Origin of the sequence: Bifidobacterium canis (assembly GCF_009727065.1) — a bacterium.
Taxonomy (GTDB): Bacteria; Actinomycetota; Actinomycetes; order Actinomycetales; family Bifidobacteriaceae; genus Bifidobacterium; species Bifidobacterium canis.
This window is the reverse complement of record NZ_WNLP01000002.1, coordinates 288356-373500: the sequence shown is the minus strand read 5'-3', so window position 1 is coordinate 373500 and position 85145 is coordinate 288356. Positions and strand designations below refer to the sequence as shown.

Sequence of the window (85145 nt, the reverse complement as noted above, 5' to 3'; positions counted from 1 at the left end):
TACCCGCAGATATACAGATTACAAAAATGGCTATTTTTCAACGAAAAAAGATTCCGCATATTCGAGACCAAAATGGTTTCATATCCCCACCAGCAAAATAGAGGGATGGAGAGCGAGAGGTATGAGACGGCAAGACGGCAGAGGCTGGCGGAAAAATAAAACCTCCGCCGAAGCGGAGGTTTTATTGGCTGGGATACCTGGACTCGAACCAAGAATGGCTGAACCAGAATCAGCTGTGTTGCCAATTACACCATATCCCAATTGGCAGGTTCAACCAGCATGCTGATTGAACTCGTACCCCCAACCGGATTTGAACCGGTGTTGGCGCCGTGAGAGGGCGTAGTCCTAGACCGCTAGACGATGGGGGCATCGTCACTTGCTTGAAGCAACAGATAAGAAATATAGCCAACAATTTCCTTTAGCGCAACTTCGGCGTGTCGCTTACAAACCGGCAGGCATAGCGGTTAGACAGTCTGCGCGACGAAAAAGCGGCGGGCAAACCAAGGTTTGCCCGCCGCTTTTCGCTCAATATATATGAGGGCTGCGCCAAGACCTTGAAAAGGTCTTGGCGACTATACACCTCTCCGCGCAATCGCGAAAGAGGCAACGCACAGGTTCAGCCCTGAATTTCCGGCAGATGCTCGCGCAGGTTGCGCAGGCGTGCGATCGACACTGGCTTGCCGACGATCTCCATGGACTCGAACAGTGGTGGGGACACGCGACGGCCAGACATCGCAACGCGCACAGGGCCGAACGCGAGACGTGGCTTGTAGCCGCCGTCTTCCACGAGCGCCTTGTTCAGCGTCTCGTGCAGGTTGTCGGTCTTCCATTCGCTTTCCGGAACGGCGTCCAGAGCGGCGATGGCGGCGTCGAGCACTTCGCCTGCCGAAGCCTTGAGCTGCTTCTTGGCGTCGGCTTCTGGGGCGATGTAGTCGGCATCGGAAAGCAGAGAACCGACCATGCCAGCCACTTCACCGAGCAGGCGCACGCGCGGCTGCACGAGCGGTGCGGCGGCCGTGAGGATCTCGCGTTCGCGATCGGTCAGGGCATCCCAGCTCTCGGCGCTCACCACGCCGTCACGGAACAGGTATGGCACCGAGCGCTCGAGGAAGTCTAGCGGTTCGAGCATGCGAATGTGTTCGGCGTTGATCGAAATGGCCTTGTCGATGTCGAAGCGGGCAGGGTTGGCCTTGACGTCGCGCACATCGAACTTCTCGACCATCTCGTCCATTGAGAAGATGTCGCGATCCGGTGCGATCGACCATCCGAGCAGCGCCAGGTAGTTAAGCAGGCCTTCCTTGATGAAGCCGTGTTCGCGGTGCAGGAAGAGGTTCGACTCCGGGTCGCGCTTGGAAAGCTTCTTGTTGCCCTGCCCCATCACATACGGCAAGTGGCCGAACAGCGGCATCTCCTTGGCGATGCCCAGCTCCATCAGGTAACGGTAAAGCACGATCTGGCGTGGCGTGGAGCTCAGCAGATCCTCGCCGCGCAGCACCACGTTGATGCGCATGAGTGCGTCGTCAACCGGGTTCGTGAGCGTGTAGAGCGGGTCACCGTTCGGGCGCACGATCACGTAATCCGGCACGGAGCCAGCCTTGAACGTGATGTCGCCGCGAATCAAGTCGTTGAACGTGATGTCTTCGTCAGGCATGCGAATACGCAGAGCCGGCTTGCGCCCCTCAGCGCGGAACGCGGCCTTCTGCTCTTCGGTCAGATTGCGGTCGTAGCCGTCGTAGCCGAACGCCTTCGGGCGTCCTGCAGCCTCGTTGCGAGCCTCGATCTCTTCAGACGTGGAGAACGACTCATATGCATAGCCTGCTTCGAGCAGCTTCTGTGCGACATTCTCATAGATCTCGCCACGCTCGGACTGACGGTATGGTCCGTCAGGTCCGCCGACGCCGACACCCTCGTCCCAGTCGATGCCGAGCCACTGCAGCGCCTCGATAATCTGATTGAAACTCTCTTCGGAGTCACGCTGCGCATCGGTGTCTTCGATGCGGAACACGAACGTGCCGCCAGTGTGACGCGCCTCAGACCAGTTGAACAGCGCGGTGCGCACCATGCCGACGTGCGGAATGCCGGTCGGAGACGGGCAGAAACGCACACGCACGTCCTTCGGCAGCTCAGGCTTGACGTGCTCGTGGTTTTCGGTTACAGATTCTTCGGTTTTTGCAGCTTCAGTCATGTTGTCTATTGTGGCGCGCGCGGCAGACGTGCCAGCACGCGCCACAGCGAAAACAATCGTGCGGAATATTACGCGGAAATCTCAGTGAGCACCGGCGTCTCCGTGCTCGTCTTGATCTGCTTGAAACCGAGCAGAGCGATCGCGAGCGACACGAGCGCGAGCACAGTGACCACGGCGAAACCGCCGTGCGAGCCAGCGCGGTCGATGAAGACGCCTGCGATCGCGGATCCAGCGGAGCCACCGATCGAGTTCATCGCGCCCATCCACGCCATGCCTTCCGTGAAACGCGTCTGTGGAACAAGGTGCAGCATCAGCTGGTTGCCGTTGATCCACGTCGGCGACTGGCATACGCCGATGATCAAATAGATCACCATGATCACCCACAGATGCTTGGCGAACAAGAACGATCCGATGCCAATGTTGAGCACCGCCAAGCACACGTAGAAGCGCTTCCACAACGGAATCGTCCAGTTTTTCGCACCATACAGCAGCGCGCCGGTCAGCGACGAAATCGAGAAGCACGCGAACACAAAGCCCGTGTATTGCTTCATATTCGCTTCGGTGGCGAACGCAATAATCGAAATGCCGGCAGCCGACTGGAACGCGCCCAAGCCGAACCATGTGGCGCACACGGCGATCAGGCCAGGGCCCCAGATCGAATCCTTGACGCCGCTCATCGAGCGATCGTATGCGTCGCGCGCGGCGGCGTCGATCTGCTCGGCGGTCAGTCCCTGCGATGCAGCGTGCACGCGAGCGTCTTCGGCGGCACTCTGCGCGCGTGCGAGACGCGCCTTCTCAGCCTCGCGCTCACGGAACTCCTTGCGCGTGAGCCCAGCTTCGCGCGCCAAATCGGTCTGGCTCGGCGGGCACGTGGTCATTTCAGTGAGGAACATGAGCGCGCCAATGATCACGCACACGCCGGTGAACGACATCGCAAGGAAGCCGGAGATCACGGCGAGCGTGGACGCGAGCGGATTGCCCACCACCCACATCGCCTCGTCGAACACGCCGGACAGCGAAAGCGCGCGGTTGACGCCCTGCCTGTCGTTGCCCATCAGGTACGTCCAGCGAGCGCGGCTCATCGCGCCCCACGGTGGGACGGCGGCGAAGAACGGCACGATGCAGAACAGAATCCATGGTGCCACGCGTGCGCTCACGCAGCTGACGAACGAGACGGCGGCGATCATCCACACGACGATCGTGGGAATCGACACCTGCCGTTGGCCGAAGCGGTCGACGAGCGTGCCGAGCAATGGCCCGAACACCGCGCCGGAAATCGCCTGCACTGCGGTGAGTGCGCCGGCAAGCGAATAGTTGCCGTAGTATTGCTGGGTCATGATCGTCATCGTCATGCCCACCATCGGGAACGGCATGCAGGCGATCACTGACCCCACGGCGAACCGTGCAGTGTGCGGTATGCGCAATAGCTGCGCGTACCCACCGAATACTCGACGACCAATATCCCGCGCTCCGGCGATCACATTGAAACTCATTTGCTGCCGCTCCTTTCTGCGTCAAACCCCGGCCACCGGCATGCACGTCACCTCGTTGTATTGCGGCGACGCCCGGATTGGTGGGGTGGATTGTTGTTGCGCGCATTTTTGCGCGCAGTGTTGCTTGTGTTTGCGCGCATTGCCGAGGTGTTGTGAGAGCCTCGAAAATGCATTGTTTTGGCAAACATGGCAACATTACAGACACCACCCCTCGCAACACGCGGTACATTGGGGTGAGAAGAAAAAATTTTGGAAAATTTTTTGCGGCCTATCGACCACCATATATATTGGTCGCGAGAGAGCAAAAGCAGCCGCAACACACAAGGAGTTCGAATGACCGCGACGACCATCAACTTCGTCAGGCACGGCAAAGTCTACAATCCCGATCATCTGTTGTATGAGCGACTCCCCGACTTCCACCTCTCCGCGCGCGGGCAGCGCATGGCGCAGGCGACCGGCGCATACATCGCGAACAGTCCGCAGATGAACACCGCGGTCGCCGTCTACTCGTCGCCGCTCGACCGCACGCGCGAAACCGCGAACGAGATTCTGCTCAAACTCAACGCCGTGCGCAGCGAGCGCGGGCAGGAATCATTGGAACTGCTGACCGACGACCGCTTGATCGAAGCCGGCAACGAGTTCCGCGGCACGCGCATCGGCCACGGTGAGGGCGCGCTGTGGAGGCCGCGCAATCTCAAACTGGTGAGTAATCTGTGGAAACCGAGCTGGGGCGAGAGCTACAAGTCGATTGCGGCGCGCGTGCAGAACTTCGCGCAAGAGAAAGTGCGCGAATACCCCGGCCAGCAGATCATTGTGGTGACGCACGAGTCGCCAATCTGGTCGTACCGTCACCTGCTCGAAACCGGCCACCCCGAGCACAATATGCTGCTGCGCAAGACGGCGCTCGCGTCGGTGACGTCGATCACCTACGACTCGCAAACCGGCGAAGTGCTGTCGATCACCTACGTCGACCCGCCAAAGACGTGCAGTAAATAAGTCTGCGCGAATAACTCCGCAAAATAAACGCTGGCTGTGTGCGAAGCACAGCCAGCGCAACTAGTATGTAGCGAAGAATTACTAGAAATTCCCGCCGTTCCAACCCCAGTCCGGCGTCGCAGTGTAGCGAATATATGTGCGGTCGGCGGGAATCTGCAGCGTGTCTCCGAGCGCGCCCATAATCGCCGGCGTGAGCTTCTCCCACGCGCTCTTCGGCACCGAAGATCCGAACACGTTGACTTCCACATACGCGACCGGCGCGGAGTCGTCGCCGCCGAAATACATCGGCAGATTATCTTCGAAAATGCACATGAGCCAGCCCTCGGACTTGCCTGGCACAGCTGGAATCGCCTGCCCGTACAGTGACTTGAGCGTGTCGCGCTGCTCTTTGGTGGTCGGGACGGAAACATGGGTGTGAATAACTGGCATTGCAACTCCTCCGTTGAATACTGTGAATTTGTGAATATTGAATTATTTCTTGCCTGAGCACGCCGCCGCACGCGCGGTGTGCCGCTGCCTCTTAGTGTTCTCTTAAATGCACGTCAACGCAAGTTGTGCACAGCAGCGCGCCGCGAATATGCGCTGCGAAGATTTCGCGGATTCACGCACGCCCGCGCGTTTTCGCCTATCATTGGTATGGCTGAAGACCGCGCGGGAACGCGAGAAGCGAGGTATATTATGGCTTTTGACAGCGAGCAGATAGTCGAGCAGATTGCAGCGTTGCCCGAAATGGCAATCGCCTCACACAGTGGTGAGGAACTGACCGGATTGTGGCCGCTCACATCGGCGGAACGCATGGATAACGACGTGAAATATGCCGAGAATCTGCAGGTTCGCATCACGCTCGCAATGGCGCAAATACTGACCGGCGAGCAGGTGACGATGCCCGACGCCGAGTTCGTGTATGAGGGCGCGGACGAGATTCCGGGCCGCCCACAGTCGATCGTCGACGCTCTGCTCTCCGCTAACGACGCGTACGAGCAGACTGAGGATTATTCGCAGACTCAAGACCCCGCACTGCTGTTCGACGCTGCGAAGACGCTTTCCGTTGACTGGGACGACCACACCCAAGCACAGATTCGCGAGATTCTGGGCGATTTCAGCGAATATGTGAAGCAGCACACTGCAGATAACACTGATATTGCGCATCGTTTCGCCGCGATTCTGCTCGTGTTCTCGCGCATGCTGCGTGAGATTCGCGCGCAGATCAAGCAGCAAATCGGCTGGGATACTCCGCGTGCCGGCGGCGCTCCGGAAGATCGCGTGCAAGTGTTCGAAAAAGACAGTTTGCCGGTTATTCTGCTGGTCAATGAACTCGCAGAGATTGCATCGGTGCCACGCTTGTGCCTGACCGCAGACCAGTTCCACGGTCTGCTCACCGCGTATGCCACACCGAACGGCGACACCAGCATTGCAGATTCGACCATCGTGCTCGCCCAGGCGTTGCTGCCGCTGGCGAGCGCGGAGTGGAAGAAGCATCGCGAAGATATTCTGTGGGATCCCGAGGAAGCCAAGCGCGCTGCGAAGGAAGAGGACGAGCGTAAGAACAAGGAAGCTCTGGCAGCCAAGTTCGCGCATGTCAAAGATGATTCGTCGAAGCCGGAAGTCGAGCTGTAGTTCGCACGCTCGCCGGTTTATGTGCGAGGATTTCGCGCGCTGATCAATCTGCCATGATTTGCCATAGTCTCTGCCGCAGTGTGCTGCGCTTGCCAAGCACTGCGGCAGAGTGCCTTGTATGATCGAAGCGTGCGAAAACTGATTGAACAGATTCTGAAGTTCGGCGTTGTTGGCATTATCGCCTTCCTGATCGATTGGGGTATTCTCAATCTGTTGGTCGGCTTGTTCCATATGAACAATGTGATCGCCGGCACTATCTCCTTCCTCATTTCACTGGTGTTCAATTACTTGGCCAGCATGAAATATGTGTTCAAGCATCGCCCGGATATGGCGAGGTGGATGGAGATTCTGATCTTCTTTGTCTCCGCAGTGATCGGCCTGCTCATCAATATGCTGATTCTGTGGCTGTCGACGTATGGCATGAGCCCTAATGCCGCAGTCACGCAGCACGGTGAATATTTGCTGCGCACAAACGGCGGCAAACTGATCGCCACCGTGATCGTTTCGATCTGGAACTTCATTATTCGTAAGTGGCTGCTCGACGACACGCACACGAACGCGATGAACAAGCTGCACCGCAAAGGCAACGAGCTCAGCGAGGAAGAGCTGGAAGCCAAGTGGGAGAAGAGCTTTGCGCACCGCTTGGGCATGTGGTCCATCGAGCACACGCCCAAGGGCTGGGACTGATTCCGCCGCATGTGCAACATGTTGTCTACTCATATTCGACAACATGACCACAACGGCGCCCCAAACTATGCAGGTTGTCTACCCAAGCTAGGCAACCTGCGCACGTAAAGCTCACCCAGTGTGCATGTTGTCTATTCATCTTCGACAACATGCACACACAGGCATTCCAAACTGGTCAGGTTGTCTATTCATGTTCGACAACATGCACATAGCAGCGTGACGAATCGTACATGTTGTCTATCAAGGCTAGGTACTATGACCAAATAAGAGTCTGCTGCACACGTTGTCTACTCATATTCGACAACATGACCATTTCGGCATCCCACATATGCATGTTGTCCATCAGAGATCGACAACATGGCCATTTTGGGCGCCAAAACTGTGCAAGTTGACTACTCGGCTTATACAACATGCACACCTTGCTGCCGAATTATGTGCATGTTGTCTATGCATCTTCGACAACATGCACATACAGGCATTCCAAACTGGTCAGGTTGTCTAATGTTGGTAGACAACCTGCGTATGTTGGATGCGTATGTTGGCACGTACGGCTGTGCAGGTTGTCTATTCACGTTAGACGGTTTGCGCATCTCGGCGCAGCATGACCATGAATACGGTCAGGGCAATGACTATAAGCGATTGCCTGTGACTGGAATCAGCACATTGAGCCCAGGGCCACCGGCGTCGGGTAGCCTGACCTGCGCGTCATCAGTGTCATCGGTTGGTGTGGTCGGCGTTGTCGGAGTAGTTGGCTGATCTGGCTCGTCGGGAGTTTTCGGCTGATCCGGCGTTTCCGGTGTGGTCGGCGTAGTTGGGGTGGTTGGCGTCTCAGGAGTCTCAGGCTCGGTTGGCGGCACGACGAAATCGCCGCTGTAAGGCCACAAACGAATCTCCGAGCCGGAATCCAACGACTGTGCGACCACGCTGCCGTTGTGTGAGCCGCCTTGCAGCTTCACCTGTGCCGAAGGTGCCACAATATGCCCGTATGAAGAGCCGGCAGTAGCAACGTTCGTGGCATTCGGCAGTGAAAACACCAGTGAGATGCCGGTGGAGCTCTGTGCGTCGGTCGGGGTCACGTATTCGGTCGATCCGTTACGCCGAACCTTCGTGGCGCGGAATCCCGGAACGGTCACCGAGCCGGAGTCATCCGTGGCGATAATCGTGCCTGCCATGCCGGAGAGATTAACTGCGTCATTCGTCTCGCCGGCGTCAATCACGATCGGGTACTTCCCCAGATCCTCACCGCTCATAAGCACCGTCGTGCCAGCAGGCACGACGAGTGACGTCATGCCGCCCACCGTCTCAAGCGTCAATCCTTCCGGCAGATGCGCGAAATCGTCAACGCGCAGCGCGCGCGAGTTCGCATTGAGCGTGCGCGCCTGCTCAGCGAGCGCCTCCATCTTCGTGAAATCGAAGAATTGGTTGGTATACAGCGTGTGCGGGCGGTTGTGCTGATTCGCACCACCGCCGAACAGATAATCCACACTCCTCCAACTCTCCAGCGTGAGTTTCGAAAGCGTTTCGCATCCCAAATACACGTTGTGAGAATCATCCACGTTGAAGTCGTTGAGCGTGCGCGTCACCGTGCCGTTTTCTTCAGCGTAGATCTTGCCGATGAACGACGGCACCGTGTGCGAAACGTTGCCGATCACGCCGTTTTTCGCCGCATACAGGCCGCCGATAATCACTGGGCCGACGATGTGGGAAGACCAGTCTCCGGTCAGATCTCCCGCAACCAGCACGCTGTAGTGTTTGAGTACGTAGTCGAGCGTGTAAGTTCCACCTTCTCGCTCGAATGCGTATGCGGACTCCCCCGTCTTCCCCGTCAAACACTGCGTTCCGCCGCTCGCGAGCAACGAAGAGGCTGCGTTGTTCTGCGTGAGAGTCGAGTCCGCTGAATTGTTTGCGTTCGCATTCTCAGTGGTCTCCGTGTGCGCGGACTCTGCCGAGGGTGCCGAAAGCGCTGCGCTTTCTTGCGCCACCGCTTCGCTGGGCAGCAATGTGCACGCGCAGATCAGCATGACCACGGCGGCCACTGCGAATATTCCGTTGAGCAAAACCGTGTTCACGGAAACAGTGGCTGTGCGGCGACGCGAGCGACCATTGCGAGCGTGCGCAGACATGATATGCTTACCCTTCTTGAGCATGTGCTGACAAAGCCACTACACTAGCCCGCAGCAATAGGTAAATTTACGGAGCAATTTTCACTATTATTAGACGTTATTACACACTCTGTCTAATCAAATAAATAGTTATTTAGCTAATTATGCAGATTACCGCGAAGCTGCCTAACGCGTTTATGCAGAAAGTTTTCCAGCCGGTTACGCTACAACCGAACATTTAAAAACTGTTTGTCTAATTTGTGCGTGTGCTGGACTGGCAACATGTGCATGTTGCCTAACGCCAGCAGACAATACGCGCACTTTCTGCTGCATGCGTGCATGTTGACTATCTGCGTTAGACAACATGTATATATCGAGGCACCGAAACGTGCATGTTGTATACCTGCATTAGACAACACGTTCAGATCACTGGGGCAAACTGTACATATTGACTATCTACGGTAGACAACATGCACATATTGACTCGCCAAAATGCACATGTTGCCTACTCAGCTTAGACAACATGCACGCGTGGAACGTATAGGGCACCGGCCTGCGCATATCGTCTACCCATCTTCGACAACATGCATATTTTGCCGCCGAATTTATACATGTTGCATATCCGTGGTATACAACATGCACATATTGACTCGCCAAACTGTGCGTATTGACTACCACCGTTAGACAACATGTACATATCAGCACACCAAAGTACGCGTGTTGTCTACTCGGATTAGACAACACGCACTTAGGCAACGTAGTTGGCAACGCAGTGTGGGTAGTTAGCCGTGGGTCAGTTAACCTGCATGCTTGTTAACTGAGCCGCAAGTAGTGGAGAATATGGGTCAGTTAACCGGAGTGGCAGTTAACTCGCCCGCAGTTAGGCAGATGTGTGAGTCAGTTAACTGGCATAGATGTTAACTGACCCATAATTATGCGAAGATGCGGGTCAGTTAACGTTGCGAAGAGTTAACTGACCCGCATCTGACTGCGGCGAAAGCGCTACTACTGCAGTGGGGTGAAGCCGCTTCTGCGCGCGTAGATCACTGCGATCAGCAGTCCGGCGAAGACGATGCCCAAGCCGAACATTGCGGTCATCAGCGGGTTCGCGCGACCGCCCGCCGACGGCAGCAACAGCTCGACTTTGCTCTGCCTGTTGGTTGCCGTAACAGACACACCATTCTCCGCATCGGCAGTCAATGTGCCCGTACAAGGATCAGCGGTTCCACTTGCGTCGCAAGCCCCACTGAAATGATCAATCTCATATCCTTCGGTTTCTTGTTCACGGATCTCATACCTCGCGCCATCCGGCAAATCAATCAGCTTGAGGGTATCGCCTACTTTGAGTGAAACAGTGCTTGTTTGCACCGTACAGCCGTTCAAATCTGACGGGCACCCAGAATCCGAACTTGCGAAATCCACGCGAGTTACTTCGGTGGCGTCGTTCTTTTGCATGGCGTAATGGTCAGAAGTGCCCGTCCCATCCGGCACATACAGCGTGACATCAAAATCGAATTCCTGGTTGGCGTCCGCGTCCTGGCCGCTCGCCATTTCCTTCGTCAGGTTCAACTGAGCTTTCGGTGTTTCGCGCTCCCGCATACGATTTTCAAAAATGATCATAGTTGTGCCGTCAGTTTGCACGGTATCACGTTGCCCATTTTGATTTTCGGTATCGGCTTCTTCAATGGTCTCACGGTGACACCTGCATTGAAGTGTTCCTCACCGTTGATCATCTCAGACGTCACTTCCACAGTGATATGCTCTACATGCGTATCGTAGACAAGTTCAACATTCGGATGTTTTGCCCTCATTTTCTGCGTTTCCGCTTGGGTGGGCATCCTCTCGACAATCAGATAATGGTACGTGTCAGTTTTCGTATATGTCGGTTTCGTCTTGAACTCAATATCGCCATTTTTCTTTGCAGTAGCCGTGTCAAGCAGAATGTGTTTTTCTCCGGATCCGGTTCAGTTGCGTTGGCACCATCTCTATCGTTCTTGAGATCCCAAAGTTCGAACTGAAACTCATACCCTTCCAATGAAGGCAGCCGCTTGCCTTCCGCATCGTAAAGGTACTTTTTCGCCTTAAACTCGGTAGTTGTTGGGTAAAGCGTCTTGCCGTTATATGGCCACATATGGCCTTGGGCAGAAGCTTCCATCGAAGCAACGAGCCAGCAACCGTTGTAGTCGCCGCTGGCGTTACCTTGAGCCTTCGGGGCGATAACATGGCCGAAGAACGGTGAATTCTGAGTTGTAGCTTTTCCAGCATCTGGAGCATTAAAGACAAGCGGAAGGCCTTTGGCCGCCTGTTTATCGCCACTGCCACTTGCATTTGGGAGCTCTACGACCTGCGGTTCCCCTGTCGCATCTTTGTAGCGTACCTGTTTTATTTGCGGGAGAGTTATTGAGCCCTCCCCGGTGACGGTAATCGTTGTCTCAGGAAGTTTTGAGGCATCACCGCCTTGGTAGATGGATCCGTCAACGCCGACTACACCTGATGCATCGATAATAATCTCATCAAAAGCACTTCCGCCAAGACTATTCATGACGGCAGCAGTGATTTTATACGATCTTCCAGCTTTAAGGATCAGCTTTTTACCATTTTGCCACGCATATACATCCTCAACACCTTCAGCAAAATCAAAGGACTCACCTCTGATGGTCATGCCCAAGTCAATAGCGTCATTCGCGATGTCTGCAGATTTTTGAATAGCCTTACTTTGCACATTGGTAAAGTCGAGATAGTCATCGGTGAACAGCACAGAACCATTCTTGTCACCATCGGGGAAGAGCTGGCCGACATTTACGCGACCGATGTTTTGTGTGCCCAGATACAAGTTAATAGCACTATTGTGTGGCTTCAAACCGGTCAAGCTTGACCCATCACCCTGAATGTATGTGTGACCTTTGTGCACATAGCCGCCCTCTTTCTCACGACCATCTTCTTCATACGTCGTGTCCACACCACCACCGATGTCGATGCTGCTCTTCAGATCACCACCAATCAGCACGGGTCCAACAGTATGCCCCAGCGCTGCGTCACCAACGGAAATGACGTTGTAGTGAGAGAAGAGGTAGCCGAGATTCAGCTGACCACCATCTTTTTCAAACGTGTTATCCGTTGTCGCTTCAGCTTTTGATGCCTTTTCCTTGTCTTTATCCGACTTGTCGACATCGGCATCGTCAGACTTCTCATCGCCGTCTTTACCCGATTCTTTGTCTGTATCGTTTTCGGCAGTATCGCTGGTGTCGGCGGCTTCGGCGTCATCGGCGTCATCGGCGTCATCGTCATCAACGTCGCTTTCGTCACCCGTGCCAGCGGAATCCACAGCGCTCCCATTAGCGCCGCCTGTGCCAGCGCCGCCTGTATTGGCAGAATCCCCAGAGTCAGAGCCACTGCCCGCACCATTGCCACCATCCGAGCCAGGAGCGGTGGTGGTCTCGCATTCGAGATCACCACCGTCTTCGGATTCGACGCACTCGTCGTTGTCGATTCCCGTGGCTTCATCTTGCCCAATCACACCCACTGCGGCCTCAGGGCTTGGTTCAACGCCCGAAGCCATCAGTGGGGACGCAATCCCCAGAGACGCGATCAGCGCGAGCGTGATGACGATACTCTCCACAGTCGTCAGAAAACGCTTCGCCGGCGCGCTCAGCTTGTCGATCTTGCCGCATCTCCATTTGCGCAGATCGAAGGTACCCTTGTTCGGTGCCACCGTTTCTCCTTATATCCGCTCTCCGACGAACGCGGCACTCCCCAAAGCCTGTCTTTGCGCACACAGTTGCCTGTCCGCGCACGCAAAGTCATCGGAGATATGTATTCACATTCTCCATATGAACGGAATTACTGGCAATAATACGAGATATTTACAGAAGATTTTCGCGCTTTCACATAATCCACACAAACTATTCCAGCTCGTGAATAATACGTCTCAGTAAGCAAAATGCGCTTTCTCGCACGCACATATATATAAATTTTTATTTATTTAACTATAAATTATTTATATTTACCCGCGCCTGCACACCAAAAATAAAAAGGCGTCTTGTTCACTTCGACAACCGAAGTGAACAAGACGCCTTGCGCGATATTGCGGCTCGAACTACAGCCGCACGCTCACCCTCACGCTCGCGACTCCTTCGCGAACCGCACGCTGAGGAAGAGTCCTGCGCACACGACCGCCACGCCCAGCGCGAGCAGATTGATGTTCGCGCCCGCACCGCCCGACATCGGCAGGCGGTAGACCGCGTATTCATTGGTCGCAGTGACTGTGACCACCGTGCCATACGCCACCTTCGCCCACTGATCTCGCGTGATCGCGGGAACTGTCACCTGCGTGGTTTTGCCGTTCACCGTCTGCTCGGCAGTTTTGTTCTTGCCGGTGTAGCCGTTGCTGCTCACCATCGATACGCCGGTGAATCCGATCGGCAGATTATCAACGAGCTCTTCTATCTCGAACACCGTCTCATACGGAATCTGTGTGAAGCGAGCGGTCTGCGCGGCGGTGATAGCGAACGTCACCGAACCGTCTTCCGCAACAATCGCAGATTTTGTTTCAACAACAGGCTCTTCGCCACCTTGCGCAGCGGTTGTCACCGTGTATGCGAGCTCGGTGCCCTGCTCATAGAGCGGCACGGAATTCGAGTTCCTCGCGAAGAATGTCACTTTGAACGTGAACTCAGCATCTGCCGGAGCGGTTCCGTTCAGCTCCTTCACTGCTTTGCGAATCTCGAATGGCACCGGCTTGTGATTATTGTTGAATATCTTCGCTTCCGCAGGGCACGACTCAGGCACAGTGCCGTCCTCACCCGCCGAGCACGCCGTCGACATCGCATACGTGACCGTGCTGACCTTGTATTTCTCGTTTTCTTTGGTCACTGCAACGTGCACATAGTGCTCGATCTTGGCGTTTGTGCCGTCTTCGAGCTGGTCGTACCACAAATATGGGTCGCCGCCCGTGCGCTCTGTGGCGATGTAGTAGTAGTCGCCCTCGTTCTCGTAGGTCAGCGCGTCACCGCACTTGCCCGCACTGAAGTCGACCGCGCTGCCCAGATTGCGCACTGTGCACACCGCCTCTTTGTCTTTGCCGTCATCGTCTTTCGCTTTAACGAGCTTGCCGTCGGCAGTTTTCTGCGCCGCGAACAAGTCGAACACGTAGCTCGTGTCATCGGCGTCGCCGAGCAGAGCGTGATCCACATATTTGGTGAAATGCAGATCTGTGTGCGCCTTGTTGTAGTTGCGGAAATTGATATGCGACTGATCGAAGATCGTCGACGTGGCAGACAAGTCGCCGTTCGAGTTCTCCGTGACGGTGACTGAGATGCTGTGTTCGAGCGAATCGTAAGTCATATCGGCGTCATCGCCGGGAATCTCCGTCACTATGTAGTCATAGCGGCCGGTGCGGGTGTATTCGATCGACGGGAACCAGATGTTGTGCTGCACGCCACCCTGTTCTTGAGATTTCAGCGCGCCGTTCTTCACCACGCAAGCGTCGACCTGCACGGTGACTTGCTTCGCGGCGTCACCTTCGCCCTCAGTCACCGGCTTGCCGTCGCTGCCGTAGAGCGGAACGGCGAGTTTTGTAGTACGCGCACAGTCGGCGGCCTTCGGCATTGGCGTGTCAACGGTGAAATCGTCTTTCGTGCCGACAGCTTTGGCTGGGCGAAGCGCGAACTCGAACGTCGTGTTATCCGCGGCGGAACTGAGTTTCTCGCTGTCCACATATTTGTCGAAACCGAACTGCGTGCTCGTCTTGAGTTCGCGGTTACGCACGTTGGTGAACAGTGGCGTCGAGGTAGTCGGCTTCTGTGCGTCCGCGTCGACGGCGTTGCCAGCGGAATCCTTGACTCTCGCATACGTGGTGCTGAGCACTTTGTATTCGGCCGTCGTGGTGTTGCCGGCATTAGTCTCCGTTTTCTGCACGCGCACCGTCACTTTGAACTCGCTATTGTCGCAGGTGACTTTGCCGACGTCGGTGCCGCAGCTCGCGCTGTCAATCTTCTCTTTGAGTGTGAACGAGAAGTCTTTTGTATTATCTTCGCCGGCGACGTCGGTGCCCTTGCTCCAGTTGCCGTCGTTGAACTCGAAGCTGAAGTCTACGTTGCCGTCTTTGTCGTTCTGCTTCTCCTCCGGCTTGCTCAGCGAGTCGCCGGTGAGCTGCAGCGTGAACGTGAAGTCGCCGCCGTTCAGTGTGCCATAGAGCAGTTGCTTATTGGCGTGGATGCCGGTGGAGTCTGGCACAGACGCCAGCAGACGGCCACTGTATGGCCACATGTGACCTTCGCCGTTGACTGCGATATTCTTCGCGATATACCTGCCGTTGAAGTTGCCGGACGTGCAGAACATGTTGATGTCTGCGTTCGGAGCGACCACGTGACCGTACTGCGTGCCCGAGCGCACGCCGTCCGGGTCGAAATCGATGGTGCCGGTGACATTCGGGAAGTTGAAGATGATCGGAATGCCGGGCGCTTGCTCGTCGGTGCCGATGCCTTGCACCATCTGCGCGTCCACATCGAATCTGTCGACGAAGATCACGCCTGGCAATCGAGCATCGGAGCTACCGCCCTCTCCAACGAAGTTGATGATCGTGTCGGGCATGTTCACGAGTTCGCTGTTCGGATCTTTCACAATGCGCACATTGAACGGGCGATTGTTCTTGCTGAGCAGCTCTCGGTATGCCTCGAAATTCGCATCGTCCTTGATCGTCACATGCGCGCCTGGCGCGATGACGATCTTCATATTCCCAATATTCGAGTCCACTTTCACTTTGGTCTCATCGGAAGAGCGCAGGCACAGCGTATTGCCGTTCTCATTGCATTGCTCAACCCTCACCTGCACTTGGCCGGCTTCATCGGCCATGGCCTGAGATTCTTCTTTGATCTCGTTCATCACCGAGTCGAAGTCGAGCCAATTGTCGTCGAACACGATTTTGCCATTGCCGAAGATCTCGTAGGAATCGGCGTCTTCCAAATATTTGAGCGCGAGGAACGGGTCGGTCTGGTTCGTCTCGCCGGCATAGAACGGCACCGTGTCTTTGTTGGAATAGGTGACGCCCGAGATGCCGCCGAGCTGGTCGGGCCAGCGTTCTTCGGTGGTTTCGACGAGTGGACCGTTGACGAACGACGGCACATTCCACACTCCGCCGTTGCCGAGAGGCAGATTCGTCTCGGAATAGTTCTTATATGTGGTGTTGGACGGCGCGCCTTCTGCGTTCGGGTCGACGAGGCAGTCTTGCACATCGGTCACGCCGTTCTTGCCTTCGCTCTCCAAGTGCTGCATGCAGCGTTGGAATGCGTCGAAGTCCTGGGCTTTGGCGCTGCTGGCGAACTGGCCGAAGCCGGTTGCGAAGCCACCGACCGCGACCGGGCCCACGATGTGGGTGCTGCGGAGGTCGCCCGGCGTGAACACGTTGTAGTTCGAGAGGATCATGCCGAGCGTCGAATATGTGTAGGCGTTGCCGTTTTCGTCGGTGTATTGGCTCTTCGGCGAATCGAGCAACCACTGGCGGAATGGCTTGTAAACGATGTTCGGGTGCTTGTCGCCGGAATCGGCGGCAGGCTGGGCATCGGCGTTGGCCTTTGCCTTGTTGCTCGAGCCGCTCGAGTTTGCGTCTGCCGAATTTGCGGCTTCCGCTGCATCAGCAGAATCGGCAACGTCTGCGGAATCTTGGGAATCGGCGGCGTCAGTGGCGTCGGACGCATTGGGTGCCGAACCAGGGGCATCCGATGCGGACGTCTCTCCATTGCCCGCATCGGTTCCCACGTCATTGCCTTCGAAGTCAGCCGCACTGTTGTTCTGGTCTGCGGAATCGCCGTCGCCAGCCGTAGGTGCGTCAGCAGTATTGCCTGTGTTTGCATCGCCTTGCGCGCTTTGCGTCGGTGAAGCGGTCGAGCCGATTTCTTCGGCTGAAGCACTCAGCGGGAACACGCCTAATGTCAGTGGCAGCGCAAGCGCCACGAGTGCACTCACTATGCCTTGCCGAATCTTCATGACTACTCCGTCCGTCGATCTTCCAGCTCTTCTCTCTTCACCGCAACTTGCAGTTCTCCACCCGAAGTCGACATCACGAGTAACACAACCACGTGTCACATTCAGCTGTAAGTTAAGCGGTTAAGCTCGATTCTACTCTTGTAGAGAAATTGTGAAAGCCAAAAGTAACATTTCTTGTGTTAGTTTTTCGTTCAACGAATCTGTGACTGCACGTAAATATCTTGTTAATTATCTGATATTTCACGGTTTCTGCACATCTTTGTGACCGTTTGCCATGAGTTCCTTGAGCGGAATCGACACTGCAATCTATCTCGCCATATGGACTCAATCAGCCCATTACTTGACCGTACAGATTTATTTTATGACCAATATATGAGTTATATATGAATCGCAATGCAGATATTTGCGACCTCTATATAGATCGGTCGCGAAATAACCTCTTTGTAACTCATATATTGGTCGGAAGTATGCAAAAGCCCCGCAAACCAGCTATTCAGCGGTTTGCGGGGCTCAGCCGGCCTCAGAACTCGCGCGAGTCTGCGGCTAGAAGATAGTTTGTTTGCCGGATCAGACGATCTTCGGCATTGGCGTGGTCAGTGAGGTCGTGAGATTCACATGCACCAAGCCAGCGCCAGCGTGCACTTCAACTTTCTTAAGCGTTACAGTGCGCTCGTCGGCGGGAGCGGAATCGTTGTCGGTCATCGTCGCCGGAGACTTCACAGCCACCAGTGCGAGATCATCGAACGCGATGCCGGCGTCGCTCGCCAAGCGCTGTGCGGAAGCCAGCGATTCGTCGAAGCCGTCTTTCTTCACCACGCGATCAGCAGGAACGCCGTATGCGTTCTCGCACACCCACTCAATCTTCTCGCGCAGCGACTTGCCCTTCAAGCTCACCGCCTGCTCAGGCACGCCCTCAGCATTCACGGCATCGGCGAACGCGTCGAGTTGCGGCACCAGTGCGTCACCGCCGTCGCGGAACAGGTTGCCGACGATCGGCTCGCGGAAGCCGAGCTCGGCGGCAGTCTCGCGCAGTGCGGGAACGAGTTCGTCTTCGCCGTCCCACAGATTGATCAGCGGGAACGTTGGAATGCCAAGCCCTTCCAAGCGTTCCACGTGAACGGGTAGCGCCACTGCAGAGCCGGATCGTCACGCCAGGTGGTCGCGCGCGTCACCACGACGGCGGCGCTCGGCCACTGTGCGCCATACTCGCGGCAAGCGATGTCGAGCCACTTCTGCGCGCCTGCGTCAGCGCCATAGCCAGCCTCGACGATCACCACGTCGTGCAGCGCGCATGCCATCTCAACGGAGACGAGCGTCGGAATGCCGATCGACACGTTGGCGAACGGACCTCCGTGCACATACACCGGCGAGCCGTTCACCGTCTCGGTCTTCGCAGGTTTCACCGCATCAGCCAGAATGTTCGTGATGCGCCACAAGTCAATGAACTCGCCGAACGTGACCGGCTTGCCGTCTTTCGTGCCGGCGATCATCTTCGCCACGCGATCGGCGATCTCGTCCATCGAGCGGGAGAGCACGACGATCTGCATGAGTTCGCAGGTCGGCGTCAGCACCACGCGCTCAGGCACGTTGCCCTTGCCGCGGTCAACGGTCACTGCGCGCAGCGAGCGCGACGGCACTTCGGAAACGCGTGGAACGAGCACGGTGTCGAGCAAGCCATCGTCGATCGCCTTCTCTGCAAACGAGACGAGCAGGTTCTGGGCGGCCTCGATCGAGCCCATTTCGCCGCACAGACCCCAGTCGATGAGCTCGGGATGCGTGAGTGAAGCCTTGCCACCACCGGACGCGCCACCCTTCGAGCCAGCCGCGGTGATGCCCATGCTCGGCTGACGAAGCACGGCGGCAGCGTCGATGCCACGTGCGTTAAGCGCGTCGATGAGCGCGATCGTCGTCGTCGTTTTGCCCTCGCCACGTGATGCCTTGAGCGGCGTATCTGCAGTGACCAGCACGACCTTGCCGTGTTTGCGAGGTGCGTCGGGGTTGTTCTTGAGATAATCCAGATATCCGAATGCGTCGATCTTGTCTACCAATCCGTATGGTTTGGTGAAATTCTCGATTGCGCTCACTCCACGTCCTTTCCGCGACTATGTTGCTCTCTCAACATATCAGCATCTCAACATGCGAATGTAAATCGTGTCATTGTGCGAACAGTTCAGCGCCCCTATGCACACTGTAAGCTGCTCTCCAGAAACCTTGTATTTTCAAGTGTTTGAGACTCATAATGTACGATTTACATAAACTCTACTGTATGATTTACATAACTTGTATTGTACGAATTACATAGATCGTACTTACTGATTTACATAAGTTCTACTGTACGATTTGCATAACCTGTACTTACTGATTTGCATAGGTCGTATTGCATGATTTGCATAGAATCGCATAGTTTCACCTGCTACGGGGCATAGCAAAAGGGCTTGCCAAGTCTGGCAAGCCCTTCGCATACTGACCGTGCTAAATAGTTCTGCGTGCCGCCGAGCGCACGCTCACGGCGGCACGCAGCACAACTAATCAGTCAATCAAATAATCAGTTGATCGCTCAGTTATCGGAACGATTGAAACCGTTCTTCATGTGCATGCTCGCGGTGTAGAGCACCGAGTCGAGCAGGCGGTCGGTAGCGGACTTCAGCGTCGTAGCCATGCGCTCGTTCGCGTTGCCGAGAATCTCGCGCGCAGCTTCATTACGAACGGTGGCGATGATTTCCTCCGGTTCCATCGGCTGCACATCGGTGGAGGTCTCGCCTAGCATGTCGTCATCCGACTCGGGAACTTCCATCGTACCGACGAGTTCGTCGATCTGCGCGTCGGTCTGTGCGACGAGCTGGTTCGCAAACGATCCCATGCGCTGCTGGTAGCGCTCCACATCGTTGGCGGTGAGCGCGAACTGCGCGTCGCACATCACGGCGATGATGCGGTTCTCCCAATACAGATTCTCGGTGGTCACGCGCGTGGTCGTGTCACGCAGATATGCCGGGGTGTCGTTGACGTTCGGGAAGAACGGCACGAGCGCGTTGAATGGATTCGAACCGAACGAGAGCCACTGCACCGCGCGGTCTACCTGCGGGCGGTACGGGCGGATCTGCATGACCGCCAGATGGTTCTGACGGTTGATGCCGATCGGGCGGAACAGGTGACGCGTCTCGTCGGTGCCGAGCGTGCCGTACGGATCATACGGCGTGCCTTGATAATGAGAGCTCAGCACATACTTGACGTCTTCGATCGTGATCTTGCGATCTGCCTGGCGAGCCCACGGAATATCGTCACTCGTCGGCTTGTGGTCGGCGTCAGGGCCATCCCACACTTCGTCGAGCGGGTTGAAGAAGCGCTGCATGAACCAAGCGCGCGGGGTGTTATACACATGGTCGGCGTCGCTGTGCGAGCCGAACGCGTCGCGCGGGTCGAATGCGCTGATGTCTTCGACCGCCAAGTCCAGGTGATTGTTCTCGATGAACTCCATCAAATCGGCGGAGCACATGCAGTCATTCTGCTCGCCGAGCGCGTCTTCGAGATCGAACTCGTCGATGCCGAGCTGGTTCGGCATCGTCACATAGGAGTCGTCTGGCACGCGGCGGGCGATCCAGTGGTGGCCGCCAACGGTTTCCAGCCACCAGATCTCGTCGACGTCGGAGAACGCGACGCCGTTCATCTCATAAGTGCCGTATTCCTCGAGCAGTGCACCCAAACGCTCCACGCCTTCGCGTGCAGTGCGAATGTATGGCAGCACGAGTGTGACGAAATCCTCTTCGCCAATGCCGCCTGCGCGGGCGGGCACATAGTCGGCGTCGCCCTCCTTGCCAACCGCCGGAACGTATTCGACAAACGGATCCGCGCCGAGCACACGCTCGTTCGTCGTGAGCGTTTCGGTGGCGCTCATCGCCACGTTCGCTTCGTTGACGCCGGCTTCCGCCCACTGGCCCTGCTTCAGGTCCGCGTTCGGCACGGCGGAATATTGCAGTGGATTGTCCGGCAGCTCAACAGTCACATGAGAGATGACGCTCGTGTATGTGCGCGGCTGGTCTTCAGGGTGAACGATGACGAAACGCTTGGGATCGAACTCGCCGTTCGCGCTGTCTTCGTTACGCGCGATGATCGTCGACCCGTCATAGCTGGCGTCTTTACCCACCAGAATCGTAGTGCAGCTCATAGTACTCCTCAATATCAAATGTCAGCATTACGTGCGCTCTGCGCCGCAACCGTCTCCTGCAGGTGCGGCCAAATATGTGGCGCGCGATTATGCATACCGTTGCATACTGTAGAACATCGGCTGCGCACGCGTTCGCTTTGAGCCATGATGTGGTTATCGGCGGCGCCCGGTTTCGCCCCGCTGAGAACCCGCTGAGAATGGAGATGACTCTTTGCTTGCGCTTCGGGTACCGGTGCGGTGGTACTTCGCTTACAAGGAGACATTATGCGGTCATCCGGCAAGTACAATCGGCAAAAAACGTTGAAAACCGCCACTCATATGCGTGTATATGCTCAGTAATGTCTCCTCGTAAGAGAAATACGTCCGCGCCGACATTCGGGCCACGCAATCAGCTTTTCCTGAGATGCCGCTGCAAACAGCGGCGAGCGCCAGTGAACGTTCACTGGCGCTCGCATCAATCCGGGAGCTGGTATGCGACGAACCGTCAGGCTTTGCCGATGACTGTCATGCCGCCGCCGTCACACACACTATGCGAGCGTTCGAGCGAGTGCAGCATCTCGTTGAGCCAGAAGCCTTGCTCCAAACCGTCGAGCGGCTCGGCAGTACCCCACACTTGCAGCACGTACTGGTGATCTTTGTCTGGCGGCTGAGGCCCGTTGTAGCGGGAGATCAGCGCGGGATTCGTGCTGCGCCCCACGAACTTCGACGCCGACGAGTTGCGCCCTTGCAGAGCCTCGGGAATCATCGCAGGCAGCGAGCGCGAGAAATCCGCGGGAATCGAGAGCGCGTGCGAGTCGCTCGGGTCGAACATGATCGCGTCGACCGGCAGATTGGCGACCGTCCAGTGAATCCACTCGAATCCGCACACCGGAATCGAGTCGGGATCGCTGAACTCCCAGTGCAGGTATTTCGCCTGCGGATTGAGACGGTCGATGTAGAACGGGAATGAAATGCAGGGAATGCCTTCGACGCGCGCGTCTTCCGGCGCGTTCTTTGCATACTGCTCGGGAACTGTGGTGAAATCTGCGGAAACTAACATGCTTCCAGTATCTCTCAGTTCGCCGCGCAAGTGCGCCATGTTCTCACGTAACTTACGCGGAGGCGGGCAGCAGCGCGCAGAACAACGCTTCTACGTCGAGCAGAGCGTTGCCGTTGCCTGCGATGCGGCGGCGCGCTTCAGCCACGGCGTCGAGACGCGCCACGGTTTGCTCGCGCGTGAGCGCAGTAGAGAGTTCGGCTATTTCGTTGCGGTTCTCGAGATTGATGAGACCCACCGATTCCTCCGCGTCGTTCTGGAACACGGCGACGTCGCGGTAAATACTCGAAATCGTAGTGAACGCGCGCTCGAGCACGTCGCGGGTCAGTCGCGTGGCCTGCCGCTTGATATCGTCTTTCTTACCCAGCGCCACATATGCGCGGCGCAGTTCGGAGGGCATCGGCTCGTCTGCCGACAGTCCGTTGAGCGTGCGGAACTCCTGCTGCCGCTCGTCCGCGGCGCGTTCCGCGCGATCCTGTGCTTGGGATTGCGCGCTGCCGTAGAGTTGCCCGGCGAAAATGACCGCTTGCGAAGCGCGTCGCATCGTCACGATATTCGCGACGAGCCGGTCCCTGTCTTTGAGCACCGACGGATATTGCGCATAGAGTCGAGCGACGTTGAGATCTCCCTCGCACAGGCGGGCGATGCGCGCGGCAACCTCATGAGTCACCGGACGCGGCGCTGTGGCAGGCGCAGCAGAAGCAGACTGCGCAGTCTTCTCAGCGGTGTTGTTGCCGTTCTTACTCTGCCGCGCGGAGCTTTTGCGCGCGCCGGTTTTGCGCGCTGCGGCACTGCTGCGAGTATCCGCAGTCTCCTCCACCGTCACGTGTTCTTCGAGATATTGCGCGATCTGCTCGGGTTGCGGCACACCGAGCGTGACGAGTCGCGTGCGCGAGCGAATGGTCGGCAGAACATCTTGCGCGCTCGGAGCACACAGCAGCCAGATCGTGTGCGGCGACGGCTCTTCGATCTCTTTGAGCAGCACGTTCGTCGTGCGCTCAAGCATACGCTCGGTGTTCTCGATGATGATGATTCGCCATGGCGCGGTGCTCGGCATCTGCTCAGATAATGTGACGAGTTCGCGCACTTCGTCGATGCCGATCGTCACCTTGTCGGTGCGCAAAGTGACTACGTCGGGAAAACGGCCGGCAAGAATCTGCGCGCTCGTTTTCGTAGGGGTGTCAGAGAGTCCATGATCCGGGCTTTCGAGCGCGGCGGCGAACGCGCGCGCGACCTGCGTGGTGCCCGACCCGGCAGGCCCGCAGATAAGCCACGACTGCGCGATTCCTCGCGCGTCGCCTGTGCTCACGGCTGTGAGCTGGTCAACGACTTGCTGCTGACCTACGATCGAATCCCACACACTCATAGCGCTTCACTCAACCAGATTCGCGCTGTCTGCGCAAATCAACTCGCCGATGGCGTCGGCTGTTTGCGTTGCATCGATCACGAGAAAACGCTCTGGATCCGCTTCTGCCAGCTGAAGAAACGCGCGACGCGTGCGCTGCTGGAAATTTTCTCCGGCAGATTCCATGCGATCTTCTTCGTGTGTGAGTCGCGCGTGCGAGACGCGCGGATCGATGTCAAGCAGATATGTGCGGCGCGGTAGCAGCGAGTTCGTGGCCCACATGCTCAAATGTTTCACGTCGTCGGCGGTCAGTTCGCGACCGCCGGATTGATACGCGAGCGACGAGTCGAGATAGCGGTCGGTTATGACGATTGCGCCGCGTTCCAATGCCGGGCGAATGATCTGCTCGACGTGCTGCGCGCGATCCGCCGCGAACAGCAGCGCTTCGGCGCGCGGAGTGATCGTCTCGTTCGGGTCTGCGAGCAGAAGTTCGCGGATTCGCTTGCCCAGCGAAGTGCCGCCCGGCTCGCGCGTCACGACAACTTCGCGCCCGCGCTCTTGCCAAAACTGAGCGAGGCGCTCCACTTGCGTGGTTTTGCCGGCGCCGTCGACTCCTTCGAATGAGATGAACACTCCGTCGCTCATAGTTCCTCGTTCAGTTGCATGTATTCGCAGATATATGCTGCGTTATCTGGCTACCTGCGCGCTGGCTATTTTCTTTCGACCAATATATATCGGTCGAAAGTGGTTAGCGCGCTGGCGTGACCGGCGGGCGCGTGTAGCCGTCGTGCGCGGTCATATATTCAATATCTGCCTTCACAGTGGCCGCGGAAGAGCCGATCTCCTTCGCGATGCGCGAGTTTGCCCAGCCTTTGTCGGCGAGTTCGCGCACCTGCTTACGGCGCTTATCGCGCGCCGCATCAGTGCTTGACTTCTTCGCGCTCGTCTTGCGCGCAGTGCTCTTCGCACTCTTCGCCGAAGACTTACGACCGCGACGCTTGGACGGCCCTGCCGCGCGCTTCTCAGCGAGCAGACGGAACGCATCTTCGGCAGAGATGGTCTTCGGATCATACTGCTTCGGCAGCGAACGATTCGTTTCGCCGTCGGTTATGTATGCGCCGTAGAAGCCCTCTTTGATCGTCACTTCGCGCTTCGAAGTCGGGTCTGCACCGAGTGTGCGCAGCGGCGGCTTCGCAGAACGCCCGCGACCATACTTCGGCTGTGCGAACAATGCCTGTGCGCCAGCCTCGTCGATCGTGAAAATAGCGTCTTCGTTGGGCAGCGAGCGGGTTTCACTGCCGCCGCCGACACGGGTCTTCGTCAAATACGGGCCATAGCGCCCATTGCTGGCGCTCACGGTCACGTCGGCGGTTTCGCCGGTCTTCGGATCCACTTCGCTGTATGTGCACACGGTGCGCGGCAAGCTCAGCAAACGCAGCGCGTCATCGAGCGTCAACGTGTCTGGACTCATCGACTTGAACAGCGACGCCATCTTCGGGCGCGGTTCAGCGCCCTTCTTCGCCTTGCTCTTCGCGTCGGCAGTCTCGTGATCAGCGGATTCGGGAGTCACCAGCGCCACGTACGGGCCGAAGCGACCGTTGCGCAGCTCCACAGTGCCGCCGGTCGCGGGGTCGGTGCCGAGCACTCGCGGGCCATCGGCGTTGGCTTCGATGAGCTCGCGTGCTTTGGCAACGGTCAGCTCGTCGGGTGCCACCGTGTCGGGAATCGACGCATGCTTCGGGTTGCCTTCGGCGTCGAGGTTCTTCGTGTCTTCCAAATACGGGCCATAGCGTCCGACGCGCACGTGAATGCCGTCGCCAATCGGAATCGTGTTGATCTCGCGGGCATCGATTTCACCGAGCTGCGCGACTTGGCGTTGCAATCCTTCGTGAGCTTCGTCAGCGGAATGCGCAGCACCTTCGCCGGAGCCGAAGTAGAAGCGGGTGAGCCAGTCGCGGCCGGTTTCCTGGCCGTGAGCGATCTGGTCGAGTCCGTTCTCCATGTCGGCGGTGAACTGGTAATCCACATATTTCGGGAACTTCGTCTCGAGCAGTTTCGTCACTGCGAACGCCAGCCAGCTGGGGATCAGCGCACGACCGCGCTCATACACATAGCCGCGGTCAATAATCGTCGAAATAATGCTCGCGTAGGTCGACGGGCGGCCGATCTCCTTGGCCTCCAGCGTCTTCACGAGCGAAGCCTCGGTGTAGCGAGCCGGCGGCTGCGTCTCGTGGCCGTCTGCCTCAACGGATTTCGCCGGCAGCTCCTGCCCCTCGGTCAGCGGCGGCAGCGAAGCAGAGTTCGCGTTCGCGGAATCGTCGCCTTTTTGTGTGCCGCGGCAGCACGGTCACCGGAAACGCGCATGAAACCGGGGAATTCAATAACCGTGCCGGAAGACTGGAATGTGGCCTCACCGAAGTTGCCGGCCTGCGCGGTGAAGCGCGCGGTGGCGGTGGAACCAGTGGCGTCCGCCATCTGCGAGGCGAGCGTGCGCTGCCAGATGAGCGTGTAGAGCCTGAGCTGATCCGGCGGCAGCGTTGCCAGCTGCGACGGGTCGCGGAAGTGCGAGCCAGCCGGTCGAATGCACTCGTGGGCTTCCTGCGCGCCAGCCGTGCGCGTCGCGTATTGCTTCGGTTTTTCCGATAAGTATTCTTTGCCGAAATGCTGCGCAACGGCATCGCGCGCAGCCGCGATAGCCTCTTGGCTCAGCGTCACCGAATCGGTACGCATGTAGGTGATATAGCCGTTTTCGTAAAGGCTCTGCGCAGCGCGCATCGTCTGGCGTGACGACATGCCCAGCCTATTGCCAGCCGCCTGCTGCAACGTCGAGGTGGTGAACGGCGGCTGTGGGCGACGGCGATACGGCTTCTTCTCCACCGAAGCCACGCGGAAGCGAGCGTCGCGCAACGCGTCGGCGAGCGCGTTCGCCTCCTGCTCGCCCAGTTGCTGAACGTCATCGCGCTTCGCGGCGGCGGTCAACGTGCCATCGTCGCTGAAATCCTTCGAGCCAGCCAAGCGACGGCCGGCGAGCGCCACCATGCGCGAATCGAAATCTTCCATGTCGCCGAGCGCGTTCTGTGCGGTCAGCGTGGCGAGCACGTCCCAGTACGGGGCGCGTACGAACGCCATGCGTTCACGTTCGCGCTCAACGATCAAGCGCGTGGCGACCGACTGCACGCGGCCTGCGGAAAGTCCCGGGCCCACCTTGCGCCACAGCACAGGCGAGAGCTCATAGCCATACAAGCGGTCGAGCACGCGGCGGGTCTCCTGCGCGTCAACCATGTGGTCGTCGACTTGGCGAGTGTGGTTCAGCGAATCCTTGATCGCTTCCGGTGTGATCTCGTGGAACACCATGCGTTTCACGGGCACTTTCGGCTTGAGCGTCTGCACAAGGTGCCAGGCGATGGCCTCTCCTTCGCGATCCTCATCAGTTGCGAGGTAGAGTTCGTCGGCTTTTTCAGTGCCGCGCGCAGTTCAGATACCGTCTTCTTCTTTTCGGAGTCCACGATGTAGTAGGGCTTGAATCCGTCGTCAACGTCAACGCCGAATTTGCCGTATTTCGCTTTATCGGCAGCCGGGATCTGGCTCGGCTGGGCGAGGTCGCGAATATGACCGACCGACGCCAAAACGGTGTAGCCGTCTCCGAGATACCCGCCGATCTTCTTTGCTTTGGCGGGAGACTCCACTATGACGAGCTTGCTGCCGGTAGCCATTTGTTCTCCTTACATCTTTGCTGACGAGACCACATAGTACTCACGTCACTCACGCTTGCCGCACATCTGCGAGTCTCCTCTGTACGTTTACTATACGTGTACCGCGACAACACGCACTGGCGGCGTAATTCAAGATGAGTGTGCAGAAACTGCGGTATGCCATAGTTTCTGTGTTATTTGTTTCTGTGTTATTTGCGCGGCGGAGCTGGCGGCGCACCGATCTGACCGAGACGCGACAGCGGCGAGGCGGTGAGCTGACGCAACGCGAGTATGACTCCGCACACCAACGCATTGATTGCGATGACGAGCACGCCGGTAGACATGCACGCGCCAGACACAGACCACGACGACATGTATTGCAGACCGGAGTAGATTTGCCACACAATATATGCCGCATACGCACTGCCGCACACGCCGAGCGTGATGAGCACGGAGGCTGCGATCTGCACGGTGGGAGAAGATACGCGGTTGCCCGGTTTATCCATGCCGCTGGTGCGCGTGAACAGCAGCATCAGCGCGGCGAGCGCGCCGGCGAGGAACACCGACATCAGCACATCGCAGGGGCGGTGCCAGCGGTCGACGATCACCAGCGTGCCCACCAGTGTGGAATACACGGTGGCGATGATGGCACAGAGGGCGCGGAATGCGTGCGGAACCGCGCATATGAGCATGATTCCAGCCACGATCGCGAGCATCGTGTGGCCGGATGGTGCGGAGTTCACGGTGGATGAGCGAATCTCCATCAGGTATGGGCGCGGCAGAACGGTTTTGAGCAGTCGAGCCAAGCCATAGCTCACCGCCGCGAACACGACGAGCTGGCCTGCCAGCCACCAGCGTCTGCGAATCAACGCCACGATGATCGCCACTGCGCCGAATGTCAGGCTCACCGCAACCACCACGGTGGAATTCGTCAATCCCAAGTTATAGTCGAGCAACCATTGTGGCACCGTGTTCGCGAAGTTGTCGATGACGAGCGCCTCGTAGCCTTGCCCCGAAGTGGTTTGCACGCCGAACCAATACGACGCGAATGCGAGCAGTGCGAACACGACCGCGAATATGCCGCACAGCACTCGGCTTGACATGCGCGGGTGAATCATCAATGGGTCGAGCTTGGCGAGCCCTGCATCGATGTCTGCCGAAAGATCGGTGTCGGCAAGGCTCGCACGCCTGCCCTTGCCACGCGCCTGCTGTGCCTGCCGCGCTTGCTGCTCGCGGCGCTCTGACTCGGCCAGCGGAATGAACCCGTCGAGCTGCTCGGCGGTGAATGTTGCCCGCAATTCCTCGGGAGTCGCTTCATGGCGGCTGGTCTGCTGATTGCTCTCCAGCACCGACCACTGCGTCTGTTCCGCCGTGTGCGTCGCCGGATCGGGTGCTCCGTTGCGGTTCTTGGATTCGTCTTGCTCGCTCATGCTACAAAACATTACGTGGACTGCTAAACCGAACGCTAACTGGCGTTTGTGTTCTGCCGTTGGGCTGGCACCACCGCTCCTGCTCTTTTAGCGTCTATGGGGTGAGTTATGGCATAGGAATCAAAGAGCCTTGAAACCATTGGGGAATCGGCAATATGCGAAAAGCCGCGAAAGTATGAGAAAACCTCCGCGCACCCATCATAGGCCACTTACCCTTGCTGCATTCCTGCCCTGGGGGGATTGGGTGACGTAATGCCACACGGAGGCGTAAGCCAGTGTACACCATCGCCACCCCATTCGCATCCGCATGTCGCTCACACTCCTCTTGAACGTGCCTGAATATGCGTGAAAATGGGCAGAACGAATGAAAAATGGGGTTCGCGACCATATGATCGCGAACCCCATAACGCTATGTGGCACACTAGTGTGTCACAGCGCGAAGCGTTCAAAAGCTCTGAAAGCTCAGGCCTTCCAAACATCCTTGCCGGCGGCCTTTGCGGAGGCAACATCGGCATTGAGCTGTTCTTCGTTGGCTTCCACGTCACCCTTGATGAAGGCTTCGACGAGCTGGCGAGCCTCGGTGTCTTCATGCTGAACCGCTGGGGACTTCATGAAGTAGGAGGACGGAGCCAGAACCGGGCCGGCCAGACCGCGGTCGAGAGCGATCTTGGCGGCGCGCACGGCGTCGATCACGATGCCTGCGGAGTTCGGGGAATCCCACACCTGCAGCTTGTATTCGAGGCTCAGCGGAACGTCACCGAACGTGGTGCCTTCGAGACGCACGAATGCGAACTTGCGGTCGTCGAGCCATGCCACGTAGTCGGACGGGCCGATGTGCACGTTGTGCGGATCCATGTCGTGAGGAACCACGGAGGTGACGGCGCGGGTCTTGGAGATCTTCTTGGATTCCAGGCGGGAGCGCTGCAGCATGTTCATGAAGTCCATGTTGCCGCCGACGTTGAGCTGGTACGTGCGGTCGAGGCGCACGCCGCGATCCTCGAACAGACGGGCGAGCACGCGGTGCGTGATCGTTGCGCCGACCTGGCTCTTGATGTCGTCGCCGATGATCGGCACGCCGGCGTCACGGAACTTCTGAGCCCACACCGGGTCGGAGGCGATGAACACTGGCAGGCAGTTGACGAACGCGCAACCGGCGTCCATAGCAGCCTGGGCGTAAGCCTTGTCAGCTTCTTCGGAGCCCACAGGCAGGTAGGAGACGAGCACGTCGACCTTCTTGTCGCGCAGCACCTGAGCCACGTCAACCGGAGCGGCGTCGGACTCGGTGATCATTTCGCGGTAGTACTCGCCGAGACCGTCATACGTTGGTCCGCGCAGCACTTCGACGCCCAGGTTCGGCACGTCGGCGAACTTGATCGTGTTGTTCTGCGAAGCGCCGATGGCTTCAGAGAGGTCCTTGCCGACCTTCTCCGAGTCAACGTCGAACGCGGTCACGAACTCGATGTCGCGAACACGGTATCCGCCAAAGTTGTTGTGCATCAGACCAGGGATCTTGTCTTCATCCTTGGTGTCCTTATAAAATTCAACGCCCTGCACCAATGATGAGGCGCAATTACCCACACCGGCAATAGCCACGCGAATGCTCATCTAAACGACTCCTCTAACTTGTGAGCGATTTTCCGCTTTTAAGCATACCTTGTAATTCCCGCGATGCAATTCGAGAGATACCTATTGAAGATAGTCGGTGTGCTGGAAAACACTACAGCATGAACAGCTGTTCTCCATATTTATATAGAGGTCGATTGTGGAGATTAGTCAGTAGGCGTTGCCATTTCTCAGGGTGTTTGACTACCGTGGAACGCATGGTTTCACAGACACGTACCGCAAGCTCTCGCTCTGCCTCGTCGAATAACAGGGGCACAAGCTCCACGCGAGGCACGCATAAAGCGAGCTCTTCGCACCGCGCAAAGAAACAAAACTCGCGCCGTAACGCCAATCCGAACGGTCCGAAAAAGAAGAAGAATCGTAAAAAAGGACTGTGGTGGAAGATTCTGCTCGGTGTGATCGGCGGCCTGCTCGCCATCGGCATCGGCCTGTTCGCATATTTGTATGCGACGACTGAGATTCCACAGCCGGAGAAGGTTGCGCTCGCTGAGAAGACGACCGTGTATTACTCCGATGGCACAACGCCGATCGGCTCATTCTCCGAACAAAACCGTGAGATTATCGACTGCTCCGTGCTCCCCGACTATGTGGGCAACGCGATCGTCGCCTCGGAAGACCGCTCGTTCTACACGAACGGCGGCATCGACATCATGGGCATGGCACGCGCGCTGTACAACAATCTGACTACCGGCTCGCGTCAGGGCGGTTCGACGATCACGCAGCAGTATGCGGAGCGATATTATCTCGGCGAAACCACGTCGTACACGGGTAAGATTCGCGAGGCGTTCCTCGCTATGAAGATCGCAAATTCGCAAGATAAGAGCCAGGTGCTGTGCAACTACATGAACACGATCTACCTGGGTCGTGGCGCGTACGGCATTCAGGCCGCCGCACAAGCGTATTACGGCAAAGATGCGAAAGATCTCACGGTGTCGGAGGCCGCGATGCTCGCCGGCATCATCCCCGCGCCGAGCTCATGGGATCCCGCGGTGAACGAAGCGCAGGCGAAGAGCCGCTTCGAGCGCGTGATTCGCATCATGAAGGAAGACGGCTACATCACCGCTGACCAGGCGAGCAGCGCCAAGTTCCCTGAAGTGAAGGCCGTGACGACGAACAACGACTTCTCCGGTCAGAACGGCTACCTGCTCACAGCCATCGAGAACGAATTGGTGAACAACAAGGCGTTCGACAAAGACGAGCTGGAAACCGGCGGCTACAAGATCATTTCGACGCTCGACAAGAACACTCAGCAGCAGATGGAGTCGACCGGCAACGATCGCCCGAGCGATATGCCCGAAAGTATTCAGGTGGGCGGCATAGCCCTCGACCAGAAAACGGGCGCGGTCAAAGGCATTTATGGCGGCACCGACTACTTGAAGCACCAGCTCAACAACGCTACGCAGGCCACGTTCCAGCCCGGCTCCACGATGAAACCGTTCGGTTTGCTGGGTGCTGCGCAGGATAACGTGAACTTCAACACGTTGTTCAACGGCAATTCGCCGGTGCGCTTCGAAACGACCACCGGCACATACGCCGACGTTCCGAACGCGCTCGGCATCAGCTGGGGCAACATCAACCTGAAGCAGGCGACGGCGAACTCGGTGAACACCGTGTTCATGAACGTGAACGAGCACTTGACTCCGAAGCGTTTCGCGCAGATCGCCCATGACGCAGGCATCACCGGCGACATTCAGGAAGATACGCTCTACAACATTCTGGGCATCAATTCGCTGACCGTGTGGGATCTCGCGCAAGGTCATTCGACGATTGCGAACGGTGGCACATACAACAAGCTGCACCTCGTGGATCGCGTGCTCAAGAGCGACAAAGAGATGTACAAGCCGAACCTCGGCACGAAGAAGGTGTTCGAGGCGAACGATTGCTACTTGGTGCAGAACGCGATGCTCGGCACCACGCAATATGGCACGGCGGCTGGCACCTCCACCACGCTGGGACGCCCTGTGGCCGGCAAGTCCGGCACGGCAAACGACGAGACCGCCGCTTCGTTCGTCGGCTACACTCCGCAGCTGATGAGCGTGTGGGCCATCTGGAATCCTGGCGAGAACGGCGAGAATCAAGTCGTTCCGCAGTTCGCCGGCTATGGCGTATCTTCCACCGGCTACCCGGCTCACCTGTTCACTGAGTTCATGGAGCAGGCGATGCAAGGCCAGGAGGTCGAGCAGTTCCCGACCGCCGTCGACAACGGCAAGATCGGCGGGCCGAACGGCGACTGGGGTCTCGGCGGCGCTACGACGACGCAGAACAACACGAATAACAACACGCAGTCCACGCCGTCGCAGTCCCCGACTACTTCGGCTTCTCCGTCGCCAACTGACACTGCGAACAATAATTCTGAGACTGACACCAATAAAGACAAGGCTGACACGTCTACCGACAAGAATGAGTCAGACGCGAATACTGGTGAAAACAGCGGGAGCAGTGGCAATAATACCGGCAATAACACTGGCAATAGCGGCGGCACTACAGGTGACACCGGAAATACTGGAAACACCGGTACTAATACCGGCAATACTGGGCAACAACAGTAATTGCTTATAAATAATCAAATATAGAAAATGGCTGCGAAGTAATAATTATTACTTCGCAGCCATTTTCTATATATTACTAATAATTTATATTATTAATCAGCGATTGGAGCGATTGATCGCGGAGATAATCGCCTTCAGCGAGCTCGTGATAATCGACGAGTCAATGCCGACGCCCCAGACGATAGATTTCTCTTCATCTTCCTGACCGACTTCGCACTGCACGTATGAAGCGGCGAGCGCGTCGGAGCCGACCGACATCGTGTGCTCAGCGTAGTCGATCACCGAAGCCTCTACGCCGAAGCTCTTCAGAGCGTCGAGGAACGCGGCGATCGGGCCGTTGCCCGCGCCCTCGATTTCGCGCGTCACCTCGGGTTCCTTGCCAACGTTGATGCCGCGGTCGAGCACGGTGGCGGTCAAGCGGGTGTCGGAGCCGTCTTCGCCGGAGCTCATGCTCACCTTGAGCAGCTTCAGGCGACCCCACTGATCAAGCGTCTCGTCAAGCGTGTCGGCAACCACTTCGCCCAACTCAATCGCGCCGGACTCTTCGACGGGCAGGTATTCGTCTTTAAACAGGCGCCAGATGTCGCCGTCCTTGACTTCCTTCTTCGTCTCGTCGGCGTGCTGCTGCACGATCTTCTCGAACTCCACCTGCAAATTCTTCGGCAGGTCGAGATTGTGGTTCGCCTTGAGCAGGTATGCCATGCCGCCTTTGCCAGACTGCGAGTTCACGCGAATGATCGCCTCGTACGAGCGGCCGATATCCTTCGGGTCGATCGGCAGGTATGGCACGAGCCACACGAAGTTCTCGACGTCGACGCCAGCCATGTCGGCAGCCACTTCGCGAGCTTCGAGTCCCTTCTTGATCGCGTCTTGGTGCGAACCGGAGAACGCGGTGAACACGAAGTTGCCGGCGTATGGGTGGCGTTCGGAGATCTTGATCTGGTTGCAGTATTCAACGGTCTTGCGAATGCCGGGCATGTCGGAGAGGTCGAGCTGCGGGTCGATGCCCTGCGTGAGCATGTTGAGCCCGAGCGTCACCAAGTCGACGTTGCCGGTGCGTTCGCCGTTGCCGAGCAAGCAACCTTCAATGCGGTCCGCGCCTGCGAGAATGCCAAGCTCGGCGGCTGCCACGCCCATGCCTTCGTCGTTGTGCGGGTGGAGCGAGAGCACCACAGAGTCGCGGTCACGCAGATTGTTCGACACGTATTCCACTTCGTCGGCGAACACGTTCGGCGTCGTCATCTCCACAGTGGCCGGCAGATTGATGATCATCGGGTGCTGCGGAGTCGGCTTGATCACGTCGATAACCGCATTGCACACTTCCACCGCGTAGTCCGGTTCCGTGCCGGTGAACGATTCCGGTGAGTACTCGTAGTAAAGATCAATGCCCTCGGCGTCGCTCTCGAGTTCCTTGCACAGGTGCGCCGCGTCGGTGGCGAGCTTCTTGATGCCTGCGCGATCTTTGCGGAACACCACTTCGCGCTGCAGCACGGAGACGGAGTTGTAGAAGTGCACGATCGCGCGCTTGACACCCTTGAGGCATTCGTACGTTTTGCGGATCAGGTGCTCGCGAGCCTGCGTGAGCACGACGATCGTCACGTCATCTGGAATCAGTTCGCGCTCGATGAGCATGCGAATGAAGTCATAATCCGTTTCCGAAGCGCTCGGGAAGCCGACTTCGATCTCTTTGAAGCCCATGTTTACGAGCATGTTCCAGAAGCGCAGTTTGCGTTCGGAATCCATCGGATTGACCAGCGCCTGATTGCCGTCGCGCAGATCGACGGAGCACCAGCGTGGCGCGCGATGCAGCTGCTTGCCCGGCCACGTGCGCTCCGGGTAGTCAAACGGCACCTGCTTGCCATACGCCACATATTTTGTGTATGGCATCTTGCTGGGCTTTTGCGGGGCGCCAATAAAACGTGCCGGAGGCAGCAGCGGGTCATTGTTCCCTCCGTTGGACGCCGCGGCTACGGCTGCGAGATCAAACACCGATGATTGATTCTGACCCATCTTCTCCTCCTTTTAAATTCGCGTTGATACTATTCGCGCGCGCATTTCGCCCACGGCGGCATGCACGCGTAGAAAATACGATATACAAACTCAGGGGAGACACACGAACAAACGTCCGCATTTCGGCTATTTTCAGCAAATTTTTACAACTGTCGTATAAAATACGCGCTTTTTGCCATGCTTTCACTCTTTTCGACCAATATATATGTATATACACGGGCCGCGGGGAGAGCGATCTGTGAGGAGAAGCCACAGGCAGAAACACGCTGTTGCCGAAGTAATGAGCCGCAGTAGCCAGCCGTCGTAATTAGTTGTTGGAGCGGCCTTCGATGAGGCTCACGCCGCGGCGCGCGAGGCAGTAGGCGTTGCCGAGCCACGTGTGGCGCGAGTTCGGCCAAACCGCCCCCAAGCGTGGCGCACTTTGGCTCATCCAGATGCTTGGCACGCGGCCATCGGCACTGCGCGAGCCCAGTAGGTTGAAGCCGTTCTTCTCGAGCAACCACTCAGGGTGCTGCGTTGCGATGGCAAGCCCCTCTTCGAGCGTGAGCGGCAGGCGCTCATCGGATTCGATGAGTTTGCGCGCAACGTCTGGCTCGCGGTTCACATAGCAAGTGCCGGTGTGAGGCTCGATGACCAAATAGAACGGACCTTCCGGCGGCTCGAATCCGCTGGTGGGCAAAAACTGACGATATCTCGAGGTGGCATCGTGGTGAATCCAGCCATGCGATCGATGCTGGTTCGTGCGATAAGCGATTCCGGTGTGACGAGCTCGCGCGTCGGCACGAGCAGAATATTTTCGCCCAGGTCGCTGTTCTCGAGCGCGCGTATCAGTGGGCGTGCCAGCGCGCGAAAGGCGTCGGCGCTCATATCTGCAACGTCGGGGTAGCCCAACGCCACGATTCTATCCAGCTGCTTAGTCGCTTCGATCGATGCCATTGACATGCTCTCCAGCATAGCCGCATCACGCCATCATCGTGAAACCGCCCCGCTTCCCCATCCCCGCACCCCCTATTTCGCTGGTGGGGATATAAAACTCTCTTGGCTTCAAGTATCTCAAATACCTTTTCGTTGGAAAATAGCGGTTTTCCTCAGCCGCATATATGAGGGTAACGGAGTTTTATATCCCCGCCAGCGAACTAGAGGGCAGGGAGTGGACGCCTAACAACGAAATGGGGTGCACGAAAGACGAAATAAGGGCGACCTGCTTACAAACAGGTCGCCCCATGAAAGTTGGAGAGTTGGATCAGAGCTGGTCGGCGAAATGCTTCTGTGCCACGATCTCGGCAAGTTCAACCGCGTTGAGCGCAGCGCCCTTGCGCAGATTGTCGTTCGTGACGAAGAATGCAAGGCCCTTGTTGTCGTCAACCGCCTGGTCAACGCGGATGCGACCGACGAAGCTCGGCGTCTTGCCGGCAGCGAGTTGCGCGGTCGGAATGTCGGTCAGTTCGACGGCAGGTGCGTTCTCGAGCACCTTGCGCGCTTCCTCGACGCTGACCTCGTTCTCGAACTCGGCGTTAACGCTCATGCCATGCGCGGTGAACACACCGACGCGCACGCAGGTGCACGACGCCTTGAGCTCCGGCAGGTGCAGAATCTTACGGCTTTCGTTGCGCAGCTTCTGCTCCTCATCGGTTTCTTCCGAACCATCGTCGACGATCGCGCCGATGAACGGCACCTCGTTGAACGCAATTGTGCGCACCACCTTGGTGGGTTCAGGGAACTTGATTGCATCGCCGCTGAACACGAGCTTGTCGGCGCCCTGTTCGATCGCGGCAGTCGCCTCGTTGAGCAGCTGCTCGACGCCGGCGCGCCCCGCGCCCGACACCGCCTGATACGAGCTGACGATCAGTCGCTTGAGGCCGAACTTGTCTGCCAGCGGCTTGACAACCGGCATGATCGCCATCGTGGTGCAGTTCGGGTTCGCGACGATGCGCGACGGGATCTCATCGAGATCGTCCGGGTTCACTTCGGCAACCACCAGCGGCACATCGTCATGCATGCGCCATTGCGAGGAGTTGTCGATCACATATGCGCCCGCTTCGGCAAACTTGGGAGCCCAGATCTTCGACGTGCCGCCGCCTGCGGAGAAAATCGCAATGTCGATGCCGCTCAGGTCGGCGGTGGCGACATCTTCCACGGTGATGTCGTGCCCACGCCAGTTGAGCACCGTGCCGGCGGAGTGCGCGGATGCGAGGAAACGCAAATCCTTGACTGGGAAGTTGCGCTCGTCGAGCACGCGGCGCATCACCATGCCGACCTGGCCGGTGGCTCCGAGCACCGCGACGTTCACTCCACGCTCGTTGATCTGTACCATTGTTCGGCTCCTTCTCTTATTGTCTGCCGAAAATTACATTATTACAAATAAAATAATTATTTTTATATTATTATTGCGTGCGGCACTCAGCGACCAGTGCCGCCGTACACAACCGCCTCAACCTTGTCGGAGTCCAGTCCGTAGGCGCTGTGCAGCGCGCGCACGGCGTCGTCGAGTTGCGCGAGTGGCACGAGCGCGGCGATGCGAATCTCAGACGTGGAGATCATCAGCACGTTAATGCCCTTCTCGCTCAGCGCCTGGAAGAAGCGAGCCGCGAGACCGGAGTGCGTTTTCATGCCGACGCCCACAACGGCGACTTTGCCGACGTTCGGGTTCACATCGAACGACTTGTAGCCGAGCGAATCCTGCTCGTTGGCCAGCGCCTCCTCGACGCGGGTGGCGGCCGACCCCGGAATAGTGAACGAAATATCGGCGGTGCCGGTGGAGGCGCCCGCCTGAACGATCATGTCGACGTTCACACCCAGCTCAGCGAGACGCGTGAACACGCGCGCCGCCATGCCCGGCTCGTCAGCGACGCCGCGCACAGTCACCAGAGACTCGGTGCGGTCATGCGCAACGCCAGAGATGATAGGCGTCTCTTGACCGAGGTCTGGGAAGAGATCACCCAACGACTGATCGTTATTATCGCTCATAATATTCTCCGTATTCGAATTTATTATAAATATATTTAAATTTTCAAAATATAAATTACTGCTCAGTTGACGTTCGGCAGCGACTTCGGGTCAACGCCGTCGGGCAGCACGAGCGTGCCCGGACGGTGAGAAAACGAGCTGCGCACATGCAACGGCATCTTGAAACGCTGCGCGTATTCGACGCAACGCAATGCCAGCACCTTCGAACCGCACGACGACATCTCGAGAATCTCGTCGTACCCAGCCGCGGGAATGCGGCGCGCGGTCGGCACAATGCGCGGATCGGCGGTGAAGATGCCGTCCACATCGGTGTAGATCTCGCACACGTCGGCTCCGAGGGCAACGGCGAGCGCGACGGCCGAGGTGTCGGAACCTCCACGCCCAAGCGTCGTCGCGTCACCGCGTTCGCTCTGGCCTTGGAAGCCGGCGACAATCGCCACGCTGCCCTTGTTCAGCGCGCGGCGCACGCGGTCGGGGTTGACTGCGCGAATATGCGCGGCACCGAATTGCGCGTCGGTCATGAAGCCAGCCTGCGAGCCGGTGAACGAGTAAGCGTGCGAGCCGGCGGCGTGAATCGCCATTGCCAGCAAGCTCATCGAGATGCGTTCGCCAGCCGTCATCAGCATGTCCATTTCGCGGGCGGGCGGGTTCGAGTCGATGCTCAGCGCCTGATCGATGAGATCGTCGGTCGTATCTCCCATCGCGGAGACCACAACGGCCACGTCGTTACCGGCGTTCTTCGTTTCAATAATTCGTTTTGCCACACGCTTGATCGAATCGGCGTCTGCTACTGACGAACCACCGTATTTCTGTACGATAAGAGCCACGACTTATCCCATTCTGTGCTATGTAAAACTTGTGTAGGGCCGAATGTGCTTTCAGTGTACGCATCAAGCACGATTATTATATGGATTCGCTTACTACCGGCGTCTGCTCGGCTCACGATGCGAAATCTCGCGCAGACTCACACTTCGCGGCGTCCTTCGAGTGCGCGCGACAGCGTGATTTCATCGGCGTATTCAAGATCGCCGCCCACCGGCAGGCCGCTCGCCAAACGCGTCACCTTGATATCGAGCGGCGTGAGCAGACGGCTCAAATATGTGGTGGTCGCCTCCCCCTCGATATTCGGGTTGAGCGCAACGATGACTTCCTTGACCTGACCGTCTTTCAAACGGTTGAGCAGCTGTGCGATGTTGAGGTCGCTCGGGCCAATGTTGGCCATCGGGTTGATCGCACCGCCGAGCACTTGGTAGAGTCCGCGGTATTCGCGCGTATTCTCAATGCTCATCACATCTTTGGGCTCCTCCACCACGCAGATGGTGGTGTGGTCGCGGCGCGGATCCGAGCAGATCGCGCACGGACTGCTTTCACACACGTTCCCGCAGATTTCGCAGAACTTGACCTTCGCCTTGACCTCGCTGATCGCGTCCACGAGACGCTGCGACTCCACGTCGGGCGCTTGCAGCAGATAGAACGCTATGCGTTGCGCGCCCTTCGGACCGATGCCCGGCAGACTCGCAAACGAGTCGATAAGCCGTTGAATGGCACCGTCATACGCCAACACCATGGTGTTCCCTCCTCACGCGCGCTTGCACGCGCAGCCCTGCCGCTCACGAATCGTGTTCGAGTTTGCGCGGCTTCTGATTGAGCGGATTGTTCGCATCGTCCGCCGCAAAATGCTCAACCTTGCTGACGTCGAAAAATTCCTTGATCGCGTCCATGTCCATCAGGTCGGCGGTCTGCAAATGGGCATCGGTCATCGAGTATTCGTCGTCTTCGGGGGCGACAGGCGGCTCGGTGGCCTGCTGCGGTTGGCTTGGCTGCGCGGATTGCCCCTGGGGCGGCTCGGCGCTTGGCACGTTCTCGCCGACGTTCATGCCATAGACCGCCTCCACATTGACCGGCGCATTCGGCTCCTGCTCGGGCACAGGGCTTGGCGCAGCAGAGCCGAACGCGTTCTGCGGCATCTGGCTCCACGGATCGTTCTCCATTTGCGCTTGGTTCGCTGCCTGTGGCGCACTGGCCGAATTGGAGCCATTGTGCTGCTGTTCGATCGATTGCACGCGACCGAAATCGATGTGCGCATGGTCGTCTTCGGGAATGCTCCACGGGTCAATGCCATCGGAAACGTCGGGAACCGGCACATGCTTGGCCTCATGCTCTGCATGCGGTTCGTCGGCGGACTGCTCCTGCGGCGATGATGCTTGGGCATTCGGTGCAAGCGACTGTATGTTCGGGCGCACCGGATTCGCCCATGGGTCATCTTGCGCTAGAACGGGCGAACCGGCTCGATGCCCTTCCGCATCGCTTGACTCCTGCGAGGAGTCCGACGTTGAAGCGGCAGCGCTCTCATGGCTTTCGCGCGGGTGCGCAAGCATGCCCGACATCGACTGCTGCAGCAACTGCGCTTTGACGCGCTTCACTTCCTCCGGCGAAAGCTTACTCAGCGGCGGCGCGGCCTCGCCGTTGGCCATCTTCTCGGTTGGAGCCAGAGCCACATCTGCGCCGAACACTTGATGCACTTGGGCGCGCACGATCGACACGACGCTGTTGCTTCCGGCGATCGATTCCTTGCTCACTGCCAACGCGAACGCGTATTTGTCGAGCGGGGTCTGGAATTTGATCCACAAGCGTTGCTTGCCCGAACGCTTATCCATGGCCAGCATCACGCGAGGCACCTTCGCTCGTTCGATGTACGAGCGCACGTCTGCTGGAGCGGCGGCGACCAGCGCATCCCAACGTTCGTCAACCGTGCCATTGCGCCTGATCTGCTCATCGATCGTCGGCACGTTCGACGCGGGCGTTTCTGGTTGTGCAGTCTGTGCGGTTTCCTGCCCTGTCTGAGCCTGTGCAGGCTCTGCCGCGGGAGCGGCCTGCTGTGCGGTCGCAGTGGCAGCATGTGGCTGATCGTTTCTGGACGTTCCCACGAATCCGCCTTGGCGGGACGCGGGCGCGGGTGCGGCATTTGCCTGCTGCGCATTTGAGGCTGGAAGCGCCTGTGGTTGCGCAAAACCGCTGGCTCGCCCTGCCAGCAATTTCGCTGCCAACAACTCCAAGCGCATACGCGGCGAGGCGGCTCCGACCATGTGTGCGAGGGTGTCGTCCATGATCTCAGCCATCGCCGTCAGCTCTTGAAGCCCAAGTGCTTTGGCCTGCTTGTGCAACTGCTCAAGATCCTCGGCTTCGGCGTCGTCACTCAGCACGTGTTCGGCGTCGTCGCCGCCGAGAGTGAGCACGAGCAGATCGCGGGTGCGTGCCAGCAGATCTTCAACGAATCGGCGGGCGTCGAATCCGGCTACGATCACTTTCTGGATCACGCCATAGAGCTTGGCGCCATTTTGTTCGATAATCGCGTCAATCGCTTCCGAAAGCAGCGTATCGGGCGTAAAACCGAGCAGTGCCACCGTGGAATCGTATGTGATGTCGCCATCGACGCTGCCGCCCATGAGCTGGTCGAGCACCGAAAGCGTGTCGCGCACCGAGCCACCGCCGGCGCGGGTCACCAAGCGCAAGACGCCGGGTTCCGCTTCGATCTGCTCCTGTTCGCAGATGTGCTCCAAATATGGCGTCATGATCTCGGGAGGCACAAGTCGGAACGGATAGTGGTGGGTGCGCGAGCGAATCGTGCCGATCACCTTGTCGGGCTCCGTGGTGGCGAAGATGAACATCAGGTGCTCCGGCGGCTCTTCGACGATTTTGAGCAACGCATTGAAGCCCTGCGGCGTCACCATATGCGCTTCATCGAGAATGAAGATCTTGTAGCGGTCGCGAACCGGCGCGAAGCCGGCGCGTTCGCGCAGTTCGCGAGCATCGTCGACGCTGTTGTGGCTTGCCGCATCGATCTCCACAACGTCGATGGAGCCGGGGCCGCCTGTTGCCAAGTCTTTGCAGGAATCGCATTCGCCGCACGGATGCGAGGTGGGGCCTTTCACACAGTTGATGCAACGGGCGAGAATGCGTGCGGAACTTGTTTTGCCGCATCCGCGCGGCCCTGAGAACAGGTAGGCGTGCGTCAGCTTGTTCTCATCCAGCGCATGCATCAGTGGAACGGTGACTTGATCCTGCCCAATCACTCCTTCGAAAGTGTCGGGCCTGTATCTGCGATATAACGCCAATGCCATGTCTGTTCCGTTTCTTTCCGTCGCGTTCAATGAACGATTGTGCTTTATAACCTAGCGCGTGCGCGGCATCTAATTTCGCCGTTTCAGCGGCACTCGGCAACACGATTGCCCTATGGCCGCGTGTTGCCCGTTCGCATAGCCAAACCATGCGCAAACCGTGTTCAAGAGGTCTCCATTGTAGTCGATGAGCAAGGCCGAGGCCCTGCTCTCGCCTGCGCCTGCACAGCGCCGACGAATGGCACCTGGCTCTCTACGATGGCCTCTATGACCACATCCGTGCCGACCACCGCGCAACTCGCCATCGATGCCTTGTTGCTCTGCGCTGTGTGAGCACCCACCGGGCAGGGGTCGGCGTGCGTGCCGTTCCAGTATGCTTCGGCGGCGGCGAGCGCTGCCAGATCCGCTGCCGTGCGAGCCTGTGCTTTGGCGATGGCGATGCATGTGACGGCGGCGATCATGCACATCAGCATGGCGACCACCGCGATCAACGCCACGGCGCTCACAGTGGCAGAGCCTTCATCGCCTTGCCGTTCATGGTCGCGCCCATAGCCTTGGGAGTGGTCAGCGTGTGAGCCTCTGCCCCAACGCATTGTCGATGCATGCTTCTGCGAGGTTGTCATATCGCCACCTCCGTTTCATGGTTGTTCTTGTTTCACGCCGACCGCATGCCCTGTGACGGTGCGGGGAACGATGCCCCACGGATCCGCCACGACCGCGCACTTGGTGGTCACTTCGATGCTGCTGCCGAGGTCGTTCACCTCGACGCCAACGTTGGCTCCGGCCACTGTTTGCGCCGCCATGTGCAAATCCCCTGTTTGTTCTTGCGCCACCAAGGTGCGGGCGACGTTTGCCGCGGCATCCTGGCATCCGATCGACACCACCGATGCTCGACCCCAATACAGCAGCAGTCCAGCCAGAACGACGATCACGGGGAGCACCATCGCGAATTCGGCGGTGGCGGCTCCCTGATCGTCGTGCCACAGCGTTCGCCCCGGCCTGTTCATCCCACGTTCAGCGCTTTCTTGACGATGTTGGTCAGCAGCGTCTTGACGGCATCGGATTTCAATACTGCCATGAGCACTGCGGCGAATCCGGTGGCGGCAACAAGCACGACCGCATATTCCGCCGTCGCAGCGCCCTCTTCGGGCTGTGCCATCAGCGAGCGCCAGCGCGACTCCAAGTTCACTTGCGCGCGCAGCAGCCGTTCGCCTGCTCGATCGATGTATCGCGTCACGCCATGCCCACGGTTGTCAAGCAAGGCCACTTCGTTGTGTTCCATGTCAACTCCTTACGGTTGCACATCCAGAATTTCCAGACGTGTCTCAACTATGCGCCTGCGCGAAAGTCGTTGTCTAGCCGAATCGGGGTATGTGCATTACTGTGCCGTTGTCCACATCGCGGGTCGCTTTCGTTGTGGACAACTTCAGGTTTGTGCAAACGACATGATCGTCGGGATGACGGCGATGAACAGGAAGGCCGGCAACATGCACAATCCCATCGGCAGCAGCAGTTTGACCGACAGTTTCGAGGCGTGCTGCTCGATTGTGGCTCGTTCGCTGGCATCGAGCTGTTCGATGGCGGCGTCGATTTGCGGCAGTGGCGAAACACCGCTCTCCCATGATGCGCGCAATGTGCGTGCGATCAATTCGAGAGGCTGAGCGCCGTCGACTGCAGCCCATGCCTCGCGCCAAGTCACTCCACGCAGCAACGCAGCACCCGCATGGCATAAGGCCTCACCGACCTCGCCACCGCAGCTTTGCCCGATCATATGCAGCGCATTCGGTATCGAAGCACCTTGCGCAATCACGGCGGCGATGAGTTGCAGCAGCAAAGTGGTCGAGGGACTCCAATCCGTGCACACCTGCTCGAATCGCGGGTTCTGCAGTGATCTGCCTGCGCTCCATTGCCGATGGCTCAACGCTCGAAGCCGCCTGGCGACCCCATGCGAACGCCTCGTCTGCCATAGCATCGTTGCAATGGCTGTGAATATGCTCGCCAGCACCGCCCAGCACATGTCACACTGCTATCTGCGATTCGCTCATCAGCTTGCGCATCCATGCGAATCCACCCGCATAGCACAGCACGCCTAAGCACAGCATTGCAAATCCTTGCACGCTGCCGAACAGCATGGCAAGTGGTTGGGCACCCAGAAACTGTGCAAAAACCACGACCACCGCAGGCAATGCGAGTAGCATGCGCGTCGTCGATTTCGGCACGGCGAACGCGTTGTTGCGAAGATCCTCCTGCAGTCTGGCTCGCTTGTAGCTGCTGTGCACGGCTTCAAAGCAGCGCGCTGCCGGGCAACCGGAACGCACGCTGATGTCGCTGGCCACGCAGACGTCGCAAGCCACGCGAGCACTGTGAGCACGCGATTCTTCGGGCAGTCGGCACGCGTCGAACACTCGACTGATCTGCACCACATCAATGTTGCCCTCGCAATCGCATATCGCTGAGGCGGTCATGCAAGCGCCGTTCACCGCAGTCGGCTCGCGAGCCCGTTGCAACGCCTGCACGACGCCAGAGCCCGCCTGCAATGACGCGATTATCGCCGACAACGTGACGCCAATGCCGCAGCGCACAGGTTTCGTTTGGTTTCCGTCAAAGCCGCTCGCCAAGCGACTCATTGCGCGCAAACGCCGTGCTGTGAAGTGCTCGGGAATAGCCGTCAGCATCATTGCAGCCAACAAGCATATGGCAGCCACGATCGCCATGTTCATCACCCCCTATGCGCGGTTATGCATCCTCGCAAGCGTTCAACTCGCGGTTTCCAAACGTCGCACCTGTTCACGCACACGGCTATCAGGCGCATGGTTCGGCTGTTGCGCGCGAACCGTTCCCCATCGCATAGCGAACGCTCCCCACGCCTCGCCTATCGTCGGTTGCCCATATCCGTTCCACGCGCTCACCGTGCGCCCGATCAACCGCCCATCCACGCATTCGAGCACGCCTATCTGGGCGATGTAGCGTTGCCCTGGCCGCCGTTCCATATGCAGCACCACGTCGAAGGCGCCATCGGTGAGACTCGCCATCGCCTCCGGCGACGTGTTCGCCAGGAATCCCAATGAGATCAAACGCCCCGGCACACGGCCCACACCGTTGGCGTGCAATGTGGTGAACGAGCCGTTGTGCCCCGAGTTCAACGCGCGAATCAGGTCGAGCACCTCCTCGCCACGGCATTCCCCAACCACGATTCTGTCTGGGCGCATGCGTAGCGACGATTTCACCAAGTCCGACAGCGGAACGGCTCCCGCACCTTCCACATTTGTGCCGCGCGAGGCCAACGACACCATGTTCTCGTGCATCATATGCTGCAATTCACGCACCTCTTCGATCACCACGATGCGTTCACTCGACTCACATCGCGACAGCAATGCTTTGAGCAATGTGGTTTTGCCAGCCCCGGTGCAACCAGTGATGAGAATGTTGGCTTGCTTGGCAACCAGGCATTCAAGAATCGGCCCCCACTGCTCCGGCCAGCATCGGGCAGACGCCAGCGCCGCAAAATCGGCGTCGATGCGATTGGGCAGGCGAATCGACAGCGACGCCCCATACGGCACGATCGGGGCGATCACCGCATGAATGCGCGTGCCATCAGCAGCGCTTGCATCGGCAATCGGTTGAGCATCATCGAGTCGGCAACCCAATTGCGCGCACAGTTGCACGGCAAGGCGGCGCACGGTCGCCGGCGAATCCAACGGAATCGTCGGATGCTCCAACTCCACGCCAAGCCCACGATCCACCCACACCGTGCCATCGCAAGTCACCAGCACATCGGTGACGCGCTCATCAGCGACCAAGCGCTGCAACGGGCCAAAGTCCATCGACGCACCGTGCGAGTTCTTCACGCCAGAAGCACCAGCGCCTCCTCCGCTCCCCGACCCTCCTATGGAAACCCAGCCGTTCATGCGCGCACCCCGCATTCCTTCTCAACGATGTTCGCAAGCGCTCCGATCACGCGCGCATTCTTCTTGTGCACGCGCCGAATCCCCAGCCCCTCGAGAATGTCGCCGCATAATTTCGCATCCGTGCCGATCGCCCCCATAACGTCACGGCCCAAATACGATCGCGCCTCTTCCATCGACACAACGCCTCGTCCTTTCGCGGCGGCTGATGGTGCCACGCACACCACTGCGATAACGGGCCCTGGAGCACCGCGCAACGGCTTCCATTCCTCACCGATGCGCGGCGGTTCCTGAGCATGAGCCGCACTGCGCTCGCCATTGCGCTCCAACCATTCAATATGCGCTTTCGCCCGTGCAAGCCCCAGCACGGTCAGCTCGGCGACGACGATGTGTGGCGCTTCAACCAATGCAGGCACCGTTTCGATTGACGTGCCATACGAAGCGTCGACGATCACCAGATCCTCGACTTCTGCCAGCGACCTTACAGCCGCCTGCATCTCGAACCATGCCGGTTCATTGCCCTGCCAACAGTTGTAGGCGAGCACGTCCACACCCTCCCACGTCGGCATTTGCCGGCGCAATGCGCTTCCGTCCAGTTGGCCTAGAGGCGCATGCACGTCATGCCATCGGGAACCCGTCTCGTGTTCGATGCCCAGCAGCACATCCACGCAGCCTCCGCCAGCGCGAATGTCGGCGTCGACCAAAGCGCAGTCGTGGTCGCGGTGGCTCAACTCGCGTGCCAGCAGAGCCGCCAGCGTCGTCGTGCCCACGCCTCCGCTTGCGCACGAAAGCGTGACGACGTTCTTGCATGGCACTTCGGTATCGCATAACGGCAACTGCCTGCTCTGCGTTCCACCGCGAGTCCGTTCCCGCGCCGGTTCCATCACGATGTGCGAGGGCGCATACAACCGTTGCTGCGATGATTGCACTCCAACCCCAACGTTCTGTGCCCTAGGCGCAATATGTTGCGCGCGAGAGCACACGGCTGCACTTCGCTCAATATCGCTGTACCCATTGCCACTGTGCCTATTGTCGCTGCGCCTGACGCCGCTCTGCGCATTGAGTGACGTTGCCACTCCGCTCATCTGTGCGCCCTGCCGTTCTCGCAGCTGCTTCCGCATTACCGGCGAACTCGACTTAGAGCGATTGTTCTCACGCGTGGCAACCCGAGGAGGTCGCACGACGCTGCGAGTAGCTGCTTGCGCGAACGGCAGTGCAACGCAGCCATTGCCGAACGCGGATTCTAGTGAAATCTGTGTATTCATAGCAGCATTGAACGTGCCACGCGCACTCGAAGCAAGCCATTCCAGCCACTGTGGTCGGAGGACGAGTTATCCACATTGCGGGTCGCCAGCAATGTGGATAATCCCTTACACCAATTAATCACAAAAGTCAAGATTTTATAGCAAAATAAATCACTTTTTGAGCAAAATAAAGGAGGCTCGCATCTCTGCGAGCCTCCCTACAAGTCCAACGAGGCAGAATCTCTGCACAACCTCATCGTCGTGACGGTAAGTCTTTCCAATACCCGCCCAACGTAATAATCTTGCTGATCATATACTTTTTGTGGGTCTGCTCTTCAGTTGTCCTTGTAGTTGCAATTATGCTCAGTTTTTTGAATGCGCAAGTCATCACCAGGCCATATTCGACAATCTCAAGTCATGTTGCCTTTTGTCTGATCGTGTTCAATACTCCACGCAAAACAACATGAAAAAGACATCTTCTGTGCTGTTTCCAGCTCGAAATGTTCACTCAAACAAACTTTGTGAAGACTATTCGGCGTGTCGCTCACCCACCGCCGAAAATCGCACAGTTCACCGAACACTCCATGTTCGAAACCGTACACTGAATTGTTTGTTCGCAAGCCCACACCTCACGCTTTGCGACCGACATATACATCGCATGCAAAACAAACAGCCTTTTCGCAACACGCGATAATCAGTCGAAATCGTTCGAATAGTAAACAAAGTGCACGTTATTTCGCACAGATGGTGCATTTTCACAGTGTTCGTCTTAAAGTAGAGACATGTCACAGATTTTCACCGCACCATCGAAGGCGATTTTGCGCAGCCAGATAGCCGAGCATATCGCCGAAACCGACAAAAGCGACAAGCGCGAAGCCCACGAGGGAGAGCTTCCGCTGCCTCCAGACCGATTCTTCGACCGCGAATTGAGCTGGCTCAAGTTCAACAAGCGCGTGCTCGAGCTTGCACAAGACGAATCGATTCCGATCATTGAGCGCGCCAGCTTCGCCGCGATCTTCGCCAGCAACCTCGACGAGTTCTTCATGGTTCGCGTCGCCGGCCTCAAGCGCCGCATCGACACCGGCATCGCCGTGACCAGCGCGTCCGGCCTGAGCCCACGTCAGCAGATGCGCGCGATCAGCGAGGAAGCGCACCGTCTGCAAGACGAACATGCGCACTACGTGGTCAACAATATTTTGCCTGACCTCGCGAAAGAGCACATCCAGCTGCTGAGCTGGGACAAGCTGACGATCGCCGAGCAGGAGCGCCTCTCCCGCTACTTCCGCCAGCAGGTGTTCCCGGTGCTCACGCCGCTCGCCGTCGACCCGGCTCACCCGTTCCCATACATCTCAGGCGGTTCGATCAACCTCGCCGTGCTCGTCGAGAACCCGACCTCCGGCAAGTCGCACTTCGCACGCGTCAAGATTCCAGACAACCTCAACCGACTCGTTCCGGTGGACGACATGACCGAAGACGAGGCCGAAGACGTGCGCTACGGCTTCATCACGATGGAGAACCTGATCATCGCGCATCTGGAAACGCTATTCCCAGGCATGATCATCAAGGAAGCACGCTCGTTCCGCGTCACCCGCAACGAAGACATCGAGGTTGAGGAAGACGACGCCGAGAATCTGCTCAACGCCATCGAGAAGGAACTGCTGCGCCGCCGCTTCGGACCTCCTATTCGTTTGGAGATCTCCGATGAGACGAGTCCGTTCCTCTCGCAGCTGCTCGCCGACCAGATGGGCGTGAGCCCCGACGAAGTGTATCGTCTGCCAGCTCCGCTCGACGCCACCGTGCTGTTCGAGCTCGGCAGCATCGACCGCCCCGACCTGAAGTTCCCGCCGTTCGTGCCGACCACGAACCGCCAGATCGCCGAAGTGGAGTCGAGCCGTGCGCAAGACATCTTCGCCGCCATTCGCGAGCGCGATATTCTGCTGCACCACCCCTACGATTCGTTCTCGACGTCGGTGCAGGCGTTCCTCGCGCAGGCGGCAGCCGACCCGAAGGTGCTCGCCATCAAGCAGACGCTGTACCGCACCTCGAGCAATTCGCCGATCATCGACGCGCTCATCGACGCCGCCACCGCTGGCAAGCAGGTGCTCGCGCTCGTCGAGCTCAAGGCTCGCTTCGATGAAGACGCGAACATCGCGTGGGCTCGCAAGCTCGAACGCGCGGGCGTGCACGTGGTCTATGGCATCGTCGGCTTGAAGACGCACTGCAAGCTCTCGCTCGTCGTTCGTCAGGAGGCTGACGGCCTGACCCGCTACTGCCACGTGGGCACCGGCAACTACAACCCGAAAACCGCACGTCAATACACCGATCTCGGCTTGCTGACCTGCGATCCGGTTGTGGGTCAAGACATGACGAAGCTGTTCAACCAGCTCTCCGGCTATGCCCCAAAGTCGAGCTTCCACCGCTTGCTGGTGGCTCCGCGCACCGTGCGCAGCGGCCTGATTCAGCGCATTCGCCGCGAGGAGGAGGCCGCTCGCGCCGGCAAAGAGGCTTGGATCAAGATCAAGGTCAATTCGATCGTCGATGAGAAGACGATCGACGCCCTCTACCGCGCAAGCCAGGCAGGTGTGAAAATCGATATCGTCGAACGTGGCATCTGCTCGTTGAAGCCCGGCGTTCCCGGCTTGAGCGAGAACATTCGCGTCCGCTCGATTCTCGGCCGCTTCCTCGAGCACAGCCGCATCTACGCGTTCGCCAATTCCGACGGCCCGCAGATCGGCGAAGGCCCTGTTTCCGGCCCGGAAGTGTGGATCGGCTCCGCTGATTTGATGCACCGCAACCTCGACCGCCGCGTTGAGGCGCTGGTGCGCATCACCGCACCTGAGCAGATCGAAGAGCTCATCAACTACGTCGACCTACAGATGGCCGACACCACGTCATCGTGGCATATGCAGTCAGACGGCACGTATGTGCGTCACTCGAAAGACGCCGAAGGCAAGCCGTTGCTCGACTGCCAGGAGTACCTCATCAAGAAGCACTCCCGCAAGAAGGTCACGAACTGACCCTTTCTCGCACGAGTTGCCCTGCTTGGGTTGCCCGCACAGTATTCGTTGTGCTGGCAACCAAGCAGGGCAACTGTATTTCTGTGCCAAAAGTACAAGTTTCAGATAATACAAACTTCTCTCTGTGTCACATGTGGCCAAGTTAACCAGTACGCAAGTTAACTGCCCCGCATAATCCACCACATGTGGGCATATTAACCCGCGCCGCAGTTAACTGATCCACAAAGTCCGCCAGATGTGGGCATATTAACTATTCCGCCGGTTAATTCGCCCACATTGCACACAACAAGCGGGCATGTTAACTTTTCACTCGGTTAACTAGACCACATATTCCGCCAAATACGCGTATCTTAAGAACTATGAGTGAGAAAAGAATTGTGGAGGCTGCAGGCGGCATTCTCTACCGCATTGTGCGCAGTATTGGATCGATGAACAAACCATTGAGCGCAGACGATGTGGAAGTTTGCCTGGTGCACCGCCCGAAATATGACGATTGGAGCTGGCCGAAGGGCAAACTCGAGCCGAACGAATCGCACAGGCACGCCGCCGTGCGCGAAATCGGCGAAGAGACGGGGTGCTCGGTGACACTCGGGCCGTTCCTCGGAGAAGTGGAATACCCGCTGTCTTCGGAGGGTAAGAAAATGCGTCACGCAGGTCAGGCGACCGCGAAATCGACGATGAAGCACGTGCAATATTGGATGGCGAAGCAGATCAGCGACGACGACACCTGGCACGTGCGCGAAGCATTCGGCCCGATTCACGCGGCGGATGTCGGCGAAATCAACGAAACGGTTTGGCTGCCGCTCGCCAAAGCGCGCAAGAAGCTCACGCATTCGTCTGACCGCGACATTCTCGCCCTGTTCGTAGACCGCGTTCAGGAGGGCGCACTGCTCGCCACACCGCTGCTACTCGTGCGCCACGCGAAAGCCGAGCCGCGCAAGCAGTGGGACGGCACCGAGTCGAACCGCCCGATCACGCCAAAGGGTGCGGCTGCGGCGTTTGCGATCAGCCGCGAACTCGCCTGCTACAATCCGGTCGAGCTCGCCACCTCGCCGTGGATGCGTTGCGTGGAAACCATTGAAATGCTTTCCTGGCAAACCAAGCGTGACATACGCGCGCTCGAACCGCTCACCGAAGACGCGTTCGCCACCGACCCCGATGCCGCATGGGTGTGCTTCTCGCAGCAGATCAGTCACGTGGCGGAAACTGGCAACACGCTCGCCATTTGCATGCACCGCCCGGTGATCGGTGGTATCTTTGAACATCTACGTGCGCTCTGCACACAAAAATCGTTGGCGAAGAAACTCGTTGCGAAGTCGCCGTACATGGCCACGGCGAACGCGCTCGCACTGTTCTTCGTGCGCACGCCAGACGGCCCGCGCATCATCGACATACAGAAAGTGACACCCATTGTCTACTAATTCCATGCATTCTGGCTCCGGTTCGATTATTTCAAGCCGCTCCTCATTTACTCACACCGGCTCGCCGCGCCCCGCGCGCCCCGGCCAGCTCGACCCCGCGCTTGCCGACAGTCTCGCCAGCGACGTCGACCCCGAGCGACTCAGTGAAATCTCGCATACTACGGCGTGGGCGTTGCTCAACCACGTGCATACGACCAACGACCCCGCCGTTGTGGAGCGCGTACTGACGCTCGTCGACCACGAAGGCGTTGACGTGATCGCCGAACTATGGAGTCACGCCGAGCCCGACTCGCTGCCAGGCGTGCTGTGGAGACTGTATTTGCTGCGCACGTGGATGCGCAAACAGCGAGATTCCATCGCCCACTTGTGGCGTCTCGGCGAGCCGGTGGCAACGTCGGCATCGGCGATCGCCGGCGTGGACCCCGCGCCCACCGAAGACGATATCGCGCGCATTGCAGACGCCATTCTCGCCGGCGCGTTCCGCGGTGATTTCGCCGTCGCGCTTGAGCGCGCCGCCGCGTTCGTCACGATCGTCTCGCTGGGATTGCGCGCGCAGGCTCACCAGTTCACGCAGCGCGCCGACTCCTCCGGCGTCGGCATCTCGCTGTCTAACGCCGATATTAAACAGCTGCGCACGCAAGCCGCGCAGATGCTACACACTGCGGCAAATCTGACGGTGACCGCCAAAGACTTCCGTCACGGCGCAGCGTTGTGGAGGCAGGGCAAGCTGGAGTAATTTGCTGTTTTTACCAAGTATTTCGCTGTTTTCGCACACAATACTGCATGCAGACGTGTAAAAACGGCGAAAGAATCTGCATAACCAGCAAATCCACCCGCAGAAACGGCGAAATATAATAATTTCGCCGTTTTGTCATATTATTTTGCCGTTTATACACAGATTTGGGCGTAATTATAGGTAAAAACAGCAAAAGTATAGCGCAAAACAGCAAAACAGCAAAACGCAACTGCGCGGTCGGAACAATAGCTCCGCGCGTCGCGGCGAACTGCATGTACAATAGAGTTCGCGTCGGGCCGTACATAGCCCCGGGCTCCGTTTTTGCCGCCGCGAGCGGCGTTTGCGCCGACAGGCGCTTTTGCGGTCCGGCGTTTTCCTTACTTCTCTTGACGCTCACATCTTATTTGCCCGCGCCAGATCTGCAAGAGATTTTGCATGGGATTTACTTGCGCCAGCCTTGCGCCAACTCGCACCGCGCATATTGCGCGCCGCACACCACACGCCGCAGCTCCACCGAACGTCATAATTCTTCACTGCGTCAACCGCGGAACAGGCAACGTCGCCCGCTATTCGAGCTATGCTAGGAAGCATGGAATTGCATGTACTCAATCATCCGCTGGTCGAGCATAAGCTCACCTTGTTGCGCGATAAGAACACCCCGTCATCCACCTTCCGCGAGCTCGTCTCCGAACTCGTCACTCTCGAAGCATACGAAGCGACTCGCAATCTCGAAGTCGTCGACAAGCCGATCGAAACTCCTGTGGCTCCTATGGTGGGCAAAGAGCTCGCCAAGCCGCGTCCGATCATCGTGCCGGTGCTGCGCGCTGGCTTGGGCATGCTCGACGGCATGACCCGCATGATGCCGAGCGCCGAAGTCGGCTTCCTCGGCATGAAGCGCGACGAAGAGCACCCGACGCAGCAGATCACCTACGCGAACCGCCTGCCCGACGATCTGTCTGGCCGCCAGTGCTTCCTGATCGACCCGATGCTCGCCACCGGCGGCACGCTCGTCACCGCGACGCACTACCTGATTGACAAGGGCGCAAAAGACGTCACCACCATCTGCATCATCGCCGCGCCGGAGGGCATCAAGTTCGTCGAGGAGAACATTCGCACCGACATCAACTTCCGCGTGGTCGTGTGCGCAGTCGACGAGAAGCTCAACGAGAAGAGCTACATCGTCCCTGGCTTGGGCGACGCTGGCGACCGTCTCTACGGAGTCATCGACTAATATTAATTAGTTAATATTCTTATATAATATTGGACAGTTACTAATAAAAGTGGCTGTCCAATATTTTTATATACATATATATAAAACTGTGCGCTGCTGAGAATACTCTCTGCAGCGCACAGCATGAGTATGCGGAAGATTTACGCGTTCACTGCTGCGGCACGAAGGCTTCGAAGATGAAGCGGTCGAAGTTCGGACGCGCGTTGTCGAGCTCATCCGACGTGCGCACAGTCCACGCGACGGCCTGAGCGCCCATCTTGCGCACCAAACGCAGCATCGCGGCGTCACCGGCGTTGAAGTTGTAGGCGATGAAGTCTGGGCGCGAAATCTCGTTGAACATCAGCTTGCCCGCCATCCACATCACCGGATTCTTCGCAAGATCAGTGTTTTCGGCGAGCTGGCCACGGCACACATCTGGATGCTGGCGCTTGTACCAGTTCATTGCGGCCGGGTTGAACGATTCGACCACATAGAGACCCTTGTAGGCTTCGAGCAGATCGGCGGCGGCCTGCATGAGCTCCTCGTCGCGGTCGCTCCACGCGCGGTTATTCGAGAACTTGAACTCCACGATGATCGGCACGCGGCCGTCGACCACGCGCAGCACATCGGAGAGCAGCGGAACGTGCTGGTAATAGCCGGTCGGCGCTTCCGATGGGGTGGTGACGAGCGGCGGGTTCTCGGTGGCGCCCGGCAGCAACGGAGACACGTCGGCGCCCGGCGCAGCCGTTGGGAACAGCGGAATGCGCACGAGCTCGTCGTAGGTCAAGTCTTGAATGCGACGCGGGTCACCGGCGACGCGCAGCAGATCCGGGTCATGCGCCACGACCACTTGATTGTCGAGCGAGAGTTGCACGTCAAGCTCAATGCCGTAGCCGGCTTCAGCGGCGGCTGCGAAAGCTGCGAGTGAGTTCTCTGGCGCGATCGGGCCCGGCTCGTCGATCGAACCGTAGCCTGCGCGCAATGCCATGCGACGTGCGAGCGCAATGTATTCGCCACTTTCTCCGGCATGCTGCTGCGTCAGCCCTGAACCGGCATCGTGCAGGCCGCGATGCGCGTAGAGCACATCCGGCAGCGTCGGCACATAGTTCTTACGCTTGTTGCCGAATGTGCGAGGCGCGATTGCCCATGCTCCCACGCCAGCGGCGATTGCGCCACCCAGCAGCACCTTTTTGATTCCATTGGCCATATTGCCCTCCTTGTGTACCATATTTGAGCCTAGCCGAATTTGCGCGCCGCCGCATCACGCTCCGCTATTCGCACTATTTCTTGCGTTTTGCAGCCCGCCTCTTGACCATGATGTCGATCACGATCCACGCTGACAGCAGGAATGCGATCACGTAGCCGAGGAACCCGACCACAGGGATGCCGAAGATGATCGGCTTCATTCCGGCGAAATAGACGATGGACGAGCCGACGAACAGGCCGACGACTATCAACGCCATCGTCAGTCGGTTCACCATGTCAGAGAGCTGGCTGAGCGGTTCCTCAGAGCCCACGAAGTCGAGGTTCATGCGCAGTTCGCCGCGTGTGAGCATGTGCAGCGCGGTGTTCGCCTCGGTGACTGCTTTGAGACCATTGTGCACTGCCTGCTGCCCTTCGATGCCCAGTGATTTGAGCTCGGATTTAGCCACTTCGATAGGCGATTTCGACGTTTCGATGTGCTGCGAGATGATCTCGATCATGTTGACGTTCGGAATGAACTCGTCGAGCAGACCTTCCAGCGTGACGAGCGCGCGTCCCACCGTGGTGACCGAGCTGGGGATTTCAATGCCGTGCCTACGCGCCATCTGCGTGAGCGAGGCGAGGAACGCAGCCAAATCGAGGTCGGCGAGATCGACGGTGCCGAATTCTTCGATGATGCTGTCGAGATCTCCGAGCAGCGACGGGTAATCCGCTCGCTCGGCGTCTGCTCCGGCGAAGCGGAGCAACGCATCCGCGAGATCCGAGGAGTTCTGCTTGGCGACGGCGAACAGCATCTGCTTCAGCGCGGCGCGGGTGCGTGCGTCGAGACGGCCGGTCATACCGAGGTCGAGCAGTATTATTTTTCCGTCGCGAATCTCAATATTTCCAGGATGCGGGTCGGCGTGGAAGAAACCGGCGTCGAGTATCTGCGACGCGTAGTTGTCGACGAGTTTCGTGCCGATTTCCTCAAGCGAATAGCCGTCATCGGTGAGTTCGCGTGTGTGCGAGATCGGAATGCCGTCGACGTATTCCATCACGAGCACGTGCTCGGTGCACAGGTCGGTGAACGGCGTCGGGCAGTCCATATATGCGTAATGCGAGCAGAATCGTTTGAATTCAGCGAGATTTCGCGCCTCATTGAGGAAGTTCGTCTCTTCGTCGAACGTCTCCCAGAGTTCTTCGACGACGCCACGGAAGTCTACGACCTGCGAATTGTGCATGATGTGCGTCGCACCTTTCGCAAGTGAGCGCATGATGGAAATATCTTGCGCCATCGTCTCGCGCACACCCGGCCTCTGCACTTTCACGGCAACGTCTTCGCCGGTTTTCAACGTTGCGCGGTGCACTTGCGCCAGTGAAGCCGAGCCGAGCGGCGTCGTATCGATATGTTCGAAAATTTCTTCCAACGGCCGCTGGTATTCGTTCTCCAACGTTTCGAGCACCACTGCATATGGCATCGGATCCGCGTCGGCGCGCAGTCTCGACAGCTCCGAGCAGAACGCTTCGGGCAGAATCTCCGAGCGCATCGACAGGATCTGCCCCACTTTGACGAAGGTCGGGCCGAGTGCTTCGAACATCAGGCGCATTTTCACCGGCGTCAGCCCGCGCCACGCGTCATATTCGAGCGCGATTTTGCCGATCTGGTTGAGTCGCTTGACTTTGCTGCGGCGCGTCAGATGGTATTCGCTGGAAAAATCGCGTTTGCGCGCGCCGAATAAGCCGATCGTCTCTTCGTCGTCGGCGGAACGCCGCGCGAAATCAACGGGAACGTCGTGCGTGTGCATGTCGGATGTTTCGCCCGCTGACGTGCTTGCGAGCGCGGCCTGCGCGGTGGCGACGCTGTCTGATTCACCGCTGTCTGATTCACTGCTTTCCGTTGCATCGCTGTTCGCCGTGCCGCCGGCCGTTTCGTCACCGGCAGCTTCACTAGAGGCTTCGCTACCTGTAGCTTCTTCGCTGCTTGCGGCTTCATCACGCTCCACTTCGTCGCCGAGCTGCAGAATCCGCTCGGATTCCTCGGTTTCCACGTCGGCGCGCAGCTTGTTGTCACGCGCGTTATCGAACGCCGCGCCGTCGCTGTGCGCCTCCTGATTTTCGAGCTTATTGCTCACATCGATCAGTTGCGCGGTGTCGCGGCGTTCCTCACGCTCGAGCTTGTGCTCGTCGTGCGCGCGCTCCCGCCGTTCCTTGCGCTGCTCGGCTTCCTCGCGGCGCACGTCGTGCTCGAGCTCGCGCCGCTCGCTCTGCTTGCCGCGCTGCCGTTCGGGCGCGCTCTGCTCACCTTGCGCATGCTGCGCAGGCTCGTTCGCCGCATTGTTTTCGCTGTGTGAATCGCTTGGTTTATTCATGCCGCTGCTCAGTCAACCCGCCGCGTGTGTTGAAAAGATACTGAAAATACTGGTCTGCAAACATGCGCCGCCCACATGAGGCGGCGCAATATTCGATCAGATTGAAGATAGAGAAAAATTACTTCTCGGAGTCAGACTGCTCGGCGGCATCTTCGCTCGAAGTGTCTTCGCTCGCGGTGTCTTCCTTGAGATTCTGCTCTGCCTGGTTGCGAAGGCCAGCGGCTGCGTCACGCACAGTGTTGGTGGCTTCGTTTGCCTTGTCTTTGAGCGAGGTCTTCTGATCGTTGGCCTTGTGTGCGAGCTCAGAGTTGAGCTTCTTGCCCTGCTCGACGGTCAGTTCGCCGCGCTGCACGAGATCGTTGATGATTTCCTGACCCTTGTCTGCGGTGGTCGCGATGGCGCCAACGCCGGCGAGGAAGATCTTGCGCAGGCCTTCGCCGAAGTCTGGGAACACATTCTTGTTGTCGTCGCTCATAGTACCCTCCTAGGTTAAACGTTGACTCCAACTCTACACTCTTGCGGCTTTCGACACCGTACGCCGTCACCGTAAATATTCACGAGCATTATCGAAAAACAGTGTTACCGCGGACGGGACGCTGCGACTTCGCGCGCACGAGCTGCGGTTTCGTCAAGGTGCGCAAGCTGCTCGCGCGTTTCGTCGGTGAACTGCGGTGCAAATTCGCCGTAGCGACGCTCGGCGGCGGCGCGAATCAGAAAATCGCTGATCTTCGGGTTCTTCGGCAGCAGCGAACCGTGCATATAGGTGCCGATCACATGGTTGACGAGCGCGCCTTCGGTGTGATCCTCACCGTTGTTGCCGGTTCCCTCGCCGTCCACATGCCCCAGCGGGGCGACACCTTCACGCAGGAAAGTCTGGCCGGAGTGGTTCTCGTAGCCGATGATGTCACCGAAAAGTTCGGAGTGCTCAACGAGATTTCCGATCATGCGCACATCGCGTCCGACCGTGTATGAGCGAATAATCGATATGCCTTCGAGCTTCGTGCCGTCAACCGTCTCGAAATATTCGCCGAAGAGCTGGTAGAGTCCACAGATCATCAGCATCGGCACGCCGTCATCCGCGAGCTCGTGCAGCATGTCTGCGCGGCGGAACAGGTCTTCGATGATCTTTTCTGGCCGGTGTCTTGACCGCCGCCGCCCAGAATGATGTCGGCGTGATCTGGCCATGCGTCGTTCTGGTTCACGGCGTGAATGCGCGGCTCGTAACCGTAGAGCGAGAGCCGGCGTTCGATGGCGAGCACGTTGCCGCTGTCGCCGTAGATGTTCATGTCTTTGGGGTATAGCGACACGATGTCGATCGGTCGTTTGCTTGCTGACTGCTCCATCTTCCCTACTTTCCAACTCCAGCGTCGGCAACGTCGGCGATGGTGCCAAGCGCGGCGCGAATGGCGAGCATAGCCGTGTATGTGCAGTAAATATGCTTTGTTGTGCCGGAATTTTCCGCAACGAACGTCTTGACCGCTTGCTCCAACTCGGTGTTTACCTGCTTCACCGGCACTTGATCGTATTCCAAGCGCAGCGCCATATCCCATGCGCGCACGCCCGACACCATCGCGACGCCCGTTTCGCGCAGGCTGGTGAAGTCGACGTCCCACAGCCAGCTCATATCACGACCATCGGCATATTCGTCGTTGATGCAGATCATCGTGTCGGCGTCATCCGGCGGGAACGAGGCGAGCGCAAGGCGGAAGCCCATCGGGTTCTTGACGAGCAGCAGTTCAACCGGCGTGCCGTTCACGTCGATTTTCTCGCCTCTGCCGAATGCTGGAGTCACGTCTGCGAGTGCGTTGATCAAATCCTGCGGCGTCGCGTCAGCGAAATGTTCGGCGCGTGCAGCGAATTCCTTTGCGCGCGGCGAGCCCACCGAGCCAAGCACCGTGGAATCGTGCAGAATCGCGTTCGGTTCACGCAGATCGCGTTGAATCGCGCGGATCACCGTGAGTGCGGCAGCTGCGTTGAACAGATTGTAGACGCCTTCGAGCTTGACATCGGAAGCGTATTCTTCGCCGTCTATCAGCAGTTGCGCGTGGTGGTCGCCGACACCGGTGAGCAGCACGTCGGCGTGCACGGAATCGGCGGCATGCACATTGTGGTCGACGTCGATAATCTGCTCGTCGGCGTGCACATCAGTGTCAGCTGACTGCACGGCGAACGTCGTCGTCATGTCGTCGTCCGTCGGGAAATAGTGGCGCAACGATTCATCGAGTCCGAAATATTCGGTACGTGCGCCGACTTGCACGAGATCGTGCAGCTTGGCGATGCGCGGATCCTCACGGTTGAGCACAACCGCATCCGTCGTGTTCTCCGCAACATGGCCGAGCAAACGGGCTGTGTTGTCGATCTCGCCGAAACGGTCGAGCTGATCGCGCATCACGTTGAGCAGCAGAGCATAGCGCGGTTTGATCTGCTCGACGAAGTGCACGGCGTATGCCTCATCGAGTTCGAGCACGGCGATGTCTGCGTCGAGCCTACCGTTGAGCGGCATCTCCGTGAGCATCGACGAGACGACTCCGCGCGTGAAATTCGAACCGGTCGGGTTGGTGAACACGCGCAATCCCAACGATTCGAGCATCGTGGCGACCATGCGAGTCGTTGTGGTTTTGCCGTTCGTGCCGGAGACGAGCACCACGCCAAGCGGCAATGTGCTCAATGTGCGGCGGAGGAACGTGGGGTCGAAACGTTCCACCACTTTGCCGGGGAACGCACTGCCGCCGTGGTGGAGCAGGCGCGACGCCCAGCGCACCGATTTGCCGACCAGCGGCGTCGCGAAACCATACCAAGGCGCGTGATCCTGTGCCATACTGCCTCTTTTCAAAACGTATATCTCTCTATTTCTACACGACGCCGTGCTCGTTTATTCGCGAGCTGGTTGCCGGCCTCCAATCAGCTGCCAACCAGCCATCAATCATCTGCCGACTGTGTGAGTCTCAGACCTCGCGGCTCATGTCGCGGAAGCGCGAATATTGGCCTTGGAACACTAAGCCGAACGTGTTGGTAGGACCATTGCGGTGCTTCGCCATGATGATGTCGGCCTCGCCTGGGCGATCCTCTTCGTTGTAGAAGTCGGGGCGTGCACCAGGAACACCACGTCGGCGTCTTGCTCGATCGAGCCGGACTCACGCAAATCGGAGAGCTGCGGCTTCTTGTCGTTACGCATTTCCGGGCCACGGTTCAGCTGGCTCAGCGCCACAACCGGCACTTCGAGCTCCTTAGCCAGCAATTTGAGCGCACGCGAGAAGTCAGACACCTCCTGCTGGCGACTTTCCACGCGTTTGCCGGAGGTCATCAGCTGCAGGTAGTCGATCACGACGAGCTTCAAATCGTTCGTCTGCTTGAGTCGACGGCACTTCGCGCGAATCTCCATCAAACTCATGTTCGGTGAATCGTCTATGAACAGCGGGGCGTCGTTGAGCTTCGAATAGAAGTTGTTCAACGTGTTCCAACGGTTCGGGTCGATGTCGTCGGGGTTGCGCAGTGCTGCGAGCGGAATGCTCGTTTCCGCCGAAATAATACGCTGCGCAAGCTCCACTTTGCTCATTTCCAAGCTGAAGATGATCGTCGTATCGTGGTTGTGAATCGCGGCGGAACGCGCGAAATCCACGCCGAGCGTCGACTTGCCCATGGCGGGGCGGCCGGCGACGACGATCATCTGACCGGGCTGCAAGCCTTTCGTCACGTCATCGATTTCGCGGAATCCTGTTGGCACGCCGGGCTGCAGCTCACCTTTTTGGATGCTGTCGATCTGCTCGAGCGCGTCGGAAACCGCGCTTTGCACCGAAGCATAGTCCTGATGCACGCGGCCGGTGCTCATCTCATACACCTCGGCCTGCGCCATGTTGATCACATCCTGCGCCTGCGAGCCTTCGGCGTTGTAGCCGAGCTGCGCGATCTTCGTGCCGGAGACGATCACGCGGCGCAGCAGTGCGCGCTGATGCACGATTTCCGCATAATATGTCGCGTTTGCAGCTGTTGGCACCGAAGCGATGAGCGAGTGCAGGTAGTCGATGCCACCCACTTTGTCGAGCTCGCCGGAGTCGTTGAGCGCGTTGGCAACGGTCACGGCGTCGGCGGGTTCAGAGGCGGCGAATTTGTTGATGATCGCCTCATAAATCGTCTGGTGCTTCGGTTCATAGAAATCGGAAACCTCGATCATCTGCGAAACCTCGCCGATCGCGTCTTTGCTCATCAGCATGCCGCCGAGCGTCGCCATCTCCGCAGCGTCGTCGTGCGGTGGAGTGCGGTCGAACAGCGAAGTATCGTTCACATCATTTTCAGAGAATCCGTCAGCCATGAGTTCGATTATATGTGTGAGCCCCATGCTGCGGAAGAGGTCGCACACTCCGCTCGCGTGTTCTAGGGCGTGTACGGCGTGTACTCGAGTTTTGCATAGAATTTCACTCTCAGTTTCCCAGAAAAGTTCAATGTTTGCAGCGAATTTCGCCAATGGGTAGTCACACGCGACTTTGCGGACGAGAACCGTTACTGTATGTGGGTAATCAACACGTTGACAGGCAATATGAACCTGAGCGAAGGGCGGAATATGAACATTCTTATTATCTACGCGCACCCGAATCACCAGAGCTTCAACGGTGCGGTGCTCGAGCAAGTGCAGAATAATCTTGGCAAACAGCACACGGTGAAAACAATCGATCTGTATGCCGAACATTTCGATCCAGTGCTGTTCTTCGACAAGGAGCATCGTCGCCGCGACCTCGCCACCGACCCATATACGAAGAAATACCGCGATCTGATCACGTGGGCGAACGAGCTGATCTTCATCTTCCCAGTGTGGTGGGGCGGCATGCCTGCCATTCTCAAAGGATTCACCGACCGCGTGTTCGTGTCTGGCTGGGCATACAAGGGCAAGAAGATCGGCATGGAAGGCAAGCTGGGCGGCCGCCGCGCATGGATCATCATCTCGCACGACACCCCGCGCATCGCCGTGCCGTTCATGCCCGACTACGGCAGCGTGCTCAAGAGGCAGGTGCTCGGCAACTGCGGCATCAAGCCGTGCCGCATCACGCATTTGACCCCGCTCAAGAGCAGCACGCTCGAGCAACGTCAGAAGATGCTCGCCAAAGTCGGGAAGCTGGCGCGCGAAGTCTGATCCGTCTGAGTATTGCACCGTTCGCGCACGCCGCTAGAGCGCGAGCAGCGCATACAGCAGAAGCATCATCACCGCTTGCACGATGAGGGCGGCGGCGATGATCGACAGCACGATTTTGCCGACGTGCTCGCGGGCGCGACGCACGTCGGACGTCGTGCGATCGCGGTCGAACAGCGCCGCTCCCGCGATCAGCAGGCCGCACCCGGCGAGTTCGACCAGCGCGGTCACCCAGAACAACCAATGCGTGCGGTGCATGGAGTCGATGAGCAGCGTGCGCCACCCCTCGGTGAACATCGACAGCGCGATGGGCGCTACGAGCAGAACGCCGATGCAGAAAAGCACCACCGCCACAATACTGGTGCGTTCATCGTGTGCCATCTGCTCGTCCTCCGCCACGCGTCCTCCATTCTGTGCAATGTGTTTTGTGCAGCATCATCTCGCACAACTCTATTTATTTAATCATCATACTAAGTCTGTGCTGTGATCATTGCCTCTTATTTCAGTTCTTTTAGGCAACGACGCTTGTTATGCACATATCACTGTGAATAATATTTGATTATTTATGCACCATCTCCGGTGGATAACTCACTGAAAGTTATCCACAAAATGCTAAGTTATGCACATTCTGGGGATAACTATGTGGAAAACCCTGTATGTTGTGCACAATCTCTGTGCGCGCGTGTGGACAGCTCTCCCCTTTTTCCGACCAAACTATATACGAGACATTTGGAGAGTATTGTGCGGCCAATATATATGGTCGCAAGGTGGCATCAGATTGCAGCGACTGGAAGATGGTAGCGCGCGGTGGCAGCCATCGTCGTGACGAGCTGCGCGCGCCACTTGCTCCAGCCCACGGTGTTGGAAATCGTTTCGCCCGAAGTTGCGCCAAGCGACGACATGTCGGCCTTCGTCAGCGCGAACAGCATGTCGAGCAGCAGCGGATCGTGGTTCACGCGCGCGGCGAGCTCCGCGCCCACCGCTGGATCGTTCGGATTGCGCGTCGCCGCGAAATCCGACAACGTGAGGTGTTCGCGCACGAGCAGGCGCACCCAATCGACTGTCTGCGCGTCGAATCCCATGCGCTTCACAATGGCGGCCGCATGCCGCGCACCTTCTTTCGCGTGATCGGTGACGCCGGGGCGCTTGCCGATGTCGTGCAGAATGCCGGCGAGCAGCAGCGCGGTGTAGTGCGCGTCATCGAGCTCGCCGCCAGTTTCCGCGGAATTACTCAGTTTCGGCCGCTCGCGTGTCAACTGACTCGTCACTTCGAGCATGTGGCGGTCGATTGTGTATCTGTGTGCGGCGGACGCGCTCGGCCGGTTGCGAATCGCGTCCCACTCCGGCATCAGACGCCCTGGAATCCCAACAAAATCAAGCTCTTCCCACACTTGCGGCAGATTACTGCCCGACGCAAGCAGTCGCACGAACAACGCGCGGGATTCCGCAGTCCACGCGTTATCTCGAAGTGGCGCGCGGCGCAGATTCGTCAGCGTCGATGTGTTGATCGGCAGACCGCGCTCACCAGCTGCCGCCGCAACGCGCAGCGGCAGCGCGGTGTCAGCGCGCGCGTCTGCCTCCGGCGCGAGCACTATCTCACCTTCGTGCACGGCGACGCCGTTCGCCACGATTTCGAATTTCGGCGCTTCGCGTTTGCCGCCCGCGCGCGGTTGCAAGATCTGGAAGAACGAGAACCGCGGTTTCTCGTGCCGCAGTGTGCGTTGCGCGCGTGACGCCGTGGAGTCCAGCGAAAACGCGATCGTGCGGCTCACACTGGCGAGCAGCGTCTGCAAATCATCGATTGATTTCGCCGCGCGCTCCTTCTCCGGCAGCGTCGGGTCGGCGAGCCCGAGCATTGCGGCGACCTGCGGCTGGTATTGCGAGAGCAGGCGATTCGTGTCTTTGCGAGCCACGAGATGAATGGCGTCGCGCACGTCGAGCAGTTTCTCAACGGCGCGATCATATCTGCCGTGCGGACGGTCGGCGAGCCACGACGCCGAAAGCGCAGACAGCAGCACGGTGTCGCGCAGTCCGCCGCGCGACTCTTTGATATCGGGCTGATTGACCGACGAGACGCGATCGAAGCGTTGCAAGCGAACGGCTGCGGATTCGAGCAACTCAGGCAGACGCTTACGCGCGGCTTTGCGCCAGCGTTCCAGAATCGATGTGGCTGTAGATGTGATGAGCGCTGCGTCTCCGGCGACTGGCCGCACATCGAGCCAGCCCATTGCGGCGGGCAGATCGTGATCAGTCACCGACTCACATTGTGAACGCGTGCGCACCGAGTGGTCGAGATCGAGCCCGCTGTCCCAGAGCGGATACCACAGATGATTCGCGAACTCAACGAGTTGCGTGTCTGTAAGCGGCGCGTGATCGTCGGTTATCAGCACGAGATCCAAGTCGGAAGACGGGCCGATTTGCCCGCGCGCGAGAGATCCTACCGCCGCGAGTCCGATTCCGGTATGCGGAATCTCGAATGAGACGGCAACCTCTGCATCATGCCATAGTTGCGCGAGTTCGCGCATCGCCAGCTCGGTGCGAGCCGCGCGCTTTGCTGCGCCGTCGCGGTAGATGCCGTCTGTGTCGGGCTGACTGAGCTCGAGAAACTGCTGTTTCAATGTGGTGATTGGCATACACTACTCATTTCTCTCGCACGGCTGCCGCACATGACTCATATATATATTGGTCGCGCATATGCGAAGTCCCCGCTGCGCAGAGCACATGGCAAAGCGCGAGCGGGGACTTCAATCGGTCAGATGGCGGCGGAACCGGTTTCGCCGGTGCGCACACGAACCACCATGTCGAGCGGCGCGACCCAAACCTTGCCATCGCCGATCGTGCTGGAGCCAGCGGATTTGACGATCACGTCAACCAGCGTCTCGGCGTCGGCATCGTCTGCCAGCACTTCCACGCGAACCTTCGGAATCAGGTCGACGGTGTATTCGGCACCGCGGTAGATCTCGGTGTGCCCGCGCTGGCGGCCGTAGCCGTTCGCTTCGGAGATCGTCAGTCCGTGCACGCCTGCGGAAGCCAGCGCTTCCTTGACGTCATCGAGTTTGTGTGGCTGAATGATTGCGGTAATAAGTTTCATCTCACTTCATCTCCCTGATAACGGAGCTGGCGGTGCCAGCGAAATCGTATGCGCGTTCGCCTTGGTCTGCCAAGTCGATGCCGGCGACTTCCTGAGCCTGCGTGACGCGCCAGCCGATCGTCTTCTCGAGGGCGAAGGCGATGATCGTCGTGATCACTGCGGAGAATGCGATGGCGATGAGCGCGATGATCACCTGCACGCCGAGCTGGTTCCACTTGCCGCTGTAGAAGAGGCCAGTGCCTTCCATGAAGAAGCCGAGCAGCACGGTACCGACCAAGCCGCCGACGCCATGCACGCCAACGACGTCGAGGGAATCGTCATAGCCGAGCTTGAACTTGAGCGAGCAAGCGAGGCAGGTCACCACGCCGGCGATTGCGCCGAGCACGATCGCCCAGATCGGAGACACCACGTCTGCGGCAGGGGTGATGGCAACCAAGCCGGCGACGATGCCCGAGGCAGCGCCCATTGCCGTGTAGTGCCCGGTGCGAATCTTTTCGGTGAAGCCCCATGCGAGCATTGCGGCGGCCGCGGCGAGCGATGTGGACACCCAAGCGTAGCCGGCGGTGCCGTTTGCGGCGAACGCGGAGCCTGCGTTGAAGCCGAACCAGCCGAACCACAGCAGGAACGCGCCGAGCATCACGAACGGAACGTTGTGCGGGCGCATCGGTTCGGTGCCGAAGCCCTTGCGCTTGCCAATAATAAGCACAATGATCAGTGCGGCGACTGCGGCGTTGATGTGCACAACGGTGCCGCCTGCGAAGTCGTGAGCCTGAGCGCCGAGAGCCTGAGAGATCGGGCCGTCGGCGGAGAGCAGGCCGCCGTTCCACACCATGTGAGCCATAGGAGCGTAGTCGAACGTGATCCACAGCGCCACGAAGATCATCCACGTGCTGTACTTCACGCGTTCGGCGATCGCGCCGCAGATCAGCGCGACGGTGATCATAGCGAACGCCGCCTGGAATGCGACGTCGACGCTGACCGGGTAGTTGTTGCTGTTGTTTGCGGCCGATGTGAAGACGCCATCTTGCGCGACCATCGTGTCGCGAAGCAGGAAGCCGGTCGCCGGGTCGCCGAAGATGCCGCCGATCGAGTTGCCTGCGTAGGCGATCGACCAGCCCCACAGTCCCCAGATGATCATCGTCACCGAAAGCGCGGCCGCCTCCATGATGAGCATGTTGAGCACTGCCTTGGCGCGAACCATACCGCCGTAAAACAGTGCGACGCCCGGAGTCATCAGAAACACCAGGCAAGCACAAGTTAATATCCACGCGGTGTTACCGGAATCAAGCTGACCCATGTGCCACCCCTCTCTTGTCTTTCTCTTTTGTGTTCGTTCTCGTTCGGCTGCTGTGCTGCTCGAACGAGTTCGGTTTCTCGCCCGCGTTCGCGAGCTGACAGTTGTTATGGAACGCCCGCCGAGTTTTGAAAAAGTTACGGCCGATTACGAGCGTGTAACCTTTTCTTGCGTCTGCGCGAACTGCTCCGGTTCGCTGATGTGTGGCTTGGCAGTTCCGCCGTGCTACCTTAGCATGCGATTTTCAAAGCCAAACCTGCGAAGAAATATTTCAGATTATTGTCTGTAAACACTAGGTTTCGTCAATACAAAATGCTGCCGAACAATAATTCATATTATTCGGCAGCAGATTGCGCAGTGAGATGCTGAGATCTCAGTCGCCGAGGATGCCGTCCACGAAGGATTCGGGGTCGAACGGCGCCAGATCGTCGGGGCCTTCGCCGACGCCGACGAGTTTGACCGGCACGCCGAGCTCCTTCTGCACCGAGATGACGATGCCGCCCTTCGCCGAGCCGTCGAGCTTGGTGAGCACGACGCCGGTGATGCCGATCGCTTCGGCGAACACCTTGGCTTGGGTCATGCCGTTCTGCCCGGTGGTCGCATCGAGCACCAGCAGCACTTCGGAGACTGGGAGGTTCTTCTCGGTGACGCGACGGATCTTACCGAGCTCGTCCATCAGATTCGCCTTGTTCTGCAAACGGCCTGCCGTGTCGATGATGAGCACGTCAACGCCGTTTTCCTTGGCTTTCTCGCTGGCTTCGAATGCGACGGAAGCGGGATCGGCGCCTTCGCGGTCGGAGCGCACAACCGGAACATCCACCTTCGCGCCCCAGGTTTCGAGCTGGTCTGCTGCGGCGGCACGGAATGTGTCGGCTGCGCCGAGCATAACCGACTTGTTCTCGGAGACGAACAGGCGGGCGAGTTTGCCGGCCGTGGTCGTTTTGCCTGTGCCGTTGACGCCCACCATGATGATGACGCTGGGCTTCGTGGCATCGGGCTTGTTCGCCTCAAGACGGCGATCCATGTCGGTGCCCACGAGGTTGAGCAGTTCGGAGCGCAGCGCATCCTTGAGCTGTGCCGGGTCGTTCTCGCCGGTCACGCGCGCGTCGGTGCGCAGCTTGTCGACCAACTGTTCCGAGGCTTCCGCACCGACGTCGGCGAGCAGCAGCGTGTCTTCAACGTCTTCCCAATCGGCTTCCGAGAGGTTGTCTTTGGCCAGAATGTTGAACAGCGCTTTGCCGAACGGGTTGCTCGACTTGCTCAGGCGTTCGCGCAGCCGTTGCAGGCGGGTCTTCTCGCCGGCAGGCTTTTCGATCGTTTCAGCAACAGGAGTGGGCTCTTCCACAACCACGTTGAGGTCTTCAACCACGGAATCGGCTTCAGGTGCCGCTTCGCCGGGCACTTCTTCCGGTTCAGCGAGCTTCGGCGGATTTTCCGCCAACCTCTGCTGTTCCTCGTGTTTGAGCTCTTCGGCGGTTATCGGCGCTTGAGCCTCGATCGCCTCTTCGTTCGAGCGTTTGGCAGCTTCAGCCTTGCGTTCGGCTTCCAAGCGTGCGTCGGCCTTCGCCTTCGCAGCCTCTTCCTTGGCGTTCGAGGCGTGCTCCAGCCTCTCAATATTCTTCTTGCGTGAGCGATCCATCCAAATGCCGCCGAGAACCAGCAGCGCGGCGATCACTATGACGACAATAATGCCGTATACCATATTCGTATCCATGCTTTCAGGGTAGTTCACAGGTTAGAGCAGAAGCGTCAGCCCTCGTGAGACAATGGAGAATATGGCTAATGCGTCGAGAATGTCTTCATATCAGCGTCGAGAACAACTCATTAGAATCGGTCGTTCCCTCTTCGCCTCCAAAGGTTTTGAAGCGGTGAGCGTCGAGGAAATCGCCGCGACCGCCAAAGTCAGCAAGCCAATCGTCTACGAGCATTTCGGCGGTAAGGAAGGGCTCTACGCGGTCGTCGTCGACCGCGAGATGCGCACGCTCAACGAAACGTTGCTCGCCGCGCTGTCTGACCACGACGTGCATCCGCGGCAAATCGTGGAACGCACCACGCTCGCATTGCTCACTTATATCGAAGAGAACGCCGAGGGGTTCCAAGTGCTCGTGCGAGACTCCCCGACCACAGACCCCACAAGCTCGTTCTCGTCACTGCTCGGCGATGTGTCTACGCGCGTCGGGGAAATCCTCGAGGAATGGTTCAAGAGGCAGAAGCTGCCGTCGAAGAACGCGCCGTATTATGCGCAGATGCTCGTGGGCATGACGGTCTACACCGGCCAATACTGGGCGGATCAGCGCAAGCTGAGCAAAGAGCAGCTGGCCGCGCTCATCGTCAACCTCGCGTGGAACGGCTTGCGAGGCATGGAAGCCAAGCCGGAACTGCGCTTTGAGGGCGCGAAGGCGAAGAAGGCGCGCGAAAAAGAGGAGAAGAAGGAAGCCAAGGAACTTACCGAGTCTGCCGGTAGCTCGGCAGACTCACCGGATGAGAGCGCCGAGAACACCAAGCCTGCCGAGGAATCCGCCGGAGAGCCTGAATCATCAGCCGACTGATGCGGTTGCTTCAAGTGCCGGTGCAGAGCATCTCGCTTACGAGGAGACATTATCGGCCGATTCGGCAAGTACAATCGCCTCAAATCGTTGAAATGCCGTCACCGATACACGCGGATATGCTCAGTAATGTCTCCTCGTAAGCGAGATACGCTCACACACCATCATTCGGCGTGCAATCACCGTTATGTGAGTGACCCATATATGTGTCACTCACATATATGGGTCACTCACATCGCAATGCGCGCCGATAGCTCGCTATGTCTAGCTGAATATGCCGCATAGCGTTGCAGCGCGCGCCACTCAGTTCATCCAGTGATCGCTCATCTTGAACGAATTGCTCATCAAGTTGCTCGTCGTGTAGAGCACTTGGTTGAGCAGCTTCTGCGTGCGTGCGCGCAGCCATTCGGCCATCGCGTCGTTCGCCGTCTGCAGTTCCAAGCGAATCGCCTTGAGCCCTTCATGTGCGGAGTCGTCGGCGAGCGCGTCGGCATCGTCGCGGATCGAGGCGTCGGTGTGCGCGATGATCGCGTGACCGTGCGCCTGCACATCCTCCACGTACTGCTCGACCTCGCCGTCAGTGTCGTAGTAATGCGCGTCAGCCATCACCGCAAGCATACGGTTCGTCCAATAGAGCGAGTCGGTGGACGCGTTCGTGCCGTCGGTGTCGCGCAGGTACGCCGGCGTATCGGTGACGTTCGCGTAGAACGGCGCCGGCGTGGTGAATGCGCCGGAACCGTAGGAAATCCACATGATCGAGCGGAACGCCGGCGCAGCATACGGGCGGATCTGCATGCACACCATCTGCCCGGTGCGGTTCACACCGATCGGGCGGTAACGGTGGCGGCTTTCCGCAGTGCCGGTCGTGCCGTACGGGTCATACGGCGTGCCCTGGAAATGCGAGCCCATCAGAAAAGCGACGTCTTCGATCGTCACCTTGCTCTCCGGCTCGCGCACCCACGGAATGTCCTGCGAATCCGGGCGATACTTCGCGTTCGGCGAGTCCCAGTCTTCGCTCGGGTTGAGGTAGCGCTGCATGTACCACGCACGCGGAGTGTTGTAGATCGCGTCTTTCGTAGTCGCCGTGCCGAACACAATGCGCGGGTTCAGCTCAACTTCGTCGCGCTCCAGCGTCGGCATTGTGCGGTCGAGGTGGTTCGCGTTGATGAAATCGAGCAGATCGGCGCTGCACATGTTCATGCGGCGCTCACTGAACGCGTCGTCGAGATCGAGCGCGTCGATGCCGAGCTGATTGGGAATCGCCGCATAGCAGTCATCTGGCACGCGGCGCGCGATCCAGTGGTGCCCGCCGATCGTCTCGACGTACCAAATTTCGTTCACATCGCTGACGATGATGCCGTTCGACTCATACGTGCCGTAGTTTTCCAGCAGTTCGCCGAGTCGCGCAACGCCTTCGCGCGCGTTCTTGATGTACGGCAGCACGAGCGTGATGATATCCTCTTCGCCGAGTCCGCCCGGAATCTCCTCGTGACCGTTTTCCGCGGGCTGCAACTTGACGAGCGGATCTGCTGCGAGCACGCGCGAGTTCACGGCGATGGTCTCCGTTGCGCTCATCGCCACGTTGTATTCATTGACGCCCGCTTCGGCGAGCACTCCGCGGTTCGGCAGCACGTTCGGCACGATGCTGTAGAGGCACGGGTCCTCCGGCAGATCGAGCTCCATGTGACTGATCACGCTCTTGTAGTGCCGCGGCTGATCCTCTGGCTTCACCGCCACGAATTTCTTCGGATCATATTTGCCGCTGCCCGAGTCATCATTACGTGCGACGATCGTCGAGCCGTCATAACTTGCAGATTTGCCGACCAATAACGTTGTACAAGACATACCTATTAACTTACTCCGCACGTGCGCGCACACGGCAGGTTCAGCGCACGGCGCGTACATGTGTCCCGCGCGTGCAATGTGTTCAGTGTGCTCTGCAAGCTCTGTGCAGACTCCTGCGTAACGCGCCCGTCACTGGTCAACTTGCCGTATCTCCATAGACAACTTGACCATCTCATCCACTACCCACGTACATGTTGTCTATACTTCTTCGACAACATGAACATATTCGCGCGCATTTCAGTCATACCGTCTCAAATTCTCCGACAACTCGACCATTTGTGCGCATTGTTCTGGTCATGTTGTCGAAAATTCTGCGACAACACGACCAGACAAAAACTTCGGAATATGCGTATTGTCTAGGAACGTACGACAACATGGCTATGTACACTCCCACTAGATGCATGTTGTCTAGAGCACTTCGACAACTTGACCATTCGCAGCCTGCAAATACATGTTGTCTAAGATTCTTTGACAATATGAACATATTCGCCTGCTTCCGTGACCATATTGACTAACGCTCTTCGACAACATGACTACACAGACCACTGATTATGTGCATGTTGTCTAAAGTTCTATGACGATACGACTATGCGGGCCGCGGATTATCGTCATATTGTCTGCAAAGAGTAGACAACATGCATTGGTGATCGCCTCACTGCGCGGCATGGTTATTTCGACATATGCGAACATGCGCACAGTTTGGCAATTTCTGCTGTGCGTTGTACAATGTCTGATTGTTGCCCCTCTAGCTCAACGGTTAGAGCAGCGTCCTTTTAAGTCGTGGGTTCAGGGTTCGAATCCCTGGGGGGGCACCACCAAAGAGCTCAAAACGTTGGTATACCAACGATTTGAGCTCTTCTTCGTTTTCGCACCCATCGCCTTAAAAGGCCAAAACTGAGTATAAACCAAGTACATTTAGCGATAGAAGCCGTTATCTTCCGCCCATTCCTCCAGCTGTGATGCCGTTTCCTGCGTATGAACATACCGGGCGATATACACGTTCTCAGTGAGCTCCACATCCTCATGGCCGAGCTGGTCTCGTATCGCCAGACGCGAGGCGCCCATGCTTTCGAGAATGGTGGAACACGTCTTCCTGAAGGAATGAGAGGTTATGCGCAGGCCGGGCAGACCGAGCTTCGTCCTGCCTTCCCGCAGATGCCTGTTCAACAGGTTCTCTTCCCGAATATTGCCTGTGGGAAGCGGGAACACTAGGTCATGCGGGTTCAATGCGGGGTCTTCAGACTGCCGTTCATGCCGCGACTTCAGCCTGTCCATGAGTGCAGGCGGCACCTGTATGCGCCTGCGGCTGCATTGGGTCTTCGTATAGGGGGCTATTCTCAGACCTTCACCCTTCACGCGCTCCGCCTGCCGTTCCACCCTTATGTATCCACGTTCGAAGTCCACGCAATCCCATTGCAGGCCGCACGCCTCGCTTGCGCGCAGCCCTGTGAGGCACATGAACTTGAGCAGTTCCACTTCGTCGTTCCTCACGATCGCAGGAATGTCCTGCAACCGTTCGAACACGTAGCCCACTTTGTCGAGCGGTATCGCCTGCGCCTTCCTGTCTTCCTCGCCTTCCTTCCTGCGAAGGCTGTCGAGCTCCGAGACCGGGTTATGCGCCAGAGCTCCGTTGCGCACGGCTATGCGGAACATTCCGCTGAGTATGCTCTTGCAGGTCTTCGCCGAACTTCTGCTGTCTTCAGCCACATCGTCGATGAACCGTTGCAGCACCATGGGTGTGGCTTCCTGCACGCCCACGTTGCCAACGCCTTTCTTGATCTTCTTGATGTTCGACTTGTAGGAGTCTATGCTTCCCGTCCTGAGCGTATTCCGTTTCTCTTCCATGTACATGTCAGCGAGTCTGTTGAGTGTCATGCTCGCGTCCACGGTTCCAGCGCCCATGTCCCTGATTCGCGCGCACTTGGCCTTGAGAGCCAATTCCGCTTTCGCCTTCGACTGGGCAGTGGCGTGCAATTGCAACAGCCTATGACTGTTCGCGACGCGCATGTTGGTGTGCGCGGTAACGGTTCCGCAGTCATTGACCGTGAAGGAGATCACCCCATGCTCACCTATGGGCATACGTGGCCTAGGCATATCAAGACCTTTTCCAATCAGCAGGAGCAAGAAGCCCCAGATCACGAGCTTTCTTAATCCACCGGCGCACACTACCAGCGGCGACACCTGAATTTATTTTCGCCATCTCAGCAGCTGTATTGCCGCTTAATCCCAAATGTTCAATATCTTCATACTGAACGGCAACTAACACATAGAACCAATCATTCCGAGCATATTTTTCGGAAGCTCTTTATCGTGAAGTTCTTTAAAAATAGGGGTATCATCAACAAGAAACTCTCGCTGCACTTCTATTGGGGCTTTTTTATTGCAAATAGTCTATTTGCACCGATGAGATACGCTGCATCATTTTTCGAATACGCTGAGCAAATAGCAGATACAGAAAACTGACGTAAGTCTTTCCCTTGTATATCGTATGGCGGAATTGCTTTAAACGTTAAATCGTATAAAACATAATTGAGTGAAAGATGATCCTCTTCCGTGGTCATTTGCAGGCGCAGTAATACCAGAACATCCGACTCACGGCTTTTAATAAATCTCCATCCAGCGAATTCCGCAGCTTCACCACTGTCAAAATGTAAACCCGCTCTCTTCAAGTCTTCGGCCGACCAACTTTGCATTGGGACATCAATCCACGGATAAGGCAATTTTGCAGGCGTTCTTAAGGATGTCATACATACCAATATTACATAGTTCTCCGACTCTCAAACCTTCATCCTTAGCCCCTTTGTACTTTTCCGACACGCCGAACTGTGCTTTTTAATTTAGCACATATACTGTCGTACATCACTATATGTGCAAAATTGAAATAGCACAGATTGGAGGTCAAAGTGACGACCATCGGAGTTAAGGAGCTCGCTGAAATCATGGGCATCAGCGTTCCTTCCGTATACCGTCGCCGTACGTACATGCCGGAGACGCTGCCACCGGCAATCAAGATCGGCGGCCGTCTCCGCTGGAACAGCGACACGGTGAACAAGTTCATGGACGAACACGCAGAGAACGGAAAACAACAATGAGCATCACGACCACCCTTCGCATGATTCTTGAGGTCATGGGCACGCGCCTGCTTTGCGCCATCCAGCGCGTCAGCGAAGCCGACCCCGACGCGGCGCACGAAGCGGGCGCTTGGAACACGGCCATCACCTACGTTCGCCACGCCCTGCCCGAAACGGAAGCGGGCATGACGCGCGCCGACTGCGAAAAGACGCTCACCGATCTGGCCAAACAGTTCGACGTGCTGATCGCCAACCGGCTGGGCATGAGCCGAGACCACGGGCTGAGCCTCGCACCCGTGCTCGTATACGAACAGGCCGAACACATGGTCACGGACGCGCTTACCCCCTATCAGGACAGCCACGAACACCCCAGCGAACAGGACGCCAGCACGCAAGGCGAGGAGGAGGACAGGTTCAGGCTCGCCAAACTGCGCGCCGGACTCGACTACGCCTTCCACATCGCCGGGGCGCAGACCCTGAATGAATGCGAGGACGCCTACACGACCGTCGCCCGCATGGAGATGCTGCGCCAACTCACCGAAACGATCGACGAATACAGGAACAGGGACGAACCCGACTGCTACACGGTTCCCCTGAACATCATCGACGGCTACATGCAAGCCCTCACCGACGCGAAGCACGCGCTGGAGGCGTGAATGAGCCCGACCGAGTTCACTGAACGCTCATGCCGCCTGTTCTGCCAGCTCAACAAGGACAAGCTCGACGGGCGTGCGCGTGAGGACTACTACAAGACCGGCGACAAAGGACTCGCCACGTACACGCCGGACGAACTCGCCTACCGGGGCGACGGCATCCCCCGCACGGCAGGCGGCAACGTACTGCCATGGGTGAGCCAACTGCTCATAGAAGAAGAAAGAGAGAGGCAATGCCACAAACATTGACAAGAGAACGCCCAGCCACGCCAAGCATGGCGGGCATCGCCGGCGATCTGCGATACGGGGTGAGCCCGAATATGCGGAGCACCGCGAATGAGCACGAAACCACGGAGGCAACGGGAATCAGCCCTATCGAAAAACTGTCCCTGACACAGCTGCAACCCGACTTCTACGAGGCGCGCGATTGGACGCGGCATATCATGCAGCGCGCCGATTGGATGGGCATGTCACGCGAGGCGCTGTTGGGTGCTGTGCTCGCCGTCGTATCCAGCCGCATCCCCGCGAACGTGAAGGCGTGTCTGACCGATTGCGACGAACCGATGCCGTTGAACCTGTTCGTTAATCTGGCAGGCGTCACGGGCAACGGTAAATCGCGTGCCATCGCCACAGCGCAACGCCTGTGCCCAGACCAATCCGGGCAAGTGGCGGAGATCAATCCGGCATCCGGAGAGGCCATCTCAGCCCAGTACGTCGAACGAGTCAAGGACGGCGACGAATGGCAAGTGACGCAACGAAGAGACCGCGCGTTGATGATCTGCACGGAAACGACTCAGGTCTCCGCCCTCTCGCACCGGACGGGAAGCACCCTCATACCAGAACTGCTCAAGGCATGGAGCGGGGAGACGCTGGGAGCCACGACCAAGACGCGGGAGCTTGATCTGCGCGTCGGCGCCGGACTGTACCGACTGTCTGCGGTCTTCGGCGTGCAGCCAGCCCACGCAGGAATCTTCGTCACAGAAGGCACCGCCAACGGGTTCGCCGGACGCTTCCTGTACTTCCCCACCACAGACACCACCGTGAAAGAGGACGCGACAACCAGCAAGCCGAAACAAAAATGGCATGAACCGGAACTGCCAAACAGCCAGCAACCCGTTACGATCACCTACCCCCAAATAGCGAAGATGGCCGCATTGCGCGGCATACGCATGGGAACGGCCGGGAGGGTCAGGGACGTGGACGGCCACCGCGTCGAACAGGTAGCCCGTGTGGCCGCCATCTACGCGCTCATGGACGGCAGGACTGTAGTCACCGACGAAGACTGGAAACTGGCGGAACAAGTCGTGTCCAGATCGGACATGGTACGCGATTGGCTCTTCGATGAATACCGGCGCGAAGCCATCCGGAACGAAGCGAACAGGGTGAGCGCATCCGCGCAAGCACGCGGGGAAGCCGAGCACCAATTGTTCGAACGCTTGTCGAAACGCATCCGCAAAGCGTTGGAATACGGTTCCATGCCGCGACGCGACCTAGGGCAAAAACTCGCCAGGGACTACCGGTACTTCAGCAGTGTCATCGACCGCATGGAAGCACAAGGGGAAGTGAGGAAGTTCGAGGATGATCGCGGCCGCGTCTGCTACGAGATAGAAGATACGAACATTCTTACATGTTAAACAGTGTCAAACTGTTAAACAGCCTACTGCCATAAGGGTTCCCATGTTAAACGCCATTTGTCAAACATGTTAAACACATCCCGTGGCTGTTTAACACGTTTGACATCGGTGTTTAACATCAAACCCCTTACGGGAGTAAGGCGTTTAACAGTTTAACAGTGTTTAACATCACAGCAATCAGGAAGGAACCATGATGGGAGTCTACAAACGTCGCACGCAACGGCGAGCCACCTACGTGGAGCATTGGGCGGACAGCAACGGCCTGCCATTATGCGGGGACTTCAAGTCGTACACGCCGCTCCAGCCACTCACCTACCCGAAGGGAAGCACGAAGCCGACCGGCGAGATACTCACCGGCTGCCCGCTGTGTGAACTGGCGCGTGAATGCCGTGCCATAGAAGCCGACACCGGCCTCGCATTCCCCGACACCAACAACAAGAACCATCGCAAGACCGTTCGCAAGGACGGCACGCGAACCAACTGAAAGGAAAACCATGAACATCGACAAGAACAAGCTCGACGTCTTCCAATGGCATGTAGTCACCAATCTGGAACTGCTCAACCAACAACTAGGCACGCTGTGCAACGTCATAGGCAAGGCGGCGGGAACCATCGCGGACGCGCAGGCAGCGAACTGGGCACGCACTCCGGAGGAACTGCACGAGCTCGCCATGCGCTATCGGCAGGAATACGCGGACGCGCTCGACGCGGCAGCGGACACGTTGGCCGATGACACGGACACAGACAGGTGACGGCACGTGTACGGCAAGGCCGAGGGCTTCCACACGCGCAAAAACCACGGTTCACGTCGTGAGTTCTTCATCAACGGTCAACAGGTATCCGAAGCCGTGTACATGCGCCGTTACGCGCACGCACTGGAAAACGAACTGGACGAACTACACATCAAACTGGCGAAGATCTACGAACTGCTCTAAGAAAGGAACCACATGAGCGAGAACACTACAGACGCCACCACCATGCCCGAAACGGACACGGACACCACACAGACGGACACCACGGCCGAGCCCGGTGGGGAACGCGAGGAAGGCAAGCTCAGCCGCGAGAACGCGCGCCGACGCATCGAAGCGAAGGAAGCCCGCGAGGAAGCCGACCGGCTGAGGGCCGAACTTGACGCCATCAAACTGCAACAGGCACGCGAGGCCATCCAACGCGAACACGCCGAACTCACCGACACCATCCTCGACAAGTACGCGCCGAAGGATGCCACGGCCGACCAACTCACCCAATGGGCCGAGGACACCATCGCCTTCGTGGACGAGATCAACGAACAACGCAAGACAACCGCGAAGAAGGATGACAGCGCTTTAAAGCAGGGGCTTGCTTCATTGCGCCGCATGCATCAGGGTGGCGGCACGTACGCGGGTTCCACAACGGGCAACGGCATCAAGGACGCGGCGAACAAACTGCAACGATGACCCTTGAACCCGCAAGGGCAAACGGGTACACTGGAAAGCAGGCACGGCAACGCAGGGCGCTTGCCATCCAGATCTTTTCCAACCGCAGGGCGGGGCGAAACCAACAACACGATACAAGGTTCGCGTCGCACTGCGGTTGTCCTGTTTCCGACACCAACGACGGTGACGCGAGGACAGCAAAGGAAAATCAAATGAGTAACATCTTCACCACCACGAGCAATAAGGGAGCGTTCCCCGACTCGCAATTCACACAACCAGCCGACACCATCCCCGACGCGATAGCCCTCAACGAACTCGTGGCCACGCAAAGCGTGGTCATCGACGGCGACGCGCCACGCGTCAACATCCCCTACATCGACACCGACCCCACCGCCAACGTGGTGGCCGAAGGCGCTGAAATCAGCGAAAGCGAAGCCACGCTCAACCAGATCAGCGTAGGCACGCACAAGATCGCCATGATCATCCCCCTGTCCAACGAATCCATGCGCTACCCCGACGCGGGAACACTCGTGGGCGACGGAGCCACACGCGCCATGACCAACAAGGCGGACGCGCTCTTCCTGAGCGCCCAAGCAGACAGCACGGCGGGCACACCCGCAGGCATCGCCAACATGAGCGGGCTGAGCGAACAGGCACCCACCACGCTCACCGACCTGAGCCCCATCCTCACAGCACTCTCCACCACCACCGACAAGGGGGCGAGCCCAACGTCCATCGTCATGCGCTATAGCACATGGGCGCGCCTCATGGCACTCACAGCCAAGGACGGCAGGCCACTGGTGGAACCCGACGTGACCACCAGCGCCACGCCCATCCTGTTCAACGTGCCCGTCATCTTCAACTCGCAGACCCCCGCCGACACCATCCTGACCATGAGCGCCAAGGACGTCATCGTATCCGCGAGCCAAGTCGAATCCTCCACCAGCACGGACGCGCTCTTCACACGCGATTCCAGCGTCATGCGACTGACCATGCGACTGGGCTTCGGCATCATCCACCCCAAGCGCATCGGCAAGATCACGCTACCGGCCGTGAAATAACAGGCCGAACGTACTAGAGAAGCCGACACGCAACGGCTAAGCTAGGAATCAGCCAAGGATACTCCACTCGGCTAAAATGAGTAATAAAACGGCGAGACCCCGGAAGTTCAAGTCCTTTCACTTCCGGGGTCTTGTCGTATCCTGACCCGTCAAAGCAACGGGACAGCGTATGAACTCGATAACGAAACGTTAGCGAGACAACGTGGATAGTATCCACATTCCACCGAGCCACGGCAAACCTCGACAGTATCGAGGTTCAACCACTACACCATAGGGGTTGCCGTCCCGAAACGGCGGCCGCACACCAACCACAACACTATTGGGGTTGCCGATACCTTAACGAACCGTGACGCAAACCTCCGTAATACGGAGGAATGGCATCAAGGGAGCAGGCAAGGGGCATCCGTAGCATGGAGCACCTTCAGGCATTGCAGCGAGGAAACATTACGATTTGTAAAGTTGCAGTCACGCGCAGCAGGCGGATACCGTCGCGAACCGCGACGGAAAACACCCGACAAGACACCGGGGCGGGGAGGTGTACCCCTGCCAAAAAGCGAGGCCGCAAGGGTCTCTGGTTCTGACTGTGAATGCGTTTCAGGACTTTTTGGAAAAGGCGTGACACTTCGAATGGAATCCAGTCGGCAGTAAGGCTGAGCGGTTGAACACGACTCTTCCCGCACATGCGCCCACGTCTACGGGGTGGCGTTTCACCACCCCACTTGCACGGACATGCAAAAGGGGTGAACGAAACGTTACCCCCTTGCGACGGTGAACGAACCGTTCACCCTCCACAACGAACTTCAGAAATTCTGATGTTCATCCAAAGGGACTCGACGGCGTTTTGTCGTTGAGTAGCCTAGGGGTGTCAGCAGTAGTGACCCCTTCCAAAACCGGCGTTCCACCAGTTTTGCCCCCCTGCCGTGGCGGGGCAGCATTCCACGACCCCACCGGCTCAAGAAGCCAAAACTGCCGTTCCAACAGTTTTCAGCCGCACAAAGGGCGTCGGCTCAATCGACACCCCTAGAAGGATATAGCGTTTCACGACCCCCTTCAGAGGGGGTAACGAAACGATACCCCGCCCGCGAAGGGCATCCATACCGTGAGCGCCCCTTGCCAGCGTCAAACATCGGTATCGAGGTTTAGGGGCTGAATGCGAATGACTATAGTGTAGCCATTGCTCGGCTCACCAACCTCAACAGCATCAAGAAGCACCGACCCTAGGAAATACCTAGGCTCGACAATATCATCAGTAATCCTGATGGAATCCGGAACGCCATGACCCTAAGAAATACTTAGAGTCAGCCACACGATCTAAACCAAGGAAACGCCGAGCAGCCGCTGACCTCAAATCAGGTCAGTCCTAGAGTGAAAACTAAGTATAAACCAAGTACATTTAGCGATAGAAGCCGTTATGCAGCGTTAGTGTTTTCCTTGGAATTTCAACGTTTCCGCTATACCCCGATAGATGCCGATAGCCCGCGAAAACAGGTTCCCCTTAAGTCGTGGGTTCAGGGTTCGAATCCCTGGGGGGCACCACTAAAGAGCTCAAAGCGTTGATATTCCAACGATTTGAGCTCTATTTATTTTCGTTTATCTCCACCAATAAAACTGCAAGTATACTCATTACTCGTGAACCATCAATAATTACCTTACCCCGCCAGGAACTTACTGTCGCCAGCCTTCACATCCCACAGCACCGACCTGCATCTGACCATTATGCCTGTTTTAACTGAATTTCCTTCAGTATATTCACATAAATATTAAAATACTGATCGTTGCGATATGTATGATTGCGCACCACAAAAATTCACAACTAAAAACCCGCCCACAATTAGATGCGACATCACCAACACCAGCCTAAGTGATCCAAACTATATTTCAACAATTCACCCCATCCTGACTGCTCTCATCGCTGAGGAAGATACTCTCCGCAAGGAGCAGCGGCGACAGGGTAGGGTTCATAACGTGCCCCACAAAAACACAACCTCAAATCGATCAAAACATAGTTTTATAAAGATCAAAGGATTTAATAGTTTATTATCTGACAAAATTATAATATTAAAATGTTATCACAACAATAGATTATATAATTTTAAATCTTATTTAAAATCCAATAATGAAATTGTTTCTATCTTTATCAACATTTTTCAGCCGTACTTACCGTAGCTGGAATATTGGTACCAATGTACCAATGGAAACAAGACACAAAAAGCAGCAACGCCGAATATCAGCAAGAGATACAACGCTGGAGAGAAGAAGACAAGCGGTGGCAGCAGGAAGGAGCTAGATTCAAACTTTCATACGTAACAGCACCAGAGGAAAAAGTCAAAGATACGAATTTATCCGACCGTTCTATATCGTCACGGGCAAGCCTTGCGATGGTGATCACCAATACCGGCAGAACACAAGGTACCGTCATCGAAATCCGTCAAGAAAAATCTACGGCCCATGAAACGATGTGCATAACTTCGACCAATTCAAATGGTGTGTTAGATTTGAAATCTAAACCTTTAGCACTCCCTAATACAAACGGTCATATTTATCAATATAATTCGGGAAATCAAAAACAAGATTCTTCGTCCAAGCAAAAGCAAGATTCTTCATTTGGAGAAACACAAATTACTTTGCAGCCAGGTGAATCACAACTTATATTCTTAGCAGGGAGCAGCTTTCAAACAAGCGACCCCATGCCAGATTCGCATCACGTGAAGTATACGCTCTATACGACAGACGGTCGCGAAGATACAGTACAACCATCTACAGAAAGCGAAATTTTCACTAGTCATTATAAAAACTTACCTGGATTTACCCTAGTGAGAGACCAGTGCAACTGGCTTGCCCAGCAAGAGGAGCGAAAGAATTAGAAAGTGACCTAATAAATGTCTGAATTATTGTATCGGTATCACTCCCCAGGAATTATATTGAATACGAACATCCTGCACACATTATTTAGCTAAAATATTTATTTATCTTTTATGATGAAAAATTATATCGTTAAACACTATCTTGCGATAGGTAAAAATTCATTCCTACCTATATTTACCTACATGCTGCACTACCAGATCAGACGGCACAAATTAGCAACCTTTTGAGTACAACAAAGATTATACGCTCATATTAACCACCCAGTTAATTGAGGATGGCAATCCTCAATATGTTCTCAAGACACATTTCACAGCACTTCCTAGCCAAATCTTCACAGTATTTATCAAGAACCACTCGTCATACGAACATCGGAATATAATTTATATTATATAAGGCAATATTAATACCTAAAGAAGCTTGTTCTTTTATTATACTCCATATACAATAGTATATATTTTCAATAAATATATAGGTACTTTATAATACCTCTAGGGATCATATAGGTGAACAGTATTTAGATTCAGACCACTAACGCAGATGCAGATTCGCGCCGTTGGGATTTCGGCAGTGAACTCACACCGTATTTTCGGGAAGATTCATAGAAAAGCCAAGAAATACGACCCTATACTGTAGTCATCAGCTGCACAGCTGGGCATAACTTAAAACCTTTCTTCTTCTCTTCTCTCTTGAGCCCGACGGCTTCCCACCGCCGGGCTTTTTCTCTATCTCAGTCGATGACCTCTGTAACATAAGGCACGTGCGAGCTGTGCCGCGAGGAGCCTAGCCCCTACGGCACAGTTCACGTGTACAAAACAGGCTACTTCAGTTGTTCAGTGCAGCGAACGCAGCGCGACCGGCGTATTGCGCGTCGTCGCCAAGCTCGCGCTCGATCTGCGCGAGGCGGTTGTACTTGGCAATGCGCTCGCCGCGAGCCGGAGCGCCGGACTTCAGCTGCATCGCGTTCGTGCCGACGGTCAGGTCGGCGATCGTCGTGTCGGTGGTTTCGCCGGAACGATGCGAGACCATCGTGGTGAAACCGTGACGCCATGCCATGCGGATGGTGTCAAGCGTTTCGGTAACAGAACCGATCTGATTGAGCTTGATGAGAATGGAATTCGCCGTGTGCTCGCGAATCGCGCGGCTCAGACGCTGCGGATTCGTCACAAAGATGTCGTCGCCAACGATCTGCACGCGGTCGCCGATGCGCGAGGTCAGGTCGGCGAAATCACTCCACGCGTTCTCTTCGAACGGGTCCTCGATCGAGATGATCGGATACTCGTCGATGAGCTTCGTGTAGTAGTCCGTCATCTGTGCGACGGTTTTCTGCGCGCCATCGAAGTTGTAAACGCCATTCTCCTTGTCGTAGAACTCGGTGGCTGCGGCATCGAAGCAGAGCGCGATCTGCTCGCCCGGCTTGTAGCCGGCTTCTTCGATTGCCTCGACGAGCAGTTCGAATGCCTCGGCGTTCGAAGCCAGATTCGGCGCGAAACCGCCTTCGTCGCCGAGGCCGGTGGCGAGCGAGCGGCTCTTCAGCAGCGACTTCAGCGTGTGGTATGTCTCCACATTCGCGCGCAATGCCTCATGGTAGGAGTCGAAGCCGATTGGCGAGAGCATGAACTCCTGAATGTCGACGTTCGAATCAGCATGCGCACCGCCGTTGAGCACGTTCATGCAGGGCACCGGCAGCATGTAGCCGTTCGTGCCGCCGATGTAGCGGTACAGCGGCAGATGCGCTTCCTGCGCGGAGGCACGCAATGCCGCGAGCGAGACGCCGAGAATGGCGTTGGCACCCAAGCGTCCTTTGTTCGGTGTGCCGTCGAGTTCGATCAACGCGCGGTCGATGGCGCGCTGGTCAGACGCATCCTTGCCGATCAGCGCTTCTTTGATGGTGGTGTTGACGTTCTCGACCGCCTTCAGCACGCCCTTGCCTTGGTATCGGTTCGGGTCGCCGTCGCGCAGTTCCACGGCTTCCGCCGAGCCAGTGGAGGCGCCGGAAGGAACCAGCCCGTGGCCGTTGGCGCCGCTTGCGCACTCCAGCTCGACCTCCACGGTCGGGTTGCCGCGCGAATCGAGAATTTCATATGCCTTGATGTCAGTGATTGCACTCATTGTTACTCCTTAAGAATTGGTCAGTTGTTGTTTGCACGCGCGAACGACGCTGCGATTTCTTGCTCCGCTGCAGCCAGCGGCTCCCAATGCACGTCGGGTGCCACGAATTTGTCTGGCTCGAGCGCCTTGTATTGCTCGAAGAAATGCACGACCTCACGCTGCGTGTACTCATCGATATCGTCGAGATCGGTTATGGCGTCGTAGCGCACATCGACCGGCACGCACAGAATCTTTGCGTCGGGCCCGTTTTCGTCACGCATATGCAGCAACGCCACAGCACGGCACTCCACCGCGCAACCCGGGAACACCGGTTCGGGCAGCATCACCAGTGCGTCGAGCGGGTCGCCGTCTTCGCTCAGCGTGCCGTCAATGAAGCCATAATCCATCGGGTAACCCATCGACGTGAACAGCGTGCGATCAAGTTTGACCCTGCCGGTCGTATGGTCAACTTCGTACTTATTGCGCGATCCGCGCGGAATCTCAACAGTCACCGTGAACGTCGGCGCGCTAGAAAGCTTTGTCATACAGGCTCCTCCCGTACAGTTCGTTTTCAGGGAGAAGAAGCAATAAAAAGACTCCTGCATCCCTGCAGAAGTCATCAGCTCAAATGGCGGTTTAGGCGGGATTGCCTTGGGTGAACCTCATACCCGTGTTTCATAGTAGCACGGCACTGCGCGACTATTCGTTCGATATTCGCGAACATCAGCGTCAATGCGCGAAATTCTTTTTGCAGAAAACGGCAGAGAACTCACACCGTATTTTCAGGAAGATTCATAGAAAAGCCAAGAAACGCGACCCTATACTGTAGTCATCAGCTGCACAGCTGGGCATAACTTAACAACCTTTCTTCTTCTCTTCTCTCTTGAGCCCGACGGTTTCCCGCCACCGGGCTTTTCTCTATCTCCGCTTATTTTCTGCACAGCCGCACGATTACTTCGCGCGCCGCAATGTACTTGGCTTGGGGAACGGCAGCGTCCACGTGCGGATCGGCGCATCGATTGCGCCATAATCTTCGGATTTGACTTGAATCTCACTTGGCGAAGCGTTGACGATGCGCACCGGAATCCACTCGTCGTCAACGCACAGTTCGTACGGTTCAGAAAGATAGGCGAGCCCGAGCTTGTCGAGGTACTGCTCCGCTTCCACCCAGTCGGCAAATGTTTCACGTGGCACACCCAGCACGTCAATCACAGTGAAACGCTCACCTTCGGGCGCAATCCAGCCAAGTCGTTCGTGGTCACCGTCACGGCGGTATTCGATCCAGTTTTCGTCAACGTTATTCGTCATGCACACATCGTACATCACGCGCGCACATATGCGCTGGCGAGCGCTCCCCACTCCTCCTCGGTGATCGGCAGCA

At 57.7% G+C, this 85145-nt stretch carries 63 protein-coding genes, 3 tRNA genes, 1 other RNA gene, 5 pseudogenes and 1 riboswitch (1 of these 73 cut by a window edge); of the genes and pseudogenes, 21 read left to right on the top strand and 51 right to left on the bottom strand.

Annotation, left to right across the window (positions count from 1 at the left end; all coding sequences use genetic code 11):
* Nucleotides 1–185: 185 nt before the first annotated feature.
* From GSD1FS_RS03915 to GSD1FS_RS03900, 4 genes are all read right to left on the bottom strand, one after another.
* Nucleotides 186–260: transfer RNA gene (locus GSD1FS_RS03915), tRNA-Gln, on the bottom strand.
* 35 nt (nucleotides 261–295) lie between these two features.
* A tRNA-Glu gene (locus tag GSD1FS_RS03910) sits at nucleotides 296–368 on the bottom strand.
* Nucleotides 369–616: 248 nt separating this feature from the next.
* A complete protein-coding gene (gene gltX / locus GSD1FS_RS03905) occupies nucleotides 617–2185 on the bottom strand; it encodes a glutamate--tRNA ligase (RefSeq protein ID WP_155588454.1) in 1569 nt (522 codons plus the stop codon).
* Nucleotides 2186–2253: 68 nt separating this feature from the next.
* Nucleotides 2254–3678 carry an MFS transporter gene (locus GSD1FS_RS03900; protein ID WP_155588453.1) on the bottom strand — a complete coding sequence of 475 codons (1425 nt, stop codon included), beginning with the start codon at nucleotides 3676–3678 and terminating at the stop codon, nucleotides 2254–2256.
* A gap of 333 nt (nucleotides 3679–4011) precedes the next feature.
* Between GSD1FS_RS03900 and GSD1FS_RS03895 the strand changes: the two genes are divergently transcribed.
* A complete protein-coding gene (locus tag GSD1FS_RS03895) occupies nucleotides 4012–4674 on the top strand; it encodes a histidine phosphatase family protein (protein WP_155588452.1) in 663 nt (220 codons plus the stop codon).
* Nucleotides 4675–4755: 81 nt separating this feature from the next.
* Here the strand turns inward: GSD1FS_RS03895 and GSD1FS_RS03890 are convergent, their stop codons facing one another.
* Entirely contained in the window at nucleotides 4756–5103 is a 348-nt protein-coding gene (locus GSD1FS_RS03890; protein ID WP_155588451.1) for a phenylpyruvate tautomerase MIF-related protein, read from the bottom strand.
* Nucleotides 5104–5352: 249 nt separating this feature from the next.
* On the opposite strand from GSD1FS_RS03890, the gene GSD1FS_RS03885 reads away from it, so the two are divergent.
* Together GSD1FS_RS03885 and GSD1FS_RS03880 are read left to right on the top strand one after the other, a co-directional pair.
* Nucleotides 5353–6291, top strand: coding sequence for a hypothetical protein (locus tag GSD1FS_RS03885; RefSeq protein ID WP_155588450.1), 939 nt, complete (start codon nucleotides 5353–5355; stop codon nucleotides 6289–6291).
* A gap of 129 nt (nucleotides 6292–6420) precedes the next feature.
* A complete protein-coding gene (locus GSD1FS_RS03880) occupies nucleotides 6421–6978 on the top strand; it encodes a GtrA family protein (RefSeq protein ID WP_343030187.1) in 558 nt (185 codons plus the stop codon).
* 629 nt (nucleotides 6979–7607) lie between these two features.
* Here GSD1FS_RS03880 and GSD1FS_RS03875 read toward each other — a convergent pair.
* From GSD1FS_RS03875 to GSD1FS_RS03810, 13 genes and pseudogenes are all read right to left on the bottom strand, one after another.
* Nucleotides 7608–9101: a collagen-binding domain-containing protein gene (locus tag GSD1FS_RS03875; protein WP_196425020.1), complete on the bottom strand. Its 1494-nt coding sequence runs from the start codon at nucleotides 9099–9101 to the stop codon at nucleotides 7608–7610.
* Between the two features lie 984 nt (nucleotides 9102–10085).
* On the bottom strand, nucleotides 10086–10721 hold the full coding sequence (locus tag GSD1FS_RS03870) for a DUF7601 domain-containing protein (RefSeq protein ID WP_155588447.1): 636 nt from the start codon (nucleotides 10719–10721) through the stop codon (nucleotides 10086–10088).
* A gap of 208 nt (nucleotides 10722–10929) precedes the next feature.
* The gene (locus GSD1FS_RS03860; RefSeq protein ID WP_155588446.1) at nucleotides 10930–12792 is read right to left on the bottom strand and encodes a hypothetical protein; all 1863 of its coding nucleotides are present in this window, start codon (nucleotides 12790–12792) and stop codon (nucleotides 10930–10932) included.
* A gap of 404 nt (nucleotides 12793–13196) precedes the next feature.
* A complete protein-coding gene (locus GSD1FS_RS03855) occupies nucleotides 13197–17063 on the bottom strand; it encodes a Spy0128 family protein (RefSeq protein ID WP_155588445.1) in 3867 nt (1288 codons plus the stop codon).
* A 567-nt stretch (nucleotides 17064–17630) separates the two neighbouring features.
* Nucleotides 17631–19147: pseudogene (locus GSD1FS_RS03850) on the bottom strand (formate--tetrahydrofolate ligase).
* Nucleotides 19148–19620: 473 nt separating this feature from the next.
* Nucleotides 19621–21225 carry a C69 family dipeptidase gene (locus GSD1FS_RS03845; RefSeq protein ID WP_155588444.1) on the bottom strand — a complete coding sequence of 535 codons (1605 nt, stop codon included), beginning with the start codon at nucleotides 21223–21225 and terminating at the stop codon, nucleotides 19621–19623.
* A gap of 484 nt (nucleotides 21226–21709) precedes the next feature.
* Nucleotides 21710–22264 carry a YbhB/YbcL family Raf kinase inhibitor-like protein gene (locus GSD1FS_RS03840; protein WP_155588443.1) on the bottom strand — a complete coding sequence of 185 codons (555 nt, stop codon included), beginning with the start codon at nucleotides 22262–22264 and terminating at the stop codon, nucleotides 21710–21712.
* Between the two features lie 52 nt (nucleotides 22265–22316).
* Nucleotides 22317–23627: a DNA polymerase III subunit delta' gene (locus GSD1FS_RS03835; RefSeq protein WP_155588442.1), complete on the bottom strand. Its 1311-nt coding sequence runs from the start codon at nucleotides 23625–23627 to the stop codon at nucleotides 22317–22319.
* Nucleotides 23628–23633: 6 nt separating this feature from the next.
* Complete coding sequence (tmk, locus tag GSD1FS_RS03830) at nucleotides 23634–24251, bottom strand: dTMP kinase (RefSeq protein ID WP_155588441.1); 618 nt, start codon at nucleotides 24249–24251, stop codon at nucleotides 23634–23636.
* A gap of 103 nt (nucleotides 24252–24354) precedes the next feature.
* Nucleotides 24355–27319: pseudogene (gene topA / locus GSD1FS_RS03825) on the bottom strand (type I DNA topoisomerase).
* 188 nt (nucleotides 27320–27507) lie between these two features.
* Nucleotides 27508–28728, bottom strand: a complete 1221-nt coding sequence (locus GSD1FS_RS03820) for a phosphatase PAP2 family protein (protein ID WP_155588440.1) — start codon at nucleotides 28726–28728, stop codon at nucleotides 27508–27510.
* A 175-nt stretch (nucleotides 28729–28903) separates the two neighbouring features.
* An RNA gene (gene ffs / locus GSD1FS_RS03815) (signal recognition particle sRNA small type) lies at nucleotides 28904–29000 on the bottom strand.
* A gap of 190 nt (nucleotides 29001–29190) precedes the next feature.
* A complete protein-coding gene (locus tag GSD1FS_RS03810; protein WP_155588439.1) occupies nucleotides 29191–30333 on the bottom strand; it encodes an inositol-3-phosphate synthase in 1143 nt (380 codons plus the stop codon).
* A gap of 215 nt (nucleotides 30334–30548) precedes the next feature.
* Between GSD1FS_RS03810 and GSD1FS_RS03805 the strand changes: the two genes are divergently transcribed.
* Complete coding sequence (locus GSD1FS_RS03805) at nucleotides 30549–32900, top strand: transglycosylase domain-containing protein (RefSeq protein WP_155588438.1); 2352 nt, start codon at nucleotides 30549–30551, stop codon at nucleotides 32898–32900.
* Nucleotides 32901–32996: 96 nt separating this feature from the next.
* Here the strand turns inward: GSD1FS_RS03805 and leuA are convergent, their stop codons facing one another.
* The 14 genes and pseudogenes from leuA to GSD1FS_RS03735 all read right to left on the bottom strand — a co-directional run bounded on the left by leuA (nucleotide 32997) and on the right by GSD1FS_RS03735 (nucleotide 46715).
* Nucleotides 32997–34910 carry a 2-isopropylmalate synthase gene (gene leuA / locus GSD1FS_RS03800; protein ID WP_155588437.1) on the bottom strand — a complete coding sequence of 638 codons (1914 nt, stop codon included), beginning with the start codon at nucleotides 34908–34910 and terminating at the stop codon, nucleotides 32997–32999.
* Between the two features lie 307 nt (nucleotides 34911–35217).
* A pseudogene (locus GSD1FS_RS03795) lies at nucleotides 35218–35777 on the bottom strand (DUF5701 family protein).
* A gap of 376 nt (nucleotides 35778–36153) precedes the next feature.
* Nucleotides 36154–37224 (bottom strand): aspartate-semialdehyde dehydrogenase, encoded by a 1071-nt coding sequence (locus tag GSD1FS_RS03790; RefSeq protein ID WP_155588436.1) that lies wholly within the window; start codon nucleotides 37222–37224, stop codon nucleotides 36154–36156.
* An 86-nt stretch (nucleotides 37225–37310) separates the two neighbouring features.
* Nucleotides 37311–37877 carry an ACT domain-containing protein gene (locus tag GSD1FS_RS03785; RefSeq protein ID WP_155588435.1) on the bottom strand — a complete coding sequence of 189 codons (567 nt, stop codon included), beginning with the start codon at nucleotides 37875–37877 and terminating at the stop codon, nucleotides 37311–37313.
* A gap of 62 nt (nucleotides 37878–37939) precedes the next feature.
* Nucleotides 37940–38704: an aspartate kinase gene (locus GSD1FS_RS03780; RefSeq protein ID WP_343030186.1), complete on the bottom strand. Its 765-nt coding sequence runs from the start codon at nucleotides 38702–38704 to the stop codon at nucleotides 37940–37942.
* Nucleotides 38705–38841: 137 nt separating this feature from the next.
* Nucleotides 38842–39444 (bottom strand): recombination mediator RecR, encoded by a 603-nt coding sequence (recR, locus tag GSD1FS_RS03775; RefSeq protein ID WP_155588434.1) that lies wholly within the window; start codon nucleotides 39442–39444, stop codon nucleotides 38842–38844.
* A 43-nt stretch (nucleotides 39445–39487) separates the two neighbouring features.
* The gene (gene dnaX, locus GSD1FS_RS03770) at nucleotides 39488–41998 is read right to left on the bottom strand and encodes a DNA polymerase III subunit gamma/tau (RefSeq protein WP_155588433.1); all 2511 of its coding nucleotides are present in this window, start codon (nucleotides 41996–41998) and stop codon (nucleotides 39488–39490) included.
* Between the two features lie 161 nt (nucleotides 41999–42159).
* Entirely contained in the window at nucleotides 42160–42618 is a 459-nt protein-coding gene (locus GSD1FS_RS03765) for an Rv3654c family TadE-like protein (RefSeq protein WP_246165767.1), read from the bottom strand.
* A 15-nt stretch (nucleotides 42619–42633) separates the two neighbouring features.
* A complete protein-coding gene (locus GSD1FS_RS03760; protein WP_155588432.1) occupies nucleotides 42634–43002 on the bottom strand; it encodes a TadE/TadG family type IV pilus assembly protein in 369 nt (122 codons plus the stop codon).
* Nucleotides 42999–43277, bottom strand: coding sequence for a DUF4244 domain-containing protein (locus GSD1FS_RS03755; protein ID WP_155588431.1), 279 nt, complete (start codon nucleotides 43275–43277; stop codon nucleotides 42999–43001). Before GSD1FS_RS03755 ends, GSD1FS_RS03760 begins: the two co-directional genes overlap by 4 nt.
* 144 nt (nucleotides 43278–43421) lie before the next feature.
* Nucleotides 43422–43916, bottom strand: a complete 495-nt coding sequence (locus GSD1FS_RS03750) for a type II secretion system F family protein (RefSeq protein ID WP_246165765.1) — start codon at nucleotides 43914–43916, stop codon at nucleotides 43422–43424.
* Between the two features lie 97 nt (nucleotides 43917–44013).
* Nucleotides 44014–44709, bottom strand: coding sequence for a type II secretion system F family protein (locus GSD1FS_RS03745; protein WP_155588429.1), 696 nt, complete (start codon nucleotides 44707–44709; stop codon nucleotides 44014–44016).
* A 42-nt stretch (nucleotides 44710–44751) separates the two neighbouring features.
* Nucleotides 44752–45819 (bottom strand): TadA family conjugal transfer-associated ATPase, encoded by a 1068-nt coding sequence (locus GSD1FS_RS03740; RefSeq protein WP_196425023.1) that lies wholly within the window; start codon nucleotides 45817–45819, stop codon nucleotides 44752–44754.
* Between the two features lie 80 nt (nucleotides 45820–45899).
* Nucleotides 45900–46715, bottom strand: a complete 816-nt coding sequence (locus GSD1FS_RS03735; protein WP_343030185.1) for a CpaE/TadZ family protein — start codon at nucleotides 46713–46715, stop codon at nucleotides 45900–45902.
* A 1211-nt stretch (nucleotides 46716–47926) separates the two neighbouring features.
* Here GSD1FS_RS03735 and GSD1FS_RS03730 point away from each other — a divergent pair.
* From GSD1FS_RS03730 to GSD1FS_RS03720, 3 genes are all read left to right on the top strand, one after another.
* The gene (locus GSD1FS_RS03730; RefSeq protein ID WP_155588427.1) at nucleotides 47927–50161 is read left to right on the top strand and encodes an RNA degradosome polyphosphate kinase; all 2235 of its coding nucleotides are present in this window, start codon (nucleotides 47927–47929) and stop codon (nucleotides 50159–50161) included.
* Between the two features lie 359 nt (nucleotides 50162–50520).
* Nucleotides 50521–51582, top strand: a complete 1062-nt coding sequence (locus tag GSD1FS_RS03725) for an NUDIX hydrolase (protein WP_155588426.1) — start codon at nucleotides 50521–50523, stop codon at nucleotides 51580–51582.
* Nucleotides 51583–51586: 4 nt separating this feature from the next.
* Nucleotides 51587–52318, top strand: a complete 732-nt coding sequence (locus GSD1FS_RS03720; RefSeq protein WP_155588481.1) for a hypothetical protein — start codon at nucleotides 51587–51589, stop codon at nucleotides 52316–52318.
* A 10-nt stretch (nucleotides 52319–52328) separates the two neighbouring features.
* Here the strand turns inward: GSD1FS_RS03720 and GSD1FS_RS03715 are convergent, their stop codons facing one another.
* Nucleotides 52329–52715: a hypothetical protein gene (locus GSD1FS_RS03715; RefSeq protein WP_155588425.1), complete on the bottom strand. Its 387-nt coding sequence runs from the start codon at nucleotides 52713–52715 to the stop codon at nucleotides 52329–52331.
* Between the two features lie 192 nt (nucleotides 52716–52907).
* Between GSD1FS_RS03715 and upp the strand changes: the two genes are divergently transcribed.
* Nucleotides 52908–53549: a uracil phosphoribosyltransferase gene (gene upp / locus GSD1FS_RS03710; protein ID WP_155588424.1), complete on the top strand. Its 642-nt coding sequence runs from the start codon at nucleotides 52908–52910 to the stop codon at nucleotides 53547–53549.
* Between the two features lie 148 nt (nucleotides 53550–53697).
* Here upp and GSD1FS_RS03705 read toward each other — a convergent pair whose 3' ends face one another.
* The 6 genes and pseudogenes from GSD1FS_RS03705 to dnaB all read right to left on the bottom strand — a co-directional run bounded on the left by GSD1FS_RS03705 (nucleotide 53698) and on the right by dnaB (nucleotide 61388).
* Complete coding sequence (locus tag GSD1FS_RS03705) at nucleotides 53698–54735, bottom strand: glycerophosphodiester phosphodiesterase family protein (protein WP_155588423.1); 1038 nt, start codon at nucleotides 54733–54735, stop codon at nucleotides 53698–53700.
* Nucleotides 54736–54808: 73 nt separating this feature from the next.
* Nucleotides 54809–57079 carry an AarF/UbiB family protein gene (locus tag GSD1FS_RS03700; RefSeq protein WP_155588422.1) on the bottom strand — a complete coding sequence of 757 codons (2271 nt, stop codon included), beginning with the start codon at nucleotides 57077–57079 and terminating at the stop codon, nucleotides 54809–54811.
* Between the two features lie 118 nt (nucleotides 57080–57197).
* Entirely contained in the window at nucleotides 57198–57554 is a 357-nt protein-coding gene (locus GSD1FS_RS03695) for a phasin family protein (protein ID WP_155588421.1), read from the bottom strand.
* Between the two features lie 104 nt (nucleotides 57555–57658).
* Nucleotides 57659–58422, bottom strand: a pseudogene (locus GSD1FS_RS03690) (type 1 glutamine amidotransferase).
* A 5-nt stretch (nucleotides 58423–58427) separates the two neighbouring features.
* Entirely contained in the window at nucleotides 58428–59897 is a 1470-nt protein-coding gene (locus GSD1FS_RS03685; protein ID WP_155588420.1) for a Mur ligase family protein, read from the bottom strand.
* A gap of 127 nt (nucleotides 59898–60024) precedes the next feature.
* Nucleotides 60025–61388: pseudogene (gene dnaB / locus GSD1FS_RS03680) on the bottom strand (replicative DNA helicase).
* Between the two features lie 249 nt (nucleotides 61389–61637).
* Between dnaB and GSD1FS_RS03675 the strand changes: the two are divergent.
* Nucleotides 61638–62204: an NAD(P)H-dependent oxidoreductase gene (locus tag GSD1FS_RS03675; RefSeq protein WP_155588419.1), complete on the top strand. Its 567-nt coding sequence runs from the start codon at nucleotides 61638–61640 to the stop codon at nucleotides 62202–62204.
* 33 nt (nucleotides 62205–62237) lie between these two features.
* On the opposite strand, the gene GSD1FS_RS03670 is transcribed toward GSD1FS_RS03675, so the two are convergent.
* The 5 genes from GSD1FS_RS03670 to ftsY form a co-directional block, all read right to left on the bottom strand.
* Nucleotides 62238–62600 carry a hypothetical protein gene (locus tag GSD1FS_RS03670; protein ID WP_155588418.1) on the bottom strand — a complete coding sequence of 121 codons (363 nt, stop codon included), beginning with the start codon at nucleotides 62598–62600 and terminating at the stop codon, nucleotides 62238–62240.
* A gap of 374 nt (nucleotides 62601–62974) precedes the next feature.
* Nucleotides 62975–64834 (bottom strand): [protein-PII] uridylyltransferase family protein, encoded by a 1860-nt coding sequence (locus tag GSD1FS_RS03665; protein WP_155588417.1) that lies wholly within the window; start codon nucleotides 64832–64834, stop codon nucleotides 62975–62977.
* Nucleotides 64835–64953: 119 nt separating this feature from the next.
* Nucleotides 64954–65292, bottom strand: a complete 339-nt coding sequence (locus GSD1FS_RS03660) for a P-II family nitrogen regulator (protein WP_155588416.1) — start codon at nucleotides 65290–65292, stop codon at nucleotides 64954–64956.
* A gap of 1 nt (nucleotide 65293) precedes the next feature.
* Nucleotides 65294–66589 (bottom strand): ammonium transporter, encoded by a 1296-nt coding sequence (locus GSD1FS_RS03655; RefSeq protein ID WP_155588415.1) that lies wholly within the window; start codon nucleotides 66587–66589, stop codon nucleotides 65294–65296.
* 370 nt (nucleotides 66590–66959) lie between these two features.
* On the bottom strand, nucleotides 66960–68300 hold the full coding sequence (ftsY, locus tag GSD1FS_RS03650) for a signal recognition particle-docking protein FtsY (protein ID WP_155588414.1): 1341 nt from the start codon (nucleotides 68298–68300) through the stop codon (nucleotides 66960–66962).
* 61 nt (nucleotides 68301–68361) lie between these two features.
* Between ftsY and GSD1FS_RS03645 the strand changes: the two genes are divergently transcribed.
* Nucleotides 68362–69135, top strand: a complete 774-nt coding sequence (locus GSD1FS_RS03645; protein WP_155588413.1) for a TetR/AcrR family transcriptional regulator — start codon at nucleotides 68362–68364, stop codon at nucleotides 69133–69135.
* 300 nt (nucleotides 69136–69435) lie between these two features.
* On the opposite strand, the gene GSD1FS_RS03640 is transcribed toward GSD1FS_RS03645, so the two are convergent.
* The gene (locus GSD1FS_RS03640; protein ID WP_155588412.1) at nucleotides 69436–70977 is read right to left on the bottom strand and encodes a C69 family dipeptidase; all 1542 of its coding nucleotides are present in this window, start codon (nucleotides 70975–70977) and stop codon (nucleotides 69436–69438) included.
* Nucleotides 70978–71716: 739 nt separating this feature from the next.
* Between GSD1FS_RS03640 and GSD1FS_RS03635 the strand changes: the two genes are divergently transcribed.
* A tRNA-Lys gene (locus GSD1FS_RS03635) sits at nucleotides 71717–71792 on the top strand.
* A 100-nt stretch (nucleotides 71793–71892) separates the two neighbouring features.
* Here GSD1FS_RS03635 and GSD1FS_RS03630 read toward each other — a convergent pair.
* On the bottom strand, nucleotides 71893–73071 hold the full coding sequence (locus GSD1FS_RS03630; RefSeq protein WP_155588411.1) for a tyrosine-type recombinase/integrase: 1179 nt from the start codon (nucleotides 73069–73071) through the stop codon (nucleotides 71893–71895).
* A 269-nt stretch (nucleotides 73072–73340) separates the two neighbouring features.
* On the bottom strand, nucleotides 73341–73724 hold the full coding sequence (locus GSD1FS_RS03625) for a hypothetical protein (RefSeq protein WP_155588410.1): 384 nt from the start codon (nucleotides 73722–73724) through the stop codon (nucleotides 73341–73343).
* Nucleotides 73725–73880: 156 nt separating this feature from the next.
* Here GSD1FS_RS03625 and GSD1FS_RS03620 point away from each other — a divergent pair, with 156 nt between their 5' ends.
* The 10 genes from GSD1FS_RS03620 (at nucleotide 73881) to GSD1FS_RS03575 (ending at nucleotide 81675) form a co-directional block, all read left to right on the top strand.
* The gene (locus tag GSD1FS_RS03620; RefSeq protein ID WP_246165797.1) at nucleotides 73881–74069 is read left to right on the top strand and encodes a helix-turn-helix transcriptional regulator; all 189 of its coding nucleotides are present in this window, start codon (nucleotides 73881–73883) and stop codon (nucleotides 74067–74069) included.
* Nucleotides 74066–74704 (top strand): hypothetical protein, encoded by a 639-nt coding sequence (locus GSD1FS_RS03615; protein WP_155588409.1) that lies wholly within the window; start codon nucleotides 74066–74068, stop codon nucleotides 74702–74704. Before GSD1FS_RS03620 ends, GSD1FS_RS03615 begins: the two co-directional genes overlap by 4 nt.
* The gene (locus GSD1FS_RS03610; protein WP_155588408.1) at nucleotides 74705–74950 is read left to right on the top strand and encodes a hypothetical protein; all 246 of its coding nucleotides are present in this window, start codon (nucleotides 74705–74707) and stop codon (nucleotides 74948–74950) included.
* Nucleotides 74935–76335, top strand: a complete 1401-nt coding sequence (locus GSD1FS_RS03605) for a YfjI family protein (RefSeq protein ID WP_155588407.1) — start codon at nucleotides 74935–74937, stop codon at nucleotides 76333–76335. The genes GSD1FS_RS03610 and GSD1FS_RS03605 overlap by 16 nt, the downstream gene beginning before the upstream one ends.
* A 190-nt stretch (nucleotides 76336–76525) precedes the next feature.
* Complete coding sequence (locus GSD1FS_RS03600) at nucleotides 76526–76819, top strand: hypothetical protein (protein WP_155588406.1); 294 nt, start codon at nucleotides 76526–76528, stop codon at nucleotides 76817–76819.
* 10 nt (nucleotides 76820–76829) lie between these two features.
* A complete protein-coding gene (locus GSD1FS_RS03595; protein WP_155588405.1) occupies nucleotides 76830–77087 on the top strand; it encodes a hypothetical protein in 258 nt (85 codons plus the stop codon).
* 6 nt (nucleotides 77088–77093) lie between these two features.
* On the top strand, nucleotides 77094–77270 hold the full coding sequence (locus GSD1FS_RS03590; RefSeq protein WP_155588404.1) for a hypothetical protein: 177 nt from the start codon (nucleotides 77094–77096) through the stop codon (nucleotides 77268–77270).
* A gap of 12 nt (nucleotides 77271–77282) precedes the next feature.
* On the top strand, nucleotides 77283–77771 hold the full coding sequence (locus GSD1FS_RS03585; RefSeq protein ID WP_155588403.1) for a hypothetical protein: 489 nt from the start codon (nucleotides 77283–77285) through the stop codon (nucleotides 77769–77771).
* A gap of 191 nt (nucleotides 77772–77962) precedes the next feature.
* Nucleotides 77963–78811 (top strand): phage major capsid protein, encoded by an 849-nt coding sequence (locus GSD1FS_RS03580; RefSeq protein ID WP_196425019.1) that lies wholly within the window; start codon nucleotides 77963–77965, stop codon nucleotides 78809–78811.
* 2183 nt (nucleotides 78812–80994) lie between these two features.
* Nucleotides 80995–81675, top strand: coding sequence for a hypothetical protein (locus GSD1FS_RS03575; protein ID WP_155588401.1), 681 nt, complete (start codon nucleotides 80995–80997; stop codon nucleotides 81673–81675).
* Between the two features lie 823 nt (nucleotides 81676–82498).
* Here the strand turns inward: GSD1FS_RS03575 and eno are convergent.
* The 4 genes from eno to GSD1FS_RS03555 all read right to left on the bottom strand — a co-directional run.
* Complete coding sequence (eno, locus tag GSD1FS_RS03570; protein WP_155588400.1) at nucleotides 82499–83785, bottom strand: phosphopyruvate hydratase; 1287 nt, start codon at nucleotides 83783–83785, stop codon at nucleotides 82499–82501.
* Between the two features lie 20 nt (nucleotides 83786–83805).
* Complete coding sequence (locus GSD1FS_RS03565; RefSeq protein ID WP_155588399.1) at nucleotides 83806–84309, bottom strand: inorganic diphosphatase; 504 nt, start codon at nucleotides 84307–84309, stop codon at nucleotides 83806–83808.
* 58 nt (nucleotides 84310–84367) lie between these two features.
* Nucleotides 84368–84443: riboswitch (Fluoride riboswitch) on the bottom strand.
* Nucleotides 84444–84715: 272 nt separating this feature from the next.
* Nucleotides 84716–85072, bottom strand: a complete 357-nt coding sequence (locus GSD1FS_RS03560) for a hypothetical protein (RefSeq protein WP_155588398.1) — start codon at nucleotides 85070–85072, stop codon at nucleotides 84716–84718.
* Between the two features lie 14 nt (nucleotides 85073–85086).
* Nucleotides 85087–85145, bottom strand: partial view of a glycoside hydrolase family 43 protein gene (locus GSD1FS_RS03555; protein ID WP_155588397.1) — the 3' end only. 928 nt of this gene lie beyond the right edge of the window; only the last 59 of its 987 coding nucleotides appear in the window; its start codon lies beyond the right edge, outside the window; the stop codon is at nucleotides 85087–85089.

Coding starts and splice junctions, on each gene's coding strand:
- GSD1FS_RS03820 (WP_155588440.1), bottom strand. CDS start 28,728: ATGAGCGAGCAAGACGAATCCAAGAACCGCAACGGAGCACCCGATCCG.
- GSD1FS_RS03640 (WP_155588412.1), bottom strand. CDS start 70,977: ATGTCTTGTACAACGTTATTGGTCGGCAAATCTGCAAGTTATGACGGC.
- GSD1FS_RS03745 (WP_155588429.1), bottom strand. CDS start 44,709: ATGGCGATCGTGGCTGCCATATGCTTGTTGGCTGCAATGATGCTGACG.
- GSD1FS_RS03580 (WP_196425019.1), top strand. CDS start 77,963: ATGAGTAACATCTTCACCACCACGAGCAATAAGGGAGCGTTCCCCGAC.
- GSD1FS_RS03685 (WP_155588420.1), bottom strand. CDS start 59,897: ATGGCACAGGATCACGCGCCTTGGTATGGTTTCGCGACGCCGCTGGTC.
- GSD1FS_RS03720 (WP_155588481.1), top strand. CDS start 51,587: ATGCATTCTGGCTCCGGTTCGATTATTTCAAGCCGCTCCTCATTTACT.
- GSD1FS_RS03885 (WP_155588450.1), top strand. CDS start 5,353: ATGGCTTTTGACAGCGAGCAGATAGTCGAGCAGATTGCAGCGTTGCCC.
- GSD1FS_RS03755 (WP_155588431.1), bottom strand. CDS start 43,277: ATGGAACACAACGAAGTGGCCTTGCTTGACAACCGTGGGCATGGCGTG.
- ftsY (WP_155588414.1), bottom strand. CDS start 68,300: ATGGATACGAATATGGTATACGGCATTATTGTCGTCATAGTGATCGCC.
- GSD1FS_RS03595 (WP_155588405.1), top strand. CDS start 76,830: ATGAACATCGACAAGAACAAGCTCGACGTCTTCCAATGGCATGTAGTC.
- GSD1FS_RS03605 (WP_155588407.1), top strand. CDS start 74,935: ATGCCACAAACATTGACAAGAGAACGCCCAGCCACGCCAAGCATGGCG.
- GSD1FS_RS03875 (WP_196425020.1), bottom strand. CDS start 9,101: ATGTCTGCGCACGCTCGCAATGGTCGCTCGCGTCGCCGCACAGCCACT.
- GSD1FS_RS03890 (WP_155588451.1), bottom strand. CDS start 5,103: ATGCCAGTTATTCACACCCATGTTTCCGTCCCGACCACCAAAGAGCAG.
- GSD1FS_RS03805 (WP_155588438.1), top strand. CDS start 30,549: ATGGTTTCACAGACACGTACCGCAAGCTCTCGCTCTGCCTCGTCGAAT.
- GSD1FS_RS03610 (WP_155588408.1), top strand. CDS start 74,705: ATGAGCCCGACCGAGTTCACTGAACGCTCATGCCGCCTGTTCTGCCAG.
- GSD1FS_RS03700 (WP_155588422.1), bottom strand. CDS start 57,079: ATGAATAAACCAAGCGATTCACACAGCGAAAACAATGCGGCGAACGAG.
- GSD1FS_RS03840 (WP_155588443.1), bottom strand. CDS start 22,264: ATGTTAGTTTCCGCAGATTTCACCACAGTTCCCGAGCAGTATGCAAAG.
- upp (WP_155588424.1), top strand. CDS start 52,908: ATGGAATTGCATGTACTCAATCATCCGCTGGTCGAGCATAAGCTCACC.
- GSD1FS_RS03740 (WP_196425023.1), bottom strand. CDS start 45,819: ATGGACTTTGGCCCGTTGCAGCGCTTGGTCGCTGATGAGCGCGTCACC.
- GSD1FS_RS03630 (WP_155588411.1), bottom strand. CDS start 73,071: ATGCCTAGGCCACGTATGCCCATAGGTGAGCATGGGGTGATCTCCTTC.
- GSD1FS_RS03575 (WP_155588401.1), top strand. CDS start 80,995: ATGTACCAATGGAAACAAGACACAAAAAGCAGCAACGCCGAATATCAG.
- GSD1FS_RS03660 (WP_155588416.1), bottom strand. CDS start 65,292: ATGAAACTTATTACCGCAATCATTCAGCCACACAAACTCGATGACGTC.
- GSD1FS_RS03695 (WP_155588421.1), bottom strand. CDS start 57,554: ATGAGCGACGACAACAAGAATGTGTTCCCAGACTTCGGCGAAGGCCTG.
- leuA (WP_155588437.1), bottom strand. CDS start 34,910: ATGGGTCAGAATCAATCATCGGTGTTTGATCTCGCAGCCGTAGCCGCG.
- GSD1FS_RS03585 (WP_155588403.1), top strand. CDS start 77,283: ATGAGCGAGAACACTACAGACGCCACCACCATGCCCGAAACGGACACG.
- GSD1FS_RS03665 (WP_155588417.1), bottom strand. CDS start 64,834: ATGCCAATCACCACATTGAAACAGCAGTTTCTCGAGCTCAGTCAGCCC.
- GSD1FS_RS03900 (WP_155588453.1), bottom strand. CDS start 3,678: ATGAGTTTCAATGTGATCGCCGGAGCGCGGGATATTGGTCGTCGAGTA.
- GSD1FS_RS03845 (WP_155588444.1), bottom strand. CDS start 21,225: ATGAGCTGCACTACGATTCTGGTGGGTAAAGACGCCAGCTATGACGGG.
- GSD1FS_RS03730 (WP_155588427.1), top strand. CDS start 47,927: ATGTCACAGATTTTCACCGCACCATCGAAGGCGATTTTGCGCAGCCAG.
- GSD1FS_RS03565 (WP_155588399.1), bottom strand. CDS start 84,309: ATGACAAAGCTTTCTAGCGCGCCGACGTTCACGGTGACTGTTGAGATT.
- GSD1FS_RS03760 (WP_155588432.1), bottom strand. CDS start 43,002: ATGAACAGGCCGGGGCGAACGCTGTGGCACGACGATCAGGGAGCCGCC.
- recR (WP_155588434.1), bottom strand. CDS start 39,444: ATGGTGTTGGCGTATGACGGTGCCATTCAACGGCTTATCGACTCGTTT.
- GSD1FS_RS03705 (WP_155588423.1), bottom strand. CDS start 54,735: ATGGCCAATGGAATCAAAAAGGTGCTGCTGGGTGGCGCAATCGCCGCT.
- GSD1FS_RS03560 (WP_155588398.1), bottom strand. CDS start 85,072: ATGACGAATAACGTTGACGAAAACTGGATCGAATACCGCCGTGACGGT.
- GSD1FS_RS03895 (WP_155588452.1), top strand. CDS start 4,012: ATGACCGCGACGACCATCAACTTCGTCAGGCACGGCAAAGTCTACAAT.
- dnaX (WP_155588433.1), bottom strand. CDS start 41,998: ATGGCATTGGCGTTATATCGCAGATACAGGCCCGACACTTTCGAAGGA.
- GSD1FS_RS03645 (WP_155588413.1), top strand. CDS start 68,362: ATGGCTAATGCGTCGAGAATGTCTTCATATCAGCGTCGAGAACAACTC.
- tmk (WP_155588441.1), bottom strand. CDS start 24,251: ATGAGCGACGGAGTGTTCATCTCATTCGAAGGAGTCGACGGCGCCGGC.
- gltX (WP_155588454.1), bottom strand. CDS start 2,185: ATGACTGAAGCTGCAAAAACCGAAGAATCTGTAACCGAAAACCACGAG.
- GSD1FS_RS03625 (WP_155588410.1), bottom strand. CDS start 73,724: ATGACATCCTTAAGAACGCCTGCAAAATTGCCTTATCCGTGGATTGAT.
- GSD1FS_RS03785 (WP_155588435.1), bottom strand. CDS start 37,877: ATGAGCGATAATAACGATCAGTCGTTGGGTGATCTCTTCCCAGACCTC.
- GSD1FS_RS03810 (WP_155588439.1), bottom strand. CDS start 30,333: ATGAGCATTCGCGTGGCTATTGCCGGTGTGGGTAATTGCGCCTCATCA.
- GSD1FS_RS03835 (WP_155588442.1), bottom strand. CDS start 23,627: ATGAGTGTGTGGGATTCGATCGTAGGTCAGCAGCAAGTCGTTGACCAG.
- GSD1FS_RS03765 (WP_246165767.1), bottom strand. CDS start 42,618: ATGACAACCTCGCAGAAGCATGCATCGACAATGCGTTGGGGCAGAGGC.
- GSD1FS_RS03600 (WP_155588406.1), top strand. CDS start 76,526: ATGATGGGAGTCTACAAACGTCGCACGCAACGGCGAGCCACCTACGTG.
- GSD1FS_RS03855 (WP_155588445.1), bottom strand. CDS start 17,063: ATGAAGATTCGGCAAGGCATAGTGAGTGCACTCGTGGCGCTTGCGCTG.
- GSD1FS_RS03790 (WP_155588436.1), bottom strand. CDS start 37,224: ATGGTACAGATCAACGAGCGTGGAGTGAACGTCGCGGTGCTCGGAGCC.
- GSD1FS_RS03725 (WP_155588426.1), top strand. CDS start 50,521: ATGAGTGAGAAAAGAATTGTGGAGGCTGCAGGCGGCATTCTCTACCGC.
- eno (WP_155588400.1), bottom strand. CDS start 83,785: ATGAGTGCAATCACTGACATCAAGGCATATGAAATTCTCGATTCGCGC.
- GSD1FS_RS03615 (WP_155588409.1), top strand. CDS start 74,066: ATGAGCATCACGACCACCCTTCGCATGATTCTTGAGGTCATGGGCACG.
- GSD1FS_RS03655 (WP_155588415.1), bottom strand. CDS start 66,589: ATGGGTCAGCTTGATTCCGGTAACACCGCGTGGATATTAACTTGTGCT.
- GSD1FS_RS03675 (WP_155588419.1), top strand. CDS start 61,638: ATGAACATTCTTATTATCTACGCGCACCCGAATCACCAGAGCTTCAAC.